This window comes from Pseudomonas sp. AC112, from assembly GCF_979253545.1.
Genome location: NZ_CEEDCM010000001.1, coordinates 727,911 through 842,143, shown reverse-complemented (window position 1 = coordinate 842,143; position 114,233 = coordinate 727,911). Strand labels below are relative to the sequence as shown.

Annotated in this window: 106 protein-coding genes (1 of these 106 only partly in view); 51 read left to right on the top strand and 55 right to left on the bottom strand. The window is 60.6% G+C overall.

Annotated elements, in window-relative coordinates; genetic code table 11:
• Together dapD and AC0IYN_RS04050 are read right to left on the bottom strand one after the other, a co-directional pair.
• Positions 1-970, bottom strand: partial view of a 2,3,4,5-tetrahydropyridine-2,6-dicarboxylate N-succinyltransferase gene (dapD, locus tag AC0IYN_RS04055; RefSeq protein WP_406598358.1) — the 5' portion only. Its footprint begins 65 nt before the window's first position; only the first 970 of its 1,035 coding nucleotides appear in the window; the start codon lies at positions 968-970; its stop codon lies beyond the left edge, outside the window.
• A 33-nt stretch (positions 971-1,003) separates the two neighbouring features.
• Positions 1,004-1,312 carry an arsenate reductase gene (locus AC0IYN_RS04050; RefSeq protein WP_229999207.1) on the bottom strand — a complete coding sequence of 103 codons (309 nt, stop codon included), beginning with the start codon at positions 1,310-1,312 and terminating at the stop codon, positions 1,004-1,006.
• A gap of 267 nt (positions 1,313-1,579) precedes the next feature.
• Here AC0IYN_RS04050 and AC0IYN_RS04045 point away from each other — a divergent pair, with 267 nt between their 5' ends.
• Positions 1,580-3,223, top strand: a complete 1,644-nt coding sequence (locus AC0IYN_RS04045) for a Na+/H+ antiporter (RefSeq protein WP_406598357.1) — start codon at positions 1,580-1,582, stop codon at positions 3,221-3,223.
• Positions 3,224-3,227: 4 nt separating this feature from the next.
• Here AC0IYN_RS04045 and AC0IYN_RS04040 read toward each other — a convergent pair whose 3' ends face one another.
• The 4 genes from AC0IYN_RS04040 to map all read right to left on the bottom strand — a co-directional run bounded on the left by AC0IYN_RS04040 (position 3,228) and on the right by map (position 8,968).
• Positions 3,228-3,938, bottom strand: a complete 711-nt coding sequence (locus AC0IYN_RS04040; protein ID WP_406598356.1) for a zinc metalloprotease — start codon at positions 3,936-3,938, stop codon at positions 3,228-3,230.
• A gap of 135 nt (positions 3,939-4,073) precedes the next feature.
• Positions 4,074-5,273 carry a succinyldiaminopimelate transaminase gene (gene dapC / locus AC0IYN_RS04035; protein WP_471840606.1) on the bottom strand — a complete coding sequence of 400 codons (1,200 nt, stop codon included), beginning with the start codon at positions 5,271-5,273 and terminating at the stop codon, positions 4,074-4,076.
• A 145-nt stretch (positions 5,274-5,418) separates the two neighbouring features.
• Complete coding sequence (locus tag AC0IYN_RS04030; protein WP_406598354.1) at positions 5,419-8,121, bottom strand: [protein-PII] uridylyltransferase; 2,703 nt, start codon at positions 8,119-8,121, stop codon at positions 5,419-5,421.
• A 64-nt stretch (positions 8,122-8,185) separates the two neighbouring features.
• Positions 8,186-8,968 carry a type I methionyl aminopeptidase gene (map, locus tag AC0IYN_RS04025; RefSeq protein WP_016975842.1) on the bottom strand — a complete coding sequence of 261 codons (783 nt, stop codon included), beginning with the start codon at positions 8,966-8,968 and terminating at the stop codon, positions 8,186-8,188.
• A 387-nt stretch (positions 8,969-9,355) separates the two neighbouring features.
• Between map and rpsB the strand changes: the two genes are divergently transcribed.
• The 23 genes from rpsB (at position 9,356) to ispD (ending at position 35,524) form a co-directional block, all read left to right on the top strand.
• Positions 9,356-10,093, top strand: coding sequence for a 30S ribosomal protein S2 (gene rpsB / locus AC0IYN_RS04020; RefSeq protein WP_003189158.1), 738 nt, complete (start codon positions 9,356-9,358; stop codon positions 10,091-10,093).
• Between the two features lie 191 nt (positions 10,094-10,284).
• Positions 10,285-11,148, top strand: a complete 864-nt coding sequence (gene tsf, locus AC0IYN_RS04015) for a translation elongation factor Ts (protein ID WP_028619201.1) — start codon at positions 10,285-10,287, stop codon at positions 11,146-11,148.
• 211 nt (positions 11,149-11,359) lie between these two features.
• Positions 11,360-12,103, top strand: coding sequence for a UMP kinase (gene pyrH / locus AC0IYN_RS04010; RefSeq protein WP_003172271.1), 744 nt, complete (start codon positions 11,360-11,362; stop codon positions 12,101-12,103).
• Positions 12,100-12,657, top strand: coding sequence for a ribosome recycling factor (gene frr, locus AC0IYN_RS04005; protein WP_012722596.1), 558 nt, complete (start codon positions 12,100-12,102; stop codon positions 12,655-12,657). Before pyrH ends, frr begins: the two co-directional genes overlap by 4 nt.
• A 17-nt stretch (positions 12,658-12,674) precedes the next feature.
• On the top strand, positions 12,675-13,430 hold the full coding sequence (gene uppS / locus AC0IYN_RS04000; RefSeq protein ID WP_016974405.1) for a polyprenyl diphosphate synthase: 756 nt from the start codon (positions 12,675-12,677) through the stop codon (positions 13,428-13,430).
• The gene (locus tag AC0IYN_RS03995; protein ID WP_078047205.1) at positions 13,431-14,237 is read left to right on the top strand and encodes a phosphatidate cytidylyltransferase; all 807 of its coding nucleotides are present in this window, start codon (positions 13,431-13,433) and stop codon (positions 14,235-14,237) included. It abuts the gene before it with no gap.
• The gene (ispC, locus tag AC0IYN_RS03990) at positions 14,234-15,424 is read left to right on the top strand and encodes a 1-deoxy-D-xylulose-5-phosphate reductoisomerase (protein ID WP_406598352.1); all 1,191 of its coding nucleotides are present in this window, start codon (positions 14,234-14,236) and stop codon (positions 15,422-15,424) included. Before AC0IYN_RS03995 ends, ispC begins: the two co-directional genes overlap by 4 nt.
• Before the next feature lie 53 nt (positions 15,425-15,477).
• On the top strand, positions 15,478-16,830 hold the full coding sequence (rseP, locus tag AC0IYN_RS03985) for a sigma E protease regulator RseP (RefSeq protein ID WP_471840602.1): 1,353 nt from the start codon (positions 15,478-15,480) through the stop codon (positions 16,828-16,830).
• Positions 16,831-16,904: 74 nt separating this feature from the next.
• Complete coding sequence (gene bamA / locus AC0IYN_RS03980) at positions 16,905-19,292, top strand: outer membrane protein assembly factor BamA (RefSeq protein ID WP_078047208.1); 2,388 nt, start codon at positions 16,905-16,907, stop codon at positions 19,290-19,292.
• A gap of 45 nt (positions 19,293-19,337) precedes the next feature.
• The gene (locus tag AC0IYN_RS03975; RefSeq protein WP_003219314.1) at positions 19,338-19,841 is read left to right on the top strand and encodes an OmpH/Skp family outer membrane protein; all 504 of its coding nucleotides are present in this window, start codon (positions 19,338-19,340) and stop codon (positions 19,839-19,841) included.
• Between the two features lie 3 nt (positions 19,842-19,844).
• Complete coding sequence (gene lpxD, locus AC0IYN_RS03970; RefSeq protein ID WP_406598351.1) at positions 19,845-20,900, top strand: UDP-3-O-(3-hydroxymyristoyl)glucosamine N-acyltransferase; 1,056 nt, start codon at positions 19,845-19,847, stop codon at positions 20,898-20,900.
• Positions 20,901-21,011: 111 nt separating this feature from the next.
• Complete coding sequence (fabZ, locus tag AC0IYN_RS03965; RefSeq protein ID WP_003172281.1) at positions 21,012-21,452, top strand: 3-hydroxyacyl-ACP dehydratase FabZ; 441 nt, start codon at positions 21,012-21,014, stop codon at positions 21,450-21,452.
• Entirely contained in the window at positions 21,449-22,225 is a 777-nt protein-coding gene (gene lpxA / locus AC0IYN_RS03960; protein ID WP_406598350.1) for an acyl-ACP--UDP-N-acetylglucosamine O-acyltransferase, read from the top strand. Before fabZ ends, lpxA begins: the two co-directional genes overlap by 4 nt.
• Before the next feature lie 2 nt (positions 22,226-22,227).
• Entirely contained in the window at positions 22,228-23,367 is a 1,140-nt protein-coding gene (gene lpxB / locus AC0IYN_RS03955) for a lipid-A-disaccharide synthase (protein WP_457239440.1), read from the top strand.
• Complete coding sequence (rnhB, locus tag AC0IYN_RS03950) at positions 23,364-23,996, top strand: ribonuclease HII (RefSeq protein ID WP_078047211.1); 633 nt, start codon at positions 23,364-23,366, stop codon at positions 23,994-23,996. The genes lpxB and rnhB overlap by 4 nt, the downstream gene beginning before the upstream one ends.
• A 76-nt stretch (positions 23,997-24,072) precedes the next feature.
• Entirely contained in the window at positions 24,073-27,594 is a 3,522-nt protein-coding gene (gene dnaE / locus AC0IYN_RS03945; RefSeq protein WP_457267347.1) for a DNA polymerase III subunit alpha, read from the top strand.
• Positions 27,595-27,723: 129 nt separating this feature from the next.
• Entirely contained in the window at positions 27,724-28,671 is a 948-nt protein-coding gene (locus tag AC0IYN_RS03940; RefSeq protein WP_003172288.1) for an acetyl-CoA carboxylase carboxyltransferase subunit alpha, read from the top strand.
• 163 nt (positions 28,672-28,834) lie between these two features.
• On the top strand, positions 28,835-30,154 hold the full coding sequence (tilS, locus tag AC0IYN_RS03935; protein WP_471840596.1) for a tRNA lysidine(34) synthetase TilS: 1,320 nt from the start codon (positions 28,835-28,837) through the stop codon (positions 30,152-30,154).
• A 273-nt stretch (positions 30,155-30,427) separates the two neighbouring features.
• Positions 30,428-32,059, top strand: a complete 1,632-nt coding sequence (locus AC0IYN_RS03930; RefSeq protein ID WP_010212443.1) for a CTP synthase — start codon at positions 30,428-30,430, stop codon at positions 32,057-32,059.
• A gap of 5 nt (positions 32,060-32,064) precedes the next feature.
• Positions 32,065-32,910, top strand: a complete 846-nt coding sequence (gene kdsA / locus AC0IYN_RS03925; protein ID WP_025855140.1) for a 3-deoxy-8-phosphooctulonate synthase — start codon at positions 32,065-32,067, stop codon at positions 32,908-32,910.
• Positions 32,911-33,071: 161 nt separating this feature from the next.
• Positions 33,072-34,361 carry a phosphopyruvate hydratase gene (eno, locus tag AC0IYN_RS03920; protein ID WP_003189193.1) on the top strand — a complete coding sequence of 430 codons (1,290 nt, stop codon included), beginning with the start codon at positions 33,072-33,074 and terminating at the stop codon, positions 34,359-34,361.
• Between the two features lie 180 nt (positions 34,362-34,541).
• Positions 34,542-34,820 carry a cell division protein FtsB gene (gene ftsB / locus AC0IYN_RS03915; RefSeq protein ID WP_003172294.1) on the top strand — a complete coding sequence of 93 codons (279 nt, stop codon included), beginning with the start codon at positions 34,542-34,544 and terminating at the stop codon, positions 34,818-34,820.
• Positions 34,817-35,524, top strand: a complete 708-nt coding sequence (gene ispD, locus AC0IYN_RS03910; RefSeq protein WP_406598346.1) for a 2-C-methyl-D-erythritol 4-phosphate cytidylyltransferase — start codon at positions 34,817-34,819, stop codon at positions 35,522-35,524. Before ftsB ends, ispD begins: the two co-directional genes overlap by 4 nt.
• 127 nt (positions 35,525-35,651) lie before the next feature.
• Here the strand turns inward: ispD and AC0IYN_RS03905 are convergent, their stop codons facing one another.
• Positions 35,652-36,548: a LysR substrate-binding domain-containing protein gene (locus AC0IYN_RS03905; protein WP_471840593.1), complete on the bottom strand. Its 897-nt coding sequence runs from the start codon at positions 36,546-36,548 to the stop codon at positions 35,652-35,654.
• A gap of 109 nt (positions 36,549-36,657) precedes the next feature.
• On the opposite strand from AC0IYN_RS03905, the gene AC0IYN_RS03900 reads away from it, so the two are divergent.
• The 8 genes from AC0IYN_RS03900 (at position 36,658) to rpoS (ending at position 43,776) form a co-directional block, all read left to right on the top strand.
• Positions 36,658-37,770 (top strand): S-(hydroxymethyl)glutathione dehydrogenase/class III alcohol dehydrogenase, encoded by a 1,113-nt coding sequence (locus AC0IYN_RS03900; RefSeq protein ID WP_471840592.1) that lies wholly within the window; start codon positions 36,658-36,660, stop codon positions 37,768-37,770.
• An 8-nt stretch (positions 37,771-37,778) separates the two neighbouring features.
• Positions 37,779-38,624 (top strand): S-formylglutathione hydrolase, encoded by an 846-nt coding sequence (fghA, locus tag AC0IYN_RS03895; protein WP_471840590.1) that lies wholly within the window; start codon positions 37,779-37,781, stop codon positions 38,622-38,624.
• A gap of 54 nt (positions 38,625-38,678) precedes the next feature.
• A complete protein-coding gene (gene ispF / locus AC0IYN_RS03890; protein ID WP_141156925.1) occupies positions 38,679-39,152 on the top strand; it encodes a 2-C-methyl-D-erythritol 2,4-cyclodiphosphate synthase in 474 nt (157 codons plus the stop codon).
• Complete coding sequence (gene truD / locus AC0IYN_RS03885) at positions 39,149-40,207, top strand: tRNA pseudouridine(13) synthase TruD (protein ID WP_457239442.1); 1,059 nt, start codon at positions 39,149-39,151, stop codon at positions 40,205-40,207. The genes ispF and truD overlap by 4 nt, the downstream gene beginning before the upstream one ends.
• Positions 40,195-40,944 carry a 5'/3'-nucleotidase SurE gene (gene surE / locus AC0IYN_RS03880; protein WP_406598342.1) on the top strand — a complete coding sequence of 250 codons (750 nt, stop codon included), beginning with the start codon at positions 40,195-40,197 and terminating at the stop codon, positions 40,942-40,944. The genes truD and surE overlap by 13 nt, the downstream gene beginning before the upstream one ends.
• 41 nt (positions 40,945-40,985) lie before the next feature.
• Positions 40,986-41,621 carry a protein-L-isoaspartate(D-aspartate) O-methyltransferase gene (locus AC0IYN_RS03875; RefSeq protein ID WP_010563544.1) on the top strand — a complete coding sequence of 212 codons (636 nt, stop codon included), beginning with the start codon at positions 40,986-40,988 and terminating at the stop codon, positions 41,619-41,621.
• A 207-nt stretch (positions 41,622-41,828) separates the two neighbouring features.
• Entirely contained in the window at positions 41,829-42,665 is an 837-nt protein-coding gene (locus AC0IYN_RS03870) for a peptidoglycan DD-metalloendopeptidase family protein (RefSeq protein WP_099493742.1), read from the top strand.
• Between the two features lie 106 nt (positions 42,666-42,771).
• A complete protein-coding gene (gene rpoS, locus AC0IYN_RS03865; RefSeq protein ID WP_025855149.1) occupies positions 42,772-43,776 on the top strand; it encodes an RNA polymerase sigma factor RpoS in 1,005 nt (334 codons plus the stop codon).
• Positions 43,777-44,018: 242 nt separating this feature from the next.
• Here rpoS and AC0IYN_RS03860 read toward each other — a convergent pair whose 3' ends face one another.
• Positions 44,019-44,228: a cold-shock protein gene (locus tag AC0IYN_RS03860; protein ID WP_002554837.1), complete on the bottom strand. Its 210-nt coding sequence runs from the start codon at positions 44,226-44,228 to the stop codon at positions 44,019-44,021.
• Between the two features lie 389 nt (positions 44,229-44,617).
• Here AC0IYN_RS03860 and dcd point away from each other — a divergent pair, with 389 nt between their 5' ends.
• Positions 44,618-45,184, top strand: a complete 567-nt coding sequence (dcd, locus tag AC0IYN_RS03855; RefSeq protein ID WP_034109068.1) for a dCTP deaminase — start codon at positions 44,618-44,620, stop codon at positions 45,182-45,184.
• 108 nt (positions 45,185-45,292) lie between these two features.
• Positions 45,293-45,493, top strand: a complete 201-nt coding sequence (locus AC0IYN_RS03850) for a hypothetical protein (protein WP_099493743.1) — start codon at positions 45,293-45,295, stop codon at positions 45,491-45,493.
• Between the two features lie 15 nt (positions 45,494-45,508).
• Here the strand turns inward: AC0IYN_RS03850 and pdeM are convergent, their stop codons facing one another.
• From pdeM to AC0IYN_RS03770, 16 genes are all read right to left on the bottom strand, one after another.
• Positions 45,509-46,159: a ligase-associated DNA damage response endonuclease PdeM gene (pdeM, locus tag AC0IYN_RS03845; protein WP_471840587.1), complete on the bottom strand. Its 651-nt coding sequence runs from the start codon at positions 46,157-46,159 to the stop codon at positions 45,509-45,511.
• Entirely contained in the window at positions 46,159-48,639 is a 2,481-nt protein-coding gene (locus AC0IYN_RS03840; protein ID WP_471840586.1) for a ligase-associated DNA damage response DEXH box helicase, read from the bottom strand. Before AC0IYN_RS03840 ends, pdeM begins: the two co-directional genes overlap by 1 nt.
• A 548-nt stretch (positions 48,640-49,187) precedes the next feature.
• Positions 49,188-49,952, bottom strand: coding sequence for an ABC transporter ATP-binding protein (locus tag AC0IYN_RS03835; RefSeq protein WP_012722621.1), 765 nt, complete (start codon positions 49,950-49,952; stop codon positions 49,188-49,190).
• A 13-nt stretch (positions 49,953-49,965) separates the two neighbouring features.
• Positions 49,966-51,084, bottom strand: a complete 1,119-nt coding sequence (locus tag AC0IYN_RS03830) for a succinylglutamate desuccinylase/aspartoacylase family protein (protein ID WP_406597746.1) — start codon at positions 51,082-51,084, stop codon at positions 49,966-49,968.
• Positions 51,085-51,093: 9 nt separating this feature from the next.
• Positions 51,094-51,804, bottom strand: coding sequence for an ABC transporter permease (locus AC0IYN_RS03825; protein ID WP_025855155.1), 711 nt, complete (start codon positions 51,802-51,804; stop codon positions 51,094-51,096).
• On the bottom strand, positions 51,801-52,529 hold the full coding sequence (locus AC0IYN_RS03820; protein ID WP_025855156.1) for an ABC transporter permease: 729 nt from the start codon (positions 52,527-52,529) through the stop codon (positions 51,801-51,803). The genes AC0IYN_RS03825 and AC0IYN_RS03820 overlap by 4 nt, the downstream gene beginning before the upstream one ends.
• Positions 52,530-52,585: 56 nt before the next feature.
• The gene (locus tag AC0IYN_RS03815) at positions 52,586-53,365 is read right to left on the bottom strand and encodes a transporter substrate-binding domain-containing protein (protein ID WP_016975034.1); all 780 of its coding nucleotides are present in this window, start codon (positions 53,363-53,365) and stop codon (positions 52,586-52,588) included.
• A 301-nt stretch (positions 53,366-53,666) separates the two neighbouring features.
• Complete coding sequence (locus AC0IYN_RS03810; protein WP_471840584.1) at positions 53,667-55,301, bottom strand: ATP-dependent DNA ligase; 1,635 nt, start codon at positions 55,299-55,301, stop codon at positions 53,667-53,669.
• On the bottom strand, positions 55,298-56,302 hold the full coding sequence (locus AC0IYN_RS03805) for a ligase-associated DNA damage response exonuclease (RefSeq protein ID WP_457248565.1): 1,005 nt from the start codon (positions 56,300-56,302) through the stop codon (positions 55,298-55,300). Before AC0IYN_RS03805 ends, AC0IYN_RS03810 begins: the two co-directional genes overlap by 4 nt.
• Positions 56,303-56,568: 266 nt before the next feature.
• Positions 56,569-59,010, bottom strand: coding sequence for a penicillin acylase family protein (locus AC0IYN_RS03800; RefSeq protein WP_471840583.1), 2,442 nt, complete (start codon positions 59,008-59,010; stop codon positions 56,569-56,571).
• Between the two features lie 228 nt (positions 59,011-59,238).
• A complete protein-coding gene (locus tag AC0IYN_RS03795; protein ID WP_100491363.1) occupies positions 59,239-59,883 on the bottom strand; it encodes a glutathione S-transferase N-terminal domain-containing protein in 645 nt (214 codons plus the stop codon).
• 105 nt (positions 59,884-59,988) lie between these two features.
• Positions 59,989-60,774, bottom strand: a complete 786-nt coding sequence (locus tag AC0IYN_RS03790; protein WP_471840581.1) for an ABC transporter ATP-binding protein — start codon at positions 60,772-60,774, stop codon at positions 59,989-59,991.
• Positions 60,771-61,829: a FecCD family ABC transporter permease gene (locus AC0IYN_RS03785; protein WP_471840580.1), complete on the bottom strand. Its 1,059-nt coding sequence runs from the start codon at positions 61,827-61,829 to the stop codon at positions 60,771-60,773. Before AC0IYN_RS03785 ends, AC0IYN_RS03790 begins: the two co-directional genes overlap by 4 nt.
• A 156-nt stretch (positions 61,830-61,985) precedes the next feature.
• A complete protein-coding gene (locus AC0IYN_RS03780) occupies positions 61,986-63,101 on the bottom strand; it encodes an ABC transporter substrate-binding protein (RefSeq protein WP_471840578.1) in 1,116 nt (371 codons plus the stop codon).
• A gap of 28 nt (positions 63,102-63,129) precedes the next feature.
• Positions 63,130-63,810: a Fe2+-dependent dioxygenase gene (locus tag AC0IYN_RS03775; protein ID WP_471840574.1), complete on the bottom strand. Its 681-nt coding sequence runs from the start codon at positions 63,808-63,810 to the stop codon at positions 63,130-63,132.
• 3 nt (positions 63,811-63,813) lie between these two features.
• On the bottom strand, positions 63,814-66,195 hold the full coding sequence (locus AC0IYN_RS03770) for a TonB-dependent receptor (protein ID WP_471840572.1): 2,382 nt from the start codon (positions 66,193-66,195) through the stop codon (positions 63,814-63,816).
• 198 nt (positions 66,196-66,393) lie between these two features.
• Here AC0IYN_RS03770 and AC0IYN_RS03765 point away from each other — a divergent pair, with 198 nt between their 5' ends.
• Positions 66,394-67,104 carry a response regulator gene (locus AC0IYN_RS03765; protein ID WP_038849710.1) on the top strand — a complete coding sequence of 237 codons (711 nt, stop codon included), beginning with the start codon at positions 66,394-66,396 and terminating at the stop codon, positions 67,102-67,104.
• A complete protein-coding gene (locus tag AC0IYN_RS03760; protein WP_471840570.1) occupies positions 67,101-68,486 on the top strand; it encodes an ATP-binding protein in 1,386 nt (461 codons plus the stop codon). Before AC0IYN_RS03765 ends, AC0IYN_RS03760 begins: the two co-directional genes overlap by 4 nt.
• 178 nt (positions 68,487-68,664) lie before the next feature.
• Here the strand turns inward: AC0IYN_RS03760 and AC0IYN_RS03755 are convergent, their stop codons facing one another.
• The 4 genes from AC0IYN_RS03755 to AC0IYN_RS03740 are packed head-to-tail and all read right to left on the bottom strand — an operon-like array spanning position 68,665 to position 70,342.
• The gene (locus AC0IYN_RS03755; protein ID WP_034137262.1) at positions 68,665-68,871 is read right to left on the bottom strand and encodes an SEC-C metal-binding domain-containing protein; all 207 of its coding nucleotides are present in this window, start codon (positions 68,869-68,871) and stop codon (positions 68,665-68,667) included.
• Positions 68,868-69,350 carry an LEA/WHy family protein gene (locus AC0IYN_RS03750; protein WP_078047238.1) on the bottom strand — a complete coding sequence of 161 codons (483 nt, stop codon included), beginning with the start codon at positions 69,348-69,350 and terminating at the stop codon, positions 68,868-68,870. The genes AC0IYN_RS03755 and AC0IYN_RS03750 overlap by 4 nt, the downstream gene beginning before the upstream one ends.
• 19 nt (positions 69,351-69,369) lie before the next feature.
• Positions 69,370-69,840: a YchJ family protein gene (locus tag AC0IYN_RS03745; RefSeq protein ID WP_028619236.1), complete on the bottom strand. Its 471-nt coding sequence runs from the start codon at positions 69,838-69,840 to the stop codon at positions 69,370-69,372.
• A 4-nt stretch (positions 69,841-69,844) separates the two neighbouring features.
• Complete coding sequence (locus AC0IYN_RS03740) at positions 69,845-70,342, bottom strand: DUF6231 family protein (RefSeq protein WP_406597756.1); 498 nt, start codon at positions 70,340-70,342, stop codon at positions 69,845-69,847.
• 190 nt (positions 70,343-70,532) lie between these two features.
• On the opposite strand from AC0IYN_RS03740, the gene AC0IYN_RS03735 reads away from it, so the two are divergent.
• A complete protein-coding gene (locus AC0IYN_RS03735) occupies positions 70,533-71,228 on the top strand; it encodes a PA1041 family peptidoglycan-binding anchor lipoprotein (protein WP_406597757.1) in 696 nt (231 codons plus the stop codon).
• A gap of 160 nt (positions 71,229-71,388) precedes the next feature.
• Positions 71,389-72,147 carry a collagen-like triple helix repeat-containing protein gene (locus AC0IYN_RS03730; RefSeq protein ID WP_078050876.1) on the top strand — a complete coding sequence of 253 codons (759 nt, stop codon included), beginning with the start codon at positions 71,389-71,391 and terminating at the stop codon, positions 72,145-72,147.
• Positions 72,148-72,204: 57 nt separating this feature from the next.
• Here the strand turns inward: AC0IYN_RS03730 and AC0IYN_RS03725 are convergent, their stop codons facing one another.
• Positions 72,205-72,669 (bottom strand): CopD family protein, encoded by a 465-nt coding sequence (locus AC0IYN_RS03725; RefSeq protein WP_406597758.1) that lies wholly within the window; start codon positions 72,667-72,669, stop codon positions 72,205-72,207.
• Between the two features lie 99 nt (positions 72,670-72,768).
• Between AC0IYN_RS03725 and dinG the strand changes: the two genes are divergently transcribed.
• The 5 genes from dinG to pdxH all read left to right on the top strand — a co-directional run bounded on the left by dinG (position 72,769) and on the right by pdxH (position 80,500).
• A complete protein-coding gene (gene dinG, locus AC0IYN_RS03720) occupies positions 72,769-74,913 on the top strand; it encodes an ATP-dependent DNA helicase DinG (protein ID WP_028619241.1) in 2,145 nt (714 codons plus the stop codon).
• An 88-nt stretch (positions 74,914-75,001) separates the two neighbouring features.
• Entirely contained in the window at positions 75,002-77,299 is a 2,298-nt protein-coding gene (locus AC0IYN_RS03715; protein ID WP_471840567.1) for a beta-galactosidase, read from the top strand.
• An 82-nt stretch (positions 77,300-77,381) separates the two neighbouring features.
• Complete coding sequence (locus tag AC0IYN_RS03710) at positions 77,382-78,527, top strand: serine hydrolase domain-containing protein (protein ID WP_078050877.1); 1,146 nt, start codon at positions 77,382-77,384, stop codon at positions 78,525-78,527.
• A gap of 143 nt (positions 78,528-78,670) precedes the next feature.
• The gene (locus tag AC0IYN_RS03705; RefSeq protein ID WP_471840565.1) at positions 78,671-79,825 is read left to right on the top strand and encodes an OmpA family protein; all 1,155 of its coding nucleotides are present in this window, start codon (positions 78,671-78,673) and stop codon (positions 79,823-79,825) included.
• Positions 79,826-79,852: 27 nt separating this feature from the next.
• The gene (pdxH, locus tag AC0IYN_RS03700) at positions 79,853-80,500 is read left to right on the top strand and encodes a pyridoxamine 5'-phosphate oxidase (protein WP_471840564.1); all 648 of its coding nucleotides are present in this window, start codon (positions 79,853-79,855) and stop codon (positions 80,498-80,500) included.
• A gap of 36 nt (positions 80,501-80,536) precedes the next feature.
• On the opposite strand, the gene AC0IYN_RS03695 is transcribed toward pdxH, so the two are convergent.
• On the bottom strand, positions 80,537-80,797 hold the full coding sequence (locus AC0IYN_RS03695) for a hypothetical protein (RefSeq protein ID WP_406597761.1): 261 nt from the start codon (positions 80,795-80,797) through the stop codon (positions 80,537-80,539).
• A 157-nt stretch (positions 80,798-80,954) separates the two neighbouring features.
• Here AC0IYN_RS03695 and AC0IYN_RS03690 point away from each other — a divergent pair, with 157 nt between their 5' ends.
• Complete coding sequence (locus tag AC0IYN_RS03690; RefSeq protein ID WP_003189251.1) at positions 80,955-81,419, top strand: outer membrane lipoprotein; 465 nt, start codon at positions 80,955-80,957, stop codon at positions 81,417-81,419.
• A gap of 211 nt (positions 81,420-81,630) precedes the next feature.
• Here AC0IYN_RS03690 and AC0IYN_RS03685 read toward each other — a convergent pair whose 3' ends face one another.
• The 4 genes from AC0IYN_RS03685 to nhaA all read right to left on the bottom strand — a co-directional run bounded on the left by AC0IYN_RS03685 (position 81,631) and on the right by nhaA (position 84,545).
• Complete coding sequence (locus AC0IYN_RS03685) at positions 81,631-81,966, bottom strand: hypothetical protein (protein WP_406597762.1); 336 nt, start codon at positions 81,964-81,966, stop codon at positions 81,631-81,633.
• Positions 81,963-82,649, bottom strand: a complete 687-nt coding sequence (locus tag AC0IYN_RS03680; protein ID WP_471840562.1) for an S-type pyocin domain-containing protein — start codon at positions 82,647-82,649, stop codon at positions 81,963-81,965. The genes AC0IYN_RS03685 and AC0IYN_RS03680 overlap by 4 nt, the downstream gene beginning before the upstream one ends.
• Before the next feature lie 42 nt (positions 82,650-82,691).
• Positions 82,692-83,123, bottom strand: coding sequence for a colicin E3 (locus AC0IYN_RS03675; RefSeq protein WP_406597764.1), 432 nt, complete (start codon positions 83,121-83,123; stop codon positions 82,692-82,694).
• Between the two features lie 246 nt (positions 83,124-83,369).
• Positions 83,370-84,545 carry a Na+/H+ antiporter NhaA gene (gene nhaA / locus AC0IYN_RS03670; RefSeq protein ID WP_406597765.1) on the bottom strand — a complete coding sequence of 392 codons (1,176 nt, stop codon included), beginning with the start codon at positions 84,543-84,545 and terminating at the stop codon, positions 83,370-83,372.
• Between the two features lie 216 nt (positions 84,546-84,761).
• Here nhaA and AC0IYN_RS03665 point away from each other — a divergent pair, with 216 nt between their 5' ends.
• Positions 84,762-85,856: a PLP-dependent cysteine synthase family protein gene (locus AC0IYN_RS03665; RefSeq protein ID WP_471840559.1), complete on the top strand. Its 1,095-nt coding sequence runs from the start codon at positions 84,762-84,764 to the stop codon at positions 85,854-85,856.
• Between the two features lie 41 nt (positions 85,857-85,897).
• Here the strand turns inward: AC0IYN_RS03665 and AC0IYN_RS03660 are convergent, their stop codons facing one another.
• From AC0IYN_RS03660 to AC0IYN_RS03650, 3 genes are all read right to left on the bottom strand, one after another.
• On the bottom strand, positions 85,898-87,511 hold the full coding sequence (locus AC0IYN_RS03660) for an NAD(P)/FAD-dependent oxidoreductase (protein ID WP_457238999.1): 1,614 nt from the start codon (positions 87,509-87,511) through the stop codon (positions 85,898-85,900).
• A gap of 106 nt (positions 87,512-87,617) precedes the next feature.
• On the bottom strand, positions 87,618-88,289 hold the full coding sequence (locus tag AC0IYN_RS03655; protein ID WP_099493761.1) for a COG3650 family protein: 672 nt from the start codon (positions 88,287-88,289) through the stop codon (positions 87,618-87,620).
• A gap of 96 nt (positions 88,290-88,385) precedes the next feature.
• Positions 88,386-88,985 (bottom strand): short chain dehydrogenase, encoded by a 600-nt coding sequence (locus AC0IYN_RS03650; RefSeq protein ID WP_457239000.1) that lies wholly within the window; start codon positions 88,983-88,985, stop codon positions 88,386-88,388.
• A 104-nt stretch (positions 88,986-89,089) separates the two neighbouring features.
• On the opposite strand from AC0IYN_RS03650, the gene AC0IYN_RS03645 reads away from it, so the two are divergent.
• Complete coding sequence (locus tag AC0IYN_RS03645; RefSeq protein ID WP_406597769.1) at positions 89,090-89,998, top strand: LysR family transcriptional regulator; 909 nt, start codon at positions 89,090-89,092, stop codon at positions 89,996-89,998.
• Here AC0IYN_RS03645 and AC0IYN_RS03640 read toward each other — a convergent pair.
• The 9 genes from AC0IYN_RS03640 to AC0IYN_RS03600 all read right to left on the bottom strand — a co-directional run bounded on the left by AC0IYN_RS03640 (position 89,995) and on the right by AC0IYN_RS03600 (position 97,693).
• Positions 89,995-90,480, bottom strand: coding sequence for a DoxX family protein (locus AC0IYN_RS03640; RefSeq protein WP_457248579.1), 486 nt, complete (start codon positions 90,478-90,480; stop codon positions 89,995-89,997). The genes AC0IYN_RS03645 and AC0IYN_RS03640 overlap by 4 nt on opposite strands.
• On the bottom strand, positions 90,477-91,253 hold the full coding sequence (locus tag AC0IYN_RS03635; RefSeq protein ID WP_471840554.1) for an HvfC/BufC N-terminal domain-containing protein: 777 nt from the start codon (positions 91,251-91,253) through the stop codon (positions 90,477-90,479). The genes AC0IYN_RS03640 and AC0IYN_RS03635 overlap by 4 nt, the downstream gene beginning before the upstream one ends.
• Positions 91,250-92,128, bottom strand: a complete 879-nt coding sequence (gene bufB / locus AC0IYN_RS03630; protein ID WP_406597772.1) for an MNIO family bufferin maturase — start codon at positions 92,126-92,128, stop codon at positions 91,250-91,252. Before bufB ends, AC0IYN_RS03635 begins: the two co-directional genes overlap by 4 nt.
• A gap of 23 nt (positions 92,129-92,151) precedes the next feature.
• On the bottom strand, positions 92,152-92,448 hold the full coding sequence (locus AC0IYN_RS03625; RefSeq protein ID WP_012722651.1) for a BufA1 family periplasmic bufferin-type metallophore: 297 nt from the start codon (positions 92,446-92,448) through the stop codon (positions 92,152-92,154).
• A 247-nt stretch (positions 92,449-92,695) separates the two neighbouring features.
• Positions 92,696-93,397: an ABC transporter ATP-binding protein gene (locus AC0IYN_RS03620; protein ID WP_010212366.1), complete on the bottom strand. Its 702-nt coding sequence runs from the start codon at positions 93,395-93,397 to the stop codon at positions 92,696-92,698.
• Between the two features lies 1 nt (position 93,398).
• Positions 93,399-94,166: a high-affinity branched-chain amino acid ABC transporter ATP-binding protein LivG gene (livG, locus tag AC0IYN_RS03615; protein ID WP_005785832.1), complete on the bottom strand. Its 768-nt coding sequence runs from the start codon at positions 94,164-94,166 to the stop codon at positions 93,399-93,401.
• Complete coding sequence (locus AC0IYN_RS03610) at positions 94,163-95,416, bottom strand: high-affinity branched-chain amino acid ABC transporter permease LivM (protein ID WP_016975068.1); 1,254 nt, start codon at positions 95,414-95,416, stop codon at positions 94,163-94,165. The genes livG and AC0IYN_RS03610 overlap by 4 nt, the downstream gene beginning before the upstream one ends.
• Positions 95,413-96,336, bottom strand: coding sequence for a high-affinity branched-chain amino acid ABC transporter permease LivH (gene livH, locus AC0IYN_RS03605; protein WP_003172375.1), 924 nt, complete (start codon positions 96,334-96,336; stop codon positions 95,413-95,415). Before livH ends, AC0IYN_RS03610 begins: the two co-directional genes overlap by 4 nt.
• Positions 96,337-96,565: 229 nt before the next feature.
• The gene (locus tag AC0IYN_RS03600; protein ID WP_028619258.1) at positions 96,566-97,693 is read right to left on the bottom strand and encodes a branched-chain amino acid ABC transporter substrate-binding protein; all 1,128 of its coding nucleotides are present in this window, start codon (positions 97,691-97,693) and stop codon (positions 96,566-96,568) included.
• Positions 97,694-98,034: 341 nt separating this feature from the next.
• Here AC0IYN_RS03600 and AC0IYN_RS03595 point away from each other — a divergent pair, with 341 nt between their 5' ends.
• Positions 98,035-98,337: a DUF2288 domain-containing protein gene (locus AC0IYN_RS03595; protein WP_471840549.1), complete on the top strand. Its 303-nt coding sequence runs from the start codon at positions 98,035-98,037 to the stop codon at positions 98,335-98,337.
• Positions 98,338-98,622: 285 nt separating this feature from the next.
• On the opposite strand, the gene AC0IYN_RS03590 is transcribed toward AC0IYN_RS03595, so the two are convergent.
• From AC0IYN_RS03590 to AC0IYN_RS03580, 3 genes are all read right to left on the bottom strand, one after another.
• Positions 98,623-100,800, bottom strand: a complete 2,178-nt coding sequence (locus AC0IYN_RS03590; RefSeq protein WP_471840547.1) for a hypothetical protein — start codon at positions 100,798-100,800, stop codon at positions 98,623-98,625.
• Between the two features lie 203 nt (positions 100,801-101,003).
• Entirely contained in the window at positions 101,004-103,268 is a 2,265-nt protein-coding gene (locus AC0IYN_RS03585) for a putative bifunctional diguanylate cyclase/phosphodiesterase (RefSeq protein ID WP_406597774.1), read from the bottom strand.
• 140 nt (positions 103,269-103,408) lie between these two features.
• Positions 103,409-103,774 carry a YkgJ family cysteine cluster protein gene (locus tag AC0IYN_RS03580; RefSeq protein ID WP_406597775.1) on the bottom strand — a complete coding sequence of 122 codons (366 nt, stop codon included), beginning with the start codon at positions 103,772-103,774 and terminating at the stop codon, positions 103,409-103,411.
• 251 nt (positions 103,775-104,025) lie between these two features.
• On the opposite strand from AC0IYN_RS03580, the gene AC0IYN_RS03575 reads away from it, so the two are divergent.
• Positions 104,026-105,372, top strand: a complete 1,347-nt coding sequence (locus AC0IYN_RS03575) for a spinster family MFS transporter (protein ID WP_406597776.1) — start codon at positions 104,026-104,028, stop codon at positions 105,370-105,372.
• Between the two features lie 85 nt (positions 105,373-105,457).
• Here the strand turns inward: AC0IYN_RS03575 and rapA are convergent, their stop codons facing one another.
• The gene (gene rapA, locus AC0IYN_RS03570) at positions 105,458-108,304 is read right to left on the bottom strand and encodes an RNA polymerase-associated protein RapA (protein ID WP_406597777.1); all 2,847 of its coding nucleotides are present in this window, start codon (positions 108,302-108,304) and stop codon (positions 105,458-105,460) included.
• A gap of 219 nt (positions 108,305-108,523) precedes the next feature.
• On the opposite strand from rapA, the gene AC0IYN_RS03565 reads away from it, so the two are divergent.
• On the top strand, positions 108,524-108,865 hold the full coding sequence (locus AC0IYN_RS03565) for an aspartate-semialdehyde dehydrogenase (protein ID WP_078047265.1): 342 nt from the start codon (positions 108,524-108,526) through the stop codon (positions 108,863-108,865).
• Here the strand turns inward: AC0IYN_RS03565 and AC0IYN_RS03560 are convergent.
• From AC0IYN_RS03560 to AC0IYN_RS03550, 3 genes are all read right to left on the bottom strand, one after another.
• Positions 108,862-110,043 carry an aminotransferase class V-fold PLP-dependent enzyme gene (locus tag AC0IYN_RS03560; protein ID WP_471840545.1) on the bottom strand — a complete coding sequence of 394 codons (1,182 nt, stop codon included), beginning with the start codon at positions 110,041-110,043 and terminating at the stop codon, positions 108,862-108,864. The two genes, AC0IYN_RS03565 and AC0IYN_RS03560, sit on opposite strands and share 4 nt — an antisense overlap.
• The gene (locus tag AC0IYN_RS03555; protein ID WP_406597779.1) at positions 110,040-110,510 is read right to left on the bottom strand and encodes a RidA family protein; all 471 of its coding nucleotides are present in this window, start codon (positions 110,508-110,510) and stop codon (positions 110,040-110,042) included. Before AC0IYN_RS03555 ends, AC0IYN_RS03560 begins: the two co-directional genes overlap by 4 nt.
• Before the next feature lie 90 nt (positions 110,511-110,600).
• The gene (locus AC0IYN_RS03550; RefSeq protein ID WP_458376484.1) at positions 110,601-111,467 is read right to left on the bottom strand and encodes a LysR substrate-binding domain-containing protein; all 867 of its coding nucleotides are present in this window, start codon (positions 111,465-111,467) and stop codon (positions 110,601-110,603) included.
• A gap of 99 nt (positions 111,468-111,566) precedes the next feature.
• On the opposite strand from AC0IYN_RS03550, the gene AC0IYN_RS03545 reads away from it, so the two are divergent.
• Positions 111,567-111,761 carry a hypothetical protein gene (locus tag AC0IYN_RS03545; RefSeq protein ID WP_141537463.1) on the top strand — a complete coding sequence of 65 codons (195 nt, stop codon included), beginning with the start codon at positions 111,567-111,569 and terminating at the stop codon, positions 111,759-111,761.
• A gap of 143 nt (positions 111,762-111,904) precedes the next feature.
• On the top strand, positions 111,905-112,021 hold the full coding sequence (ccoM, locus tag AC0IYN_RS03540; RefSeq protein ID WP_275957920.1) for a cytochrome c oxidase subunit CcoM: 117 nt from the start codon (positions 111,905-111,907) through the stop codon (positions 112,019-112,021).
• Positions 112,022-112,172: 151 nt separating this feature from the next.
• Here the strand turns inward: ccoM and AC0IYN_RS03535 are convergent, their stop codons facing one another.
• Together AC0IYN_RS03535 and AC0IYN_RS03530 are read right to left on the bottom strand one after the other, a co-directional pair.
• Positions 112,173-113,648: an inorganic phosphate transporter gene (locus tag AC0IYN_RS03535; RefSeq protein WP_010212339.1), complete on the bottom strand. Its 1,476-nt coding sequence runs from the start codon at positions 113,646-113,648 to the stop codon at positions 112,173-112,175.
• A 313-nt stretch (positions 113,649-113,961) separates the two neighbouring features.
• Positions 113,962-114,162 carry a hypothetical protein gene (locus AC0IYN_RS03530; protein ID WP_003189295.1) on the bottom strand — a complete coding sequence of 67 codons (201 nt, stop codon included), beginning with the start codon at positions 114,160-114,162 and terminating at the stop codon, positions 113,962-113,964.
• Positions 114,163-114,233: the final 71 nt, after the last annotated feature.

Genomic DNA, 114,233 nt, shown 5'->3' with positions numbered 1-114,233 from the left:
CACCGGTCTCGGAGTTGCGGCGGAACAGCAGGTCCGGCTGGCCAGCCAGTTCACGGGCCTTGACCACTTTGACCAGTTGGTTTTGCTCGTCCAGCAGTGCGACCTTGGTGCCAGCGGTGACATACAGGCCCGATTCGACGGTGTTGCGGTCGCCCAGCGGGATACCGATACCGGCGTTGGCGCCGATCAGGCAGCCTTCGCCGACCTTGATCACGATGTTGCCGCCGCCCGACAGGGTGCCCATGGTGGAGCAACCGCCGCCCAGGTCCGAACCCTTGCCGACGAAGACGCCAGCCGATACACGGCCTTCGATCATGCCCGGGCCTTCAGTGCCGGCGTTGAAGTTGACGAAACCTTCGTGCATCACGGTAGTGCCTTCGCCCACGTAGGCACCCAGGCGGATACGCGCGGCGTCAGCAATACGCACACCGCTCGGCACAACGTAGTCGGTCATTTTCGGGAACTTGTCCACCGAGAACACTTCCAGCAACTCGCCACGCAGGCGCGCTTCGAGCTGGCGCTCGGCCAGTTCGTTGATGTCGATCGCGCCCTGGCTTGTCCAGGCCACGTTCGGCAACTGCGGGAACACACCGGCCAGGCTCAGGCCGTGTGGCTTGACCAGGCGATGGGACAGCAGGTGCAGCTTGAGGTAGGCCTCGGGGGTGGAGGTCAGCGCGGCGTCTTCGGCCAACAGGGTGGCGACCAGCGGGGTGTGGCTTTCAGCCAGGCGGCTCAGCAGCGCGGCTTGGGCGGCGTCGACACCTTTGAGCGCGTCAGCCAGTTGCAGGGCCTGGGTGACGGTGAACGTGATCGCCTGGTTGCCTTCGGTGTAACCGAGGATCGGTGCGATGGCGGCGACAATTTCAGCCGATGGGTTGAGCAACGGTTGTGCGTAAAACACTTCCAGCCAAGCACCTTGGCGGTTCTGAGTGCCGACGCCGAAGCCCAGGCTGAACAGGGAATTGGACATGCTGTTACCTCTACAAAAATGGAAAAGGCTGGCCTACTTGAGGGCCGCCGAATAACTATCTGGCTTGAAGCCAATCAGGGTTCTGTCACCGAGATCGAGCACTGGGCGCTTGATCATCGAAGGTTGTGCGAGCATCAATTCAATGGCTTTCGACTGATCGAGATCGGCTTTGCGTTCGTCTTCGAGTTTGCGAAAGGTGGTGCCCGCACGGTTCAAAACCACCTGCCAACCGTGCTCGTTGCACCATTGGGTCAAGTGTTCGCGGTCGATACCGGCCGTTTTGTAGTCGTGGAACTCATAGCTGACGCCGTGCTCATCGAGCCAGGTGCGCGCCTTTTTCATGGTGTCGCAGGCTTTGATGCCGAAAAGGTGCAACGTTTTGCTTGAAGCGGTCAAGGAATTGCCCCCCTTTGGACCAAGTGAAAATTAAAGGTCATGGATTATGCCACGACCAGCGGGCCGGTGCCCCTCGTCATGCTGGCGTGCGACTTATGTGCCAATGCCGGCCGGCAGCATGGGCGGTAACATAGCCGGGTAATATGGCACTTCAACGGTGAGTTGTTGCCTGATGTGTGTCGTTGCAAGTCGATTGTCCGGGAACCCCGCTTTATGCAAACCGCCTACACCGTTCTTATCCTGCTGATGCTGGTCAGCGTTTCACGCCTTGTCGGGCGCGTCATCCCGTTACCGTTACCCCTGGTGCAGATCGCCGCTGGCGCCTTGCTGGCCTGGCCCACGCTGGGACTGCATGTGGCGCTGGACCCGGAGCTGTTCCTGTTTCTGTTCCTGCCGCCATTGTTGTTCTCCGATGGTTGGCGCATGCCCAAGCGTGAGTTGTGGCGGCTGCGTGGGCCGATCCTGACGCTGGCGGTGGGGCTGGTGCTGTTCACAGTGGTCGGTGCGGGCTACTTCATCCATTGGATCTTGCCTACGATACCGTTGCCGGTGGCCTTCGCTCTGGCGGCCGTGTTGTCGCCGACGGATGCTGTGGCGGTGTCGGCCATTGCCCAAAACCGTCTCCCCACACCGCTGATGCATATGCTCCAGGGCGAAGCCTTGATGAACGATGCTTCGGGCCTGGTAACGTTCAAGTTCGCCCTGGCGGCGGCGTTGACGGGGGTGTTTTCCCTGGCGGACGCGAGCCTGACCTTTGTCCTGGTGGCCGTGGGTGGCCTGGCGGTCGGCGTGGCCCTGAGCTGGTTGGTCGGCCGTTTGCGCGCCTGGATGATTGCCCGCGGCTGGGATGATCCAGCGACCCACGTGGTGTTCATGTTGTTGCTGCCGTTTGCCGCCTATGTGCTGGCCGAGCGCTTGGGCGCCTCGGGCATTTTGTCGGCGGTGGCGGCTGGCATGATGCAAAGCTGGCTCGACCTACTGCCGCGCCAGACCAGCACGCGCTTGCTTAACCGCAGCGTGTGGTCGCTGTTGGAATTTGCCTTCAACGGTCTGATCTTCTTGCTGCTGGGCCTGCAACTGCCGGACATCATCAAGGCGGTGGTCAGCCATGAGCCGACGCTGTGGCCGGCGCTGTTTTATCGCTGCCTGGATGTGATTGCGATCTTTCTGGTTTTGGTGGTGCTGCGTTTTATCTGGGTGCAGAGCATCTGGCGGCTGTCCGGCCTGTTACGCAGGATTCGCGGCAAAAGCGAGCTGACGCTGGTGCCGACCGCCCGTTCCTGCTGGCTGTTGACCGTTGGCGGTGTGCGCGGGGCGGTGACCTTGGCCGGTGTGATGTCGGTGCCTTTGCTGCTGGCGCCGGGCCAGGACTTTCCCGAACGCGACCTGCTGATCTTCATTGCTGCCGGGGTGATTTTGCTGTCGCTGATTGCAGCGTGTATCGCTTTGCCGCTGTTGTTGCGTGGCATCGAAAAAAGTCCCGATGAAAAACGCCACAAGGAAGTGCGTGAAGCCTGGAAGAAGACTGCCGTCGCGGCAATCCACGCCCTTGAAGCGGAGGAGCCCGCTGAAGCCGAAACCCAGGACGCCGCTCAGGCCGCACTCGCTACCGAACTCAAGGCCCGCCTGATGTCGGAATATCGCCATCAGTTGGAAGTGTTCAACGATTCTGCTGAAGCCCAGGCGTTGGCGCAGCAGATGGACCTGCTTGAGCGCAAGCTACGACTGAAGGCGCTAAGGGCGCAGCGATTGGAGTTGTATAGCCTGAGCCGTCATCACCAGATTGGTGATGACGTGTTGCGGGAGGTGTTGGCGGATCTGGATATGAGTGAGGCGAATTTGGGGCATGTCAAATGAATGATTACTCTGCCAGCCCTGTCCTAGGGTAAGCATTGCTTGCCCAGGCTTTATCTCCCTCGCTGAGCGAATGAGATTCCGATTGCGCCCAAGACCCGTCCGTCACCTCCGGGCCGATGTGGTAGTGCATGATCGAATCCCCATCGTAAGGAAGGAGCGAGTAGGCGTCGCTACGCGGGAGGGGGAGGATATTGCTGCGCACACTGTCTTCACTCAGGCCTTGCCGGCCGTAATAGGCGTAAGTGTGGGGGACGTTCCATGGAATGTTGGAATCCGGGTGCTGATGGGCGTGGTGAGCGCCCAGCATATGCCCGAACTCATGAATTACGGTCTTTTCGAAGTCTGGGTCCGTAGGGTCAGCAGGTAGATGCATAGTCGGCTCCCCGGGAAGAGTATCCCTCGCGTTCGTACCCAAATCAGAGCCGGCAGGTTGACTCAGTGGGCGGTACGAAATCCGCACATCGCCTTCCTCTCCCGATACAAACTCGAACTTGAGATTGATATGCGGCAGCCATTGGTTGGCGGCGTTCTTCACGGCCTGTACCCAAGGCCCATTCATGTCGTAGCCGTACAGCGCGATTTTAATCGTGCTGTTCTGTGGCCAATACGTGCCGGGTTCTCCAACGTTACGTCGCGTTCTTGAGCGACTGGCGCCTGGTGCTTCTTCGTTGGGAAGGGGGGAATGAAGAAAAGGAGAGCTGTTTGCAATGATCATCGTTTTTTCCTGCAGTGAATAAGGACGAAGGTCACTCCTTATTCACCCAAACTGCAGGAACGTTCCACTGTAACCGCTTGCGGATATTTCAGCGCGAAGGCCCGTGTGCTACAGCGTGCAAACGGGCCTCGTTGATTAGCGTCGACGGGTGATGAATGCCTTGATCCGTTCGGCTGCCTCGACACATTCCGCCAGCGGCGCGACCAGCGCCATACGCACGCGTCCGGCGCCGGGGTTGGTGCCGTCCACTTCACGGGACAGGTAGGAACCTGGCACCACGGTTACGTGTTCTTCCACGAACAGATCGCGGCAGAACGCGGCATCGTCGCCGTTCACATTCGGCCACAGATAGAAGCCGCCATCCGGGCTCTGCACATCCAGCACCGGCTTGAGGACCGCCAGCACCGCATCGAATTTCTCACGGTACAGGTCACGGTTGGCCTGCACGTGGGCTTCATCCTGCCAGGCCGCGATACTGGCCAGCTGGGTTTGCACCGGCATCGCGCAGCCGTGGTAGGTGCGGTACAGCAGGAAGGCCTTGAGGATCTCGGCGTCGCCGGCCACGAACCCGGAACGCAGGCCCGGCAGGTTGGAGCGCTTGGACAGGCTGTGGAACACCACGCAACGCTTGAAGTCCTGGCGACCCAGTTCGACGCAGGCGCTGAGTAGGCCGGGTGGCGGGGTTTGTTCATCGAAGTAGAGTTCGCTGTAGCACTCGTCGGCGGCGATGACGAAGTCGTATTCGTCGGCCAGGGCGATGAGTTTTTTCAGGGTGTCGACCGGGATCAATGCGCCGGTCGGGTTGCCGGGGGAGCACAGGAACAGGATCTGGCAGCGTTTCCAGATGTCCGGCGACACCGCGTCGAAATCCGGGTTGAAGCCATTGGCGTCCAGGCATGGCAGGTAGTGTGGCTTGGCCCCGGCCAGGAACGCTGCGCCCTCGTAGATCTGGTAGAACGGGTTCGGGCTGACTACCAGCGCGTCATCACCGCGATTGACCACGGTCTGGGTGAAGGCGAACAGCGCTTCACGGGTGCCGTTCACCGGCAGGATATTGCGCGCCGGGTCGAGCCAGCCCTTGGGCACGTTGAAGCGGCGCTCGCACCAGGCGCCGATGGCCTCGCGTAGGGCTGGAATGCCCAACGTGGTCGGGTACACCGCCATCTGGTCGAGGTTATTGCTCAGCGCTTCAGCCACGAACGCGGGCGATGTGTGCTTGGGTTCGCCGATGGACAGTGCAATCGGGCGCTTGTCCGGGTTTGGCGTGACGCTGCCCAGCAAGGCGCGCAATTTCTCGAACGGGTAGGGCTGCAGTTGGTTCAGGGCGTTGTTCATGTAAGCCTCTATGACGGGGTGTACACAGGCCGTGTAGGAGCTGGCTTGCCAGCGATGGCATCGCGTCGGTGTACCTGATACACCAAGGTGTTCGCATCGCCGGCAAGCCGGCTCCTACAAAGGGCGTGTTTACAAAGTTAAAAATTCATATGGTCAGGCGTGTCAGCTCGACGCCGGGTTCCTGGGTGACGCTTAGTTGTTGGACGATGGCTTCCTGCAGGCGCAGGCACAGTTCCGGGTCGGACAGCGGCTGGTTGTCGGCATCGGTAATAAAGAACACGTCTTCCACGCGCTCGCCGAGGGTCGCAATCTTGGCGTTCTGCAACGACAGGTCGAACTCCAGGAAAATCCCGCCGATGCGTGCCAGCAGGCCCGGACGATCCGGAGCGCTGAGTTCCAGCACCGTCACCGGGCGCTGGGCGTCATTGGAAATGGTCACCTGTGGCGCAAACGCAAAGTGTTTGAGTTGGCGCGGTACCCGGCGCTGGATGATGGTCGGGTAGTCGTCAGGGTTGCGCAGGGCCTCGGTCAGGCCTTCGCGGATCTTTTTCACCCGCACCGGGTTGTCGCCGATCGAGTCGCCGTCGGTGTCGAGCACAATATAGGTGTCGAGGGTGAACTGGCTGCTGGAGGTGATGACCCGGGCGTCATGGATGTTCAGGTTGAGCTGGTCCATGGCGGCCACGGTCACGGCGAAGAAATCGTGCTGGTCGGGGGCGTAGATGAAGATCTGCGTGCCGCCTTCGAATTCGCGCTGGGTGGTTTCCTTTATCAGCACCAGCGGGCCGCCATCGGCAGGCTGTTGCAGGATCGCGTCACTGTGCCAGGCCACGTCGCCGGCGGTGTGGCGCAGGAAATAATCGTCGCCCAGTTGCGACCACAGTTGCTCGACATCGTCCGGGTCGTTGCCGCCGCGCACCAGGATGTCCAGAGCGGCGCTCTGGGTGCGGCGGATCTGCTCTTCGCGGTCCACCGGGTTTTCCAGGCCACGACGCAACGCACGCTTGGTCTCGGTGTAGAGCTGGCGCAGCAGGCTGGCACGCCAGGAGTTCCACAGCGTCGGGTTGGTGGCGTTGATGTCGGAGACGGTCAGCACGTACAGGTAATCGAGGCGGGTTTCATCGCCGACGATCTGCGCAAAGTCGTGGATCACCTGCGGGTCGGACAAGTCCTTGCGCTGGGCAGTGGTCGACATCACCAAGTGGTTCTGCACCAGCCAGACGATCAGCCGGCTGTCCCAGAGGGGCAGCTGGTGGCGCTGGCAGAAGGCCTCGGCATCCACTGCGCCGATCTCGGAATGGTCACCATGCCGACCCTTGCCGATGTCGTGGTACAGACCGGCCAGGTAAATCAGCTCGGGCTTGGGCAACTTGGCCATCAACTTGCTGGCCAGCGGGAATTTCTCCGACACCTGGGTGTACTGCAGCTTACGCAGATGCTTGATCAGGTTCAGGGTGTGGGCATCCACGGTATAGATGTGGAACAGGTCGTGCTGCATCTGCCCGACAATAAAGCCGAACTCCGGCAAGTAACGCCCGAGAATGCCGTAGCGGTTCATGCGCCGCAGGTTGCGGTGAATACCGATCTTGCACTTGAACAGCTCGATAAACAGGCTGGTGTTGCGGATGTCGTTACGAAAATCGTCGTCGATCAGGTGACGGTTTTCTCGCAGCAGGCGGATGGTGTCGGCGCGCACGCCCTTGATTTCCGGCTGCTGGGCCATCAGCACGAAGATTTCCAGCATGGCGAACGGCGTGCGACGGAACACATTGTCGTTGCGCGCCTCGATGTAGCCATCATGCAGCTGGAAGCGCGAGTTGATCGGCTGCGGCGGCGCTTCATCCTCGGGGGCCAGGATCACTTCTTCGAAGTGCTGGATGATCAGGTCGCTGAGCTGGGCAATGCTCATGACGACCCGGTAATACTGCTGCATGAAGCTTTCGATGCTGGTCTTCGCGTCCTCGCCTTCAAAACCCAGCAGGGTGGCGATGGAGCGCTGGTGGTCGAACAACAGCCGGTCTTCGGAGCGCCCGGCGAGCATGTGCAGGGCGTAGCGTACCTTCCAGAGGAATTCCTGGGACGAGGCCAGCAGAGCGTTTTCGCTCTCGACCAGGAAGCCTTCGCCCGCCAGGGCGCGCAGGTTCAGGGTGCCGTATTGGCGACGAGCCACCCACAAAATCGTCTGGATATCCCGCAGCCCGCCCGGCGAGCCTTTGACGTTGGGTTCCAGGTTGTATTCGGTGTCGTTGTACTTGTGGTGCCGGGCCTTTTGCTCGGCACGCTTGGCCAGGAAGAAGTCCTTGCTTGGCCACATGTGCGCGGTGCTGGTGACGTCGAGCATGCGTTGGCGCAAGCGCTCTGGGCCAGCGATGGTGCGGCTTTCCATCAGGTTGGTGATCACGGTGAGGTCGGCGCGGGCCTCTTCGGCGCATTCGTCTACCGAACGCACGCTTTGGCCGACTTCCAGGCCGATGTCCCACAACAGGGTCAGAAATCGCTCGATGGAATCGCGAAAGATCTCATGGTCGGCGCTGTCCAGCAGGATAAGCAGGTCGATGTCGGAGTAGGGGTGCAATTCGCCACGCCCGTAGCCGCCGACCGCCACCAGGGCGATGTCGGCGTCTTCGCTCCAACTGAACTGTTCCCAGGCCTTTTGCAGGATGTTATCGACAAACCAGGCGCGGTCCTCGATCAGCCGGCGAATGTCCCGACCGCTGCGAAAGCGCTCGTCGAGCACCTCGCGGGCCTGGCGGATAGCTTTCTTGAACGCGGCGATAGGGCTCGCCTTCAGGGCCAGTTCGGCCTGGAACTGGCCACGGTCGAAGAGTTCGGGATCCACCTGGGGCATCGATCGGCTTTCCTTTCTATCTAACAGTCAGTCACAACACAGTGGGGGAAAACCTGGGTGATCCTTACGCAGAAACGCGGGGGATCGTGTCGTCCGCACGCAGCGTGAAGATCTCGTAGCCGGTTTCGGTGACCAGCAGGGTGTGCTCCCACTGGGCCGATAGCTTGCGATCCTTGGTGATCGCGGTCCAGCCGTCGCCCAGCACTTTGGTATCGGCCTTGCCCTGGTTGATCATCGGCTCAATGGTGAAAGTCATGCCGGCCTTCAGTTCCATGCCGGTGCCGGCACGGCCGTAATGCAGGATCTGCGGCTCTTCGTGGAAGACGGTGCCGATGCCGTGGCCGCAGAATTCGCGCACCACCGAAAAGCCGTTCTTTTCGGCGTGCTTCTGGATCACTTCACCGATGTCGCCGAGGCGGCAGCCAGGCTTGACGATTTCGATGGCCTTGTACATGCATTCCTGGGTCACCTGGGACAGGCGCTCGGCCCAGACCGGCACGTTGCCGACGTGGAACATGCGGCTGGTATCGCCGAAGTAGCGGTCCTTGATCACGGTGACGTCGATGTTCAGGGTGTCGCCGTCCTTCAACGGCTTGTCACCCGGAATCCCGTGGCAGACCACGTGGTTGACCGAAGTGCAGATCGACTTGGGGAAGCCCTTGTAGTTCAGCGGCGCAGGAATGGCGCCCTGCACGTTGACAATATAGTCATGGCAGATCTGGTTGAGGGTTTCGGTAGTGACGCCGGGCTTGACGTGTTCGGCGATCATTTCCAGCACGTCGGCAGCCAGTTTGCCGGCGATGCGCATGCCAGCGATGTCTTCGGCGGTTTTCAAGCTAACGGTCATACAGGCTCTCTCTAGCGCGACGCGCTGAAATCAATACGGTTTACGGGCGTGCGACAAAAGGTTACAGAATTCGCACAAGCCACAAAAAACGCGATTCTAACAGACGATGGCGTCAAATCATGAGCCTCTGATGATCGCTTCTCTCTATAAGGTAGGGCTATCTCGGCTCTATTCAAGGGGTTACACGAAAGCGTCCGGCACCAAATGTGATTGCGTGTTCCGTTTTTGTCGATGCTGTGGTATAAAATGCGCCGCTTTCCGGGGATACCCCGCAAAGCTTAAATCCACACACGTGTCGACACGATGACCTGGGTGCCGGAGGCCTTGATGCCGCTGGTTGGTCATTGGGATACGTGGAGGCCAAACCCGACTTATTAAGGAACTATCATGTCCCAAGTCAACATGCGCGATATGCTGAAGGCCGGTGTGCACTTCGGTCACCAGACCCGTTACTGGAACCCGAAAATGGGTAAATACATTTTCGGCGCGCGTAACAAGATCCACATTATCAACCTTGAAAAAACCCTGCCAATGTTCAACGAAGCGCTGACTTTCGTAGAGCGCCTGGCCCAGGGCAAAAACAAGATTCTGTTCGTCGGCACCAAGCGTTCGGCTGGCAAGATCGTTGCTGAAGAAGCAGCACGTTGCGGTTCGCCGTACGTCGATCACCGCTGGTTGGGCGGCATGCTGACCAACTTCAAAACCATCCGTGCTTCCATCAAGCGTCTGCGTGACCTTGAAGTACAAGCCGAAGACGGTACTTTCGCCAAGCTGACCAAGAAAGAAGCGCTGATGCGCTCCCGTGACCTGGAAAAGCTCGATCGTTCCCTGGGTGGTATCAAGGACATGGGCGGTCTGCCTGACGCACTGTTCGTTATCGACGTTGATCACGAGCGCATCGCGATCACCGAAGCCAACAAGCTGGGCATCCCGGTTATCGGCGTAGTCGATACCAACAGCAGCCCGGAAGGCGTTGACTACATCATCCCAGGCAACGATGACGCAATCCGCGCTATCCAGCTGTACATGGGTTCGATGGCTGACGCTGTAATCCGTGGTCGCAACCACGTTGCTGGTGGTACCGAGCAGTTCGTTGAAGAAGCTCCGGTAGCTGCCGCTGAGTAATTAGCGCCCTGGCGTTGACTCAGTAAGCAAAAAGGGGGCTTGGCCCCCTTTTTGCCACCTCGAAAACCATTTGTCGGCAGCGCAGCTACATCATCTGTAACGTGCAGCGGCCTACAAGGGTAATTCGGGAAGAATTGATCGCCCGTTTGATCGGGTGGAATGGTTGAAAACCTATCCAAGAGGATTTTGAAATGGCAGAGATTACTGCAGCGTTGGTCAAAGAACTGCGTGAGCGTACCGGCGAAGGCATGATGGATTGCAAAAAGGCCTTGACCAAGGCCGGCGGCGACATCGAAAAAGCCATCGACGACATGCGTGCTTCCGGCGCCATCAAGGCTGCCAAGAAAGCCGGCAACGTCGCTGCTGAAGGCGCTATCGCTCTGGTTGAAGACGGTAAAGCCGCCGTTCTGCTGGAAGTGAACTCGCAGACCGACTTCCTTGCCCTGCAAGACGACTTCAAGGCATTCGTTGCTGCCAGCGTCAAGAAAGCATTCGACGAGAAGCTGACCACCGTTGAGCCTCTGATCGAAGCTCAAGAAGCGGATCGCCTGGTACTGGTCGGCAAGGTTGGCGAAAACGTCAACATCCGTCGCCTGACTCGCGTTGAAGGTGATGTTGTTGGTGGTTACCTGCACGGCAACAAGATCGGTGTAGCTGTTGTTCTGAAGGGCGGCGACGTTGAGCTGGCCAAAGACATCGCTATGCACGTTGCTGCAAGCAACCCTGAGTTCCTGCTGCCTTCGGAAGTTTCCGAAGAAGCAATCGAGCGCGAAAAAGCTGTGTTCCTGAGCCTGAACGCCGACAAGATCGCCGGCAAGCCAGAAAACATCGTTGAAAACATGATCAAAGGCCGTATCAGCAAGTTCCTGGCTGAAGCGAGCCTGGTTGAGCAGGCGTTCGTCAAGAACCCTGAAGTCAAGGTTGGCGAACTGGCCAAGAAAGCCGGTGCCGAAATCGTTTCCTTCACTTACTACAAAGTAGGCGAAGGCATCGAGAAGCCGGTCGACAACTTCGCTGAAGAAGTTGCTGCCCAGCTGGCTGCCGCCAAGCAATAAGACAGTTTTCAACTGTCGCCCGAAAGAGGCTGCCCGCTCACGCGCGCAGCCTCTTTTCAAATGGGAAGGTTGATTTTAATTGGCTTCCCCTCGGAACTGGCTTACAAAGCCGTGTTCCGATGGCGCTGTGACAGCGTCCAGCTAGAGTGAACGCAAGCCGTAAACGGCTCGCCAAGAATTTTTAAAAAATACGCCGCAGGAGAGATTCGCAATGGCTCAGCAGGGCAGTGGTTATCAGGCTCGCTATAAACGCATTCTACTCAAGCTTAGCGGCGAGGCCCTGATGGGCTCGGAAGAGTTCGGGATCGATCCCAAGGTGCTCGACCGCATGGCGCTGGAAGTCGGCCAACTGGTCGGTATCGGCGTACAGGTCGGCCTGGTGATCGGTGGCGGCAACCTGTTCCGCGGCGCCGCACTGAGTGCAGCCGGCATGGATCGGGTCACTGGCGACCACATGGGCATGCTGGCCACTGTGATGAACGCCCTGGCCATGCGCGACGCCCTGGAGCGCGCCAATATCTCGGCTATCGTGATGTCGGCTATTTCCATGGTCGGCGTGACCGATCACTATGACCGCCGCAAAGCCATGCGCCACCTGAACGCCAAGGAAGTGGTGATCTTCGCCGCTGGCACGGGTAACCCGTTCTTCACCACCGACTCCGCAGCCTGCCTGCGCGCCATCGAAATCGATGCTGACGTTGTGCTGAAGGCAACCAAGGTGGATGGTGTATACACTGCCGATCCATTCAAAGACCCGCATGCCGAGAAGTTCGATCATCTGACCTACGATGAAGTGCTGGATCGCAAGCTGGGCGTGATGGACCTGACGGCTATTTGCCTGTGCCGCGACCACAAGATGCCGCTGCGCGTATTTAACATGAACAAGCCCGGCGCCCTGCTGAATATCGTACACGGCGGCGCAGAAGGGACTCTGATCGAGGAAGGCCAACAATGATCAACGAAATCAAGAAAGACGCCCAGGCGCGTATGCAGAAATCCCTGGAATCTCTGAGCCACGCATTCGGCCAGATCCGTACCGGCAAGGCGCACCCAAGCATCCTGGGCAGCGTGATGGTGCCTTACTACGGTTCCGATACCCCGATCAGCAGCGTCGCCAATATCACTGTTAAAGACTCGCGCACCCTGCAAGTCGTCGCGTTTGAGCGCAACATGCTGGGTGCTGTCGACAAGGCCATCCAGAGCGCAGGTTTGAACCTCAACCCGACCAACCTGGGTGAGTTGCTGCTGATCTCCATGCCGGCCCTGACCGAAGAAACCCGCAAGGGCTTCACCAAGCAGGCGCGCAGCGCTGCCGAAGATGCTCGTGTTGCCGTGCGTAACATCCGTCGCGATGCCTTGGGTGACCTGAAGAAGCTGGTCAAGGACAAGGAAATCAGCGAAGACGAAGAGCGTCGTGCCACCGCCGACATCGACAAGCTGACCAAGGATGCCGAGGCCCAGATCACCAAGGCCACGGAAGAAAAAGAAAAGGACCTGATGGCCGTATAAGGGGTCAGGACGCCTTCATGGAAAAGACCAAGCAGACTGTACCCTCTGTGGTGCCGCGCCATGTCGCGATCATCATGGATGGGAATAATCGCTGGGCGAAGAAACGCTTTATGCCGGGTGTAGCCGGGCATAAAGCGGGTGTCGATGCGGTACGGGCTGTGATTGAGGTGTGTGCCGAGGCCAAGGTCGAAGTGTTGACCTTGTTCGCCTTCTCCAGCGAGAACTGGCAGCGGCCCGCCGAAGAAGTCAGTGCCCTGATGGACCTGTTCTTCAAGGCCTTGCGTCGTGAGGCCAAGCGCCTCAACGACAACAACATCAGCCTGCGCATCATTGGCGATCGCTCACGCTTTCATCCCGAACTGCAAGCCGCCATGCGCGAAGCCGAGGCCATTACGGCCGGGGCCAATCGATTTGTGCTGCAGATCGCTGCCAACTACGGTGGCCAGTGGGATATCGCCCAGGCTGCACAGCGTCTGGCGCGTGAAGTGCAGGCCGGTCATCTACGGCCCGACGACATCACTCCTGAACTGTTGCAAACCTGCCTGGTGACCGGCGACCTGCCGCTGCCGGACTTGTGCATCCGTACCGGTGGTGAGCACCGCATCAGCAATTTCTTGCTGTGGCAGCTGGCGTACACCGAGCTGTACTTCTCCGACCTGTTCTGGCCGGACTTCAAACACGATGCCATGCGCAATGCGCTGGCCGATTTCGCTTCCCGTCAGCGTCGCTTCGGTAAAACGAGCGAGCAGATCGAAGCTGGAGCCCGGGTTTAAATGCTTAAACAACGAATCATCACAGCACTGATCCTGTTGCCGATCGCCTTGTGTGGGTTTTTCCTGCTCGACGGTTCCGGCTTTGCGCTGTTTATCGGCCTGGTCGTCACCCTCGGCGCCTGGGAATGGGCGCGCCTGGCGGGTTTCAGTGCCCAGTTGCCACGTGTGGTGTATGCCGCTGTCGTGGCTGCCCTGGCGTTTCTCCTGTACATCCTGCCGGACATTGCGCCGTGGGTGTTGGGGGCGGCGGTGCTGTGGTGGGCGCTGGCAACGTTTCTGGTGTTGACCTATCCGCGCACCAGCAGCCAATGGTCCAGTGTTGCCTGCAAGCTGGTGATCGGTTTGTTGATCCTGCTACCGGCCTGGCAAGGGCTGGTGGAGATCAAGCGTTATCCACTGGGTAACTGGCTGATCCTGGCGGTCATGGTGCTGGTCTGGGGGGCTGATATTGGCGCCTACTTTTCCGGTCGGGCCTTCGGCAAGCGCAAGCTGGCGCCGGCGGTCAGTCCGGGCAAGAGCTGGGAAGGCGTCTATGGCGGGCTGGCGTTGACGTTGGTGATCGCACTGGTTGTCGGTATCGTGCGTGGCTGGGCGGCGAAGGAGATTTTCCTGGCGCTGTTGGCCACGGCCATCGTCGTGTTCATTTCGGTGGTGGGTGACCTCACTGAAAGCATGTTCAAGCGCCAGGCCGGGATCAAGGACAGCAGTAACTTGCTGCCGGGTCATGGCGGTGTGCTGGACCGCATCGACAGCTTGACCGCAGCCATCCCGATCTTCGCTGTCCTGCTGTGGATGACTGCTTCGTGAGCCGCCTGCAACAAGTGACCGTGCTAGGGGCAACCGGCTCGGTGGGGCTGAGTACCCTGGATGTGATTGCGCGTCATCCTGATCGCTACCAGGTCTTCGCACTCACCGGGTTTACCCGCCTGAGCGAACTGCTGGCCTTGTGCGTACGTCATGCGCCGCGTTTCGCGGTGGTGCCTGAGGCCGCTGCGGCGCGGGGTCTGCAGGATGATCTGCGGGCTGCCGGGCTTGCGACGCAAGTATTAGTAGGCGAAGAGGGGTTGTGCCAGGTTTCGGCCGATGCCGAGGTAGACACGGTAGTCGCAGCTATCGTTGGCGCTGCGGGTCTGCGTCCAACCCTGGCGGCCGTTGACGCTGGCAAGAAGATCCTGCTGGCCAACAAAGAAGCGCTGGTCATGTCCGGCGCGCTCTTCATGCAAGCGGTGCGCAAAAGCGGCGCCGTGCTGTTGCCCCTCGACAGTGAACACAACGCGATCTTCCAGTGCATGCCCGGCGACTATGCGCGCGGCTTGAGCCAGGTGGGCGTGCGTCGAATCCTGCTGACCGCCTCGGGTGGTCCGTTCCGGCAAACACCACTGGATGAGCTGGAGCACGTGTCGCCCGACCAGGCGTGCGCTCACCCGAACTGGTCCATGGGGCGCAAGATCTCCGTGGATTCGGCCAGCATGATGAACAAGGGCCTTGAGTTGATCGAGGCCTGCTGGCTGTTCGATGCACGCCCGGATCAGGTCGAGGTGGTGATTCACCCGCAAAGTGTGATTCATTCCCTGGTCGACTACGTGGACGGTTCGGTCCTGGCGCAGTTGGGCAACCCCGATATGCGCACGCCGATTGCCAATGCGCTGGCCTGGCCGGAGCGGATTGATTCCGGCGTGGCGCCCCTGGACCTGTTCGCCGTGGCCCGCCTGGACTTCGAGGCGCCGGACGAGCAGCGCTTTCCTTGCCTGCGCCTGGCGCGGCAAGCGGCCGAGGCGGGTAACAGCGCGCCGGCAATGCTGAATGCGGCAAACGAAGTGGCCGTGGCAGCGTTTCTCGAACGGCGCATCCGCTTTCCGCAGATCGCGAGTATCATCGAGGACGTCCTGGCACTTGAGCCAGTCGTGGCGGTGAACGATCTGGGGGCGGTATTCGAGGCCGATACCAAGGCTCGGGCCCTGGCGGAACAATGGTTGAACCGCAACGCGCGTTAGTCTGCAGGCGGGGTTGAGCCTTCAGGCACTGGATTGGAATGCGGAGAAATTAGATGAGTGCGCTTTACATGATTGTCGGCACCCTGGTTGCTCTGGGTGTGCTGGTTACCTTCCACGAATTCGGCCACTTCTGGGTGGCGCGTCGTTGCGGCGTCAAGGTATTGCGCTTCTCCGTCGGTTTCGGCATGCCGCTGGTGCGCTGGCACGACCGTCGTGGCACCGAGTTTGTGATTGCGGCCATCCCGCTGGGTGGCTACGTCAAGATGCTCGATGAGCGTGAAGGCGAAGTCCCGGCGGATCAGTTGGACCAGTCCTTCAATCGCAAGACCGTTCGTCAGCGTATCGCCATTGTTGCCGCCGGCCCGATCGCCAACTTCCTGTTGGCGATGGTGTTCTTCTGGGTCCTGGCCATGTTGGGCAGCCAGCAAGTGCGTCCGGTGATCGGCGCGGTCGAGTCGGACAGTATCGCCGCCAAGGCCGGGCTGGTTGCCGGGCAAGAAATTGTTTCCATTGATGGCGAACCCACCACCGGTTGGGGCGCGGTCAATTTGCAGTTGGTGCGTCGCCTGGGTGAAAGCGGCATCGTCAATGTCGTGGTGCGCGAGCAGGATTCCACCACCGAGACCCCGCGTGAACTGGCCCTCGACCATTGGCTCAAGGGCGCTGACGAGCCTGATCCGATCAAGTCCCTGGGCATACGTCCATGGCGTCCGGCCCTGCCACCGGTGCTTGCCGAGCTGGATCCGAAAGGTCCGGCCCAGGCCGCGGGCCTCAAGACCGGCGATCGCCTGTTGGCCCTCGATGGTCAGCCACTGGGTGACTGGCAGCAGGTGGTCGATCTGGTTCGTGTACGGCCTGATACCAAAATTGTGCTGAAAGTTGAGCGTGACGGTGCTCAAATCGACGTCCCTGTGACCCTGTCGGTTCGTGGGGAAGCCAAGGCGGCCGGGGGTTACCTGGGTGCCGGGGTCAAAGGTGCCGACTGGCCGCCATCGATGGTGCGCGAGGTGAGCTACGGGCCGTTGGCGGCGATTGGCGAGGGTGCGAAACGCACTTGGACCATGAGTGTACTGACCCTCGAATCCCTCAAGAAAATGTTGTTCGGCGAGCTCTCGGTAAAAAACTTGAGTGGACCGATAACCATTGCTAAAGTGGCGGGCGCTTCTGCCCAGTCGGGCGTCGCGGATTTCCTGAATTTCCTGGCTTATCTGAGTATTAGCCTGGGTGTTCTGAATTTGCTGCCCATTCCAGTATTGGATGGGGGGCATCTGTTGTTTTATCTGGTCGAGTGGGCGCGTGGTCGTCCCTTGTCGGATCGGGTGCAGGGTTGGGGGATACAGATCGGTATCAGTTTGGTGGTCGGGGTGATGTTATTAGCCTTGGTCAACGATCTGGGTCGACTGTAACGCTTCGCTGAATTGCGAATCTGCCGCATTTTGCGGCAGTTTGTTTATTGCCAGTTGGAATAAGAAAGGACTTCATGAAACGTCTGCTGCTAACTGCGGTTCTCACCGTATTGATGATCGCCGAAGTTCACGCCGAGTCCTTCACCATCTCCGATATTCGCGTCAACGGCCTCCAGCGGGTTTCCGCAGGTAGCGTCTTTGGTGCTTTGCCGTTGAACGTTGGGGAACAGGCTGATGACCGTCGCCTGGTGGAATCCACTCGTGCGCTGTTCAAAACCGGGTTCTTTCAAGACATCCAACTGGGTCGCGAAGGTAACGTCCTGGTCATCACCGTGGTCGAGCGACCTTCCGTCGCCAGTATCGAGATCGAAGGCAACAAGGCGATCTCTACTGAAGACCTGATGAAAGGTCTGAAACAATCCGGCCTGGCCGAAGGCGAGATCTTCCAGCGCGCCACCCTCGAAGGTGTGCGTAACGAGCTGCAACGCCAGTACGTTGCCCAGGGTCGTTATTCTGCGACCGTGGAAACGGAAGTGGTCCCGCAGCCGCGTAACCGTGTCGGCCTCAAGGTCAACATCAACGAAGGCACCGTGGCGGCGATTCAGCACATCAACGTGGTGGGCAATACCAAGTTCGCTGATGACGACCTGATCGACCTGTTCGAACTCAAGACCACCAACTGGCTGTCGTTCTTCAAGAACGATGACAAGTACGCCCGTGAAAAACTCTCCGGTGACTTGGAGCGCCTGCGTTCCTACTACCTGGACCGTGGCTACATCAACATGGATATCGCTTCGACCCAGGTGTCCATCACCCCGGACAAGAAGCACGTCTACATCACCGTCAACGTCAACGAAGGCGAGAAGTACAAGGTTCGTGACGTAAAACTGAGCGGCGACCTTAAAGTACCTGAAGACCAGGTCAAGGCGCTGTTGCTGGTGCAGAAAGACCAGGTGTTCTCGCGCAAGCTGATGACCACCACTTCCGAACTGATCACCCGCCGCCTGGGTAACGAAGGCTACACCTTCGCCAACGTCAATGGCGTACCGACGCCGCACGATGATGACCACACCGTGGACATCACCTTTGTCGTCGACCCGGGCAAGCGTGCCTACGTGAACCGTATCAACTTCCGCGGCAACACCAAGTCTGCGGACGAAGTGCTGCGTCGTGAAATGCGCCAGATGGAAGGTGGCTGGGCGTCGACCTACCTGATCGACCAGTCCAAGACCCGTCTCGAGCGCCTGGGTTTCTTCAAGGAAGTCAACGTCGAAACCCCAGCTGTACCGGGTGTGGATGACCAGGTTGACGTGAACTACGCCGTTGAAGAACAAGCATCGGGTTCCATCACCGCCAGTGTCGGCTTCGCACAGAGCGCCGGTCTGATCCTCGGTGGTTCGATCACCCAGAACAACTTCCTGGGTACCGGTAACCGTGTGTCCATCGGCCTGACGCGAAGCGAATACCAGAGCCGATACAACTTCGGTTACACCGACCCCTACTGGACTGCTGACGGTGTGAGCCTGGGCTACAACGCCTTCTACCGCACCACCGACTACAAAGACCTCGACGTTGACGTTGCAAGCTATGCGATCGACAGCCTCGGTGCCGGTGTCAACGTTGGTTACCCGATCAGCGAGACCTCGCGCCTGACCTTCGGCCTGACTGCGCAACAGGATGAAATCAAGACCGGTGTATACACCGTGGACGAAATCTTTGACTTCACCCGTCGTGAAGGCGACAAGTTCCTGAACTTCAAGGCGTCTGCCGGCTGGTCCGAGTCGACCCTGAACAAAGGTGTACTGGCTACCCGTGGTCATTCCCAGAGCTTGACCCTGGAAACCACCACGCCGGGCAGTGACCTGTCGTTCTTCAAGCTCGACTACCGTGGCCAGTTGTTCACGCCGTTGAGCGACAACTACACCATGCGCCTGCACACCGAATTGGGCTATGGCGATGGTTATGGTTCCACCAATGGTCTACCGTTCTACGAGAACTACTACGCGGGTGGCTTCAACTCCGTACGTGGCTTCAAGGACAGCACCTTGGGCCCACGTGGTACGCCAAGCCGTGGTGTGGGTGTAACCGGTAACCAGGGTACTGTGGCTGACTCTGACAATGACCCGCTGCCGTTCGGTGGTAACGTGTTGATCCAGGGTGGTGCGGAGATCCTGTTCCCGCTGCCGTTTGTGAAAGATCAGCGTTCCCTGCGTACGTCGGTATTCTGGGACGTGGGTAACGTGTTCGACTCCAAGTGCGAGCAGATCCGTAACCCGAGCGGCGTGAAGTCCGACACACAGTGCAACGACGTGAGCCTCAGTAACCTGGCAAGCTCCGTGGGTGTGGGTGTGACCTGGGTGACTGCGCTTGGCCCATTGAGCTTTGCTCTGGCCATGCCGATCAAGAAACCGGATAACGCTGAAACCCAGATTTTCCAATTCTCCCTCGGCCAGACGTTCTAAGCGTCTGTCCCAAGATAACGACAACGGATTCTGTAGGAGTACATCGTGCGTAAGTTGACTCAATTGGTTCTGCTGGCAACCGTGCTGGTAGCGACCCCGGCCTTCGCCGAAATGAAAATCGCCGTGCTGAACTATCAGATGGCCCTGCTGGAATCCGATGCGGCCAAGAAGTACGCCGTGGACGCCGAGAAGAAGTTCGGTCCGCAACTGACCAAGCTCAAGACCCTGGAAAGCAGCGCCAAGGGCATCCAGGACCGCCTGGTAGCCGGTGGCGACAAGATGCAGCAAGGCGAGCGCGAGCGTCTGGAGCTTGAATTCAAGCAAAAGGCCCGTGACTACCAGTTCCAGTCCAAGGAGCTGAACGAAGCCAAGGCTGTTGCTGATCGTGAAATGCTGAAACAGCTGAAGCCGAAACTCGACAGCGCTGTGGAAGAAGTCATCAAGAAAGGTGCCTTTGACCTGGTGTTTGAACGTGGCGCTGTAATCGACGTCAAGCCTCAATACGACATCACCCGCCAGGTGATCGAGCGCATGAACCAGCTGAAGTAAGCCATGACCGCGACTATCAGGCTCGGCGAGTTGGCCGAGTTCCTGGGGGCCACTTTGCGTGGCTCCCCGGAGAAAGAAATTACTGGGCTAGCCACCTTGCAGGAGGCTGGCCCAGCTCAGTTGAGCTTCCTCGCAAACCCCCAATACCGTAAATACCTGGTCGACAGCCAAGCCGCAGCCGTGTTGCTGAAAGCTGCTGACGCCGAAGGGTTTGCCGGGGATGCGCTGGTGGTGCCTGACCCCTACCTGGCTTATGCGCGGGTGTCGCACCTGTTCGATCCCAAGCCCAAGGCCGCCTGCGGTATTCATCCGTCTGCGGTGATCGCCGATGATGCCCAGGTTGACCCTGCGGCCAGCATCGGCGCCTTTGCGGTGATCGAGAGCGGTGCACGCATTGGGGCGGGTGTCACCGTGGGTGCCCATTGCTTTATCGGCGCGCGCTGTGAGATTGGCGCAGACGGTTGGCTGGCGCCGCGCGTGACCCTGTACCACGATGTGCGTATCGGTGAGCGCGTCGTCATCCAGTCGGGTGCCGTGATCGGCGGTGAAGGTTTTGGCTTTGCCAATGCCAAAGGCATCTGGAACAAGATTGCCCAGGTCGGCGGCGTATTGATCGGCGACGATGTGGAAATTGGCGTGAACACTGCTGTCGATCGCGGGGCCCTGGCCGATACCGTGATCGGTAACGGTGTGAAGCTCGACAACCAGATCCAGATCGCCCACAACGTACAGATTGGCGATCACACCGCCATGGCGGCGTGCGTGGGTATCTCCGGCAGCACCAAGATCGGCAAGCACTGCATGCTCGCCGGTGGCGTTGGGCTGGTGGGGCATATCGAAATTTGCGACAACGTTTTCATCACCGGCATGACCATGGTCACCCACTCGATTACCGAGCCCGGGGCCTATTCTTCCGGTACCGCCATGCAGCCTGCGGCTGAATGGCGCAAGAGTGCAGCACGGTTGAGGCAGCTCGACGACATGGCTCGACGCCTCAAACAGCTGGAAAAGCGTGTTGGGGACGTGACCCCTGGCGGTAATGCTTCATCAGAAGGCTGATACCATTTCCATATCAAGTGTGCACAGCCGCTAGACTGCCTCCTTGATTTGCTAGCGGGGCGTGCTTTTAGTTCGCCCGCCCCCAATCTTTATTACAGGCTTCCCCCCGAAATGATGGACATCAACGAGATTCGCGAATACCTGCCTCACCGTTACCCGTTCCTGTTGGTGGACCGTGTAGTGGACCTCAACGTCGAGGAAAAGCGCATTCGTGCCTACAAGAATGTCAGCATCAACGAACCGTTCTTCAACGGTCACTTTCCCGCGCATCCAATCATGCCGGGCGTGTTGATCATCGAAGCGATGGCCCAGGCTGCCGGTATCCTTGGTTTCAAAATGCTCGACCTCAAGCCTGCCGACGGCACGCTTTACTATTTCGTGGGCTCCGACAAGTTGCGTTTCCGCAACCCGGTTACCCCGGGTGACCAGCTGATCCTGGAAGCCAAGTTCATCAGCTGCAAGCGCCAGATCTGGAAGTTCGAATGCCAGGCCTCGGTGGACGGCAAGCCGGTGTGCTCCGCCGAGATCATCTGTGCGGAACGCAAACTATGAGTTTGATTGACCCTCGCGCAATCATCGATCCGTCGGCCGTTCTGGCCGCCGACGTTGAGGTCGGCCCCTGGTCGATCATCGGCGCAGGTGTGGAAATCGGCGAGGGGACTGTCATCGGGCCGCACGTGATCCTCAAAGGTCCGACCCGCATTGGCAAACACAATCGCATCTACCAGTTCTCCTCGGTAGGCGAAGACACCCCGGACATGAAGTACAAGGGTGAAGAGACACGCCTGGTAATCGGTGATCACAACATCATCCGTGAAGGCGTGACCATTCACCGTGGCACTGTGCAGGACCGGGCCGAGACTACGCTGGGTGATCACAACCTGGTCATGGCCTATGCCCATATCGGTCACGACAGCATCATTGGCAACCACTGCATCTTGGTCAACAACACCGCGTTGGCGGGCCATGTGCACGTTGACGATTGGGCGATCCTGTCCGGGTTCACCCTGGTGCATCAGTACTGCCATATCGGCGCCCACAGCTTTTCCGGCATGGGTACCGCGATCGGCAAGGACGTTCCGGCGTTCGTTACGGTATTCGGCAACCCGGCCGAAGCCCGCAGCATGAACTTCGAAGGCATGCGCCGTCGCGGGTTCAGCGAAGACGCGATCCACGCCCTGCGCCGTGCCTACAAGGTGGTTTATCGTCAAGGGCTCACGGTCGACCAGGCGTTGACTCAACTGGCCGAGCCGGCAGCGCTGTTCCCGGAAGTCGCGGTGTTCCGCGACTCGATCCAGGCGTCGACTCGCGGCATCACCCGCTAATCATGGCTAATCTGCGTATCGCGCTGGTGGCCGGGGAAGCTTCCGGCGACATTTTGGGCGCAGGCCTTATGCGGGCCCTCAAGGCCCAGCACCCGGCAGTGGAATTCATCGGTGTCGGCGGCCCGCTGATGCAGGCTGAAGGGCTCACCTCCTACTTCCCCATGGAGCGTCTGTCGGTCATGGGGTTGGTCGAGGTGCTGGGTCGCCTGCGCGAGCTGTTGGCCCGTCGCAAGCTGCTGATCCAGACCCTGATCGAAGAAAAGCCCGATGTATTCATCGGTATCGACGCGCCGGACTTCACCCTCAATATCGAACTCAAATTGCGCCAGGCCGGCATCAAGACCGTGCACTACGTCAGCCCGTCCGTCTGGGCGTGGCGGCAGAAGCGCGTGCTCAAGATCCGCGAGGGCTGCGACCTGATGCTGACCTTGCTGCCGTTCGAGGCCAGGTTCTACGAAGAAAAGGGCGTGCCGGTGCGGTTTGTCGGGCATACCCTGGCCGACGCGATTCCCCTGCAGGCTGATCGCGCGGCCGCGCGTGCCGAGCTGGGCTTGCCCGACGGCCCGCTGGTCGCGCTGATGCCTGGCAGCCGTGGTGGCGAAGTGGGGCGACTGGCCTCGGTGTTTTTCGATGCTGCCGAACGCCTGCTGGCCTTGAAGCCGGGCATACGTTTCGTGCTGCCTTGCGCCAGCCCGCAACGTCGCGCGCAGATTGAAACACTGCTGGAAGGTCGCAACCTGCCGTTGACCTTGCTCGATGGCCAATCACACCTGGCCTTGGCCGCCTGTGATGCGGTGCTGATCGCCTCCGGTACGGCCACCCTGGAGGCCTTGCTGTACAAGCGCCCGATGGTGGTGGCCTACCGCCTGGCGCCGCTGACCTTCTGGATCCTCAAGCGCATGGTCAAAAGCCCTTACATCTCCCTGCCCAACCTGCTGGCCCAGCGCATGTTGGTGCCGGAGTTGTTGCAGGACGATGCAACGCCCGAGGCCCTGGCGCAAACTCTACTACCCTTGATCGACGGCGGCGAAGAACAGACCCGTGGCTTCGACGACATCCACCGCACCCTGCGTCGTGATGCGTCGAACCAGGCAGCCGACGCCGTATTGACCCTGATCGGCAAGCAACAGGAAGCCTTATGACGACGCAGATGGGCCTGGATTTCAGCCTGGTTGCCGAAGCCCACGAACTGGTGGCCGGTGTTGACGAAGTCGGGCGCGGGCCTTTGTGCGGCGCCGTGGTCACGGCGGCAGTGATCCTCGATCCAAACCGTCCGATCCTCGGCCTCAACGACTCGAAGAAACTCACCGAAGCGCGCCGCGAAAAGCTCTACGACGAGATCTGTGAAAAAGCCCTGAGCTGGCACATCGCCCGGGCTGAAGTTGAAGAAATCGACCAGCTGAACATTTTGCACGCCACCATGCTGGCCATGCAGCGTGCAGTCGAGGGGCTGCACATCACCCCGAAAATGGCGATGATCGACGGTAACCGCTGCCCCAAGCTGGCCATGCCTTCCGAGGCGGTGGTCAAGGGTGATAGCAAGGTGCCTGCCATCGCCGCCGCGTCAATCCTGGCCAAAGTCAGTCGTGACCGGGAAATGGCAGCGTTCGAATTAATCTACCCCGGCTACGGCATCGGCGGTCATAAAGGCTACCCGACGCCCGTTCATCTGGAAGCCCTGGCTCGCCTTGGCCCGACGCCGATCCACCGCCGCTCGTTCGCCCCAGTACGCCAGGCTTACGAGCTGCGCGAGAGCTTCAGCGAGGTTTAGTCGCAAGGCTGATGTTTTTGCCAAGGCCCGGTACAATCCGGGCCTTGTTGTCTCCACGTTTCTAGACAGGATCACTATGCCGGCTTCATTCGTTCACCTACGCCTGCACACTGAATACTCCCTGGTCGACGGCCTGGTACGGATCAAACCGCTGGTCAAAACCCTGGTGGGCATGAACATGCCTGCGGTAGCGGTTACCGATCAGAACAACATGTGTTCCCTGGTCAAGTTCTACAAGAACGCCATGGGTGCCGGTATTAAGCCGATCTGCGGCGCCGACCTGTGGCTGTCCAACAAAGACCCGGATAACCCCCTGAGCCGCATCAGCCTGCTGGCGATGAACGGCGTGGGTTATCGCAACCTCACCGAATTGATTTCCCGTGGCTTTATCGACGGCCAGCGTAATGGCTCGATCATCATCGAGCGCGAATGGGTCGCCGAGGCCAGCGAAGGCCTGATCATGCTGTCGGCCGCCAAAGAGGGCGAGATCGGTATCGCGCTGCTGGGTGGCAACCCTCAAGAAGCTGAAGTACTGGCCAAGGAGTGGATGCAGGTCTTCCCCGATCGTTTCTACCTGGAAGTCCAGCGTACCAACCGCCCCAACGATGAAGAACATCTGCACGCCGCCGTGGCCCTGGCCGATAAACTGGGCGCGCCGCTGGTGGCGACCAACGATGTGCGCTTCATCAAGAAGGAAGATTTCGAAGCCCACGAAACCCGCGTGTGCATCGGCGAAGGCCGGGCCCTGGATGACCCGCGTCGCTCGAAGAACTACAGCGAAGAGCAGTACCTCAAAAGCGCCGACGAGATGGCCGAGTTGTTCAGCGACCTGCCCGAGGCCCTGGAAAACTCCGTCGAGATTGCCAAGCGCTGCAATATCGAAGTGAAGCTGGGCAAGCACTTCCTGCCCAACTTCCCGATTCCCGATGGCATGACCATCGATGAATATTTTCGCAAGGTGTCCTTCGACGGGCTGGAAGAGCGCCTCAGCGTTCTGCTGCCCAAGGACACCACCGAGGATTACGAGGCCAAGCGTCAGGTCTACGTTGACCGGCTGAATTTCGAGCTGGATATCATCATCCAGATGGGCTTCCCCGGTTACTTCCTGATCGTGATGGACTTTATCCAGTGGGCCAAGAACAACGGCGTACCGGTAGGTCCGGGCCGGGGGTCAGGTGCTGGGTCGCTGGTTGCCTACGTGCAGAAGATCACCGACCTCGACCCGCTGGAATATGACCTGCTGTTCGAACGGTTCCTGAACCCGGAACGGGTTTCCATGCCCGACTTCGACGTCGACTTCTGCATGGATGGCCGTGACCGCGTGATCGAGTACGTGGCCGAGAAATACGGCCGCAACGCGGTAAGCCAGATCATCACCTTCGGTTCCATGGCCGCAAAGGCGGTAATCCGCGACGTGGCGCGCGTGCAGGGCAAGTCCTACGGCCTGGCGGACCGTCTGTCGAAGATGATCCCGTTTGAAGTCGGCATGACCCTGGAAAAAGCCTACGAGCAGGAAGAAATCCTGCGCGACTTCATCAAGGTCGATGAAGAGGCCGCCGAAATCTGGGACATGGCGCGCAAGCTCGAAGGCGTTGTGCGTAACGTCGGTAAACACGCCGGTGGCGTGGTTATCGCCCCCACCAAGCTCACTGACTTTTCGCCGATCTATTGCGACGAAGAAGGCGATGGCCTGGTAACCCAGTTCGACAAGGATGACGTGGAGGCGGCCGGCCTGGTGAAGTTCGACTTCCTCGGCCTGCGGACCCTGACGATCATCGACTGGGCGCTCAAGACCATCAACCGCGACCGCGCCAAGGTCGGCGAGGAACCGCTGGATATCGCCTTCATCCCGCTGGATGACAAGCCGACCTACACCCTGCTGCAAAAAGCCGAAACCACGGCGGTGTTCCAGCTTGAGTCGCGCGGTATGAAAGAGCTGATCAAAAAGCTCAAGCCCGACTGCCTGGAAGACTTGATCGCATTGGTGGCCCTGTTCCGTCCAGGCCCGCTGCAATCGGGCATGGTGGACGACTTCATCAACCGTAAGCACGGCCGTGCCGAACTGGCCTACCCGCACTCGGACTACCAATACGAAGGCCTCAAGCCCGTGTTGGCACCGACTTACGGCATCATCCTGTATCAGGAACAGGTGATGCAGATCGCCCAGGTGATGGCCGGTTACACCCTGGGTGGCGCGGACATGCTGCGTCGAGCCATGGGTAAGAAAAAACCCGAGGAAATGGCCAAGCAGCGCGGCGGTTTCATTGAGGGCTGCGCGACCAACAATATCGACGCGGACCTCGCGGGTAACATCTTCGACCTGGTAGAGAAATTCGCCGGTTACGGCTTCAACAAATCCCACTCCGCCGCGTACGGCCTGGTGTCGTACCAGACCGCCTGGCTGAAAGCCCACTACCCGGCGCCGTTCATGGCTGCGGTACTGTCGGCGGATATGCACAACACCGACAAGGTCGTGACCTTGATCGAAGAAGTGCGCACCATGAAGCTGCGCCTCGATGCGCCGGACGTGAACGCGTCGGAGTTCAAGTTCACGGTGAACGACGAAGGCCGCATCATCTATGGCCTGGGCGCGATCAAGGGCGTCGGCGAAGGCCCGGTGGAAGCCATCACCGAAGCGCGCCTGGACGGGCCATTCAAGGACCTGTTCGACTTCTGCGCACGGGTGGACCTCAAGCGCATCAACAAACGGACACTCGACGGCCTCATCCGCAGCGGTGCACTCGACCGTCTCGGCCCGTATTTCCATGATGAGCCCAAGGCCTACCAGGCCAATATCGACCGCAACCGCGCGGTATTGCTCACCGCCATGGAAGAAGCGATCAAAGCTGCCGAGCAGACCGCCCGCACCCATGACAGCGGCCATGCCGACCTGTTTGGCGGCTTGTTCGTCGAAGAAGACGCAGACGTCTACGGCAACCATCGCAAGGCCAAGGAACTGACGCTCAAGGAACGCCTCAAGGGCGAGAAAGACACCTTGGGCCTGTACCTCACCGGTCACCCGATTGACGAATACGAAGGTGAGATCCGCCGGTTCGCCCGTCAGCGCATTATCGACCTGAAGCCAGCGCGGGATACGCAGACGGTCGCCGGCATGATCATCGCCCTGCGGGTGATGAAGAATAAAAAGGGCGACAAGATGGGCTTCATCACCCTCGACGACCGGTCGGGTCGTATCGAGGCGTCGCTGTTTGCCGATGCGTTCCATTCCGCGCAGTCGCTGTTGCAGACCGACGCGATGGTGGTGGTGGAAGGGGAGGTCAGCAACGATGACTTCTCCGGCGGCCTGCGCCTGCGGATCAAGCGGGTGATGAGCATGGAAGATGCGCGCACCAATTTGGCCGAAAGCTTGCGCTTGAAGGTGAAAACCGAAGCGCTCAAGGGCGATCAGCTACGCTGGTTGGGCGACCTGCTCAAACGCCACCGCGGCGCGTGCCCGGTGACCATGGAGTACACCGGCAATGACGCCAAGGCCATGTTGCAGTTTGGCGAGACCTGGCGAATTGATCCCGCAGATGGCTTGATTCAAGCTTTGCGTGACCAGTTCGGGCGAGACAACGTCTTCCTCCAATACCGTTGACGGTCAGAGATGTCTGATCTCGACTAAACATTTAATCTCGACCTAAACGCGCCTCTCCCTTAAGGTAGGGCGCGAATAGACAACCGGCTGGCCAGGCACGCCCTGGCCGTCGACCCAAGACGGACGCTTATGAACCCGAATTTTCTTGATTTCGAACAGCCGATCGCTGACCTGCAAGCCAAGATTGAAGAACTGCGCCTGGTCGGCAATGACAATTCGCTGAACATCGGCGATGAGATCGCTCGCCTGCAAGACAAGAGCAGCACGCTCACCGAAGACATCTTCGGCAAGCTGACCAGCTGGCAGATTGCGCGCCTGGCCCGCCACCCGCGCCGTCCCTATACCCTGGACTACATTCAGCACATCTTCACCGAGTTCGACGAACTGCATGGCGACCGCCACTTCTCCGACGACGCGGCCATCGTGGGCGGTATCGCTCGCCTGGACGACCAGCCGGTGATGGTGATCGGTCACCAGAAAGGCCGTGAAGTGCGCGAGAAAGTCCGCCGCAACTTCGGCATGCCGCGCCCGGAAGGCTACCGTAAGGCTTGCCGACTGATGGAAATGGCCGAGCGCTTCAAGATGCCAATCCTGACCTTCATCGACACCCCGGGCGCCTACCCAGGTATCGACGCAGAAGAGCGCAACCAGAGCGAGGCTATCGCCTGGAACCTGCGCGTCATGTCCCGCCTGAAAACCCCGATCATCGCCACTGTGATTGGTGAAGGTGGTTCCGGTGGTGCGCTGGCCATCGGCGTCTGCGACCAGTTGAACATGCTGCAATACTCAACCTACGCGGTGATCTCGCCGGAAGGTTGTGCCTCGATCCTATGGAAAACCGCCGAAAAGGCACCAGACGCTGCCGAAGCGATGGGTATCACCGCTGATCGCCTCAAAGGCCTGGGTATCGTGGACAAAGTGATCGCCGAGCCTTTGGGCGGCGCCCACCGTGACCCGGCTGCTGCGGCGGCGACTATCCGCGCCGAGCTGGGCTCGCAACTGGCAATGCTCAAGAAGCTGGATAACGAAGCACTGCTGGCCCGTCGTTATGAGCGCCTGATGAGCTACGGTCTCTAAGAGCGACCTAGTACTAAAATGTGGGAGCGGGCTTGCTCGCGAATACGGATTGTCAGTCACTGAACGGGTGTCTGATACACCGCTTTCGCGAGCAAGCCCGCTCCCACATTTGATTTGTGTAGGCTGGTTTATCTCATTCCAGATTATTGGCGGTACATTTGTTATGACGTCCAGCTTATCCGCCAAGCTCTTGCTAACCCTGGCCCCCTGGCGCAATGCCCCGGCCTGGCACATCGCATTCTCCGGTGGCCTGGATTCCACCGTCTTGCTGCACCTCCTGGCCGACCTGGCCAACACCGAAACCCTGCCACCCCTCAGCGCTGTCCATGTCCACCATGGCCTGCAAGCTGCCGCCGACGCGTGGCCTGCTCACTGCCAGTCGATCTGCGACGCCCTCGGCGTGCCGTTGCGCGTGATGCGTGTGCAGGTACAACCTGGCGCCAGCCTTGAACGCGCTGCCCGTGACGCGCGTTACCAGGCATTCACAGAGGTGACCGGGGCAGGGCAGGTGTTGCTGACGGGCCAGCATCGCGATGATCAAGCGGAAACCTTGTTATTCCGCCTATTGCGCGGGGCGGGTGTGCGCGGGCTGGCGGCGATCCCGGCGCAGCGTCCTTTGGCGGGTGGCTACCTGGTACGACCGTTGCTCGATGTACCCCGCGAAGCATTGGAGGCGTATGCCCACGAGCATCAACTCAAATGGATTGAGGATCCTTCCAACGCCGATCCGCGGTTCTCCCGTAATTACCTGCGTCATCGCGTTTTTCCTGCGTTGACAGCGCGCTGGCCCCAGGCTGTTGCCAACCTGGGCCGCACCGCCGAGCACCTGAGTGAGGCACAGGGGTTGTTGGATGAGTTGGCACAGTTGGACCTGCGTGCTGCCGGCCAGCCTTCGCCATTTCCCTGGTTGCACCTGCCATCCTTGGCGCTTGCGCCGCTGTGCGAACTGTCCGACGCCCGCCAACGCAATGCCCTGCGCCATTGGCTGACGCCACTGACCCGCTTGCCCGACAGTGGCCACTGGGCCGGTTGGCACTCCCTGCGTGACGCCAAGGGCGATGCACAGCCCCTATGGCGCCTGGCCGATGGCGAGGTGCACCGGTGTGGCCAGCGCATCTGGTGGCTGCCGACTACAGGATCGGAATTTTCCGACGCAGCGGTGAGCTGGCCCGATCCGCAAAACCCACTAGAGTTACCCGGCAATGGTCAGTTGAAACTGATTGGCGAGGCGCCCGAAGGTCCGCTGCAGATCCGCTACCGCCAGGGCGGCGAAATCATCGAAGTACCAGGTCGCGGTCGGCGTGACTTGAAGCGCCTGCTTAACGAAAGTGGCTTGCCAGGCTTCGTCCGTGGCAGATTGCCGCTGCTGTACCAAGGCCAGCAATTGCTGGGTGCGCCCAGCCTCGCGGGACTCTGGCGTGCACCGAGTGATGACTGGCATTTACATTGGATGCCACAGACCTGCGATCAAGGTTTGAGCTGATAGAGCCTTTCCGGTAGACTACGCTCCCTTCTTGATACAACTTCTGTGGATTCGACTGAATCGCAGCAGTTGCCGATTACCAAGCAGTCTTTGCTGGGCGATTCCAAAAAATGTGTAGCGATCAACGTACCGGTGCTTCATTGCTGGTCTGTCACCACGCGGCGGTTTTTTTGAAAGGTGCACTGTGATTAATGCAGGTGATCGGGGGCTTCGGCCTTCCTTCGCTTTCCCCGGCGGCTCGGACCGCTTTAACGCAGACTTCTAGGGTTTTTCATGACGCGCTACATATTCGTCACGGGCGGTGTTGTTTCTTCATTGGGGAAAGGCATTGCCTCCGCTTCATTGGCGGCCATCCTGGAGGCGCGGGGACTTAAGGTCACCATGCTCAAGCTGGACCCGTACATCAACGTTGACCCGGGCACCATGAGCCCGTTCCAGCACGGTGAAGTGTTCGTCACCCACGACGGCGCCGAGACTGACCTGGACCTGGGCCACTACGAGCGGTTTATCCGCACGACCATGACCCAGAACAACAACTTCACCACCGGCCGTGTCTACGAGCACGTGCTGCGCAAGGAGCGTCGTGGTGACTACCTGGGTGCAACCATCCAGGTGATCCCGCACATTACCGACGAAATCAAGCGCCGCATCATCAAGGGTGCCGGCGATGCCGACGTGGCCATGGTCGAAATCGGTGGCACGGTGGGTGACATCGAGTCCCAACCGTTCCTCGAAGCCATCCGCCAGCTGCGTTTCGAAGTCGGCGCCAAGCGCGCGATGCTGATGCACCTGACCCTGGTGCCGTACATCGCCACCGCCGGCGAGACCAAAACCAAGCCTACCCAGCACTCGGTCAAGGAACTGCGTTCCATCGGCCTGCAGCCGGACGTGCTGGTTTGCCGCTCCGATCACCCGATCGACATTTCCTCGCGTCGCAAGATCGCGCAATTCACCAACGTTGAAGAACGTGCGGTAATCGCGCTGGAAGACGCCGACACCATCTACAAGATCCCGGGCATCCTGCACTCGCAAGGCCTGGACGATTTTGTGGTCGAGCGTTTCGGCCTGCAATGCAATGGCGCGGACCTGTCCGAGTGGGAAGCCGTGGTGGACGCCAAGCTCAACCCTGAGCACGAAGTCACCATCGCCATGGTCGGCAAGTACATGGAACTGCTGGACGCGTACAAGTCGCTGATCGAAGCGATGAGCCACGCCGGTATCAGCAACCGTACCAAGGTCAACCTGCGCTACATCGACTCCGAAGACATCGAGAACCAGGGCACCGCGCTGCTCGAAGGTGTGGACGCGATCCTCGTCCCAGGCGGTTTCGGCCTGCGTGGCGTGGAAGGCAAGATCACGGCCGTTCAGTACGCCCGTGAAAACAAGGTTCCGTACCTGGGCATCTGCCTGGGCATGCAAGTGGCCGTTATCGAGTTCGCCCGTAACGTGCTGGGCTGGAAAGACGCCAACTCCACCGAGTTCGACAGCAAGAGCGGTCACCCGGTCGTCGGCCTGATCACCGAGTGGGAAGATGCCACCGGTGCCGTCGAAACCCGTACCGAAGCCTCCGACCTGGGCGGCACCATGCGCCTCGGTGCGCAGGATTGCCTGCTGGAGCCGGGCTCGCTGGTTCACGATTGCTACGGCAAGGACGTGATCGTCGAGCGTCACCGTCACCGCTACGAAGTGAACAACAACCTGCTGCCGCAGATCAAAGAGGCCGGCCTGAAAATTTCCGGTCGCTCCGGTGACGGCGCGTTGGTTGAAGTGGTCGAGGCACCGGATCATCCGTGGTTCGTGGCGTGCCAGTTCCACCCTGAGTTCACCTCGACGCCGCGCGACGGTCACCCGTTGTTCAGCGGTTTCGTCAAAGCTGCACTGACGCAACATCAGAAGAAGGCGTAAACCTGATGGCCCAGAAGATCATTCGCGTAGGCGACATCGAGATTGCCAACGACAAGCCCATGGTGCTGTTCGGCGGCATGAATGTGCTGGAAAGCCGTGACATGGCGATGCAGGTCTGTGAAGAGTACGTCAAGGTCACCGAGAAACTCGGTATTCCCTACGTGTTCAAGGCCAGCTTCGACAAGGCCAACCGTTCGTCCGTGACCTCCTATCGCGGCCCAGGCCTTGAAGAAGGCATGCGGATCTTCCAGGACATCAAGCAAGCCTTCGGCGTGCCGATCATCACCGACGTCCACGAGCCTGAACAGGCCGCCGTGGTCGCCGAGGTGTGCGACATCATCCAGTTGCCGGCCTTCCTGTCGCGCCAGACCGACCTGGTGGTCGCGATGGCCAAGACCGGCGCTGTGATCAATATCAAGAAAGCCCAGTTCCTCGCGCCCCAGGAAATGAAACACATCCTGAACAAGTGCGTGGAAGCGGGTAACGACCAGTTGATCCTCTGCGAGCGTGGTTCGAGCTTCGGCTACAACAACCTCGTGGTGGATATGCTCGGTTTCGGCATCATGAAACAGTTCGAATACCCGGTGTTCTTCGACGTGACTCACGCGCTGCAAATGCCCGGTGGTCGCGCCGATTCCGCGGGTGGGCGCCGTGCCCAGGTGCTGGACCTGGCCAAGGCGGGCATCAGCCAGTCCCTGGCGGGCCTGTTCCTGGAAGCCCATCCGGACCCGGACAACGCCAAGTGCGATGGCCCATGCGCCCTGCGCCTGGACAAGCTGGAGCCATTCCTGGCCCAACTCAAGCAGTTGGATGAACTGGTCAAGCGTTTCCCTGCCGTCGAAACCGCGTAAGATCACGATCCCTGTGTAGGAGCCGGCTTGCCGGCGATGGCGTCAGGTGCATCGCCGCAAGGCATACGGCCCATCGCCGGCAAGCCGGCTCCTACAATGTGCACCACAAGTTAAATCGAGCGGTATAGAGCGTTTTCGTCAACTTTGGAGTGTTTACAACAATGGCAAAAATCGTCGACATCAAAGGTCGTGAAGTTCTCGACTCCCGTGGCAACCCCACCGTCGAAGCCGACGTGCTTCTCGATAACGGCATCATCGGCAGCGCCTGCGCGCCGTCCGGTGCTTCCACCGGTTCGCGCGAAGCGCTGGAACTGCGTGATGGCGACAAGAGCCGTTACCTGGGCAAGGGTGTACTCAAGGCTGTAGCCAACATCAACGGCCCGATTCGTGACCTGTTGCTGGGCAAGGACCCGCTGGACCAGAAAGCCCTGGACCACGCGATGATCAAGCTCGACGGCACCGAAAACAAAGGCAGCCTGGGCGCCAACGCCATCCTCGCCGTGTCCCTGGCAGCCGCCAAGGCCGCTGCTCAGGACCAGGACCTGCCGCTGTACGCTCACATTGCCAACCTCAACGGTACCCCAGGTGTCTACTCGATGCCGGTGCCGATGATGAACATCATCAACGGTGGCGAACACGCCGATAACAACGTCGACATCCAGGAATTCATGGTGCAGCCGGTTGGCGCCAAGTCCTTCTCCGAAGGCCTGCGCATGGGCACCGAGATTTTCCATCACCTCAAGGCTGTGCTGAAGGCCCGTGGCCTGAGCACTGCGGTGGGTGACGAAGGTGGTTTCGCACCGAACCTGGCGTCCAACGAAGATGCACTGAAAGTGATCTCCGAAGCCGTCGCCAACGCTGGCTACAAGCTGGGCACCGACGTGACCCTGGCCCTGGACTGCGCGGCCAGCGAGTTCTACGAGGACGGTAAATACAACCTGTCCGGCGAAGGCCAAGTGTTCAACTCCGAAGGTTTCGCGGAATACCTGAAGGGCCTGACCCAGCGCTACCCGATCATCTCGATCGAAGACGGCCTGGACGAGTCCGACTGGGACGGCTGGAAAATCCTCACCGACAAGATCGGCGAGAAGATCCAACTGGTGGGCGACGACTTGTTCGTGACCAACACCAAGATCCTGAAAGAAGGCATCGATAAAAAGATCGCCAACTCGATCCTGATCAAGTTCAACCAGATCGGCACCCTGACCGAAACCCTGGAAGCCATCCAGATGGCCAAGGCTGCGGGCTACACGGCCGTGATCTCGCACCGCTCCGGCGAAACCGAAGATTCGACCATTGCCGACCTGGCCGTGGGCACCTCGGCAGGCCAGATCAAGACCGGTTCCCTGTGCCGTTCCGACCGCGTTTCCAAGTACAACCAATTGCTGCGTATCGAAGAGCAACTGGCTGGCAAGGCCAAGTACAACGGTCGCGGCGAGTTTCGCGGCTGATCGCTACATGGTAAAAATGGTAAAAGGTCGGCGGATTGCGTCGGAAAACTCACGACAGTGTGTAATTCGACGCTAATCTGATGGCTATCAAGCACAAGCCTGGTTTTTCCAGGCTTCGTGCTATCAGTTGCTGCAAAAGTTTTGCATGGCGGTCTTTTTTCACTGGATACCCGATATTCGATGCGCAGTCCCAATTGGTTGTTCCTCGTCTTGCTCTTGTTGCTGGCTGGCCTGCAGTACCGCCTATGGGTGGGTAATGGCAGCTTTGCGCAGGTAAAAGACCTGACCCAGCAAATTGCCGACCAGCACGCCGAAAACGAACGCCTGCTGGAACGCAATCGCGTCCTCGATGCCGAGGTGCTTGAGCTGAAAAAAGGCACGGAGACCGTTGAAGAGCGGGCCCGTCATGAACTGGGCATGGTCAAGGAGGGCGAAACCCTCTACCAGTTGGCCCAATGAGTGACCGTTTGCCGGCCTTCTGGGCCGTGATTCCTGCCGCGGGCGTCGGTGCCCGTATGGCTGCGGACCGTCCCAAGCAATATTTGCAACTGGGCGGGCGCACAATTCTCGAACACAGCCTTGGCTGTTTTCTCGACCATCCGAACCTCAAGGGGCTGGTGGTCAGTCTCGCGACGGATGATCCTTATTGGCCGACCCTGGCCTGTGCTGCAGACCCGCGTATCCAGCGTGCGGACGGCGGTTCGGAGCGCTCGGGCTCGGTGCTCAATGCCTTGCTGCAACTCAATGCCCTGGGCGCCAGTGATGACGACTGGGTATTGGTGCACGACGCTGCGCGTCCCAACCTGAGCCGTGACGATCTCGACAAACTCTTGGCTGAACTGGCCGATGACCCGATCGGTGGCCTATTGGCCGTGCCGGCCCGCGACACGCTAAAGCGCGCCGACAAGCACGGTCGCATTGTGGAAACCGTCGACCGCAGCCTGATCTGGCAGGCCTACACGCCGCAGATGTTCCGCCTGGGTGCTTTGCACCGTGCCTTGGCCGACAGCCTGGTGGCGGATGCTGTCATCACCGATGAAGCGTCAGCCATGGAATGGTCCGGCCAGGCGCCGCGCCTGATCGAAGGGCGCTCGGACAATATCAAGGTGACCCGGCCGGAAGATCTGGAGTGGTTGCGGCTGCGGTGGGCGAATCGCGGGTAGGCAGTTAAACCGCGTCGGTTTCATCGCAGGCAAGTCAGCTCCCACATTGACCGCGTTTACCCTGTAGGAACGCAGTCAATGTGGGAGCTGGCTTGCCTGCGAAGAGGCCGGCACAAACAGCCAATAATCACTGGCTGTACTCCGGCCGCCCAGCCAAACCCTCCTTCAAGAAATCCACTAACTTCCTGACCTTCGGCGACAAATGCCGCTGCTGCGGATACAGCGCCCACACCGCCGTGTTCGGTGGTTGATGCGCCTCCAGCAACGACACCAGCGCACCACTGTGCAGATGCTCCAGCACGTAATAGTCCGGCAGCTGGCATAACCCGACGCCTTGCAATGCTGCATCCAGCACCGCCTGCCCACTGTTGCAGCGCCAGTTTCCCTGCACACGTTGGGAAAATTCCCGCCCGTCCTGGGCGAGTTGCCAGATATCCGAGCTGCCGATCAGGCAGTTATGCCGACTTAATTCCGACAAGCTATGTGGCCGCCCATACCGCGCCAAGTAGGACGGCGACGCGCACAGGTACATGCGCCTCGGCGCCAGTCGGCTGGCAACCATGCGCGAGTCTTGCAAGCGCCCCAGGCGAATGGCCAGGTCGAGGCCTTCGTGCACCAGGTCCAGTTGGCGGTTGCTCAACTCGATATCCACCCGCAACTGCGGGTACAACCCCATGAACCGTGTGACCAGCGGCACGATGAAACGCTCGCCGTACGCCACCGCGCAGGTCATGCGCAACATGCCCTTGGGCTCGCTGGCGAGATCGCCCACCGCACGCAGGGCCTCTTCGCGACCATCCTGCAGGCGTTGGCAGTGTTGCAGGAAGGTCTGGCCCGCTTCGGTCAGGGTCACCTTGCGCGTACTGCGATACAGCAATCGCGTTTGCAGGCGTTCTTCCAGGCGTGCGACCTGCCGGCTGATGTGTGACGAAGACACCCCCAACCGTTCCGCTGCTGCGGTGAATTGGCTGCATTCGGCCACTGCGACAAACTCATCGATGCCTTCCCAGCGGTTTTCCAGCATGGTGATTGTCCCTGTACAGCAATAAAGTTTTGCTTTGGCCTGGATTATTAATCAGATAGCTATGTTTTACACTCTGCGTCTCAGTTTTTAACTCCCTGGAGAAACCCGGATGATCAAGTCCCGCGCCGCCGTAGCCTTCGAAGCCAAGAAGCCCCTGGAGATCGTCGAAGTGGATGTGGCCATGCCCAAGGCGGGCGAAGTGCTGTTGCGCGTCGTCGCGTCCGGCGTGTGCCATACCGACGCCTACACCCTGTCGGGCGCGGACCCGGAAGGTATCTTCCCGTCGATCCTCGGTCACGAAGGCGGTGCGGTGGTTGAAGCGATCGGCGAAGGCGTGACGTCGGTGGCTGTCGGCGACCATGTGATCCCGCTGTACACCCCTGAATGCGGCCAGTGCAAATTCTGCCTGTCGGGCAAGACCAACCTCTGCCAGGCTATTCGTTCTACCCAGGGCAAAGGCCTGATGCCAGACGGCACTACGCGTTTTTCCTACAAAGGCCAGCCGATTTTCCACTACATGGGCACCTCGACCTTTTCCGAGTACACCGTGCTGCCAGAAATTTCCGTGGCCAAGATTCCTAAAGAAGCGCCACTGGAAAAAGTCTGCCTGCTCGGTTGCGGCGTCACCACGGGTATCGGTGCGGTGATCAACACCGCCAAGGTCAAGCCGGGCGACACCGTGGCCATCTTCGGCCTAGGCGGCATTGGCCTGTCGGCGGTGATCGGTGCGGTCAAGGCCAAGGCTGGCCGCATCATTGCCATCGATATCAACCCGGCCAAGTTCGAGATCGCCAAGCAATTGGGCGCCACCGACTGCATCAACCCTAAAGACTACGATCGTCCGATCCAGGACGTGATCGTCGACCTGACTGACGGCGGCGTGGACTTCTCCTTTGAATGCATCGGTAACGTGCAACTGATGCGTTCCGCCCTCGAGTGCTGCCACAAAGGCTGGGGCGAGTCGGTGATCATTGGCGTGGCCGGTGCCGGCCAGGAAATCGCCACCCGTCCATTCCAACTGGTGACCGGCCGCGTCTGGCGTGGTTCGGCATTTGGTGGCGTGCGCGGCCGCAGCGAATTGCCAAGCTATGTGGAAATGGCCCAGACCGGCGAGATCCCGCTGGACACCTTCATCACCCACACCATGGGCCTGGAAGACATCAACAAAGCGTTTGACCTGATGCACGAAGGCAAGAGCATTCGTACCGTCATCCACTTCTGAGGTCGGCCATGAGTCTGGAAAACCTGTCGTGCCAGAAAAGCTTCGGCGGCTGGCATAAACGCTACAAGCATCATTCCGACGTGCTCGGTTGCGACATGACCTTCGCCGTCTACCTGCCACCGCAAGCGGAGCAGGGCGGCAAGTTGCCGGTGCTGTACTGGCTGTCCGGGCTTACCTGCACTGATGAGAACTTCATGCAGAAGGCCGGCGCCCAGCGCATGGCCGCCGAGCTGGGGTTGATCATCGTTGCGCCAGACACCAGCCCGCGTGGGCCAGGTGTGCCGGGTGACCCGGACAACGCCTGGGACTTCGGCCTCGGCGCAGGCTTCTACCTGAATGCCACGCAGGAACCTTGGGCCAAGCACTATCGGATGCATGACTACGTGGTGCAGGAATTGCCCGCGTTGGTTGAAGCGCATTTCCCGGCGTCGGGCAAACGCGGCATCAGTGGCCACTCCATGGGTGGCCACGGGGCGCTGGTGTGCGCCTTGCGTAACCCTGGGCGTTACCAGTCGGTGTCGGCGTTTTCGCCGATCAACAACCCAATGGACTGCCCGTGGGGCCAGAAAGCTTTCTCGCGTTATTTGGGCGAAGAACGCTCAAAATGGCGCGAGTGGGATGCGTGCGTGCTGATCAGCGAAGCCTCGGAAAAGCTGCCACTGCTGGTGGACCAGGGCGACCGCGATGATTTCCTCGCCGTGCAACTCAAGCCTGAAGCCCTGCAGCAAGCGGCCAAGGCGGCCAACCATCCGTTGGAACTGCGCCTGCAACCCGGCTACGACCACAGCTACTTCTTTATCGCCAGCTTCATCGAAGATCATTTGCGACACCATGGCCGTGCTTTGCTCGGTTAATGTGAGGCAAAAGTAGGTAGAATCACGCCCTGAATTAAATCGGGGCGTTTTTTTATGCGTATTGGCCACGGCTACGATGTGCACCGTTTCGCTGAAGGCGATTTCATTACCTTGGGCGGCGTGCGCATTGCTCACCACCATGGTTTGCTGGCTCATTCCGACGGCGACGTTGTGTTGCATGCCTTAAGCGACGCCTTGCTCGGCGCGGCGGCGTTGGGCGATATCGGCAAGCACTTTCCCGACACCGACCCGACCTTCAAGGGTGCGGACAGCCGTGTATTGCTGCGACATGTGGTCGGCCTGATCCATGCCAAGGGCTGGAAGATCGGCAACGTCGACAACACCATCGTGGCCCAGGCGCCGAAGATGGCCCCCCATATCGAGTCGATGCGCGCGCTGATTGCCGCGGATCTGCAAATTGAACTGGATCAAGTGAACGTGAAAGCCACCACCACCGAAAAGCTCGGTTTCACCGGTCGTGAAGAGGGCATCGCCGTGCACTCCGTTGCCTTGTTGCTGCGCGCATGAATGATCTGCAACTGTTGGGGCCACGGGCCTATGGCGAGGCCTTGGGCAGCGCGGTCCTGAAGGCGACCGCCGAAGATTTCCAGGTTGATGAAGTGCTGGATATCCCGTTGACCGGTGAGGGCGAGCACCTGTGGTTGTGGGTGGAGAAGCGTGGCCTCAACACCGAGGAAGCCGCGCGGCGTATCGCCAAGGCGGCAGGCGTGCCGTTGCGCACCGTCAGCTATGCCGGGCTCAAGGATCGCCAGGCGTTGACCCGCCAATGGTTCAGCGTGCAGCTGCCAGGCAAGGCCGACCCGGACATGAGTGCGGCGGAGAACGACACGCTCAAGATCCTCAAGACCGCTCGCCATAAACGCAAGTTGCAGCGCGGCGCGCATTCGGCCAATGGTTTCACCTTGCGCCTGACGCAGTTGGCCGGTGATACCGCCGCCATCGACGCACGGTTGCAGCTGATTGCCCAGCATGGCATTCCCAACTATTTCGGTGCCCAGCGCTTTGGCCATAACGGCGGTAACGTCGTCGATGCCCGTGAGTGGGCCGCGCGCAAAGCCTTGCCGGAGCAGCGCAATGTGCGTTCACGCCTGCTGTCCACGGCGCGCAGTTTCCTGTTCAACAAGGTGCTGGCGGCACGTGTGGCCGACGGCTCCTGGCAGCGAGCCCAGGTCGGTGACCTGTTGGCGTTTACCGACAGCCGCAGTTTTTTCCCGGCAGGCGAAGCCGAATGCAGCGACCCGCGCCTGGCGATCCTGGACCTGCACCCGACCGGCCCCCAGTGGGGCGAAGGTGACTCACCTGCCAGTGGTGCAACCTTTGAGCTCGAACAGGCGGTTGCCGCCGGTGAAGCCGACCTGCGCGATTGGCTGGTGAATGCGGGCATGAGCCAGGAACGTCGCATTCTGCGACTGCCCATTGGCGGTTTGACGTGGCATTATCCCTCGCTGGACATTCTGCAATTGGAATTCGTCCTGCCGGCCGGATGCTTCGCCACTGTCTTGGTGCGCGAGCTTGTTGATCTGGTGCCGGTGGGGCAGACGGACAACCCATGCGTATTCTGATATCAAACGATGACGGTGCCACCGCACCCGGCCTTGCCGCGCTCTATGCTGCGCTGGAAGATTATGCCGAGTGCGTGGTGGTTGCCCCCGACCAGGACAAGAGCGGCGCCAGCAGTTCGCTGACGCTCGACCGTCCGCTGCACCCGCAAGTCCTGGCCAATGGCTTTATCAGTGTGAACGGCACCCCCACCGACTGCGTCCACCTGGCGATCAACAGCCTGCTGGAGCAGGAGCCGGACCTGGTGGTGTCGGGCATCAACCTGGGTGCAAACCTGGGAGATGACGTGCTGTATTCCGGTACCGTGGCGGCAGCGCTTGAAGGGCGTTTCCTGGGGCGTACCGCGTTCGCTTTTTCGTTTGCCTCGCGCCAACTGGACAACCTGCCCACCGCTGCGTATTTCGCACGCAAGCTGGTGAAGGCCCATGGCTCTCTGAACCTGCCGCCGCGCACAGTGCTCAACGTCAATATTCCCAACCTGCCCCTCGATCACATTCGCGGCATCCAGCTGACGCGCCTGGGCCATCGTGCCCGTGCGGCGGCGCCGTTGAAGGTGGTCGACCCGCGTGGCAAGGAAGGCTATTGGATCGCAGCAGCAGGTGATGCCGAGGACGGCGGAGAGGGGACGGACTTTCATGCGGTGATGCAAGGTTATGTGTCGATTACCCCATTGCAGTTTGACCGTACCTTCAGTGATGCCTTCAGTGGTCTCGATGGCTGGCTGGAGGGGCTGCGCTGATGGGCCGTGAACAAGACGACTTGCTGCGCCGGGGGATCGGGATGACGTCCCAGCGTACCCGCGAACGCTTGATCCAGCGCTTGTACGAAGAGGGCTTGTCCAACGCCCAGGTGCTGGAAGTGATCCGGCGCACGCCTCGGCATCTGTTTGTCGATGAAGCCCTGGCCCACCGTGCCTACGAAGACACGGCGCTGCCCATCGGCCACAACCAGACCATCTCCCAGCCGTACATGGTGGCGCGCATGAGCGAGTTGTTGCTGGCGGCGGGGCCTTTGGACAAGGTGCTGGAAATCGGCACCGGCTCCGGCTACCAGACCGCTGTGCTGGCGCAACTGGTGGAGCGGGTGTTCTCGGTGGAGCGCATCAAGGTGTTGCAAGACCGCGCCAAGGAGCGCCTGGTGGAGCTGAACCTGCGCAACGTGGTCTTCCGTTGGGGCGATGGCTGGGAAGGCTGGCCGGCGCTGGCACCTTACAACGGCATCATCGTGACCGCCGTGGCCACCGACGTTCCGCAAGCGCTGCTCGACCAGCTCGCTCCCGGCGGGCGCCTGGTCATTCCGGTGGGCTCCGGTGAAGTGCAACAGTTGATGCTCATTATCCGTGAGGACGAAGGCTTTTCCCGGCATGTACTGGGGGCCGTTCGTTTTGTGCCGTTGCTCAATGGCCCGCTGGCCTGATCAATTTCTGCCGGCGGTGAATTCTACTGGCGGGGATGTGTCTTACAGCGGGGTCTATTGAGTCAACATGACTGGCGCCACGATTCAACACGCTGATTGATGGGTTTCAGGCGTGTGCCGGTAAAACGCCAATGCCCAGTTATACTTGCGTCATATTTCAGGCCTGATACAGGCGTTCATGTTCAGCCACCACAAAGGGAGCGGCGGGTGAGTCTCACAGGTCTTGCGCAGCGCATGAGTAAAACAAGCTTTCATCGACTGGTGCTTGGCCTCGTCTTCAGTTCCGTACTGGCAGGGTGTTCCAGCTCGCCAAGCAGCGGCGCGCGGGTGGTTGACCGTAATAATGCGGCGCCGCAAAAACCAACGGTGACGACCGGGCAATATGTAGTGCGCAAGGGCGATACGATGTTCTCGATTGCCTTCCGGTATGGCTGGGACTACAAGGCGCTCGCCGCTCGTAACAATATTCCTGTGCCCTACACGATACATCCCGGCCAGACGATTCGCTTTGATGGTCGTACCGGTTCAGCGCCTACGGCAGTTGTGACAAACACTGGATCTTCGCCATCGTCTTCGAGCAAAACCACGATCATCACTCGGCCTGCAGGCACCGCTGCGCCTGCACCTGCGGCCAAGCCGGCACCCGCGCCGTTGCCACCTGCCGGGCCGGCGCCGACGGGTTGGGGATGGCCCTCAAACGGGGTGCTGATTGGAAAATTCTCTTCAAACGGTAGTTTGAATAAAGGCATTGATATCGCCGGGGATTTGGGACAGCCTGTTTTAGCTGCGTCTGATGGGACAGTGGTGTACGCCGGGAGTGGTTTACGGGGCTACGGCGAGCTGGTCATCATCAAACACAGCGATACCTACGTCAGTGCTTACGGCCACAACCGTAGGCTGTTGGTTCGGGAGGGGCAGCAGGTCAAAGTCGGACAGACAATTGCCGAAATGGGGTCAACTGGTACAGACCGGGTGAAGCTGCACTTTGAGATTCGCCGTCAAGGGAAGCCTGTAGATCCGCTGCAATTCCTACCCCGTCGTTGATGTGTTGCACAGCCTGTTCCCTCGCGTAGAAGGAACAGGCTCCAGCGTTGCCAAGGATAAAGGCGTCGCTTGAGCTTGAGGTCGAACTCACCAAAGGACTATAACAATGGCTCTCAGTAAAGAAGCGCCGGAGTTTGACATCGACGATGAGGTTCTCCTTATGGAGACCGGTATCGCTACGGAATCGATGTCGAATGAGGGACCTGCTGTACCTTCAGTTCGCACCAAATCCAAGAACTCCACCGCGTTAAAGCAACACAAGTACATTGACTACACACGGGCGCTTGATGCGACTCAGCTGTACCTCAATGAAATCGGTTTTTCCCCTCTGCTGACCCCCGAAGAAGAAGTCCATTTTGCGCGCTTGTCGCAAAAGGGCGACCCGGCTGGGCGCAAGCGCATGATTGAAAGTAACCTGCGACTGGTGGTGAAAATCGCCCGGCGCTACGTCAATCGCGGGCTGTCCCTGTTGGACTTGATCGAGGAAGGCAACCTGGGCTTGATCCGGGCGGTGGAGAAGTTCGACCCTGAGCGGGGCTTCCGCTTTTCAACCTATGCCACCTGGTGGATTCGCCAGACCATCGAACGGGCGATCATGAATCAGACCCGTACGATTCGGTTGCCGATCCATGTGGTCAAGGAGCTCAACGTCTACCTGCGGGCGGCGCGTGAGCTTACCCAAAAACTCGATCATGAACCTTCGCCCGAAGAGATCGCGAACCTGCTGGAGAAACCGGTGGGGGAGGTCAAACGCATGCTCGGCCTGAATGAGCGCGTGTCTTCGGTCGATGTCTCGCTGGGTCCTGATTCGGATAAAACCCTGCTGGACACCCTGACGGATGATCGCCCTACAGATCCTTGCGAGCTGTTGCAGGACGATGATCTTTCCCAAAGCATTGACCAGTGGCTGTCGGAACTCACGGACAAGCAGCGTGAGGTGGTGATTCGCCGCTTCGGCCTGCGCGGCCATGAGAGCAGCACCCTGGAGGACGTAGGCCTGGAGATCGGCCTGACCCGTGAACGGGTGCGGCAGATCCAGGTGGAAGGGCTCAAGCGCTTGCGTGAGATCCTGGAGAAGAATGGCTTGTCGAGTGAGTCGTTGTTTCAGTAACGATTGATAAGACTGCTATGACAAAACGCCCGGTGCATGGGAATGCACCGGGCGTTTTGCTGTGCGCTGATCATTCGTTGCCAGCGCTTTCCCTGTAGGAGTCCGGCTTGCCGGCGATGTGGCCCTCAAGACCGCCATCGCCGGCAAGCCTGGCTCCTGCAGGGGAGGGTGTAGCACCGAATCCCAGGCATAAAAAAACCCCGCTTTTAAGGGCGGGGTCTTTTCGACTAAGTCAGTACAAGTTAGATAACTTGAACTTCTTCAGCTTGCATGCCTTTCTGACCGCGGGTAGCGATGAAAGAAACCTGTTGGCCTTCTTTCAGGCTTTTGAAGCCGTCGGATTGGATAGCTTTGAAGTGAACGAACAGGTCGTCACCGGATTGTGGAGTGATGAAGCCGAAGCCTTTTTCATCGTTGAACCACTTAACGGTACCAGTTTGGCGATTAGACATGGTGTATCTCCTTGGACAAAGTTAACTGCGACTCAGGAAAAGCCCTGGCCGAGACTGAGTGCAAAGAGCAGGAAAAATTCTTGGAGATGGTTGGATCGAAATTCAACATATCGTGTAGAGATTCTCAGTGACACAAGCAGCACAGTGGCGCCACCTTAACCCTTTTTCCGGAACGTGCCAATGGTATTTCCGAAGGTTTCTCCAATTTCGTGACTGGCGGTGGTATTTCCATTCACCCTGCACGGCTATGCGGGTCCCGGCCCCACTGGCTGCGGCTTATAGGAGCAGGCGCATTCGTCAAGAAAAGCCTTGTGGCCTTTGAACCCCAACGCCGGCCCCGGTAAGATGCCCAACAGAATTTTTCCACCTCGCTATTCAGGACACCCGCCATGAGCATCAAATCGGACAAGTGGATTCGCCGCATGGCGCAAGAGCACGGCATGATCGAACCGTTCGTCGAGCGCCAGATCCGTGGCCAAGGCGATGCCCCTGTGATTTCCTACGGCGTTTCCAGCTACGGCTACGATGTGCGCTGCGCCGATGAATTCAAGGTGTTCACCAACATCAATTCCGCGATCGTCGACCCGAAGAACTTCGACGAAAAGAGCTTCGTCGACGTCAAGAGCGACGTGTGCATCATTCCGCCTAACTCCTTCGCCCTTGCGCGCACCGTGGAATTCTTCCGTATTCCCCGCGACGTGCTGACCATCTGCCTGGGCAAGAGCACCTACGCGCGTTGCGGCATCATCGTCAACGTGACGCCGCTTGAGCCGGAGTGGGAAGGCCACGTGACCCTGGAATTCTCCAACACCACCACCTTGCCGGCGAAGATCTACGCCAACGAGGGCGTGGCGCAGATGCTGTTCCTGCAGTCCGACGAGGACTGTGAAGTGTCCTACAAAGACCGCGCAGGCAAGTACCAGGGCCAGCGCGGCGTCACCCTCCCACGCGCTTGATCGAAAGGTCTTACGTGCAAAGGGAATTAGTCTGCAGAAAGTGACTCTATCTAGGTGTACTGCCTCGGCGCGTGTAAAACGCGCCGAGCCACGCTTGAGGAGTACCTTATGAAGATCGACCCGCGAATCAGCGCAGAACTTGCCCGGCTTGAACCCAATCAGATTGGCGTTCTGGCCTGGTCCCTGATGGCCGACCCTGCTTATGCGGGCGGCATTCCTGGCCAACCTGATCCAGACTCCCCTCAACCCATTGAGGAGCCCGGCTCACCGACTATTCCAGACGAGCCACCACCCGCACCTGTCGCCTGATACCTGGACGGCCGGTCATCGCACTGGCCATACCTCATGGTCGCCGATCACAAAGAGCCGGCGGTCATCCTCCTGTTCCACCGCAAAGCCTCCGGTAAATGCCCCAAACGCCGGCAGCAAGCTGACCCGCGTGCCGATCTGGAAGCACGGCAGCCTCAGGCTCTGCCGGCCTTTGCCGCGCAAGCGGTACACCGGATGAACATGCCCGGCCAGTACATGATGGCTGGGATGGTCGTCCGGTTCGTGCTGCAGGGCGAAGGGGCCCATCAGGAGTGGCTCGGGGACGACCTCAATCCTCAAGTCGATAGGCGGGTCCCCTGCGCGTTTGTCGTGATTACCGCGAATCAGGGTCATCGGCAGGTCGGGATGGCGTGCGCGCCAGGCTCTCAGCGCGCTCAGGGTGCCACTGGCATGGGACCCGGGGCCGTGCAGGAAATCGCCGAGAAAGATCACCTGCGCGCACGGTAGCGCAGACAGCAACCGATCCAGGCGCTGCAGGTTCTCGGTGGTAGTCCCTTGTGGCACCGGCTGTCCCAGGCTGCGATAGGCCGACGCCTTGCCGAAGTGCGCATCGGCAATCAGCAGGCACTGGCGCGCAGGCCAATACACGGCCTTTTCCGCCAGCAGCCACAACTCTTCACCCTCAAGCGTCAGTGAGCAATGCATCAGCGCTTCCCGTTATCCGCGACTTTTTCCAGGTCCTTGACCATCCGTGCAATGCGCTCCGAGAGTTTTTCCGAACTCAAGCTTTCGCGCATTCGCTCCACCAGCAGCGGAAAGGCCAAGGGCGTAGGCCGTTCAATCAGGTGCAGGTCGCGTTTGAGCGCTGAAAGATGAAGCAATGTCGCTTCCAGCCGATGAATATCCAACTCGTCGCGCAGGACTTCTTCCCCGGCCTGGGTCAGCAGCAGGTTCTGTGGGTCATATTGCTTGAACACCTCAAAGAACAAACCGCTGGAGGCCTGCACCTGCCGCGTACTTTTCGGCGCCCCTGGATAACCGGCAAACACCAGCCCGGCGATGCGGGCGATTTCGCGAAAGCGGCGCAGGGCCAATTCCCCGGCGTTCAGGCTGGCCGCCACGTCTTCCAGCAAATGCTCAGGGCTCAGTAGCGTGTCATTCAACAACACCGGCCAATCCACGGCGGTGGCGCTCAACAACTCCAACCCGTAATCATTGACGGCAATCGAAAAAGTCACGGCCTGCTGCTGGCTCACCCGCCATGCCAGCAGGCTCGCCAGGCCCAAGTGCACCTGGCGCCCGGCGAACGGGTACAGGAACAGGTGCCACCCCTCTCGTGACTTCAGCGCCTCGGCCAGCAAATGCTCGCGTGTCGGCAGGCCCGACCAGCGCAACTGTGTTTGCAGCAGGGGTTGCACCGCCTGCATTTCCGGACCTTCATAGTGCCCGTGCGCCGCCGCATCAAAACGCTCGACCACGGCCTGCGCCAGCTCATTGGAAAGCGGCATGCGCCCCCCATTCCAGCGTGGCACCGCAGCCTTTTTGGCGGTGCTGCGGCGCACATAGGCGGTCATGTTTTCCACCCGCACCAACTCCAGCAATCGCCCCGCGAACAAGAACCCATCACCCGGCTTGAGCCGCGCGATAAAGCCTTCCTCGACGCTTCCCAAATTTTTGCCGCCACCGCCCTTGCTCCAGAATTTCAGCTGGATACTGGCATCGCTGACAATCGTGCCGACGCTCATCCGATGACGACGCGCCAGCCGCGCATCGGGTACACGCCAGATGCCGTGCTCGTCCGGCTCCACGCGGCGGTAATCCGGGTAGGCCGTCAGCGATAAGCCGCCATGGCGCACAAACCCCAGGGCCCACGCCCAGTCTTCGTCCGTCAGGTCGCGATAGGCCCAGGCACCGCGCACTTCGGCCAGTAACGCGTCGGGCGTAAAGCCGCCACCGAGCGCCATGCTGACCAAGTGTTGCACGAGCACATCCAATGGCTTGTGCGGTGATTCGCGCGCTTCAATGCGCCGCTGGGCAATCGCGTCCTGGGCCGCTGCGGCTTCCACCAGCTCCAGGCTGTGGGTCGGCACCAGCGTTACTCGCGAGGGGCGGCCGGGTGCATGCCCCGAACGTCCGGCGCGTTGCATCAGGCGCGCCACGCCTTTGGCCGAGCCGATCTGCAGCACCCGTTCCACTGGCAGGAAATCCACCCCCAGGTCCAGGCTCGATGTGCACACCACGGCCTTGAGCTGGCCGTCTTTCAGCGCGCGTTCTACCCAATCGCGGGTTTCTCTCGACAGTGAGCCATGGTGCAGGGCGATCACCCCAGCCCAGTCAGGGCGTGCGTCCAATATCGCCTGATACCAGATTTCCGACTGCGCCCGCGTATTGGTAAACACCAGGCAACTGCTGCTGGCGTCCACCTCAGCCACCACTTGGGGCAGCATCTTCAGGCCGATGTGCCCGGCCCAGGGAAAACGCTCGGCGACGGGTGGCAGCAAGGTGTCGACCTTCAATTGTTTAGCCGTTTTCCCTTGCACATTGACCCCGCCACCTTGTGGGACCAATACCTCCAAGGCGTGGGATTGATTGCCCAAGGTCGCCGAAATACCCCACACCATCAAATCCGGATGCCAACGCCGCAGCCGCGCCAGTGCCAATTGCAGCTGCACGCCGCGCTTGTTGCCAATCAGTTCGTGCCATTCATCCACGACCACCATGCGCAGGTGCGCCAGGCTGACCTCGCTGTCGGCGCGTGCCAGCATCAGGGTCAGGCTTTCCGGTGTGGTGATCAGTGCGGTGGGCTGGCGACGGGTCTGGCGGGCGCGCTCGCTGCTGCTGGTATCGCCGGTGCGCAGGCCGACACTCCAGGGAATCTGCAAGGCTTCAAGCGGCGCCTCCAGGGCTCGAGCGGTGTCGGCCGCGAGGGCACGCATCGGCGTGATCCACAGTACCGTCAGCGGCTCGGCGGGTGGTTTGCGTTTACCTGTAGCGGGTGGGCGAGTCATGGCGAAGCGATTGAGGGCGGCGAACCACAGTGCGTAGGTTTTACCTGCGCCGGTGCTGGCATGCAGCAGCCCTGACTGGCCGCCCTTGACCGCCGCCCAGACGTCTTTTTGAAAGGCGAACGGCTTCCAGCCTTTGGTGGCAAACCATTGTTTGGCGAAGTCGACGGGTTTTGCCATGCGGTGGCTGAACTCTGGAAGGTCTATTCCACAGACCTTCATCGAGCATCAAAGGTTTAACGCAATCCTTGTAGGGGCTGGCTTGCCGGCGAAGGTGGCCTAACTGCCGACCACTCTCTGACTGTCACCCCGCGATCTAACTGTAGGAGCTGGCTTGCCAGCGATGGCGGTGGTGCGGTGTACATATCCGTTATTTAGGTAACGGCTGCTATGGGTTCCGCCCTTACGGCGGCTCACTTTTGAACAGCGCAAAAGTAAGCAAAACGCTCTTGCCCCAACACTCGGCACCTCGCTCACGCTCGGTGTGCCCGTAATCCGACAGGTATTTGGGGGGCCGCCGCCACGCGCCCTCCATGGCGCGGGGCGGCTAAACCGGCATCCCTGCCGGTTTACCCCCCAAATCCCTGTCGAATTCCGGCCAGCGTGTTTGACGGGGCGCCTAAGATCAAAAGCGAGATCAAGATCAAGAGCTACTCGCTTCGCATCGTGGTTGCGCTTTGGGCTTCAGGATTGCGCAGTTACCTATGCTTATCGCTGGCAAGCCAAGGTTATTTCAGGTTACCACTCAGGAACTGCTGCAAACGCTCACTCTTCGGATTACCCAGCACGTCCTCGGGTGCGCCTTGCTCTTCCACCAGGCCTTTGTGCAGAAACAGCACTTGGCTCGATACTTTGCGCGCGAAGCTCATTTCGTGGGTCACCATGATCATGGTGCGGCCTTCCTCGGCCAGGCCTTGGATGACCTTCAATACTTCACCCACCAGTTCCGGGTCGAGGGCCGAGGTGGGTTCGTCGAATAGCATGACCTCCGGTTCCATCGCCAGGGCGCGGGCGATGGCGACGCGTTGCTGCTGGCCGCCGGACAGGAACGCCGGGTATTGATCGGCCACGCGCGCCGGCAAACCCACCTTGTCCAGGTAGCGACGGGCGCGGTCTTCGGCGTCCTTTTTGCTGCAACCCAGCACCCGGCGCGGGGCCATGGTGATGTTTTCCAGCACGCTCATGTGGCTCCACAGGTTGAAGTGCTGGAAGACCATCGCCAGGCGCGTGCGCAAGCGCTGCAGTTCGGCGTCATCGGCCACGCGCATGCCGTGGCGGTCGCTGACCATGCGGATCGGCTGGCCGTCGAGGGTCATGGCGCCGTCGTTGGGCGTTTCCAGGAAGTTGATACAGCGCAAGAAGGTGCTCTTGCCCGAGCCGCTGGCGCCGATCAGGCTGATCACGTCGCCGGTCTTGGCCTTGAGCGAAACACCTTTGAGCACCTCATTGTCGCCATAGCTTTTATGCAGGCCTTCAACGGTCAATTTGTACATGGGGCATGCATCCTCAAGGCGAAAGTAGATAGCCGCTGCGGTAGGCCTCGGTGCCAGCGACATGGCCGATGACCATCCCGGCAGTGGCCATGCGGCGCAGCGAACGGGCGTAAAGCAGGCCGGCCTTTTGGCAGTGCACGGGCGTTACGCGGTCGGAAATGGGGTCGATGATTTCGGCGACCAGTTGCCCGGCCTCCAGGTATTCACCCGGCAGGGCGCTGAACACCAGCAGGCCGCCCACCGGGGTCGCCACCGGTTCAACGCCGGCCAGCGGCGTGGCCGGGTAGGGCAGGTCGGGCAGCGGTGCGGCATCGCCTGCGATGGCGCCGAAGTGAATCAGGTAATCGATGATCGCCTGGCAGTCGAGGCTCGCCAGGCCATGGTTGACGTCACCCTGGCCGCGCAGCTCGACGGTGACCGAAAAGCTGCCCATGGGGATCGGGAAACGCTCGCCGAAACGTTGCTGCAACTGCCACCACACCAGGGTGAAACACTCATCGAAGGATTGCCCGCCGGAATCGGTCGCGAGCAAATTGGCCTCCGAACCGATATAGCGCGCCAACGGCTCCACCTGCGGCCAGGCCTCGGGGGTGGTGTACAGGTGCGCAACCGCTTCGAAGTCGCAGTGCAGGTCCAGCACCATATCGGCATCGCAGGCCAGGCGTTGCAGCACCAGGCGTTGGGATTGCAGTTGGGTGTCGGCACGCTGCGCGGCGAGGGCGGAGGACAGCGCGGAGCGCACCAGCTCGACGTTTCGCCGGGGATCGTCCCCAAGCCGTTGCTCGATCTGGTCACCCACCGCTTCACTGAGGTCGACAAACAGTCGATTAAAGTTTTGCCCGCTCTCCAGCTCGTAGCGGCCCAGCGGGATATCCATCAACACCTGTTCCAGGCCCACCGGATTGGCGATGGGCACCAGCACGATCTCGCTGCGCAGGCGACCGGCCGACGCCAGTTCAGCCAGGCGTACTTTGAGGTGCCAAGCCACCAGCATGCCGGGCAATTCATCGGCATGCAGCGACGACTGGATATAGATCTTGCCTTCGGCTTGTTCCGGGCCGAAGTGAAAACTGTGAATCTGCCGTGCCGTCCCTGGCACCGGCGCGATCAGTTCATGAACCTGATGACGCATAAAAACTCCTTAATGACTCGGCCCGAGGAAGGCCAGCCAACGACGCTCCGCCAACCGGAACAAACCGACCAGGGCAAAGGTCACGGTCAGGTAGATCAGCGCAGCGATACCGAATGATTGAAAGGTCATGAAGGTAGCCGAGTTGGCATCCCGCGCCACTTTGAGGATGTCCGGGATCGTCGCGGTGAAGGCCACCGTGGTCGAGTGCAGCATCAGGATCACTTCATTGCTGTAATAGGGCAACGCGCGACGCAACGCGGACGGCATGATCACGTAGGCATAGAGCTTCCACCCGGTCAGGCCATAGGCCTTGGCCGCCTCGACTTCACCATGGGCCATGCTGCGGATCGCCCCGGCGAAAATCTCCGTGGTGTACGCACAGGTGTTGAGGGCGAACGCCAGGATGGTGCAGTTCATCGCATCGCGGAAAAACGCATCCAGCAACGGCTGCTCGCGCACGGCGGCGATGCTGTAGATGCCGGTGTAGCAGATCAGCAACTGGATATAGAGCGGCGTGCCCCGGAACAGGTAGGTGTAGAACTGCACCGGCCAACGCACCAGGCGCTTGCGCGACACACGGGCGATGGACAGCGGGATCGACACCAAGAAGCCGATGACCAGGGCCGCGGTGAGCAGCCACATCGTCATGGCCAGCCCCGTGATGTGCTGGCCGTCGCTATAAAGGAAGGGGCGCCAGTATTCCTGCAAGAGTTCGATCATCGTACGGCCTCCCGGGCGCCGGCGGAGTAGCGACGTTCAAGGCGGCGCAGGACAAAGTTGGACGCGCTGGTGATCAACAGGTAGATCAGCGCGGCGAGTACGAGGAAATAGAACAGCTGGTAAGTGCTCTTGCCGGCGTCCTGGGCCGCCTTGACCAGGTCCGCCAGGCCGATGATCGACACCAGGGCCGTGGCCTTGAGCATCACCATCCAGTTATTGCCGATACCCGGCAAGGCAAAGCGCATCATCTGCGGGAAGGTCACGTAGCGGAACCGCTGGCCACGCTTTAGCCCATAGGCCGTGGCGGCTTCCAGTTGGCCACGCGGTACCGCGAGGATCGCGCCGCGAAAGGTCTCGGTGAAGTACGCACCGTAGATAAAGCCCAGGGTGATCACCCCGGCGCTGAAGGGGTCGATCTCGATGTATTCCCACTCCATGAAGTCGGTCAAGCCGGTCAGCCAAGTTTGCAGGCTGTAGAAAATCAGCAGCATCAGCACCAGGTCGGGCACGCCGCGAATCAACGTGGTGTAGAGCTGGGCGGGAATACGCAGGAAGGGCAGGCTGGAGAGTTTGGCGCTGGCGCCGATCAGCCCCAGCAATACGCTGACGGCCAGGGACAGCACCGACAACTTGATGGTCATCCAAGTGCCTTGCAGCAACAGCGGGCCGAAACCCTTCAGGCTGAGCGCGCTCAACCCGAGGGTTTGCAACAATTCTTCGAACATAAATCAGGACCTATGGCGATAAAAAAGCGCCCCTCCGGGGAAGGGCGCTCCAGGCATTATTTGCCGCTGTACAGGTTCAGATCGCCAAAGTGTTTCTTCTGGATGGTGGCGTAGGTGCCATCATCGTGTAACGCTTTGATACCTTTATCCAAAAGCGCCTTCAGCTCAGTGTTACCTTTTTTGATACCGACGGCGGTTTTCGACGGCAGCAATGGGTCGTCGATGGCCGCGCTGACTTCATAACCGGCGCCTGCCGGCGACTTCAGGAAGCCCAGTTCGGCTTGCAGCATGTCCTGCACGGATGCGTCGAGACGCCCGGAAGTCAGGTCGGCATACACCTGGTCCTGGTTGGCGTAGGCCTTGGTGGTCACACCGGCTTTATCCAGTACGGCCTTGGCATAGGCTTCCTGGATGGTGCCTTGCTCGTAGCCCACGGATTTGCCCTTGAGGGACTCAGGCGTCGAGTAGCCAGCGCCTTTCTTGAACACCAGCGAAGTCGGGCCGGAGAACAGTTCGCTGGAGAAGTCGATGGCCTTTTCACGCACTGGGGTCACGGTCATGGACGAAATCACGCCGTCGAACTTGTTGGCCTTGAGGCCTGGAATCATGCCGTCGAAATCACTTTCGACCCACTTGCACTTCACTTTCAGCTCGGCGCAGATCGCATTGCCCAGGTCGATATCGAAGCCTACCAGGCTGCCGTCGGCGGCCTTGGATTCGAACGGCGCGTAGGACGGATCGACACCAAAACGCAGTTCCTTGTATTCCTTGGCCAGCGCGGTACCTGCGGCCATGCACAGAGCCAGTGCAGAAAGGGTCAGCAATGCTTTTTTCATTATGTAATCCCTGGAAACCAAGATAAGCGCTTGTGGCGCGTTTAGGACTGTTACTGAACGGTGTCAGACGGATCACAAGTAGCAATTTCTGCACCATAGTTCCGAATGAGCGTTTTAAAAGGTCGGACGAGGGAAGTCTGAGTGTAGGAGATGCCCGAAAATGGGCGCCTAAAAATGAGTGCACCATTTCAGTTCATCCCCCAAACCTGTTGGAGCCGGCTTGCCGGCGATGGGGCCCTCGAATTTGGCGCTGGGCTTTAGGACGCCATCGCCGGCAAGCCGGGCTCCTACAAGGAATGGCTCAGGTCAGGAGGTCTTGCAGGGTCGCGAGGTTGTCAGCGTCGTCCACCGCCTTATCCTGCCGCCACCGCAACATCCGTGGAAACCGCACCGCAATCCCGCTCTTGTGCCGCTTGGACAGGGCAATCCCCTCAAACCCCAGTTCGAACACCATGCTCGGCGTGACACTGCTCACCGGGCCGAACTTTTCCACCGTGGTCTTGCGCACAATCGCATCGACCTTGCGCATCTCTTCGTCGGTCAGGCCGGAGTAGGCCTTGGCGAATGGCACCAGCGTGCGTTCGCTGCCGGGCGGGCCGTCCCACACGGCAAATGTGTAGTCGCTGTAGAGGCTGGCGCGTCGACCGTGACCGCGTTGGGCATATATCAACACCGCATCGACGCTGAACGGGTCGACCTTCCACTTCCACCACACGCCCATGTCCTTGGTGCGGCCCACGCCATACAGGCCATCCCGCGCCTTGAGCATCATGCCTTCCACGCCCAGGCGGCGGGAGGCTTCGCGTTGCTCGGCCAGCGCTTCCCAGGTGGTACCGGTCAGTAGCGGTGACGCGAGCAACACCGGTTGGTTGCACCGGGCAACCACGTGCTCAAGCTGGGCGCGGCGCTCGGCCTGGGTGTGGTTGCGCCAATCGTCGCCCTGATGTTCCAACAGGTCGTAGGCCAGCACCGCGACCGGTGCATCCTCCAGCACTTTTTTGCTCAGGGTCTTGCGGCCGATCCGTTGTTGCAGCAGGGCGAAGGGTTGCACCGCGTTTTTCCACACCACGATTTCGCCGTCGATCACCGTGCCATCGGGCAAACCGCTCACCAGGCTGTGAAGTTCGGGAAAACGCTCGGTGACCAGTTCCTCGCCACGGGACCAGATCCACAAGCGGCCGTCACGCTTGACCAACTGCGCTCGGATGCCATCCCACTTCCATTCCACCTGCCAGTCGGCGGGGGCACCGAGCAATGTGTCGAACTGCTCCACGGGTTGCGACAAGCCATGGGCGAGAAAAAACGGATACGGCTGCCCACCCCGTTGCGCATGCTCGTCGGAAGATTCGGCGGCGATCAGTTTGAGATAGCCCTCGGGTGTAGGGCGATTGGACAAATCGGTGTAGCCCACCAACCGCTGTGCCACGCGCTTGCTGTCGAGGCCGACCATGGCAGCGAGTGCACGGGTGACCAACAACTTGGACACGCCCACACGAAAACTGCCGGTGATCAACTTGATGCACACCATCAGGCTGGGCTGATCCAGTTGCGCCCATAACGCCGGGAGCCGGTCCGCCAGTTCCAGCGGAGGCAAGCCGCGTAACGGCAGGAGCTTTTCCTCCAGCCACACGGCCAGGCCGTCCTCTGAGGTGTAGGGCGATTCCGGTAGTAGCAGGGAAATGGTCTCGGCCAGGTCGCCCACCGACTGGTAGCTTTCTTCAAACAGCCACGGCTCGATACCGGACGCTTCGGTGGCCATGTCCCTCAATAAACGCGTGGGCACCAATTGCCGGGGCCGTCCACCGGACAGGAAGTACACGGCCCAGGCTGCATCTTCCGGCGCGGCGTGACGAAAGTACGCTTGTAGCGCCGCCAGCTTGGCGTTGCTCGACGTGGTGGCGTCGAGGTTGGCGTACAGCTCGGCGAAGGCCTTCATGCGCTGGCCTCCTCTTCGTCATCGCCGTATTCAGTGGTGAAACCCTGGGCATCCAGGCCTTTTTCCCGCAGGTGGCGCACCAATACGCCGACGGAACCGTGGGTAACCATCACCCGCTCGGCGCCGGTTTGCTCGATGGCCCACAACAGGCCGGGCCAGTCGGCGTGGTCCGAGAGCACGAAGCCACGGTCGACGCCGCGCCGTCGACGGGTACCACGCAGGCGCATCCAACCGCTGGCGAAGGCGTCGCTGTAGTCGCCGAAACGCTTGATCCAACTGCTGCCGCCTGCGGAGGGCGGGGCGATGATCAGGGCCTGGCGCAACAAGGGGTCGGTTTTCTTGAAGTCACCGGCGTAGAGGGTTTCAGGAATATAGATGCCGGCCTCGCGGTACACCCGGTTCAACGGCTCGACCGCGCCGTGGCTGAGGATCGGGCCAATGCTGGCGTCGATGCCATGCAGGATCCGCTGGGCTTTCCCGAAGGAGTAACAGAACAACACGCTGGCCTTGCCGGCGGCGATATTCGACTGCCACCACGCGTTGATCCCGGCGAAGATCTGCGCCTGGGGCTGCCAGCGGTAAATCGGCAGGCCGAACGTGGATTCGGTGATAAAAGTGTGGCACCGCACCGGTTCGAAGGGCGCACAGGTGCCGTCGGGCTCGACCTTGTAATCGCCGGACGCGACCCAGACTTCGCCCTGGTATTCCAGGCGCACCTGGGCCGAGCCGAGCACATGCCCGGCCGGGTGAAAACTCAGGGTGACGCCGTGGTGGACCAGCGTTTCGCCGTAGGCCAGGGTTTGCAGGTTAATGTCCTGGCCCAGGCGTGAACGCAGGATGCCTTCGCCGGGAGCGGCCGCCAGGTAATGCTGGTTGCCCGTGCGGGCGTGGTCACCGTGGGCATGAGTGATGACTGATCGTTCCACCGGGCGCCAGGGGTCGATGTAGAAATCTCCGGCGGGGCAGTAGAGGCCTTCGGGGCGGGCGATGACAAGGTCCATGGGCGTGCCGGGGGCGATGGGCTTATCAGGTAGGAGGCGGGCGGGCGATGAGAAGTTCGATTAACTATTGTAGTGAGCGGGCTTGTTGTGGTGAGCGGGCTTGCCCCGCGCTGGGGCGCGAAGCGGCCCCAATCCAGTCAATGCATGCTTACAGTCAGACACAGGTCGCCTGGTTTTAGGGCGGCTTCGCCACCCAGCGCGGGGCAAGCCCGCTCACCACAACAAGCCGGCTCACCACAGTAAAAGCCCGCCCCACACTTGCCGGATTATTTGCCCGGCGTCAGGGTCAACCGAGCCTTCCCATACACCTTCTCGAAGTTCTGCGGTTGCATCGGGAAGCTCAGGTATTGCGCCTTGAGCGACGGGTCGATGCCGTTGGCATAGTTCGGGCTGGCCGGGTTGCCGGACTGGCCGGTGCCACCCTGGCCCATCATCGGTTCCACCTGGCCAAAGTCGACGATCATGCGCAGCGCCGGCACCTGGGTGGTAGCGAAGTCCTGGCCCCAGTTGTACGGCGCCGGGTTCAAGGTGTTGTGGTCGCCACCGGACGCCAGTGGGCCGCGAATCACCTGGCCGTTGGTGTTTTTCCAAGTGGTGGTGTGCAATTTGCCCCACTGCCAGGCCTTGTGATCGGCACCCAATTGGCTATCACCGGCAGTGATCGCGGCGGCGAGGCTGCGGGCGAGGATCGCCGGTTTGTCTTCCTTCTGCGGGGTGCGCACGTCATCCCAGAACGGGCTGTCTTCACGGCCCAGCAAGTGGTCGGCCTGGGCGGCGTAGGACAGGCCGGCATTGCTGACAAAGGCTTTCCAGCTGGCGCTGTTTTCCGGGCCGAGTTCGTCGAGGAAGATCTGCTTGGTGCTTTCCTGCAGGAACAGTTCATAGATCGCCGCGTCGGCGGAGGTGGATACCAAGCGGCCATCAAAGGCCATCAGGCGGCCCAGTGCTTCACGTGCCTTGACCTGTTCGGCCGCCGGCAGCGCGTCAATCGCTTGTTTCAGCGGCTGGGCCATGCCCGGTGCCTGGAACACGGTCTTGAGCTTGGCGGCGAAGGTGGTGGTCTGGTCGTACTGCATGGCAATCACGCTGCGGCTGTCATGCTTGCCGGCATTGGCCAGTTGCGCCAGGCGCTCGCTGCGTTCCGGGGCGTCCCACGAGTTGGACAGCTGCATGCCATAACCGCGCGGCGCGGTACGTTGGTTGGCGGTGCCGATCCAGCCTTGGGCCGGGTCCTGGTCATAGGGGTGCAGCATTGCGTCGGCATAACCGTCCCAATCGAAGCGCGTGTCCCAGCCCGGCGAGGGCAGCAGGCCTTCGCCTTCACGGCGGTTGGGGAAGCGGCCAGTGACTTGCCAGCCAATGTTGCTGGCGTCGGCAAACACCATGTTCAGCGCAATGGCGCGAATCTCGCGGGTTGCGTCCGAGGCCTTGCCGGCGTTCTGCGCGCGGGACAGGTCGAAGAACGCATCCAGGCTCTTGTCGTCCTTGAAGTCGGCAGTTTGCAGGGCCAGGCCCAGGCCGGTGGTCAGCGCCTGGTTGCTGTTGAGCAGGGCGCCGTGACGGGTTTCGTACACCACTTCGCGAATCGAGCGTTGGCCTTTGACGAAGAAGGTTTCGTTTCGCACACCGGCGGGTAGCCATTTGCCGTTGTTCTCGTAGTACAACGCGCTGCCCTGGCGTCTGACTTTTTCCAGGAACAGGTCCTGGGTGTCGCCCTTGACTGTGCTCATGCTCCACGCGACTTTGCCGTTAAAACCGGACAACAGCGTCGGCAAGCCAGCAATCGAGGCGCCCACGGCCTGGTATTTCGGCGCACGGATCTGCACATAGCTCCACGGCGACGGCGCTTGCGGCTGGGCGGCGAGGTCGCCTGCCAACAGGCTCTTACCGCTGCGGCTGCGTTGCGGGCCGATGGCCCAGTTGCTCGAGGTAGTGACTGCAAGTGAATTGAGACTGCTCAGTTGTTGGCTGACCGTATCCAGGCCGGCGAGACCGGTGATCTGGCTCAGGTTCACGCCCTTGAGTTTCTCGGCCTCGGCCAGCGGGATCGCTTCGTCCGGCGCGCTAGGCGTGAGCCAGGCGAGTTTGTCGACGCCGACTTTCTGCGCCAGCACCAGGGACGAAATTTCTTCCTGCAGGTTGGCCGATTCGCTGAAATTCAGCAGGCAGAACAGCAGCGCCGAATCTTCCGGCTTCCAATACTCGGGCTTGTAGCCGGTCTGGGCCAGGTCTGGCGGCAGCTTGTCGCGGTAGCGGAACAGGTAGGCGTTGACGCCACGCGCATACACTTCGAAGAAGCGCTTGAGGCGCGGGCTTGACGCGTTATACAGCTCGCCGGCGCTTTTTTTCAGGTTGACCGCGCGCATGAAGCGGTCGACATCCAGCACCTCGGGCCCGGACATTTCCGCCAGGCGGCCCTGGGCCAGCAGGCGCAGGGTGACCATCTGGGTGATGCGGTCACTGGCGTGCACATAACCGAGGCTGAACAGCGCGTCATGGAAGGTGTTGCTTTCGATCAACGGCATGCCCTGGGCATTGCGGCGTACGGACACATTCTGTGCCAGGCCTTTGATCGGCTGCACGCCGGCGACCGGGGGCAGGGTGTCCTGGGTGCTCTGGAGCTGGCAACCGGCCAGGCTTAATGCACTGGCCACTGCCGCGGCAACGCCGAACCGGGGAAGAAAATGTGAGAGGGCTGGCGAGGCCATGGCAAAGCTCCTGCGGGGGGTAGCGTCAGTAAAGGCGCTACGTTAGTGAGCGCGGCGAAACGACGCAAGCGGGAGTTTGGGTTAACCGTTAGATCTTGAGTCTTATGCAAAACAATGTGGGAGCGGGCTTGCTCGCGAACGCGGAGTTTCAGTCACTGAATACGTCGACCGACACACCGACTTCGCGAGCAAGCCCGCTCCCACAGTTTGACCGCGTACGACTTAAACTCAGGATTTGGGCGGGTTCACTTTCTGCACCAATTCATACGCCCGGACCGTCGCTGGCCGTTCCTTGATGCTGTTGAACCAGCGATGCAGGTGTGGGAAGTCTTCCAGGCGCTGGCTCTGCCACTTGTGGGAAACAATCCATGGGTAGATCGCCATGTCGGCGATGCTGTAGTCCTCACCCGCCACGAACGCACGGTCCGCCAGGCGCCGGTCGAGCACGCCATAAAGACGCGCGGTTTCATCCACGTAGCGTTTGATCGCGTAAGGGATTTTCTCCGGCGCGAACTGGCTGAAGTGATGATTTTGGCCGGCCATCGGCCCCAGGCCGCCCATTTGCCAGAACAGCCATTGCAGCGCTTCCTGGCGACCACGCAGGTCTTTGGGAATGAACTGGCCGGTTTTTTCCGCGAGGTACAACAGGATGGCGCCGGATTCGAACAGCGAAATCGGCGCGCCACCGTCGGTCGGATCCTGATCGACGATGGCTGGAATGCGGTTGTTGGGAGCGATCTTCAGAAAGTCAGGCTTGAACTGTTCGCCCTGGCCGATATTGATCGGGTGCACCTTATAGGGCAGGCCGGCTTCTTCCAGGAACAGCGATACTTTGTGACCGTTGGGGGTAGTCCAGTAATACAGGTCGATCATGAAGCTCTCCAAAAGTGGTGATGCTTGAGCGAATGCCTGTAGGTATAGGTAATGTTGGGTGTGCGAAAATTCAATGAAACATTTGCGCATACCCTTAGAAGCAAATTAAAAGGCGCCGTCCACCAACACCTGCACCGTCTGCTGCGAACAGCGCTCGATGCGTGCCCGCACGCGATACACCTCGGCAAACAGCAGCGGGTTAAGCACGTCGTCCGCTGCACCGCTGGCATACAAGCGTCCCTGGCGCAGCACGGCAATATGGTCGGCGAAGCGCGCGGCGAGGTTGATGTCGTGCAGCACCACCACGGCAATCAGGTTGTGTTCGCGCACCAAATCGCGCACGCAATCCATGACTTTCAGTTGGTAATTGAGGTCGAGGGCGCTGGTGGGTTCGTCCAGTAGCATCACCTGCGGGCGACGCGCGATGAGTTGGGCGAGGCTGACCAATTGGCGTTGGCCACCGGAAAGCGTGCTCAACAGTTGATCAGCCAAATGTGCGATGCCAATGCGTTGCAAGGCGTCGAAGGCTTCACGCAGGCAGGCGTCGCTGGACAACGGGATGCCCTCGACATTCGCCACGCGCAGGGCGGCGATCACGCTTTCCATCACGCTGAGGCTCAAGCCTGGCGGCAGGTTCTGCGGCATGTAGGTCACGCGCCGCGCGCGCTCGGCGACCGACATGGCCGACAGGTCGAGGTCACCCAATCGTACAACGCCTTGCATCTTTTCCAGCCCGGCCACGGCACGCAGCAGGGTGGACTTGCCCGCGCCGTTGGGGCCGATCAGGGCGGTCAGGCTGCCGTGGGGCAGGGTAGGCAGGCTCAGGTCGTGCACGATCCGCCGGCGCCCGTAACTCACCTGGGCGTTGTGTACGCTCAAACCTTCGCTCATAACTGCCTCCCCCGCTTGAACACCAGCACCACGAAAATCGGCACGCCCACCAACGCGGTGACGATGCCCACCGGCACAATCACGCCGGGCATGATCAGCTTGCTGGCAATCGACGACAGCGACAGCAGCAACGCGCCGGTCAGGGCGCTGGCCGGCAACAGGAAACGTTGATCTTCGCCCACCAGGATCCGCGCAATATGCGGACCGACCAGGCCGATAAACCCGATTGTGCCCACAAAGGCCACGGCGGTCGCCGATAGCAGGCTGATGCGCAGCAACGAGAAAAACCGCAGGCGCTTCACGTCCACGCCAAAGCTTTGCGCGCGGTCCTCGCCCATGCGCAACAGGGTCAGGCGCGGCGCGGCGGCGAAGGAAAACGGCAGCACCACCACAACCACCAGCGCCAGGGTGCCGAGCTTGTCCCAGTTGGCGCGGGTCACACTGCCCAGCGTCCAGAACACCAGCTGTTGCAACACGTCTTCGGTGGCCACCAGTTGCAGCAGCGCCACCACCGCGTTGCAACTGAACACCAGGGCGATGCCGAACAGCACCAGGCTTTCCACCCCGGCGCCGCGCAAACGCGACATGGCTTGCAGCAAGAACACCGAAGCCGCGGCGAAGATGAAAGCTGAGAGGGAAATCGCCGTGTTGGCCGACACCCACAGCGTCGTCACTGGAAACACAATCACCAGGGACGCGCCCAGCGCTGCGGCCGACGACACGCCCAGGGTGAACGGGCTGGCCAGCGGGTTGTTCAGGATCGCCTGCATCTCGGCCCCGGCCAATGACAGCGCGCAGCCCACCAGCACTGCCATGAGTGCATAGGGTAGGCGCACGTTCCAGATGATTACTTGGTCGGTGGCGCTCAGATGCGACGGGTGCAGGATACCGTCGAGCAAGGCCAGCAGGCCCATACCCGAGGGGCCGCTGGCAAGGTCCACGAGGATGGCGCACACCAGCGCCGTACCGAGCAGGCCCAGCAGCCAGGCGCGCCGCGCCAACAGGCGACGGTAGCCGTGGGTGGCGCTGGCAAGGTCGAGGGTTTGAGTGGTCATTGGGCTCACACAATTTTGAAAATGAAGAAGATCCAAATGTGGGAGCTGGCTTGCCCGCGATAGCGGAGTGTCAGTCACTGAATGAGGTGACAGAGACGCCGCTTTCGCAGGCAAGCCAGCTCCCACACTGACTGCATTCCAATAGGGCGATAAACGTTACTTGGGCTTGCTGTCGATCCAATAGGCACCCTGCAACGGCATCCCCAGGAATTGCGTGTTGATCTGGTTCATGGTCGCCTGCGGGTCCAGCTTGGCGAACAGCTCTGGGTGCACCCATTTGGCCAACGATTCAATCGCCAGCAGGTTGTACGGTGAGTTATAGAAGTCATGCCACAGGCCGTGGGCATTGCCCTCGCGGATTGCACGAAGATTGGCGAATTCGGGGCGCGCCAATACCCGGTCCAGCGCCTTGTGGGCTTCATCTGCGCCAACACCCGCGCCCAAGATCAAGCCGGGCTTGCGGTTGCCGGTGGCTATATACACATCCGGGTCGGCCTTGAGCGCGTACTCGACGCTGATATCGCCCAGCGCACCCGGCACCACGCCAGCGGCGATATTGCGCCCGCCGACCAGTGCGATCAGTTCGCCCATGCCACTCTTGCCGGTGGTATGCCCCGGTGCTTGCCAAACGCCGGCCAGCAGTTCAAGGAACACACTCGGGCGCGGCCCCGCCGGCAAGGTGGCGACCGCATCGGTGATCACCTTGATGTGCTGGTCATAGAAACCCAGGAACGCCTTGGCCTGGGCTTCACGCCCCAATGCCTGGCCCAGCGCGGTCATGCTGGTGTGAGTGCCCTGCACCGGGTTGATGCGGAAGTCGACGAACACCACCGCAATGCCCGCCTTGGCCAGCACATCGGCGACCGGACTGTGTTCGGTGGGGCCGTGACCGGAAATGCTGAACACCGCCAGGTCAGGTTTCAGCGAGAGGATTTCCTCGGCGCTGACGCTTTGTTCCGACGCTTGCCCGATCAGCGGGATCTCTTTCACTGTGGGAAATTTCGCCACGTAGGCGTTGTAGGTGTGTTGGTCGAGCAGGCGCAAATCGTTCTGCCAGCCGACGATGCGCTGGAAGGGCGCGTCCTTGTCCAGCAACGCAAACGCCGAAATCAGCCGGCCTTCACCTAGGACAACGCGCTTCACGGTGTCAGCCACTTCGACCTTGCGGCCCAGCACGTCGGTGACTTCATGGGCGGCAGCGGTTTCAGCGTGGCCAAGGACCAGGGCGCCGAACAGCACACCTAGCTTGAGCAGGTGACGAGGTTTCAACATGGCAGGGACTCCAGGTGAAGGCGGCGCATCAGACATCGCTCCAGCGCCGCAACAGGTTGTGGTAGGCGCCGCTCAGTTGCAGCAGTGCGTGGTGGTCGGCGTCTTGGGCGGTGAGGGTCTGGATGGCGACGTCCATGTCCAATAGCAACTGGCGCTGGCTGTCTTCGCGCACCAGGCTTTCGATCCAGAAGAAACTCGCGATGCGTTCACCGCGGGTGACCGGGTTGATCTTGTGCAGGCTGCTGCCGGGGTAGATCAGCAGGTGGCCGGCGGGCAGCTTCAGCGCGTGCTCGCCGAAGGTGTCGCGGATCACCAGTTCACCGCCGTCGTAGCTGGCCGGGTCGGCCAGGAACAGCGTGGCGGAGATGTCGGTGCGCACCCGCTCGCGCACGCCCTTGATGCCGCGAATGGCGTTGTCGATATGCCAGTCGAAGGCTTCACCACCGCTGTAGCGATTGAACAGCGGCGGGTAAATGCGCTTGGGCAAGGCCGCCGACATGAACAGCGCGTTGTCCGACAGCCGCGCCAGAATCTGCTCACCGATGCGCAGGGCCATCGGTGAATCTTCCGTCAGTTGCCGGTTGTTTTTCGCCATGGCCGAGCGCTGTCCGGCGGTCACCTTGCCGTCAACCCAGGGCTGATCGAGCAAGGTGGCCACAGTGGCGTCGACTTCGCTGGCGCTGAACAGCGCCGGGATTTCGATCAGCACGGTTCAGAACTCATAGTCGACGCTGGCGGTGAGGGTGCGCCCTGCACCTGGGATGCCGTAGAGCTGGAAGCCGTCGAGGGAGGCGCCGACCTGGCTGTAGTAGAACTTGTTGAACACGTTGTTGAGGTTGAGGTTGACCGTAGTGTCCTTGTTCACTTTGTATTGCGCGGCCAGGTTGCTCAGCCAGTAGCCGGGGGCTTTTTCGTGGTCGCGGGTGTAGATCGCATAGACCCCGGACGGGCCGTTGGCGTAACTGCTGTTGTTGTTCAAGCCGCCGACGTATTTGTTGTCGGTGTAACGGCGGCGGCCCACATATTGCTCGCCGTAGCTGAGGCTCAGGGCATCGGTGACGGCGTAGGTGGTCCACAGGTTGGCGGTCAGGTCCGGGACGTTCTTGGCTTCGGCGCCCTTGTTGATGCCTTTGGTCTGGGTGCTTTTGAGTGCCGAGAAACCACTGTAGGCGGTCCAGCGCGGGGTGATATTGCCTTGCAGGCCCAGTTCGATGCCGTCTACACGCTTGGCGGGCAGCGCGCGTACCGGGGCGGATTCGCCGTCCTGGTATTCCCAGGCGTTGTCCAGTTCGGTGCGGAAGATCGCCGCCGTGACATTGAGCATGTCGTGGGCAATGTCCCATTTGGTGCCCAATTCATAGGTCTTGGACTTGGCCGGGCTGTAGTTGCTGGTGCTGGCTGCGCCGTAGATCTGGTTGTTGGTCGACGCACCCAACGCCGACGGCTGTGCCGCTTCGCTGTAGGACACATAGAGGCTGCCGTTGGGCAATGGCTTGAACACCGCGCCGACCCGGCCGCTGACGGCACCGTCGGTGCTGCTGATCGTGGCCTGGCCGCGCTGGCTGGTTTGTGCGCGCCAGTTGTCATAGCGCAGCGACCCCAGCACTTGCCACTGCTCGTTGAGGGTGATGGTGTCGCCCAGGTAAATCCCGGCGTTGTCGATCACTGAGCGCGGGTCGCCTTCACCTTTGGTCACGTAGGTGCTGGCGAAGCTGTGGCTGGGGTCGTTCATGTCGAACAGCATGTTGCCAGCCGGCACCTTGGCGTTGCGTTTCAGGCCGCCGTAAGTCTCGTGATAGAACTCCAGGCCGCTGACCACGGCGTGCTGCAGGCTGCCGGTGGTGAGGTTGAAGTTGAAGTCGGTCTGGTTGTCGAGGATGGTGTAGCGCTTGGACAAACCGAAGTCACTGCCGCGCAGGATGCCGTAGGCGGTGTTGCTGTTGTTCACGTAGTCGGTGTAGGCATTCACCGTGCTGCCCGGCACTTGGCTGATAGGGCCTACACCGGTGTAGCCCAGGGTCGCACAGCGCGTGCCGGTGCAGCTCTTTTGGCCGTTGGCGTTGGCAGCGAAGAAGCGCGCGGGGGAGAGCACGGCGAAGTTGTCGCTGCGTTCCCAGCGGGTCTGGTTGCGCAGGTTGGCGTCGTTCCAGTCGAAGTCATGCTCGAAGCGTGCCGTGAGCGAGGTGGTTTTGTTCTCTTGGGTATAGAGGCTGGAGTCGCCGTACCAGTTGGAGCGCTTCACGCCGGGCATGCGATCGCCATTCGTCCCACGCTGAATCGGCACGCCGCCGTCCGGGGTGTTGGTGTCTTTCTGGTAGAAGGTGTCGACGAAGAAGCGCGTGTCGGTGCCCAAGCCAAAGCCGAACGAGGTGGCAATGCCCCAGCGGTCGTAGTCCACGTCGTCACGTTCGGCCACCTGGTTGTAGTGCTTCATCAGGTTGACGCGTACGGCGGTGGTCTCGTTGATCTGTTTATTCAGGTCGGCGGTGAGGCGGCGGTAGGCATCGGTACCGATACCGGCGGAGACGCGGTTGGCATCGCCCAGGTGTGCTTCTTTACTCACCAGGTTGACGCTGCCGCCCACGGCAGACACACCAGACTCGATGGACCCGGTGCCCTTGAACACTTCCGCCTGTTGCAGGTTGAAGGTGTCGGTACGCGTGGACATGCCCGCATCGCGCACGCCGTCAACGGTCAGGCTTTGCTCGGAAGAAAACCCGCGAATCGAAAACAGATCGCCCCAACCCAGGTTGCCCTCGCCCGACATAAAGGTAATGCCTGGCACGTTGCGCAACACTTCCTGCAAGGTCTGCGCGTTCTGCTCCTTGAGCACCTGCTGCGGCACGATGGTCACGCTTTGCGGCGCGTCCAGCAGCGGCTGGCTGATTTTCGCCGAGGTCACCCGGTCCACTTTGAAGGTGGAAGTGGCTTCGCCATCGACCTTGATTTCCGGCAGGCTCAGCACCGAGTCGTTGGACGTCGCCGTTGGCGCAGCCGCCAAGGCAACTGGGGCAACGCTGCCGGCAGCCAGCAAACCGAACATCGGTGCCAGGGTGGTGTGCAGCGTGTGGCTGCGAGGTGTGGGCAATGACATGGGCAACTTCCGAGTCTAAATTACAATTACTCTCATTTAGGTTCGGTAGTCTAAAGAGCGATTCCGCCTGCCATACCCCAGGTTTGTATCGCTGATGCGTGATTATGGTTTCCTACAACATTCCATTACATTTGCGCGTACTGCTGGCTGAACTTTCGGCTATTTGCTGCGTTTCATTGTTTTTCGGATTGACTGCCCATGGCCAAGCAAGACCACCTGTTGATCGTTGATGACGACCCGCAAATCCGCCAGTTGCTCTGCGACTACCTGAGCGATGCCGGCTTCCAGGTGTCCACTGCCGCCGACGGCAAGGAAATGCGCCGGCGCCTGGCGCTGAATGTCATCGACCTGATCGTCCTCGATCTGATGCTGCCCGGCGAGGACGGCTTGAGCCTGTGCCGCGAACTGCGGGTGAACTCAAACACGCCGGTGGTGATGCTCACGGCAAAAGGCTCGTTGATCGATCGCATCGTCGGCCTGGAAATCGGCGCCGATGACTACCTGCCCAAACCGTTCGACCCGCGTGAGCTGCTGGTGCGCATCAAGGTGGTGCTGCGTCGGGTGCAGAGCTTTCCCGACCGCGCGCGCCTGGATGAAGCGCCGAGCATCCGTTTCGCCGGGTGGCAGCTCGACACGCGGGCGCGGCAACTGCTCTCGCCGGAGGGCGTGGTGGTCAGCCTGGGCAACTCGGATTACCGCGTGTTGCGCCTGCTGTTGCAGCACCCCAATCGCCCGCTGAGCCGGGACTTTCTGCTCAATCACGTGTTCGACAAGGACAGCACGCCGTTCGACCGTTCCATCGATGTGTGCGTCAGCCGTCTGCGCTCGCAACTGCCGGCCCATTTGATCAAGACCGTGCGCAACGAGGGCTACATGCTCACCGCCGACGATGTGGTGCTGGAGTCGTGAGACTGCTGCCGCGTTCGCTGTTCGGGCGGCTGGTGCTGATCCTGGTCAGCGGCATGCTCGCGGCGCAGGCCCTGACCAGCAGCATCTGGTATGACCGGCGCCATGGGCAGGTGCTGGAAATCCCCGCGCGGTTGATCGCCACGCGCCTGGCCGACGTGGTCCGCCTGGTGCACAGCGACCCGCAGCAGGCGGACCTGCTGATCAAGCTGCTCGACACGCCGACCTTTCGCCTGACCCTCAGCGACCAAGCCAGCAATACGCCCAGCACCCTCAAGGACAGCGACCGGCCCACCGAACGGCTGATCAAGAAAGTGCTGTCGGAAAAAACCGGGTACGCCCACACCCTGATTCTGTTGCGCTTGTCCCTGGTGGATGGCGACGGGCACACCGCCGGGCTGTCGACCTTGCTCGGCTCCAAGCCAGTGGTGGGGCAATTCCTGATCGACCTGCGCCTGCCCGATGGGCGCTGGTTGCAGGTGGACGCCAGTGAAGAGCAGGGCTGGACAAGCACCTCGCCACTGGACCTGTTGTTCGACTACGTCATGCGCATTTATCTGTTGCGGGTGCTGGTGCTGGTGGTGATTGCGCTGGTCGCCGTACGCCTGGCCATTCGCCCGCTCAATGCACTGGCCAAGGCGGCCGAGGCCTTGGGCCGGGATATCCAGCGCCCGCCGTTGTCAGTGGACGGCCCCACCGAAGTGCGCCGCGCAGCCCAAGCCTTCAATGCGATGCAACAGCGGCTGATCGCCAACATTGCCGAGCGCACGCGGTTTCTTGCGGCCATTTCCCACGACCTGCGCTCACCTATCACACGCCTGCGTCTGCGCACCGAGATGCTGGAGGACAATCGCACCAAGGAGCGTTTCCGCAGCGACCTGGAGGAAATGGAGCACATGGTCTCCAGTACGCTGGATTTTGTCAGCAGCGGCGAAATAAACGAGACACGGCAAAACATCGACATCAACGCCTTGCTGCAAAGCTTGCAGGCGGATGCGGAGGATGTGGGCGAACACGTACGGATCGAGGGGCGTGCGAAACAGCCGTTGCCGGGGTACGCCCGCAGCCTCAAGCGCTGTGTGCAGAACCTGCTGGAAAATGCGCTGCGTTATGGCACCGACGTGGTGGTGCGAATCGACGATCAGGCGGACAGCTTGAAGATTGTCATCAGCGACCGTGGCCCGGGGATTCCCCTGGAGCAACTCGACCAAGTGATGGAGCCGTTTTACCGCGTGGAGGGTTCACGCAACGCCGAGACCGGCGGGTATGGCTTGGGGTTGAGCATTGCTCACACCATCGCCAAGGCGCATGACGGGCGGTTGAGTTTGAGCAATCGGGAGGGGGGAGGGCTGGAAGTGGAGCTGCAGTTCCAACGCAGAACCTGAGGCTCGCGCAGGGGGGGGCATGTAGTGAGCGGGCTTGTCTCGCGCTGGGCTGCGCAGCGGCCCCATTAAGGCCGCGGCAGTATTACAGATACAACGCGTTGTCAGTTTTTAGGGCTGCTTCGCAGCCCAGCGCGGGACAAGCCCGCTCACCACAACAAGCCCGCCACGGGTTGGGGCATCAAGCCCCGTGGCACTTCTTGAATTTCTTCTCGCTGCCGCATGGGCAAGGATCATTGCGACCCACGTCCTTCAAGGCATTGCGCACCGGCTCCTGGTGAGCGTGGCCACAGTTCGGGCCGTGGACATGGCCGTGGTCGTGATCATGGTGATCGTGATCGTGATCGTGGTTGCAGTCAGGACCATGGACATGGGGTTGCTGAGTCATCGATGTCGCTCCGGAATAAAATCGCCGGGGATTATCTCGCCATTGTGGTTCACCTGCACGTCATAACCGATGAATAATCCGGTTTTCAATTCGCCTTCCAGGCGATACGGCACAGGCTGGTCGGGTTTTTTCAACATCTGCACCACATCACGGATCTGCGGCCAGAGGTTGGTGCGCACCGACACGCGGAAAAACTTATGGCTGCGCGGCGGTACGGTCAGCCATTCGTTGGATTCCCCCTCGGTCAGCACAAAGTCGCCCAGGCTGACTTTGTAGATCAGGCCGCGCACGGTCAGGTCGTCGTCGTTGCGGTTGTCCACGCGAAAGTACAGCTTGAACTTTTGCTCCAGCAGCTTGGCACGCACCACCTCGACTTTCACCAGGGAGACATGAGGCGGCGGCGAATCGTCTTCGAACCACGACGCGCAACCGGTGAGGCCAAGGGTCAACGCCAGCATCAAGCTGTACATCCGGAGCATGGCGTGAGTCCTGTGGTGGTTAGAGGTAGCTGGAACAGCACTTCTTGAATTTCTGCCCACTGCCGCACAGGCAGGCATCGTTGCGTCCGGCCTTCACCTCCACCGTCGGGTCGATGAAGTACCAGCGCCCGTCATTCTGTACGAAAGAGGACTGCTCGCGGTGGCTATGTTCACCATTGCTGTCATGCCAGCGCGCGGTGAAGGTGACGAACGCGTGTTCCGGCTGGCCGCCGAACACCTCCGAGCTTTCCACCTCAAGGCCGAGCCAGGTGCTCTGGGCACTCCAGGCGGCGATGGCGTTGCGGTCCAGGCCCGGTTGTTGGGCGGGCAGGGTGGTGGCGACCAGGTAGTCCACCAGGCCCAGGACGTAGGCGCTGTAGCGCGAGCGCATCAACGCGGTGGCGCAGGGCGCCGGGTGCCCGGCGTGATAATGGCCGCAGCAGGCATCCAGCAGGTTGCCACTGCCGCAAGGGCAAATGGATGTACTCATCGGGTTACCACCAATACTTTCCAAAGTTTTCCGGGTTGGCCCAGAAGCGGGCGTTGAGCCAGTCCGGCACTTGCTTATAGTCAAGCAGATCGTAGGTAAACAGCGTCAGAACCTGATCGTCACGCTGGAAACGCTCGCCGGCCTGCAGGGCCAGGGAGAAGAAGTCGGTGTCTTTCCAGTCGCAGGCGCCCAGGTCCACCAACACCGCAATGCGGCTGGCATTGAGGTTGCGAATGCCGCCAAGCAGGGTCAGGCCTTGCGGTTTTGACAGGTGCTCCAGGCAATCGACCACCAGCGCCAGGTCAAAACGCTGCGCCGCAAGCTCTGCCGGCAGTGGGCCGGGTGGGGCGAGGGCGACTTGGGTGTCGGGGTGCGCCGCTTGAAACGCCTCCAGTGCCGGGAACTGGCTGGCGCCCAACAGCAACAGGCGTTTGGGCTGGTGCAGGTCGAGCAAGGCGGCCAGCGCTTGCTGGGGTGTACGGGCAGAAATACCGGCGGTCATCAGAGATCCTCACATCAGGACCGTAGAGACTAGCGCGGCTGAGCGTGCGGGCCTAGAGCGGGTGGCTGCGAAAAGTCCGGCAAACACGACGATCCTCAATGAATACAGGGGCGCGGCGTAGTGGCGCAGATGAAAAGAGCCGTCTTTACTCCACCCATCGGCCCCCGCCGATCCCCTCAGGAGAAATCAGATGAGCATCATGCGGACAGCTCTACCCTTGGTTCTGCTAACCGGAGTATTGACAGGTTGCGCAGGTTTGCAAAAAACCGATTGGCCCACCTGCGCCGCTGTTGGCGGCGTGACCGGTGCGGCGATCGGTGCCACTGAAAGCGCGGCCTACGCAGGCTATGGCGCGTTGCTGGTGGGCGGCATGGCTGGCGCCTATTGCTGGGTGAACGGCGATGGCGATGAAGATGGCGATGGCGTGCCGGATAGCCGCGACAAGTGCCCGGGCACGCCGAAAGGTGTGCAAGTCGATGCCGATGGCTGCCCACCCGTAGCGCCTCCAGCGGTGGTTGAGGAGGTCGTGGTGGTCAAGGAAGAAACCATCGTGATCCGTGATGTGCACTTCCAGTTCGATTCGGCCCAGTTGACGGCGGCGGATAAAACCAAGCTCGATACCATTGCCACACGCTTGAAACAGGAAGCCCCAACCGCCCAACTGCGGGTCAGTGGCCACACCGACAGCGTCGGCAAAGACGCCTACAACCAGAAACTCTCGGAAAAACGCGCCCACTCGGTGACCGATTACTTGATCGGCGCCGGTGTACCGCGCAGCAATTTTGTATCGGTGACCGGCGCGGGCGAGAGCCACCCCGTAGCCGACAACAAAACCGCTGAAGGCCGCGCCTTGAACCGCCGCACGGAAATCCAGATTAACCGCTGACGGCCCTTGCCCCTGTGGGATCCACAGGGGCATTGCTGCCAATCCTCCTCCTTTATTAACTTTTTTGATCCTTCACTGGCAAAGCGCCTGTGTAAGTCGTTACTGTGCGTCCAAAGAAAAACTAGAAATGTTTTTTGAAAAAATTCAGGGGAGCTCCATGATGCGTAAGGTTTTATTGTTGGCCCTGTTGGTCAGCCCCGTTGCCCTGGCCCAGAGCGTCAGTGTTGAAACCAACTCATTGATGCGCCTGCCCAGCAGCACCAGTGTGTTGCAACTGGAGCGCCTTGACGTGGCGGACTACGGCACGTTGCTGATTCCGGCCACCATCAGCCAAGTCACCGTGGATGAACTGCACCTGGGCCGCGACGCGCGTATTGCCATCGTTCCCGGTAACACCGCCCTGCAATTGCAGGTGCGTCATGCGCAGTTGGATCACGGCAGCCAGATCACCTCACGCGGCGCTCCCGGCACCCATGAAAAACCCGCCAAGGCCGGGCGTGACCTGACCTTGCGCATCAATTCGCTGGCAGCAGAAGAACTCTCGGTGGACGCCCGTGGCGGCGCCGGTGCCCAAGGTTATGCCGGGCTGGATGGCGCCAACGGCGAGGATCCGGGCTGCACCTGGGGCTCAGCCGGTCGTGGTGCCAATGGCGATAACGGCGGCGATGGCTTGCCAGGCGCGGCGGGTGCGCAGGTGCGGGTCGAGTTGCCGCAGGACTTCCCGGCGCAGCAGATCAAAGTCTGGGTCGATGGCGGTGCGGGCGGTTTGGCCGGTACGGCGGGCAAGCCCGGTAAAGGCGGGCAGTCGAAGGGCTGCCTGGTGTACCGCGCCGACGGTGGTGAAAAGGGCCGCCCAGGGTTGGAAGGTCAGCCGGGGCCGGCTGGGCCTGCGGGGACTGTGACTATTCAGCGGCTGTGAGTCGTTTGGGCTGACGTCTTCGCGGGCTTGCCCGCGACGAGGCCCTAAAGAACACCCTTAGAACATCGGTCGAGCCGAAGCAATCGCCACCACCACCAACCCCACGATCAGATTGATCCCCACTAACCGGCGGATCTGCCCCAGCACCGCAGCCCCCGCCGGCCAGTCCTCAGCCGCCACCGCCGTGCGCAATTCCGGGAATTTCAACGCCTGGATGCGGATAAACAGCGCCGTCATCACCAGGTACAAGCCCATCATCACCTGCACGTAACGCGGCGCCGTCTCAAACCCATTGAAGCGCAACTGCAGCAGGCCGATGCCGCTTATCGGCAAAACCGCCACCGCCACCCACACCCATACAAAAAAACGTTGAAACACATTCGCCCACAGCTTGAGCCGGGCAGGGCCTTCAAGTGCCGCCACAGCGGCGGGGCGCAGGATCATCCAGGCGAAAAACATACCGCCGACCCAGATCAGGGCGGCCAATACATGCAGGGTGTAAGCGAGGCTAAACGCGGTCATTGTGGTACTCCGTTCTGCGCGGGATTCATTAGCGGGGTATGATAGCCGCCGATCCGAACCACTGAAAATTTATCCAGCGTTTTTTGCGCCCGACTATCCATGATCAGCACAGAACTCAAAACCACGATCCAGGGCGCCTATTCGCGTTTTCTCGAAGCCAAGAGCTTGAAACCGCGCTACGGCCAACGCCTGATGATCGCCGAAGTGGCCAAGGTCCTCGGGGATATCGACACCGACGACGAAGGTCGCCGCGAGGGTGAGCCCGCGGTCGTGGCCGTCGAGGCCGGCACCGGTACCGGCAAGACCGTGGCCTACAGCCTGGCCGCGATCCCCACCGCCAAGGCCGCCGGCAAGCGCCTGGTGATCGCTACCGCCACCGTCGCCCTGCAGGAGCAGATCGTCTACAAAGACCTGCCTGACCTGATGCGCAACAGTGGCCTCAATTTTACCTTCGCCCTGGCCAAGGGCCGTGGGCGCTACATGTGCCTGTCCAAGCTCGACGTACTGCTGCAGGAAGGCCACGCGCAAACCGCGACGGCCCAACTGTTCGAAGAAGAAGGCTTCAAGATCGAGGTCGATGAAGCCAGCCAGAAACTGTTCACCAGCATGATCGAGAAACTGGCCGGTAATAAATGGGACGGTGACCGCGACAGCTGGCCCACCGCCCTGGAGGATTCCGACTGGGCGCGCTTGACCACCGACCACAGCCAGTGCACCAACCGCCATTGCCCCAACTTCGGCCAATGCGCCTTCTACAAGGCCCGCGAAGGCATGGGCAAGGTCGATGTGATCGTCACCAACCACGACATGGTCCTGGCCGACTTGGCCCTGGGCGGCGGTGCGGTATTGCCGGACCCGCGTGACACCCTCTATGTCTTCGACGAAGGGCACCACCTTCCCGACAAAGCCATCGGCCACTTTGCCCACTACACGCGGCTGCGTTCCACCGCCGACTGGCTGGAAACCACTGCGAAGAATCTGACCAAATTGCTGGCCCAGCACCCGCTGCCCGGCGATCTCGGCAAGCTGATCGAACAGGTGCCGGAGCTGGCGCGGGAGATCAAGACCCAGCAGCAATTCATGTTCAGCGCCTGCGAGCAGGTGGCTGACTTCAAGCCCGGCGAAGACGTCGAGGGCCGCGAGCGGCCCCGGCACCGCTTTGTCGGCGGGCTGATCCCCGAGCACATGCGCGAAATGGGCATCGAGCTGAAGAAGGGCTTTTCACGCCTGACCGACCTCTTCACCCGTCTCACCGATTTGCTCAAGGAAGGCATGGACGGCGAGGTCAACATCGGCATCGCCAGCAACCAGGCCGAGGAATGGTACCCGCTGTTCGGCAGCCTGCTGTCGCGCTCCCAGGGCAATTGGGAGTTGTGGACCGCCTTCACCGTCGAAGACCCGGAAGACAACCCGCCCATGGCGCGCTGGCTGACCCTGTCGGAAAGCGGTGCGTTGTTTGATATCGAGGTCAACGCCAGCCCGATCCTGGCGGCGGAAATGCTGCGCCGCAACCTATGGAACGTGGCCTACGGCTGCCTGGTTACCTCGGCCACACTGACCGCCCTGGGCACCTTCGACCGCTTCCGCATGCGTGCCGGCCTGCCGAAAAAGGCCGTCACGGCAGTGGTGCCGAGCCCGTTCCATCACGCTGACGCGGGTGTGCTGCGGGTGCCGGACCTCAAGGCCGACCCACGGGATGCGGCGGCCCACACCGCCGCGATCATCCGTGACCTGCCGGAGCTGGTGGAAGGATCACGCGGTACGCTGGTGCTGTTCTCGTCACGCAAACAGATGCAGGACGTGTTCGACGGCCTCGACCGTGACTGGCGCAAGCAGGTGTTTATCCAGGGCAACCTCTCCAAGCAGGAAACCCTGAACAAACACAAGGCGCGCGTCGATGGTGGGGACTCCAGCGTACTGTTCGGCCTGGCGAGTTTTGCCGAAGGCGTGGACTTACCGGGCGCCTACTGCGAGCACGTGGTGATCGCCAAGATTCCGTTCTCGGTGCCGGACGATCCGGTCGAGGCGGCCCTGGCCGAATGGATCGAGGCACGGGGTGGCAACCCGTTCATGGAAATCTCGGTGCCGGATGCTTCCTTGAAGCTGGTCCAGGCCTGCGGTCGCTTGCTGCGTACCGAAGAGGACCGGGGCACCATCACCTTGCTCGACCGCCGTTTGGTCACCCAACGCTACGGCAAGGCTATCCTCAATGCCTTGCCGCCGTTCAGGCGCGAAATTTCTTAAGCCACCGTGGGCGAATACGCCCACTTCGTGGTCTATCTCAATTATGTCATCAGGCCATTCACCGGCCGTCTGGGAGAACCTTGTTCGTATGATTCGCACGCTGCCCGCCCTTTTTGCCTTGCTGCTCGCCGCGCCCTCGATGGCTGCGCCTGCCGGGCAACAGACCCTGTTCAACTTCGTCCGGCCTGCCGATGTGGTCAAGGTGGCGACCCAGGACGCCAGCCTGCCGCAATACAACGCCGAACAAACCCCCGAAGGCGAGGTGCTGCGCCGCATTACGTTCAACCCGGCTGCCGAGCCGAACCTGGTTCTCAGCCCGCAAACCGGTACCTGGGACTGGTCCCAGTCGGGCGCCATGAGCCTGCGCATCCAGAGTGCGATGGACTGGGCGCTGACGCTCTACGTCAAGGTGCAGAGCAGTGATGGCCGTACTCTGGTCAGCCGCGTCGACCTGCCGGCCGGCCCGGCCCAGACCCTGCTGGTGCCGCTGCAGGCCAACTCGCCGCTGAGCCAGGGCATGAAGGCCGGCCCGCCGATGCCGATCACCGTGGACGGCCAGCGCGTGTTACTGGCCAGCAGCGCTGGCGAGATCGACCGCAGCCAGGTGGTTTCGGTGACCTTGTCGATGATCAAGCCCAATGCCGCTCAGAGCATCCTGCTGGAGCGCTTTGGCGTGCAGGACAGCGAACCGGTGATTAAGGCGGCCTATAGCGAGCTGGTGGATGCCTACGGTCAATCCACCCGAGCGCGCTGGCCGGAAAAAGTCAGCAGTGACGAGCAGCTCAAAGCCGCCGCCGCCAAGGAGCAACAGCAGCTCCAAGGCTGGCTGGCCACGCGGGACAAATCTGCGCTGGATCAATATGGCGGCTGGAACAAAGGCCCGGCCTTCGACGCCAGCGGGTTTTTCCGCACCGAGAAGCGCGACGGGCGCTGGTACCTGGTGACGCCGGAGGGGCACCCGTTCTACTCACTGGGCGTCAATACCGTGGCCCCGGACAACAGCCAGACCTACGTGGCGGGCCGAGAATGGATGTTCGCGGCGTTGCCCAAGGGCGGCGAGCCTTTCGACAAGTACTACGGCAGCAGCGACAACCGCACCGGCAACGGCGCGGGCGAAGGGCGCAGTTTTGCTGCCGGGCGTTGGTATGACTTCTACGGCGCCAACCTGCAGCGCACGTATGGCGGTGACGGGTTTGACCAGAAGCGCTGGGTCACCCACACCCTCGACCGCTTGCAGGCGTGGGGTTTCAACACCGTCGGCAACTGGAGCGATGATGATCTGGCCACCGCCGACCGCGTGCCCTACACCTTGCCGCTATCGATTGTCGGCGACTACGCTAGCATCAGCACCGGCACCGACTGGTGGGGCGGTATGCCCGACCCGTTCGACCCACGCTTCGCCATGGCCACCGAGCGCGCCGTGGCGATTGCTGCCCGCGATCACCGTGATGATCCGTGGTTGATCGGCTTTTTTGCCGACAACGAGCTGGCTTGGGCCGGCCCTGGCGATGACCCAAAGTCCCGCTACGCCCTGGCCTACGGCACGTTGCGCATGACCACCGACGTACCGGCCAAGCGCGCGTTTCTCAAGCAGTTGCGCGACAAGTACCGTAACGAAGAAGGTTTGTCGAAGGCCTGGGGCATCCAATTGAAGGGCTGGGAGCTGATGGAAGACCCGGGCTTCGAACCGCCTATGCCCAACCCCGAGCACCCGGAAATCGAAGCTGACTTCAAATACTTCCAGAAGACCTTCGCCGATGCCTACTTCAAGACCATCTCCGACTCGCTGAAATGGCATGCACCCAACCAACTGCTGTTGGGCGGCCGTTATGCGGTGAGCACGCCGGAAGCCGTGGCCTCCTGTGCGCAGTACTGCGATGTGTTGAGTTTCAATATGTACACCCTCAAACCCCAGGACGGTTACGACTTCGCCGCCTTGCGGGCGTTGGACAAGCCGGTACTGATCACCGAATTCAACTTCGGCTCGGCCGACCGTGGGCCGTTCTGGGGTGGCGTGACCCAACTGGCCAAGGAAGACGACCGTGGCGTGGCCTACGGCAATTTCCTCAAGCAGGCCATGGCCGAGCCGTCGATTGTCGGCGTGCACTGGTTCCAGTTCCTGGATCAACCGGTGACCGGACGCCTGCTGGACGGTGAGAACGGTCATTTTGGCCTGGTGGGCATTACTGACATCCCGTTCCAGGGCTTTGTCGAGAGCGTGCGTAAAAGCAACCTGGCGGCGGTCGACCAACTGGGCAAGGAAGCGGAAAAGGCCAAGGCGGCAGGCGCCGCGCGTGAAAGCGAGGGTGGCCGGGACGGACATGAGGGCAAAGGCCCGGGGCAGGGCGCCGGGCACGCAGGCGGGCACTCCGGAAATGGTCATTGATTGAGCGCTGACGGGTTCACAAAACCCACAAGGGCTGGAACAATGTCGGCCACTTTTTTTGATGTTTTTCGAGGGCGCTCAGGTGCAGATTCAGGGTCATTACGAACTCCAGTTCGAAGCGGTACGCGAAGCCTTCGCCGCGTTGTTCGATGACCCACAGGAGCGTGGTGCCGGGCTTTGCATCCAGATCGGTGGCGAAACCGTCGTCGACCTGTGGGCCGGCACCGCCGACAAGGACGGGGCCGAGGCCTGGCACAGCGACACCATCGTCAACCTGTTCTCCTGCACCAAGACCTTCACCGCGGTCACGGCCCTGCAATTGGTGGCCGAAGGCAAATTGCAACTCGATGCGCCGGTCGCCCACTACTGGCCTGAATTTGCTGCCGCTGGGAAAGAAGCCATCACCCTGCGCCAGTTGCTCTGCCACCAGGCCGGGTTGCCGGCGATCCGCGAAATGCTGCCCACCGAGGCTCTCTACGACTGGCAACTGATGGTCGATACGTTGGCCGCCGAAGCCCCGTGGTGGACGCCGGGTCAGGGCCACGGCTACGAGGCCATCACCTACGGCTGGCTGGTCGGCGAATTGCTGCGGCGTGCCGATGGGCGCGGGCCGGGAGAGTCCATTGTCGCGCGGGTGGCGCGACCATTGGGGCTGGACTTCCACGTAGGGCTGGCGGATGAAGAGTTTTACCGCGTTGCACATATAGCGCGCAGCAAAGGCAATATGGGCGATGAAGCCGCACAACGTTTACTGCAAGTAATGATGCGTGAACCGGCGGCCATGACCACGCGTGCATTTGCCAATCCACCGTCTATTCTGACCAGCACTAATAAACCTGAATGGCGCCGTATGCAGCAGCCAGCGGCGAATGGTCACGGTAATGCGCGCAGCCTGGCGGGTTTTTATAGTGGATTATTGGACGGTAGTTTGCTTGAAGCCGACATGCTCGAACAATTGACCCGCGAACACAGTATCGGGCCGGATAAAACATTATTGACACACACCCGTTTTGGCCTGGGCTGCATGTTGGACCAACCGCAGCTGCCCAACGCCACGTTCGGCCTTGGCCCGCGTGCATTCGGGCATCCTGGCGCCGGTGGCTCGGTGGGGTTTGCCGACCCTGAGCACGATGTAGCATTTGGTTTCGTGACTAATACATTGGGGCCTTATGTACTTATGGACCCACGGGCACAGAAGTTGGTCGGAATATTGGCCGGTTGTCTGTAAACCCCTTGCTGTTTCACGTTTTTTTGTTACAAAGGCAACTATAAGAAGGCGCTGAACGAAATGATGTAACTTTAATGTTCTGTAAGCGTCTGTTTAACGGGTCATCCAGACCCCCGTTTCTTTTCTCATTTTGTGGATATCTCATGTTATCGAACAAGTCCTTGGCACTGGCGCTATGCCTCACTATTACCGGCTGCGCACAAACTCCACAAAATGATGCCGAGGGCGGGCATTGGTGGTCATTTGGATCTGATAAGGCCGCGACCAAGGACGCAGTGACCCAAGCCGACGCCAAGCCAGACGCCAAGCCAGACGCCAAGCCAGCTGCCGGCGCCAAGCCTGCCGCACCGGTAGCCGCTGCGGCTGCTGCGCCAGCCCCGGCTCCAGCCGCCAAGGCTGACACCGGCTCTAGCTGGTGGCCATTCTCTTCCAAGACCGCCGACGAAAAGGCTGCCGATGCCAAGGCCGACCTGAAAGCCGACCTCAAGGCCGCAGAACCTGCCCCTACGGTTGCCAAGACCGACACCGAAACCCACTGGTGGTGGCCGTTCGAAAGCAAGCCCAAGCCATTGGCCAAGGTCGACGTAACCAACGTGCCGATGCCCGATCCGAAGATCACCCAAGCCTGGTTGGACGACTATGAGCCGCGGCTGCGCGCTGCCATCAAGGACAGCAACCTGCAACTCGAGCGTCGTGACAACGTGCTGGTAGTGATCGCCCCGGTCGACGGCTCCTACAACCCGAAACGCCCGGCCATGTTGCTGCCCGTCACCCTCGGCCCGTTCACCCGTGTGGCCAAGGCCGTTGAAGCCGATCCGAAGACCGCCGTACTGGTACTCGGCCACGTCGATGCCACTGGCACCGCCCCGGCCAGCCAGGCATTGACCAAGGAACGCGCGCAATCCATCGCCTCGATCTTCAGCCTCAGCGGCTTGAAGCAAGACCGTCTGATGCTGCGCGGCATGGGCGACCTGATGCCACGAGCGGCCAATGACAGCAACCAGGGCCGCGCCCTGAACCGTCGCATGGAAATCATGTTCACCCAGCGCACCACCATGCTGGCGCTGCTGAGCAAGTACCAGTCGGGCAAAACCCCGCCTGTCGCCGAAATGGTTGCCGTGCAGGACGTTCCAGCCCCGGCACCGGCCGCCAAGGCACCGGCTAAAAAGGCGCCCGCTGCGAAAAAAGCGGCAGCCAAGCCTGCGGCCAAAAAAGCCCCGGCCAAGCCCGCTGCGAAAAAACCGGCTCCAGCCAAGGCCAAGGCCGCTGCACCGGCAAACGACCAGGCGAAAAACTGATCTGCTGAACCAGAAGGATAAAGCCGCATGACCCAGGCACTGGCCGATATGCGCCGTGACTACACACGGGATGGCTTGAGCGAGGCCCAGGCCCCGAGCGAGCCGTTTGCCTTGTTCCACCAGTGGTTTGCTGACGCGGTGAAAACCGAGCAGCCACCGGTGGAGGCCAACGCCATGACCCTGGCCACCGTCGACCAGGACGGTCGCCCGCACTGCCGCATCCTGTTGCTCAAGGGCTTGGATGCGCAGGGTCTTACCTTCTTTACCAACTATCAGAGTGCCAAGGGTCAACAGCTGGCTGCGCGGCCGTTCGCAGCCATGACCTTCTTCTGGCCGACCCTCGAGCGCCAGGTGCGCATTGAAGGTCGGGTGGTCAAGGTCACGCCCGAGGAGTCGGACGCTTATTACCAGGTCCGCCCGCTGGGCAGCCGCCTGGGGGCCTGGGCCTCTCCGCAGAGCCAGGTCATTCGTGACCGCGAAGAGCTGCAGGACCTGCTCAAGGCTACCGAGCAACGTTTCAGTGATACCCAGCCCGATTGTCCGGAGCACTGGGGCGGCTATCGCCTGTTGCCCGAGCGCATCGAGTTCTGGCAAGGCCGCGCCAGCCGCCTGCATGACCGCCTCAACTACCGCCTGCAAGATTCGCAGTGGACGCGCGAGCGTCTGGCGCCCTGAGCTGCACCTTTCGTCACTTCGCTTGAATGTTGCCCATCACCCCGAAGTCTCTTTAACAGAGACTCCGGGCGTGTACTGTTGCGCCACATTCTTCAGCCAGTCCGGCAAGTCAGACCGTTTGATCTTCAACGCACGGGCCTGCTCCAGTTGCGTGAGCATGAAGGCACGCTTGTGCGGATCATCGCCCGCCAGGGACAGTGCCAGGTCACGGTCGATCCAGCGCCGGATGCGTAGGTACAACCAGCCGTGGAAATACAGGCCGGCAAGGGTTGCGACTACAATGATGAAGTAATCCATGAGGGTCCTGGCTACGAGAGAAGAGCTACCGTTCGTCGAGTTTTCTGGTGCGGGCAGTCTGTACTAAGGCTGAATGAAAGCAATTTTCTGCGGGGCTTGCCGTGACAGGCGTCAAGCTGCAGCGTTTAATGAACACCTGTCCTTTGGAGTTGATGCTATGCGTAAGTCCGTTTTACTGGTTGCCTGCTTTACCACCCTGTCGTTGCTGCTGGGTGGCTGCGCCTCGAGTCTGACCGGCGACTCGTACTCCCGTGACGAAGCGCGTCGTGTACAGACCGTGCGCATGGGTACCATTGAATCCCTGCGTCCGGTGAAAATCGAAGGTACCAAGACCCCAATCGGCGGCGCGGCTGGCGCCGTCATCGGCGGCGTTGGCGGCAGCGCCATTGGCGGCGGCCGTGGCAGCATCGTGACCGCCGTAATCGGTGCCGTCGCTGGCGGCCTGCTGGGCTCGGCCACCGAAGAAGGCCTGACCCGCACCCAGGGTGTGGAAATCACCGTCCGCGAAGACGACGGCAGCATGCGTGCCTACGTGCAGGCCGTGCAGGAGAATGAAATCTTCCGCATCGGCGACCGCGTACGCATCATGACCGTCGATGGTACCAGCCGCGTTACTCGCTAAACGTCGGCGTTGGAAACACAAAACCCCAACCGGGTGACCGGTTGGGGTTTTTGGTTTTAGGGGCGGGCGTCTAGCCGGTGGCGGGCGGGTTACATACAAAAACGCCGGCAATAAAAAACCGCCTTAGCAGGGCGGTTTTATTGCGGACCAGATTTTACGCTCGGCTCGCATACTCATAAGACGCGGCGACAGAATCCGAAGGGGTTGGGCTTCAGGTAAACATTTCTATGTCATCCATTGCGTCATTCACCGCAGCCGACAGAGACGGCGATCTGCGTCTTGCCTGTTCCAACGCCGGCGTGACCTTTGTCATATCTAATGCCCCGAATCGACGTGCGATGTGTCCAATAGCTACGATTGCTGCCGCTGAAATCTCGTCGTCAGGGTGTTCGATAAATTGGAGACAGGTATGTTCTGCCCAGTCGCCATTCGTTTCATCAAGCCCAATCGAAATCAATGCTTCCGTCACTTTGCTGACATCTGATGTTGCTAGATAGCGTACTGCTTCATCGTGTTCCAGTGATGGGTCGTGGTATCGCATTGTCATTTTGTATCTCCCAGGATTTTGCCTTTGCGGTTGGTTTTCCCAGCTCTGATCAAGGCGTTTTTCATTTCTTGTCGTAAGCCGCTCCAAGGTCTTACGTGGGCGTGATAGGCACCTTCAGCAGTACGATCTATCACTACAAACTCATTTGTATGCGGATCAATCGCTATACGTCGTCGCGAATTCGGCGGATTTACCTCTATCGATTCATTAAGCGAATCCAGCCCATTTTCAGGGCGTTTACTTTTAACTGAATTCCCCTTTTTGCTGTGATAGGGCGCGTCCTCATACTTCCAGCTAACGACGATATACAGCGGCCTGCCCCCTGAATCCGACGGAAATACCAGGATGAAATCCCTGTACTCAGGTGGATAAACCGGGTCGACAATTATATCGGCGGCTTGCTCGGTGGGCGGATATACCCATATGTGCGGCGTCGATGGCGCCGCTTCCAATGCAGGTATGCCGAGTGTACTGGCGGGGTCGGTAGCAGGCGTCCAGATCAGCTCAACCCCATCACCCAAGTCGGCAACGTAGTGCGCATGCCGTATCTGAAACTGCACCACATCGACCATTTCCCAGTCGTGGTTCTTTCCCGTATAGAAAGCGTATCCCTTGAGCGTACCGTCATCGCGTTGCTCGATATGCAAGCGTACCCGCGTACGCGCCCTGGCCATGGAGCGCAATTGATCTTCGCTGTAAAGCGCGCTGTCGCCGAGATTGGAGGGTCATACGAGTGCAACTATGCCTGCCAAAAAGGCGGTGCCCACCGTGCTGACACTCGCTGTGGCGACTGTGCCCACGCTGCCAGCCGTGGCGACGCCACCAAGCGATAGCCCTCCAAATCCTGCCGGCAGAGGACTGCCACCGATCATTCCCAATCTCAGCCGACCGGAACTGTCTGCTTCTATCCCACCCAGCAGTGCGTATTCGGCATAGTCTCTTAACCTATCAAGAGGCACATAACCGGTCGGTTCGTGATAATCGATGATTGCGTCCGGTAAATTGCAGGACTTAGCAAATACGCAACCTTCCTTAGGTACCTGAGGGGGTAGCGGCTTAACCAGAAAGCGTGCTTCTTCTGCTATCTGCCGGTCGATTACTTCCCTCTGAGCTTGTTGCTGGCTCACTGCCCGGCCCGCCAATTCGGCTTCGTTCATGGGCTCCAGACGTCGGTATCCACCGGTGCCAGTCCCGTAACATCGCCAAACTTGGTATACGTCCTTTTTGTTTGCCATTGTGCCCTCCTGGCTTGTTGTATAACGACGTCCGGCATAAAAGCCGGAAGACGACGTTAGGCCAAGTCAAGAAGGGGGGGATGTAGGGGGAGTCTGAGAAGGGTAGATATGTTGGGTGAACGGGGAAATCAGACGCCGGCTTGAAATGGCCGGCGCCTGCAAATAAGGTCAGATTTTCTTACGACTCGCCATCGCCGTCACCGCATAACCAATGAACGCCGCCAGAATCGATCCCGTCAAAATCCCCATCCGGTCTTCACCAGCAAACTCACTGGCACCCGGCACAAACGCCAGGGAGCCGACAAACAGGCTCATGGTGAAGCCAATGCCGCACAGGATCGCTACGCCAAACACCTGACCCCAGTTCGCGCCGCTGGGCAGGGTGGCGAGGCCAGCCTTGATGGCCAGCCAAGTGAGGCCGAACACGCCAACGGTCTTGCCGATCAACAGGCCGGCGGCGATACCCATCGGCACATGGTGGGTGAAGCTTTCCAGGCTGACACCGGTCAGGGACACGCCGGCGTTGGCGAAGGCGAACAACGGCAGGATGCCGTAGGCCACCCACGGGTGCAGGGCATGTTCCAGCGTCAGCAGCGGCGATGGCTCGGCGTTCTTGGTGCGCATCGGGATACAGAACGCCAGGGTCACACCAGCGAGTGTGGCGTGGACACCGCTCTTGAGTACGCACACCCACAGGATCAGCCCGATGATCAGGTATGGCCCGAGCTTGATCACACCCAGGCGGTTCATTGCGATCAAGGCAACCAGGCAGGCACCTGCGCCCGCCAAGGCAGCACCGGACAGGTCGGCGGAATAGAACACGGCGATCACGATGATCGCGCCCAGGTCGTCAATAATTGCCAGGGTCATCAGGAACAGCTTCAGCGACACCGGTACACGCTTGCCCAGCAGGGCCAGCACGCCCAGGGCGAAGGCAATGTCAGTGGCCATGGGAATCGCCCAGCCGGAAAGCGCGGCGGGGTAGTCCTTGTTGATTGCCCAGTAGATCAGCGCCGGCACCACCATGCCGCCGATGGCGGCTGCACCCGGCAGCACCACTTGCGAGGGCTTGGACAGGTGGCCGTCGAGCAACTCGCGCTTGACCTCCAGGCCAATCAGCAGAAAGAACAGGGCCATCAGGCCGTCGTTGATCCACAGCAGGGCCGGCTTGGCGATTTTCAATGCGCCGATCTGCGCCACCACCGGCACGTCAAGAAACGTGCTGTAGAGGTGCGACAAGGGTGAATTGTTGATAATCAGCGCCAAAGCGGCAGCGGCGATCAATAACAGACCGCTGGCGGCTTCCAGCTGGAAGAAACGGGTGAAAGTGCTACGCAGAGGCAAGGGATGCTCTCCAATCAAGGTTCAATAGGTGGGTACCCTAACCCGTACCGTTAGTTGTTAAAACAAAAGTTATATTCTTATTTGTTATAAGGGATGAGGGTGGGTGGCGTTGCGCCAAAGCCTAGCAATTGTGTGTCCAATTGAGTCTTCACTGTATCTGTGTGCAGTGTAGGAAACATCCTAAGATTGGGGCTGAAATCCTTAGAGAACTCTCTCATGAGCGACCACCGTCCCTGGGCCCGCGAAGCCATTCGCATCATTGAAGCGGACTTCCAGCGCAGCGCTGACACCCATCTGATCCCCTTGCCGTTGCCGGGTTTGCCGGGTATCGAGTTGTATTTCAAGGACGAGTCCAGCCACCCCACCGGCAGCCTCAAGCACCGGTTGGCCCGCTCGCTATTCCTCTACGCGCTGTGCAATGGCTGGCTCAAGCCGGGTGCGCCGGTGATCGAAGCGTCCAGCGGCTCGACGGCCATTTCCGAGGCCTACTTTGCGCGTTTGCTGGGTTTACCGTTTATTGCGGTGATGCCAGCCACCACCTCCCAGGAAAAAATCGCACAGATCGCTTTCTATGGCGGTCACAGCCACCTGGTACAGGATCCGACGCAGATTTACGCCGAATCCGAGCGCCTGGCGCGGGAAAGCGGCGGTCACTTCATGGATCAGTTCACCTACGCCGAGCGTGCCACCGACTGGCGGGCGAACAACAACATTGCCGAGTCGATCTTCCAGCAAATGCGCTTCGAGCAACATCCGGAGCCGAGCTGGCTGATCTCCAGCCCTGGCACCGGCGGCACCACCGCGACCCTTGGTCGTTATGTGCGCTACCGCCAGCATTGCACCCGCGTGTTATGTGCCGATGCCGAGCGTTCGGTGTTTTTCGATTTCTATCAGAGTGGCGACGCGAGCTTGCGCCTGGACTGCGGTTCGCGCATCGAAGGCATTGGCCGGCCACGGGTCGAAGCGTCGTTCTTGCCCAAGGTGATTGATGCCATGGTCAAAGTGCCGGATGCACTCTCGCTGGCGGCCATGCATTACCTCGCCGAGCGGCTCGGGCGACGGGTCGGCGGTTCCAGCGGGACCAACCTGATTGGCGCCCTGGTAGCGGCGCAGCAAATGAAAGCAGCGGGGGAGTCGGGCTCGATCGTGGCGATCTTGTGTGATGGGGGAGAGCGGTATGCCACGACCTATTACGATGCGGCCTGGTTGGTGGGGCAGGGGTATGCGTTGGATGGATTGATTGCGGCCGTTGCCGCCAGTGTCGAGCGGGGCGAGGCGTTGCCGGACAGCATCCTGCGCGCCAACATCTAACCTGTAGCGCCCGGCAAGCCGGGCTTCTACAGGGGCCTGTGTCAGGCTTCGAGGCCCAACATATCCCGCGCCAACGCCTCGGCAATCCGAATCCCGTCCACACCGGCGGACAGAATCCCACCGGCATAACCCGCGCCTTCACCGGCCGGGAACAGGCCTTTCACGTTCAAGCTTTGCATCGATTCGTTACGGGTAATCCGCAGCGGCGATGAGGTGCGCGTCTCGATACCGGTCAACACGGCGTCGTGCAGCGAGTAGCCCTTGATCTGCTTCTCGAAGGCCGGCAGGGCTTCACGGATCGCTTCGATGGCGAAGTCCGGCAAGGCCAGGGCCAGGTCGCCCAGGGACACGCCTGGCTTGTAGGAGGGTTCCACACTGCCGATGGCCGTGGACGGCTTGCCTGCGATGAAATCACCCACCAACTGCGCCGGCGCCTCGTAGTTGCTGCCACCGAGGATATAGGCGTGGGATTCCAGGCGTTCCTGCAATTCGATACCGGCCAGCGGGCCACCGGGGTAGTCCACCTCGGGGGTGATGCCGACCACGATGCCGGAGTTGGCATTGCGCTCGTTACGCGAGTACTGGCTCATGCCATTGGTGACCACGCGATTGGGCTCGGAGGTCGCCGCTACCACGGTGCCGCCTGGGCACATGCAGAAGCTGTAGACCGAACGGCCGTTCTTGGCGTGGTGCACCAGCTTGTAGTCGGCGGCGCCGAGTTTCGGGTGCCCGGCGTATTTGCCCAGGCGCGCGGCATCGATCAGTGATTGCGGGTGTTCGATACGGAAACCCACCGAGAACGGCTTGGCTTCCATGTACACGCCACGGTCGTGGAGCATGCGGAAGGTGTCGCGGGCACTGTGGCCCAGCGCCAGGATCACGTGCTTGGAGAGGATCTGCTCGCCGCCATCGACAACCACGCCGTTCAACTGGCCGTCTTCGATCAATACGTCGGTCACCCGTTGCTCGAAGCGCACTTCACCGCCCAGGGCGATGATCTGCTCGCGCATGTTTTCCACCACGCCAGTCAGGCGGAACGTACCGATGTGCGGCTTGCTGACGTAGAGGATTTCTTCCGGCGCACCGGCCTTGACGAATTCGTGCAGGACTTTGCGGCCGTGGAATTTCGGGTCCTTGATCTGGCTGTACAGCTTGCCGTCGGAAAAGGTCCCGGCGCCGCCTTCACCGAACTGCACGTTGGACTCAGGGTTGAGCACGCTTTTGCGCCACAGGCCCCAGGTGTCCTTGGTGCGCTGGCGCACTTCCTTGCCGCGCTCGAGGATGATCGGCTTGAAGCCCATCTGCGCGAGCAACAACCCGGCAAAGATCCCGCAGGGGCCGAAGCCGACCACGATCGGGCGTTCTGTCAGGCCCTGTGGTGCCTGGCCCACGACTTTGTAGCTGACATCCGGCGCCGGGTTGACGTTGCGGTCATCGGCAAACTTGAGCAGCAGGGCGGCTTCGCCCTTGACGTTCAAGTCGATGGTGTAGATGAAGCACAGCTCCGAGGATTTCTTGCGCGCATCGTAGCTGCGTTTGAACAGGGTGAAATCGAGCAGGTCATCACCGGCGATGCCCAGGCGCTGCACGATGGCAGGCCGCAGGTCTTCTTCGGGATGGTCGATGGGCAGCTTGAGTTCGGTGATTCGTAACATGACGGGATCCGGTAGGCGGCGGGCAAAGAGGCCGGCTGTTTTGCAAACCGGCGATTATAAGCCCCAAAGACCGTTTCCCGTCATGTTAAAACAGCGCGAGGCCAAGTCAGTCGTCGCGGGAACCGCCAAACGCGGCGCAACCCCGTTGCACCTGGCCGTTGACGCGCAACTCGGCGGTCATGTGCTGCAGGCTGCCGCTGACCGGGTCGACGCAACGCTGCGGGGCCACCCACAGTTCGACATGCTGGTTGTTGGCTTCAGTCATCAGGTTGAAGCGACCGTCACCGATCTGCTCTTCCACATACGGCACCGCCAGGGGTGGCTGGCCTTCGCGCTCCAGCACCATGCCCTTGGCCGTGACGTTCATCGCCCAGGCCGGCTTGTGGCCGTTGGCGCGCAGGATCATGCGCTTGAAGTCCGGGTCGTCGCAGGCCGAGGTCGAGCGTTCGACACGATAGAGTTGCTGCAGGTCCACGCTGCCCTGGGTGCCCGTGGCAACCCCAGAGAACTGGCCGCGCAGGTCGGCGAACAGCGCGCCTTGCTGGCCGGCCAGGGAGGCCGCCTCCTGCAGGATGCTGGTGCCGCCGGTGTCGTTGACCACGTAGTTGCGTTTGTCATTGCACGGTTGGAACAGCAGTTTGCCACCGACCGCCGTGAGTTCGCCCTGCATGCGGGTCAGCCCGGCGAGAGACGGCTTGGCCGGCTCGCTTTCGAACATCTGGCAGGCGGCGAACAGGGGGAGCAAGGCAAACAAGGCAAGGGTATGGGCGGCACGCATTATCGGTCTCCAGACAAGTGCCGCCACGTTACGCAGGCCGGCGCTGCATCACAACCCCGCTCGCCAGCTTCAGTCTATTCTGACAGCCCAACCTGTTCAGCCAACGATAAACGTCTGACCGGTTTGCAGGCCTTCCACGCTTTTGGCGTAGGCCAACGCCACGTCAGCACCGGGAGCCGGCTTGTAGCCACGGAAGTAGGGTGCATAGCTGTCCATGGCTTCCAACAGGACCGTCGGGCTCACGGCGTTGACGCGCAGCCCGCGTGGCAATTCGATCGCCGCCGCTTTCACAAAGGCATCAATGGCGCCGTTGACCAGCGCAGCCGAGGCGCCGGTGCGGATCGGGTCGCGGTTCAAAATGCCGCTGGTGAAGGTAAACGAGGCGCCGTCGTTGGCGTAGTCGCGGCCGATCAACAGCAGGTTGACCTGGCCCATCAGCTTGTCGCGCAGGCCCAGCTCGAAGTCGGATTCGCTCATCTCCGGCAAGGCCACGAAGTTGACGCTGCCCGCTGCACAGATCAACGCGTCGAACTTGCCGGTTTGTTCGAACAGTTTGCGGATCGACGCGCTGTCGCTGATATCCACCTGGAAGTCACCGCTGCTGCGGCCGATGCTGATCACCTCGTGACGCTGAGCCAGTTCCGCCTTGACCGCCGAGCCGACGGTGCCGCTGGCGCCAATCAATAGGATTTTCATGGTGCTGTTCCTCCAGGGGGTAAGTGAGGGTTCAGTCTAGAGTGGCTTTTCTGATGGATAAACGCGCTAATAGGCAACCTTTGGTTTTCAAATGGAAACAATCCATGAGCGAGATGGATGACTTGGCGGCGTTTGCCGTGCTGATCGAGGCGGGTAGTTTCACCGTGGCTGCCGAGCAACTGGGCTGCAGCAAAGGGCAGTTGTCCAAGCGTATCAGCCAGTTGGAGGCGCAGTTCGCGGTGGTGTTGCTGCACCGCACCACGCGCAAACTCAGCCTGACCGCCGCGGGTGCGGCGTTGCTGCCCCAGGCCCAGGCATTGGTGGTGCAGGTGGATCGCGCCCGTCAGGCATTGGCCAGGCTCAAGGATGATCTGGCGGGGCCGGTGCGCATGACCGTTCCGGTGTCGCTGGGCGAAACCTTCTTCGACGGCTTGCTGCTGGAGTTTTCCAAGCAATACCCCCAGGTGCAGATTGAGCTTGAACTCAACAACAGCTACCGGGACCTGGCGCGGGATGGGTTTGACCTGGGGGTGCGCTCAGGCGCGATCGAAAACGAGCGACTGGTGGCTAAGCCGTTGCTGGCCTGGCATGAGATGACTTGCGCCAGCCCGGCTTACCTTGAGCAGCATGGTGAACCCCAGACGCCGGCCGACCTGGCCGGGCATACCTGTTTGCTTAACAGCCACTACAGTGGCCGCGAGGAGTGGCTGTACCACCAGCAGCATGAATTGCTGCGGGTGCGGGTCAGCGGCACGTTTGCGTCCAACCACTACAACCTGTTGAAAAAGGCCGCGTTGGTGGGCGCCGGTATCGCGCGCCTGCCGTCCTACGTGCTGCCGGCGGAATTGGCTGACGGCCGTTTGCGCTGGCTCCTGCGTGACTATCAGACGCGGAGCATGCCGATGTACCTGGTGCATCCCTATCAGGGCGGCCTGCCGCGTCGCACCCAAGTGTTAGCCGACTACTTGGTGGATTGGTTCAAGCGCAGCGGCGAGGCACTGGATCGGCTTTAGGCGTAGCGACGGGCGATCAAGTGATCGATGGACAGGCGTCCTGGCCCTTTGGCCACCAGCAGCAACAGCAGCGCAATCCAAGTGCCATGGGTCGGGTAGGCGTCCGGGTAGACGAACAGCTGAATCACCAGGGTCATGCCGATCAGGGCCAAGGCCGAAAAGCGCGTGGCGAAGCCCACGAGGATTAGCACCGGGAAAAAATGCTCGGCAAACGCAGCCATATGCGCCGCCACTTCCGGCGACAACAACGGCACGTGGTACTCGCTGCGAAACAGGGGCAATGTCGAGGCTGCCAGTTTCGGCTCGCCGAATTGGAAGGTGCCGCTGATCAAATCAACGGCAAAGCCTTCAACTTTGGTTTGCCCGGATTTCCAGAACACGGCGGCAATGGAAAAGCGCGCGACAGAGGCGATCAGGCTGTAGGGGATTTGTTCGAAAAGCGCGATGAGCCGTTTGATCAGGCACGAGGGGCGGGTGTTCATGGCGATACCTTTTGTTCCAGGTGCAAATGAGTGAGGGTGTTGTGGCTGATCAGCAGGGTCAGGCATTGGTGCAGGTCAAATTCGGCGGATGATTCAAGCGCATGCTCCACGGCTGTTCCCAATGCGTTGCCATGCGCCAGGCTGTTGATGAACGCCACTGAGCCAGGGTCGATGGCAAATACCTTGACCTCCAGCCCCTGGCGAAGCACCAGCGCCCCCTGGGGATGCCAGGGGTTCAGCGTGGCCAGGCCGCCTTCGGTCTGGTGCGCGGCCCACACTGCCACCACTGCGTAGGGCGAATTGAGCGTGGCCAGCGACGGATGCAGGTGCAGGCGCAGGGTGCCCAGGTCGGCTTGACCCTGCAGCGTCAGGAGCACGGCCTGCTGATCCAGTGCCTGGCAATCGGCGGCGTGATAGGCACGGACGCGCAAGCGCTCCAGCCGGGCGATGTCCGCCAGGTAGGGCACGCTTTGCGCGGGTTCAAAGCCTTGGATGAACTCGGCGAGCGCGCCGCCGTACTCACTCATCACCGGGCTGGTAGGCGGGTGCGCCTGCACATACAGACTGGCCATGGCGCGGAAAAACGCCTCGCCCACCAGTTGCAGTGTGACCGGGTAAGCCGCCGCCAATGCGTTGATCAACGAGCTGTGCACATTGTTGCGATACACCGCGAAACGGCTGGCCGGGTCGGCACCATTGCTGCTGAACAGGCCATCGGGGCAGGCTTGTTCCGGTGCCAGCAAGGCTGCAGAAAAGTCGTCGTGAAGGCTCATGGGCTCACCTGCGCCAGCTGCCTGTCGGCCTGTTGAGCCTCGGCCAGCAGTACGCTGAATGCCGGCAGGTGGTTGTCACGTTCGATCAGGGTTGGCATAGGGCCGACTTGAGCCAGTACTTTTTCGTACAGCTGCCACACGGCGTTATCAATCGGCGCACCGTGGTCGTCGATCAGCAAGCGATCACCGAGGTTGTCAGTGTCTTCAGCAAATCCAGCCAGGTGGATCTCACCGACAGCGTGCAACGGCAGGCCGTCGAGGTAGGACTCTGGATCGCGCTGATGGTTGGTGCAGGACACGTAGACGTTGTTCACGTCCAACAACAAGCCGCAGCCGGTACGACGGATGATTTCGCTGATGAAATCCGTCTCGTCCAGGGTGGAGCGCTGGAATTGCAGGTAGGTCGACGGATTCTCCAGCAGCATCGGCCGCTTGAGGGTGCTCTGTACCTGGTCGATGTGTTCGCATACCCGTTGCAAGGTGGCGCTGTCGTAGGCCAGGGGTAGCAGGTCATTGAGGAACACCGGGCCGTGGCTCGACCAGGCCAGGTGTTCGGAAAAAGAGTGGGGTTGATAGCGTTCGATCAGCGTGGCCAACCGCGCCAGGTGCTCCGTATCCAGCCGGCCTTCGCCGCCAATGGACAGGCCCACGCCGTGCAATGACAGCGGGTACTGTTCGCGGATCAACCCCAGGTAATGATGAAACGGGCCGCCGGCCACCATGTAGTTTTCGGCGTGCACTTCAAAAAAACCGATAGCGGGCGAGGTCTCGAGCACTTCAACGAAGTGCTCATGCTTGAGCCCCAGCCCGGCCCGGCGCGGGAGGCCGGGCGCCTGAGCCTGGGAGATGGCTTGCAGGGATGAAAGAGTCATCATCAGTACTCAGGTTTTGCGAGGGATCAGGACTTGGCGGTGAAGGCAGCTTCCTGGCCGAAGCCGGTCGGCGAGGTGGAGCTTGGGGTCTTGAGGCAGGTGCCGGCGGGGACCAGTTTCCAGGCGTTGGCCTGGTCTTTGGTTTTCGAGGTACCGGCGCAGGAAGTGCCGGCGCCCGCGGCGCAATCGTTCTTGCCGGCTTCGGCGACGCCGAAACATTTCTGCATGTCGTCGGCAGCGTGGGCGGTGGTGGTCAGGGCGGACAGGCTCAAGGCGGAACCAAGGGCCAGGACGAGGGTAGCGGCGGACAGTTTGGTAGTCATGGTGCATCTCCAGCAGTGGGTTGAGTTGGCGGGCTTGAATGCCTGCTTGTACCACTAGAGAGGGGGGGATGGAATTTGTTACACCGGCTTCAAAAAAATTAAAAATTTCGCTTCACGCAAAACAAATGTGGGAGCGGGCTTGCTCGCGAATACGGTGGATCAGTCAACGATGCAGTGACTGACATACCGTATTCGCGAGCAAGCCCGCTCCCACATTGTTCAAGCCGGTTCCTTCAGCAATAAAACCTTAGCCGCCCAAATATGCCTCACGCACCTTCGGATCGGTCAGCAACTGCTCGCCAGTCCCTTGCATCACCACCCGGCCGTTTTCCAGCACATAGGCGCGGTCAGCAATCTTCAAGGCCTGGTTGGCGTTCTGCTCAACGAGGAACACCGTCACACCGTCCTTTCGCAGCTGTTCGATGATGTCGAAGATCTGCTGGATGATGATCGGCGCCAGGCCCAGTGAAGGTTCGTCCAGCAGCAACAACTTGGGCTTGCTCATCAGCGCCCGGCCGATGGCGAGCATTTGCTGCTCGCCGCCGGACATGGTGCCGCCGCGCTGGCTGAAGCGCTCCTTGAGCCGAGGGAACAGGTGCAGCACCTTGTCCATCTGCTCCTGGTAGTCGCCCTTGTCGGTGAAGAACCCACCCATGGCCAGGTTCTCTTCCACGGTCAGGCGTGAGAACACACGACGGCCTTCCGGCACCACCGCGATGCTCTTGCGCATGATCTGCGACGACTGCTGGCCCACCAGTTCTTCACCCATGTAGCGGATGCTACCGCTGTGGGCCTGGGGCGAACCGCACAGGGTCATCAGCAAGGTCGATTTGCCGGCACCGTTGGCGCCGATCAGCGTGACGATTTCGCCCTGGCGCACTTCCACGTTGACGCTGTGCAGGGCCTGGATCTTGCCGTAGAAAGTGGAAACGTTTTCGAATTGCAGCATTTTACGCTTCCCCCAAATAGGCTTTGATCACTTCAGGATTGTCGCGGATCTGCTCCGGTGTCCCGTCGGCCAAAGGCGTGCCCTGGTTGATCACCACGATGTGGTCGGAAATGCTCATGACCAGTTTCATGTCGTGTTCGATCAACAGCACGGTGGCGTTGTTTTCTTCACGCAACACGCTGATCAGCGCCTTGAGGTCTTCGGTTTCCTTGGGGTTCAGGCCGGCGGCCGGTTCGTCGAGCATGAGGATCCGCGGGCGGGTCATCATGCAGCGGGCGATTTCCAGGCGACGTTGCTGACCATACGCCAGGGTGCCGGCAGGGCGGTTGGCAAACTCGGTGAGGTTGACCTTGTCCAGCCAGTACGCCGCGTACTCCATGGCCTCGCGCTCGCTTTTGCGGAACGCGGGGGTCTTGAACAGGCCGGCGAAGAAGTTGGTGTTCAAGTGACGGTGCTGCGCGATCAGCAGGTTCTCGACCGCCGTCATGTCCTTGAACAGCCGCACGTTCTGGAAGGTCCGCACCACGCCCTTGCGGGCGATTTCGTGACCGGCCAGGCCCTGGATCGGCTGGCCGTCCAGCAGGATGCTGCCACCGCTCGGCTTGTAGAAACCGGTGAGGCAGTTGAACACCGTGGTCTTGCCGGCGCCGTTCGGGCCGATCAGTGCCACAACCTGTTTTTCTTTCACGGTCAGGGCCACGCCGTTGACCGCCAGCAAGCCGCCGAAGCGCATGCTCAGATTTTCGACTTTCAGGATCTCGCGGCTCATTTGCGCAGCTCCATGTGTGGACGTTGCATGGGCAGCAGGCCTTGCGGGCGCCAGATCATCATCAGCACCATCATGGCGCCGAACATCAACATGCGGTATTCGCTGAACTCACGCATCATTTCCGGCAGCAGGATCATCACGATCGCGGCCAGGATCACGCCCAGTTGCGAGCCCATGCCACCCAATACGACGATGGCGAGGATGATCGCCGACTCGATGAAGGTGAACGACTCCGGCGTTACCAGGCCTTGGCGAGCGGCGAAGAAACTGCCGGCGAAACCGGCAAAGGTTGCCCCGAGGGTGAAGGCCGAAAGCTTGATGACTGTCGGGTTCATGCCGAGTGCACGGCAGGCGATTTCATCTTCACGCAGCGCTTCCCATGCACGGCCGATCGGCATGCGCAGCAGGCGGTTGATCACGAACAGTGCAGCCAGTGCCAGCAGCAGCGCCACCAGGTACAGGAACACCACTTTGCTCACCGGGTTGTAGTCGATCCCGAAGTACTCGTGAAAGGTCTGCATGCCTTCTGCGGCGCTACGGTCGAACGTCAGCCCGAAGAACGTCGGCTTGGGGATGCTGCTGATACCGTTGGGGCCGCCGGTGATATCCGTGAGGTTACGCAGGAACAGTCGGATGATTTCACCGAAGCCCAGGGTCACGATCGCCAGGTAGTCACCGCGCAGGCGCAGTACCGGGAAACCCAGCAGGAAGCCGAACGTTGCCGCCGCCATGCCCGCCAAGGGCAGGCAGATCCAGAAGCCCCAGCCCAGGTAGTGCGAGAGCAGCGCGTAGGTATAGGCACCTACGGCGTAGAAACCCACGTAACCCAGGTCGAGCAAGCCGGCCAGGCCGACCACGATGTTAAGGCCGAGGCCCAGCAACACGTAGATCAGGATCAGGGTGGCAATATCGACCGCGCCGCGCGAGCCGAAGAACGGCCAGATCAACGCGGCCACGATCAGGCCGATGATGATGTAGCGCTGGGTACGCGGCAGGGTCAGGAATTGGCTGACCTTAGGCGATACCAGTGGGCCACGGTTGCCCTTGAACAAGGCACCGACCTGCTGGGTGAACAGCACGCGCAGGAACATGAGCACCGAGCACAGGGCGATGATGGTCAGGGTCACGGGACCGGTGCCATGCACTTCCAGGTTGATGCCGACAATGCTCAGCTTGAGGCCGAGTACGGGGAACGCAACCGCCCACACCAACAGCGCGCTGAAAAACGCCGATTTAAGATATCTGCTCATACTTTCTCAACCTCCGGACGGCCCAGGATGCCGGTCGGACGGAACAACAGCACCAGAACCAACAGGCCGAACGCCACGACGTCCTTGTACTGGTCGCCGAAGATATCGGCACCAAAGGCTTCAGCCACACCCAGCACCAGGCCACCGAGCATGGCGCCCGGGATACTGCCGATGCCGCCCAATACCGCTGCGGTAAAGGCCTTGAGGCCCACCAGGAAGCCGGCGTTGGGGTTGATCACGCCGTACTGCATGCTCAGCAGCACCGCCGCGACGGCTGCCAGTGCGGCACCGATCACGAAGGTCAGGGCGATGATGTTGTTGGTGTTGATGCCCAGCAGGTTGGCCATCTTGATGTCTTCGGCGCAGGCCCGGCAGGCGCGCCCCAGACGGGAACGGGAGATGAACAGGGTCAGGCCCAGCATCGCCACCAGGGTGACGACGAAAACCAGGATCTGCATGTAGGAAATCAGGACCTCCTCCGCACCGCCCGGGCCGAAGGAGAAGCTCCCCGGGATCAGGTTGGGGATGGATTTATCCTTGGAGTCCTGGGACAGCAATACGGTGTTCTGCAGGAAAATCGACATGCCGATCGCGGAAATCAGCGGGATCAAACGGTTGCTGCCACGCAAGGGACGGTAGGCAACCCGCTCGATACTGTAGCCATAGGCACTGGTCACGACGATCGACGCAAGGAACGCAGCGGTCATCAACAGCGGCAGGGAGTGGATACCCATCATGGCCAACCCGGCAAGGGCGATAAAGGCCACGTAGGAACCAATCATGTACACCTCGCCATGGGCGAAGTTAATCATTCCAATGATGCCGTAAACCATTGTGTAGCCAATGGCTATCAAGGCATAGGTGCTGCCAATGGTCAGGCCATTAACCAGCTGTTGGAAAAAATGATAGATCTCAGGCATTACAGCGCTCCTAAAAACCCGATACGCATTTCACTGGTGGAGTCATGTTCCGGCCCCGTGCTGTGTTCTGTGAGCACATTTGCACAAAGCGTTTGCCAGCGAACCGCTGGTGACGGTTTTAAGATTTTCAGGTGAGCCAGCGCCCGGATCGCGGGTGTCAGGCCCATAAACCTCGTAAAACAAAGCCCACTGCTCTCACAGTGGGCTTGTTGGACCAGTAACGCCTGGCTTACTGAGGGGAAACTTCGGTTTTTGGTTTACCGAAGTGCCATTCGTAGACCACGAATTTGAAGTCCTTCAGGTCGCCCTTGGCGTCGAAGCTCAGGTCGCCGGTAGGGGTCTTGAAGGTGCCCGCGTGGATGGCGGCTGCCACTTTTGCGGTGTCTTCGCTCTTCGCAGCGGTGATACCGCCGGCGATCACTTCAATGGCCGAGTAGGCTGGGAACACGAACGGACCGGTCGGGTCCTGCTTGTTCTTGGCGAACTCTTCAACGATGGCTTTGTTGGCCGGGTCGGTGTCGAAGGATTTAGGCAGGGTCACCAGCAGGCCTTCGGAAGCGCCCTGGGCGATTTGCGAGATGGAGTCGTTGCCCACGCCCTCTGGGCCCATGAACTTGGCGTTCAGGCCTTTTTCCTTGGCTTGGCGCAGGATCAGGCCCAGCTCAGGGTGGTAGCCGCCGTAGTAGACGAAGTCGACGTTGGCTTGCTTGAGCTTCTGGATGATCGAGGAGAAGTCTTTGTCGCCGGCGTTCAGGCCTTCGAAGACGGCAACCTTGGTGCCTTTTTTCTCGAGGGTCTGTTTAACGGCGGTGGCGATGCCTTCACCGTACTGCTGTTTGTCGTGCAGTACAGCGACGATTTTCGGCTTCACGTGGTCGGCGATGTAGTTGCCGGCTGCCGGGCCTTGGGCGCTGTCCAGGCCGATGGTACGGAAGATCAGCTTGTAGCCACGTGCGGTGATTTCCGGGCTGGTGGCAGCCGGGGTAATCATGATCACGCCTTCGTCTTCATAGATGTCGGAGGCGGGTTGAGTGGAGCTGGAGCACAGGTGGCCGACCACGAACTTGACGCCGTCGTTGACCACTTTGTTGGCGACGGCAACGGCTTGTTTAGGATCGCAAGCGTCGTCGTATTCCTTGGCTTCAAGCATTTTGCCGTCGACGCCGCCCTTGGCGTTGATGTCGGCGATGGCTTGCTTGGCACCCATGAATTGCATGTCGCCGTATTGCGTCACGGGACCGGTCTTGGGCCCTGCGATGCCGATCTTGATGGTGTCGGCTGCGAACGAATGGCCGGCAACCCCAGCCAGGACCATAGCGGCAAACAGTTTGGAAATCTGCTTAGTAGCCTTATTCATAGTGCTCCACTCTTACTGTTGTATTTTTTATAGTTCTAGCGGCCTTGTGAGCTGCAGAACCGGATCAGATATCTCGGATATCCCCCCGGCAGTGCCCTGGCAACTGTACCGGTACAGTGTAGAGCGCCGGTTGATCGCTTGAAAAGCTGGCTGCCGGGGGCAAAACCCGGGTGTGTCGCTTAAATGAAAGAAAAAGACAGAATTGCGGCGGGGTGATGCCAGAGTATCGGGCAATCCTTGGCTTTTCTGACACTTTCAATCGATGACTCATTTGCAACTGGGTTTTTCCGCAGGGGACACGACGTTATGATTGCGCCGATTTTTTCCCAAGGTGAACTCCCATGACGCAAGAACCTAGCACCCTCTATGCCAAGCTGCTCGGTGAAACCGCCGAAATTTCCTGGAAGGAGCTTGAGCCGTTCTTTGCCAGGGGTGCCCTATTGTGGGTCGACGCTGGCCTGGATTTGATCGAAGCGGCCGAGGGCATGGCCGAGGACAACCGCGACAAAGTCGCTGCCTGGCTGGCCGCAGGTAGCCTTGGCGAAGTGTCTGCGACGCGGGCGCTGGACCTGGTGGAGCGCGATCCGAGCTTGTGGGCGGTGGTGGTTTCGCCGTGGATTCTGATCCAGGAAAGGGCAGCGTAAGAAAGGCGCGCACGAAAAAGGTGCGTCTTTTTTGCCGCGATGAGTGTGTAGCGGAGTAACCGCTGAGGCGGTGATGGCATCTTGCCGTAGAGAAAGGTCACAGCCGAGGGTGACGTGCGCGTCACGGGAACAGTTTCCGCAGCGGCGCAATCGTCGGAAAATTGTCTCTCGGTGTGTTCACCTACCCCTGTAGGAGCCGGCTTGCCGGCGAAGAGGCCCTTTAAACCTGTCCTGTTCTTGAGGGCGTTATCGCCGGCAAGCCGGCTCCTACAGTAGGTAAGCCGATCAGCCGGTCTTGCCGGTATGGTTGTTCAGCGAGATCACCTTGGTCTTGCCGATGCGATGACGGTAAATCTCACGCAGGTACTTGATCGCCTTTTTCACGCAATCCCGTGACAGGCGAATGTCATTGATCGACACAAACTTTTCTTTGTCGTTGATCAGCTCGCGGTACTTCTTCTCATACATCGGCTTGATCGCGTACCAGTTGGTATCAAGGATCTTCGCCGGGTTCTCGAATTCGTTGAGCAACTCGTCGATACTGTCTTCGTCAAAGTCCTCGTGGATGATGAAGTCCAGGATCGAGTTGTCCAGGGTGTCGTCGAAACGGTACGGGTTGCGCGCAAAGCAGCGTTTGATAAACGCCACGATCAACGTGAGGAAGTCATCCGACAGGCACGGGCTTTTCGCGATCAGGGTGGTCAGGGACAGGTTGGCCGAGGCGCCGATCACCAGGGCGTAGCGCTTGAGGGTGGTGTTGGGGAACAGGCTGTTGAGGTGGGTCTTGAGCCGGTTCAGGTCCATGTAGGACAGCTTGTAGTCCTTGGGCAACGACACGATCGACACCACCGACGAGCAGTTCTTGAAGAAGTGCAGGTCATGCAGTGCGGCGGCGTCGTAGCCGGAGTTCTTGTACTGCTCCAGGGAGGCCTTGTAACGCTTGGATTCGATGGGCAGCAGGCTGATGCCTTCGATGGCCTGGGTGACCTTGTTGAAGTGCGGCAGGTCGATGGAGCGGAAGAACAGGTCGTCGATGTTCAGGCGTTGCGGTTCTTTCTCGAACACCTTGAACTTGTCACTCGACGGCGCCGGGGTTTCCGGGACCACGGACTCGGCATAGGCAATTGCCACAGGGCCGGCCAGGCTCATGAACAGGTCGTTGGCATCCAGGCGGATGGTTTCGCCGATGTCGATCCCGGCGCGGCGGAAGTAGTTCTGGTCGTAGTCGGTGGTCACGGCCTGGGCCGTGAGGATGTTGAAGATCTGCTGCGAGATGTACTGGTTGGCGTGTTTTTCCATGGCATTGACGTCAATGTTCTGGATATTGCCGTCATCGCTTTCTTCGGCATAACGCATGATGTCGTTGGAGATCAGCATCATCGCGTTCCACGGCCGGATACGCCCCTTCACGCTGGCTTCGCTGCTGTCTTCATTGGCGAAGTTGTACGAGAAGTCCCATTCTTCCGACAGGTATTTGCACAGCAGGCGCCCGGCGTTGATGTGCAGCGCCTCGGACATTTCGCTGCGGTGGTCGGAGATGTTCGGCAGCACGCAGATGCCGCTGGTGAAGATCGGTTCGAACACAAACGCGTGGCCGCTCTTGCTGTCGTGCTCGTCGGCGGGCTTGGTGTCGAACGTCTTGTTCATGTACGAGTGTTGCTGGGCCAGGCCGAATTCCGAGGCCATGCCCGAACCGGTACCGCCACCGGCGCTGAAGATCGAAAAGTACAGGCGTGACTGGTTGGCCTTGATGCCGCAGGAGTCGATCAGGTACGAGTGGATCATCTTCCAGTCGGGGCTGGAAAAACGCTGGGTATCTTTATTGAGAATGATCTTGGCCAGGTACTGGCCGAGGATCGGCGCGTTACCGGCGCCGCCGGCATGGACTTCCGACAGGTCCATGATTTTCATCTTGCTGTAGTCGCGCAGGAAGCCGCTTTTCTCGCCCTTGCGCGAGAAACGGATGCGCCCGGCGATGTCTTTGTCCAGGTCGCCCAGCATCACCAGCGGTTCCACCAGGAACACCGGTTTGCTGGCCTTGCCGCTGCCCAGGCGCAGGTTGTTGCGGATCCACTGGGCTGGGCTGTAGCCCTTGTCTTGCGACTTGTCTTCGTTGCTGAATTCGTTCAGGTAGAACTTGCGCGCGTTGTACACCAGTTCCGCCACATCCAGCGCGATGTTCGAACCGCAACGGCCCAGGCCGATCAGGCACACGGAGGGAAATTCCTGCTCGTTGCGCGGATCGTTGTCACCTTCCAAGTGCGGCGGGCGCGGGAACACCATGTCGCGCAGGCCGTCGAGGTTGTCGAGGATGCGGTCGGTATTGGTTTCGGTGAAGTACAGGTATTGCTGGGTGGCCAGCGGGCGGGCGGTGCTCAATGACTTTGAACCTGAGGGTTTGTCCGCAGGAGCTGGGAGCAACACGTCGGATACCACGGTGGCAGAGTTATTTTTAGAAGTCATTGTGCGCCATGTGCCTGGGCGGATGGCTGAAAATATCAAATGGCCATCACGGAATGGGAGTTCGCGACTTTACAGTGCGTCCTTGTCCTGGGCGAGTGGGTTTAACCCTAGCGTTTTCGGGGAAAACCTGGCCGGACTCTGATGAATCGGCCGTTTGTCGGCGTTCTTTAGGTGAATGATGGCGAAATGCCAAAGATTCGGCGTCAGCGAATTGGCCTGACGATGGATGTGGAACCGCCGAGTGTAGGAGAGGGGGCTTTAGGTGAGCTGTTGTCTTTGTTGCCTGCCTGGCTGTGCGGGTAAAGCGGGTTGCGCGTGTTGATGCCTTGCATGACCCCGATGATGTCGCTCGCCGGCACCGCCGGGCTCAGCAGGTAACCCTGGATGTAATCGCAGCCATGTTTGAGCAGCAGCTCGAATTGGGCTTGGGTTTCCACGCCTTCGGTGACCACCTGCAAGTGCAGGGTGTGGGCCATGCCGATAATCGCCTGGACGATCTCGATGTCGGCGGTGGATTTGGGAATGTCCTGGATAAACGAACGGTCGATCTTCAACGTGTTGAGTGGCAGGCGCTTGAGGTAGGCGAGGGACGAATAGCCGGTGCCGAAGTCGTCGATCGCCAGCGATACGCCCAGCGCACGGATTTGCCGCAGCAACGCCAGGGTGCTGCTGATATTGCCCATCAGCGCATTTTCAGTGACTTCCAGCTCCAGGCGGTTGGCGCCGATTCCGCTAAAGCGCAGCGCATCTTCGATTTCATCCGCCAGTTCATCACGGGCCAGGTTCAGGGCCGAGCAATTCACCGACATGGTCAGGTCGGTGTAGCCACGGTCAGACAGCAGGCTTAGGTCATGGCAGGCTTGGCGCAATACCCAGTGGTCCAATTCGGCAATCAGTCCGTTGCTCTCGGCGATGCCGATAAAGCGGTCTGGGGCCAGTAACCCATGCTGTGGGTGTTGCCAGCGCACCAAGGCTTCCAGCCGCGTGACCTTGCCCAGTTTCAGGTCGAAGATCGGTTGGTAAAACAGTACCAGCTGGTTGCGCGCGCGCAGGGCACCGCGCAGTTCCTCTTCAAGTTGCAGTTCGAGGAAGGCGCGGGTCTTCAGGTTGGAACTGAAGAAATTCAGGCTGTTGCGACCGGTATCCTTGGACTGGTACAGCGCCAGGTCGGCGGTTTTCAGCAGTTCTTCACAGGTCAGGCCGTCATCGGGGAACAGGCTGATGCCAATGCTGGTGGTCATCACCATGCGTCGGCCGGCCAGCTCGATGGGTTCTTTCATCTGCTGCATGATGCGTTGGGCCAGGTGCCGGGCTTCGTCGCGGTGGTGGATGCTGATCAGGATGCAGAACTCATCGCCGCCAAACCGTGCCACCACATCCGCGTGGCTGCGCACCGAGCCCTTGATATGCCCGGCCAGCACGGTGAGCAATTGGTCGCCGGCGTCATGCCCGAGGCTGTCGTTGATGCGCTTGAAGTGGTCAATATCGAGGAAGATCACCGCCATCATGCCGTGAGAGGCGGTTTTTTCGGCGAGTTTCTCCGCAAAGATCTGGTTGAAACCCCGGCGATTGAGCAGGCTGGTGAGGGCGTCGTAATGGGCGACCTGTTGCAATGAAGCGCGGGCCTGGTCGAGTTCGCTGAGCAGCGCATTGACCCGGCGCAGGTCGCGTTCCTTGTGCTGCAGCTTTTTGTCGGCCAGGGCGGCGCTGATGCTGCTGCCAATCACCAGCAACGTGATGACCGCCACCGACAGCCCAAGCTGGATCGGGTTGTTGTCCAACGGCAACGAGAGGTCAGCGCCAGTGGGGACGATCAACTGCATGGCGGCCATGCCGGTAAAATGCATGCTCAGGATTCCCGCGCCCAAGATCAGGCTCGCGGCATATTTGAGCAACTGATGGAATACGCCTGAGCCGGTGCGCAAGTAACTCGACAGCAACAACGCAGCCAGGCTGGCGCCCATGGCGATGCCCACCGAGGCCAGGAACAGTCCCGAATCGAAATACAGCTGGGCCTGGGAGCGCATGGCCGACATGCCCACGTAGTGCATCAACGCGATGCCGATCCCCATCCAGACCGACGCCAGCAAATACTGGTGAAAGCGCAGGGTGGGGTGACTGAGGGTTTGCATGGCGAACAGCGACGCGATCAAGGCGATCAGCAAGGACGCGAAGGTCATCAAGAGGTCGTAGTGAATCGCGATGGGCGCCTGGAAGGCCAGCATGCTGATGAAGTGGGTGGACCAGATCCCACCGGCCAGGCAGCCGGCACCCAGCCAGCGCCAGTGGCGACGCGCAGTAGGGTCCTCGACATGGCCGACACGCTCAGCCATGTCCAGCGTGCCGAAACCTGCCGCGCACGCAACCAGATACGCCAGCAGCACCAGGAACGGGTTATGACTGCAATTGAGAAGTAGGTGCCCGCTCTCCGGAAGCGCGGTGAAAAAGTGAAGACCCAGCCATTCCATAGCATGTCCCGTCATAGCGTCACGTCACTGCACAAGGCGATGACCTATTAAGACGAGTGTAGACGCGTAGGAGAATTCGCCAGTAAGTAATGGCACTTTGCTTCTCTACGATTTTGGCATGCCGTCCATAGCGTTTGATGCTAAGCGCTGATAGGCAGGTCCAGCTCGAACGGTGGTTCCAGCGGCGCCAGGCCAAACGCTGCCCGCGCGGCATCGCAATCGACGTTCTGCACGCCCTGGTACCACGAGGACTCGAATTCGCGGCACACACTTGAGCGTTGTTCGTAGATCGTGCAGCGAGTGCCTTGGCCCACTTCACCCTCAAGGCTGCAGCAGCGCGCGGGTTTCTGGTCGGTGCCGATCATTGCCACGCGGGTGTGATTGATCTGTACCACCAGGTCATCGGGCACCGTGCCCCCCGACGAGGCGCACTCTCCCCAGAAGAAAGACACACGAAAGTGTGAACAGCAGGCACCGCAATTCAGACACGGACTGGCTTCGGACATGGGCGTCATCGATAAGAAAAAGTAAGGGGGGATGCTACGGAAGGCTCGCCATTCTATCCGTGCCATGGCCATTGGGAAGGGGGGCGCGCACTTATATTTTTGTAGGCAAAGTCCCGTGCTCGCGGGTGAAATCATGCCCTATCAGCTTTACGAATCATTACAGACAACCGGGCCCTGCCTGACTATGTTGCAGGTACCGGGCAGGATGCATCGGGCATCGCAGCTCTCATAACAATAAAAGAGACGGACCCATGCAGAACTCGACCCAAGCGGCGAATGCCTGGCGCATTCTGTTCCTGCTGTTCCTCGCCAATCTGTTCAATTTCTTCGATCGCACCATTCCCGCGATTATCATCGAGCCAATCCGCATGGAATGGCACCTGAGCGACTTTCAGCTCGGCATCATCGGCACCGCCTTCACCATCGTCTATGCCATCGCCGGCCTGCCCCTCGGGCGCCTGGCCGATACCGGTTCGCGCAGCAAGCTCATGGGCTGGGGCCTGTTCGCCTGGAGCGGGCTGACGGCGGTCAACGGCATGGTCGGCAGTTTCTGGACGTTTTTGCTGGTGCGCATGGGCATTGGCATCGGCGAAGCGAGCTATGCGCCGGCCGCGAATTCGCTGATTGGCGACCTGTTCCCGGCGCACCGCCGCGCGCGGGCCATGGGGATCTTCATGCTGGGCCTGCCGTTGGGGCTGTTGCTGGCATTCTTCACCATCGGCTGGATGGTCAAGGCGTTCGACAGCTGGCGCGCACCGTTCTTTATCGCGGCGGTGCCGGGGCTGATCCTCGCGGTGTTCATGTTCTACATCAAGGAACCCAAGCGCGGTGCGGCAGAAACCGTGCAAGTCTCCCAGGAACGCGTCGACCGCCCGATCCGCCGCGTACTGGCGGTGCCGACCTTCTTGTGGCTGGTGCTGGCCGGGCTGTGCTTCAACTTCGCCACCTACGCGTGTAACTCGTTCCTGGTGCCGATGTTGCAGCGTTACTTCCTGATGCCGTTGCAAGAAGCAGCGGTCGCCACCGGGGTCATCGTGGGGATCACCGGCCTGGTTGGCCTGACCCTGGGTGGCTGGATCGCCGACAAGATCCACCAGCGTGTCGCCAACGGCCGGCTGTTGTTCGCCGCGTTCAGCCTGATCATCTCCACCGTGACCACAGCCTGGGCGTTGCACGCCGGGCGCATCGAGATCGGCGTATTCGTGGCGCTGTTCAGTGTGGGTTGGCTGTTCGCCTATAACTTCTACACTTGCGTGTACACGGCGATCCAGGACGTGGTCGAACCGCGCCTGCGGGCCACGGCCATGGCGCTGTTTTTTGCCGGGCTGTATTTACTGGGCGGCGGCATGGGGCCGATCGTTGTCGGGGGCCTGTCCGATCACTTTGCCCATTCGGCGATGTATGCGGCGGGGGCGGAGCAGATGACCGAGGCTTACAAGGCGGTGGGGTTGCATGACGCCATGTACCTGATTCCGGTGGCGTTGTTCCTGACCATGCTGTTTCTGTTCCAGGCGTCGCGCAGTTTTGTGCGCGATGCCAAGCGGATGAAGGATGGGTTGGGGGTGGTTGAGGTGCCGGCGTCCGCAGCGACGGCTTGAGACCGAGGTGCCCCCTAAAGGTCCCTCAAGGCAAAAAAAGGCCCGCATTGCGCGGGCCTTCTTTATTGGCGGAGCAGGACGGTGATCAACCCGCGACCAACACCCGAATCGCTTCCAGTCGCAGCGCCGCCTTGTCCAGCATGGCCAGGCCTTGCTCGCGTTGGGTGCGCAGGGCAACCAGTTCGCTGTCACGCACGGTCGGGTTGACCGCTTGCAACGCGGTCAGGCGCGCCAGTTCTTCGTCGGTGTCTGCCGCCAGGCGACGCTTGGCCTCGGCCACACGCTCGGCGTGACGCGGGGTGATCTTCTCTTCACCTGCGTTGATCCGTGGCGTCAGCTGATCGCGCTGGGCTTGGATAAATTTGTTGGCGCTGGCGCGTGGCACGCTTTCCAGCTGGTCGTTGAGGGTTTCAAACGACACGCGGCTGGACAGGTCGTTGCCATTGGCATCCAACAGGCAGCGCAGGGCGGCCGGTGGCAGGTAACGGCCCAGTTGCAGCGAACGCGGGGCCACCACTTCACTGACGTAGAGCAGTTCCAGCAACACGGTGCCCGGCTTCAGCGCCTTGTTCTTGATCAGCGCCACGGCGGTGTTGCCCATCGAACCGGACAGCACCAGGTCCATGCCGCCCTGCACCATCGGGTGTTCCCAGGTGATGAACTGCATGTCTTCACGGGACAGCGCCTGGTTACGATCGTAGGTGATGGTCACCCCTTCGTCGTCACCCAGCGGGAAGCTGGCGTCGAGCATTTTTTCGCTGGGCTTGAGGATCAGCGCGTTTTCCGAATGGTCTTCGCTGTCGATGCCGAACGCGTCGAACAGGGTTTCCATGTAGATCGGCAGGGCGAACTGGTCGTCTTGCTCCAGGATGTCCTCGACCAGCGCATCACCTTCACCCGCGCCGCCGGAGTTGAGTTCCAGCAGGCGGTCGCGACCAGTGTGCAGCTCTTCTTCAAGACGCTCGCGCTCGGCACGGGCCTCGTCGATCAGGGCTTGCCACTCGCCGTCGTCGGCATTTTCCAGCAGCGGCAGCAGGCGTGGGCCGAACTGGTGCTGCAAGGCGTTGCCGGTCGGGCAGGTGTTGAGGAAGGCGTTCAGCGCTTCGTGGTACCACTGGAACAGGCGCTCTTGCGGGCTGGTTTCCAGGTACGGCACGTGCAGTTCGATCACGTGCTTCTGGCCGATCCGGTCCAGACGGCCGATCCGCTGTTCCAGCAGGTCGGGGTGGGATGGCAGGTCGAACAGCACCAGGTGGTGGGAGAACTGGAAGTTGCGGCCTTCACTGCCGATTTCCGAGCAGATCAGCACCTGGGCGCCAAATTCTTCATCGGCGAAGTAGGCGGCGGCGCGGTCACGCTCGAGGATGTTCATGCCCTCGTGGAACACCGTGGCCGGAATGCCGGAGCGCACGCGCAGCGCGTCTTCCAGGTCCATCGCGGTTTCGGCGTGGGCGCAGATCACCAAAACCTTGGTGCGCTTGAGCATTTTCAGCTGGTCGATCAGCCACTCTACCCGTGGGTCGAAGCGCCACCAGCGGTTTTCTTCTTCGACGTCCGGCTGCGACTGGAAGCTGACTTCCGGGTACAGCTCGGCGTGTTCGCCCAGCGGCAATTCCAAGTACTCGTCCGGGTTCGGCAGCGGGTAGGCGTGCAGCTTGCGCTCCGGGAAGCCTTGCACGGCGGCGCGGGTGTTGCGGAACAGCACGCGGCCAGTGCCGTGACGGTCGAGCAACTCACGCACCAGGCGTGCGCTGGCTTCGGTGTCGCCATCGTTGACGGCGGTGAGCAGCGCTTCACCTTCGTTGCCGAGGAAACCCTGGATGGTCTTGTGTGCCGCAGGGGAGAGGCGCCCCTTGTCCAGCAGCTCCTGCACGGCTTCGGCGACCGGGCGATAGTTCTCGCTTTCGGCGCGGAAGGCTTGCAGGTCGTGGAAACGGTTCGGGTCGAGCAGGCGCAGGCGCGCGAAGTGGCTGTCCTGGCCCAACTGTTCCGGGGTGGCGGTGAGCAGCAGCACGCCCGGGATCACTTCGGCCAGTTGTTCAACCAGCGAGTACTCGGGGCTGGCCTTGTCTTCGTGCCACACCAAGTGGTGAGCTTCGTCGACCACCAGCAGGTCCCAGCCCGCAGCGAACAACGCGTCCTGGGCCTTTTCGTCGTCCACCAGCCACTCCAGTGCGACCAGCGCCAACTGGGTGTCTTCGAACGGGTTGGTGGCATCGCTTTCGATAAAGCGTTCTTCGTCGAACAGCGCAACCTGCAGGTTGAAGCGGCGGCGCATTTCCACCAGCCATTGGTGCTGCAGGTTTTCCGGGACCAGGATCAGCACGCGGTTGGCGCGGCCCGACAGTAATTGGCGATGGATCACCAGGCCGGCTTCGATGGTTTTGCCCAGGCCCACTTCGTCAGCCAGCAATACCCGAGGCGCGATACGGTCAGCGACTTCGCGGGCGATGTGCAGTTGGTGAGCAATAGGTTGCGCACGCACGCCACCCAGGCCCCAGAGCGAGGACTGCAACTGGCGGCTGGTGTGTTCCAGGGTGTGGTAGCGCAGCGAGAACCAGGCCAGCGGGTCGATCTGCCCGGCGAACAGACGGTCGCTGGCGAGGCGGAACTGGATGAAGTTGGAGAGTTGGGTTTCCGGCAGGGTGACCTGCTCGTTCTGCCCATTGAGGCCGTGGTACACCAGCAGGCCATCGACGTCGTCGACTTCCTGCACGGTCATTTTCCAGCCTTCGAAATGGGTGATGGAGTCGCCCGGCGAAAACCTCACGCGAGTGAGGGGCGCATTCCGTAGCGCATACTGGCGGGTGTCGCCAGTGGCCGGATAGAGCACGGTCAACAAGCGGCCGTCCTGTGCCAGAACGGTGCCTAACCCCAGCTCTGCTTCGCTGTCACTAATCCAGCGTTGCCCCGGTTGATACTGCTGCGCCATGCTGCCTGACTCCCGCCGTGAAAAAGCCGACTATCTTAACGGAACAAGCCCCCACGCCCAAGGACTCTGAGAAAAACTACTCCCTTGGCGCGGCGTATCGGAGGCTGAATCGACGGGTGGCGGGCACTTGCGAGTGTCGACTGGGTCACAGGTTGGCGAGCCTGTGCTCAAGTCGCCCTGCAACCCGCCGAAAGCCTGTTGATCAGGAGAATAATCATTATGCTGCCACCCATGTTGCCCGTCAGCGTTGTGCCGGTGACGTCACAACTCGATCCGGTGCGCCAGAAGCCGGATATCCCGCCCGTGGTACCCGTTCAGCCGGGCTCCAACGAGAGCACGATCGACCTGAAAAAGGGCGATGCCGAGACCTCGACCTTTTTGCTGCGTGAAGAACAACGGCGCCAGCAGGAACAGCAGAAACGCCGGCGCGAGGCCGACGAAGACCCGGAGCAGCACCTGGCCATTCCGGGGGACCTGCTCAACGCCGACAACACCGTGCCGGTGGTGCCGTTGATCGAAGATGCCCCGCGCCAGGGCTTGTGGGTGGACGTCGAGGTTTAGTCGCGCAATTCCCGTAGAGCGGCTATCAGCAACTCGATATCGTGCTCGTTATTGAGCGGGCTGACTGAAATACGCACCACGCTTTCCAGGCCCCGCGCCTGCATGTCCAGCGGCGTATACGCGACACCGTTGGCCCCGATGTTAATGCGCTTCAACCCCAAGCGCCGCTTGAGTTCAAAGGCATCCCAGCCAGCCAGGTTGAAGGCGATCAAGCCGGACTGACGAGTACCCAGGTCGTGCAGGGTAATGCCCTCAATCCCTTGCAACGCTTCGCGGATTTGCGCGCTGGTCTGCGAAACCCTCTCCCAGACGCGCTCGATGCCCAGTCGATTCATCTCCTGCAGCGCATTGCCCAGCCCCGCCAGCAAGGCGAAGGATGTTTCGCTGGTTTCAAAGCGCCGTGCATCATTGCGCAGGTCAAACCCTTGGGCGGTCCAGGGCGCCGAAAACACGTCGCGCTGAGCAGGGTTCAACCGCCCAAGAAAGTCCGGTCGCACATAGAGCAGCGCCGTGCCTCGCGGCCCACGCAGGTGCTTGCGCCCCGCCGACTTGAGCACATCGCACTGCAGCGCTTGCACATCCACCGGCACCTGGCCCACGGCTTGTCCGGCATCGATGAAGTAGGGGATGGCGTGACGCCTGGCCACGTCGCCAATGGCTTGGGCAGGGTTGATCAGCCCGCCATTGGCCGGGAGCCAGGTGAGGTCGATCAACTTCACGCTGGCATCAATCATCGACCCCAGCGCCAGCGGGCAGACGGCACCGCTTTCATCACAGGGGATGACTTCTATCCGGGCGCCGGCTTGCACCGCCAGGTCCATGCTCGCCAGGTTGCCCCCCCATTCATGGCGGCCCACGAGAATGCGATCGCCCGGCTGCCAGGGCCCCAAGGCCTGGAATGCCATGCTCCAGGCGGTCGAGCCACTGCTGGCAAATGCGATGGATGAGGCGGGGGCGTTAAGCAGTTGCGCGGCGGCACGACGGGCTTTTTCCATCAGCACTGCGCCATGTTCGCTGGCCTCCATTGGGCCGTCGCGGGCCTCCCGCTTCAGTTGCTCGATGATCGCGTCGAGAGTCGCCTGGCTGGGCAGGGAGGCGCCGGCTGGGTTGAAGTGCACGATGCCGGACTGGCAGCCAGGCGTCTCATCCCGTAACTGCAGGACGTCGAGCGGGCTCACGGGCGCAGCTCGAACATTGCATCAACCTCCACGGCCACACCGGCGGGCAGGCTGGAAACACCGACGGCGGTGCGCACGTGCCGGCCCTTTTCGCCGAGGGCGTTGACCAGCAGGTTGGAGGCACCGTTGGCGACCACGCTTTGTTGCTTGAAGTCGCCGCTGCTGGCGATAAACACCCCCAGGCGCACGGTACGCACCAGGCGCGACAGGTCATCTCCGAGGGCATCGCTCAACTGCCCGAGCAGGCCCAGGGCCGCCAGCTCTGCCGCGTGTGCGCCTTCGTCATCGCTGATGGACTCGCCCAGCCGACCGACATAAGCCGGTTTACCCTCCACCAGGGGAATTTGCCCGGACACGAACAGGTGGTGCTGGCTCACGACATGGTTGATGTAGTTGGCAATCGGCTGGCTGGGCGTGGGCAGGGTGAGGCCCAGGGCTTGCACGCGTTGGCGGAGGGAGTCGCTCATGATGAAACCTCTCTGTTCAGGAGGTTCCAGCATGTGAGGTGTGGCGATAGGCGACAAACGGATAGATCTCACGCGACGTATCGAAAAAACTCACGCGTCGGCGCAGGCCTCCTTCAGCCATTCGCTAAAACACGCAGCGGCTTCGCTGGTAGCGCCTTGGGGGGCGATGAGCCAATAGCCAATGTCGCTGTGATAGGGCGGCCAATCAAAGGCTTCCACCAGGCTGCCGTCCTGCAGCCGACGCTCGATCAGGCGATGACGGCCCATGGCAATGCCTTGGCCGGCCACGGCGGCTTCGACCACGATGTTGTAGTCGTGCAGCATTACGCGGGGGTTGCGGGTGAGGTCGACCTGGTAGTGCTCGGACCAGTCGGTCCATTCAAATGGCCGGTGCGATGTTGCCATCAGCAGCGGGCTGTCATGCAGGGCCTTGAACGTCGGGCTGCACACCGGGGAGATGACTTCTGGCATCAATCGCGTGGCCTGCACGTCGGGCCAGTCGCCCTTGCCGTAGCGGATGGCCAGGTCAACTTCGGCGCCAGCGACGTTGGCCAGTTGGATCGCCGGCAACAACTCCACCTGGATATGCGGATAACGGTTCAGAAAGGCGGCCAGGCGTGGCGCCAGCCATAGGGTGGCGAAGGAGGCCAGCAGCCCGACGCGCAGCACGGTGGTGCTGGGCGCCGTTCTCTGGGCGCGAGTGGCGGCGGCGATGGCGTCGAGCGCTGGGCGGATTTCGTTGTAGTACTGTTGGCCGTCGGTAGTCAGATCGATGGCGCGGGTGCGTCGGATAAATAGCGGTTTACCCAGGTGCTGCTCTAATTTCTGCACCTGATGACTGAGGGCACTTTGGGTGACCGACAACTCGTTCGCCGCCTTGATAAAACTCAGATGCCGCGCGACGGCCTCGAAGGCACGCAGGGCCAGCAGTGGCGGAAGGTCGTTGTGCAGGGCCACCGGGTGCGCCTCCTGATTCGGGGGGAAAGTGCCGATTTTGGGCGATGGCCTGCTTTTTGTCGCCGGCTGATTTGCCGTTGGGCGGGGGAGGCCGCATTATTGAGCCATTCCCTCCACGACGTAAGCCAAGCCATGAGTGAAGACGACAAGCTAATCGACCTGAATGCCGAACGTGCCAAGCGCGTGCATGACCTCAATGACAAGCGCCTGAATGAAGTGCGCCAGGCATTCGAACAGGCCATGCCACTGGGCAAAGTGAAGAAAAAGCCGAAGAACAAGCCAAAAAAGCGTTGAAACAGCCTGCATCCGTTGATGCAGGTCAGTTATTGCCCTTCTTTACGCCCCGTCGCGGGCGACATTGATCCCCGTCAATTTTCCAATCCGCCTTCTCCATTAACTTAGCCCTATCGCAACAGGGCAAGTGCAGGAGGCCGGTCATGTTTTTCGATAATGTGGTGTTTGCCGGAGTGCTGACTGTAAGCCTCATGGTGATGTTTTTTGTAGGGTTTGGATTTTTTATCTGGAAAGACGCGAACAAGCGTAAAAAACCATAGGTCTTTCCGGATTACATGGGCACGCAAGGCATTTTGGGCGACTTCGGTCGCCCTTTTTTTGCCTGCTATTTGAGTCGGTTTCTACAAAAATACGAACATAAAAAAAGGTGCGACCCTCGCGGATCGCACCTTTTTTATTACCGCCGGGTTATCAGCTACCCAGCGCCTTGGACGCCAGCCAGAACAACCCGGCCGACAGGGCCACGGTGGCGGGCAGGGTCAGCACCCAGGCCATCAGGATGGTCTTCACGGTGCCGCCTTGCAGGCCGCTTTTGTTTGCGACCATGGTACCGGCCACACCCGACGACAGTACGTGGGTGGTGGATACTGGCAGCGCAAAGATGTTGGCAAAGCCAATCATGGTTGCGGTGGTGATCTGCGCCGACATGCCCTGGGCATAGGTCATGCCCTGCTTGCCGATCTTCTCGCCGATGGTCAGAACCACACGCTTCCAGCCCACCATGGTGCCCAGGCCCAAGGCCAGTGCAACGGCGAGGATTACCCAGAACGGTGCGTATTCGGTGGTGGCGGTCAGGTCTTTGCGCAGCTTGTCGAGGTCGGATTTCTCACGGGCATCCAGGCCTGGCAGCTTGCCGACTTTCTTCGCGGTGTCGTCCAGGCAGAGCAGATAGCGACGCACTTCAATGCGCTGGTCAGAAGTCAGCGAATGATAGTCGGACACGCCTTTCAAGGTGTCGACCAGCGCGTTGATGGTCGGCTCGGTCTGCTGTGGGTTGCACTGGAACTTGCCTGGCAGATCGTTCTTCACGCTTTTGCCCAGGGCCAGGAACTCGCCGAGCGTGGCGTTGTTGCGCTGGTAGAACTGGCTCAAATGCACGGTCGCATCGCGAGTACGTTCGATCTGGTAAGTGGTGCTGCCCAAGTCGAGTACGAACTGTGCCGGCACGATACCGATCAGCACCAGCATGATCAGGCCGATACCTTTCTGGCCGTCGTTGGAGCCGTGCACAAAGCTCACGGCCATGGCGGAGATCACCAGGACCAGGCGGTTCCAGAATGGCGGGTGCTTCTTGTCATCGAGCTTGCGGCGCTGGTCTGGGGTCTTGTGCATCTTCGACAGCGGGCGCCACCACTTCAGGCCGATCAGCACCAGGGCTGCGACCAGGAAGCCGGCCATCGGCGAGAACACCAGGGAGGCGCCGATATCCACCGCTTTCTGCCAGTTCACACCGTCAGCCAGGGGGATGTCGTTGATCAGGGCATTGGCCAGGCCGACACCGAGGATCGAACCGATCAGGGTGTGGGAACTGGAGGCCGGGATACCGAAGTACCAGGTGCCCAGGTTCCAGGTGATCGCCGCTGCCAATAAAGAGAAGACCATCGCCAGGCCATGGCCGGTGTTCACGTTGATCAGCAACTCCACCGGCAGCAAGTGCACGATGGCGTAGGCGACACCGACACCACCGAGCAACACGCCGAGGAAGTTGAACACCCCGGAGAAGAACACGGCCAGGTGTGGCGGCATGGCTTTGGTATAGATGACTGTGGCCACCGCGTTAGCGGTGTCATGAAAGCCATTGATGAACTCGAAGGCGAGGACAAAGGCCAGGGCGAGCAACAGGCTCACGAGAACCCAAGCATCCAGTCCGCTGAATAAATCGATCATGAAGGTTTTCTGACCCGGTCGTAAGGGGGCGCGATTATGCCAGAAAACCTCAGTAATCGATGCACTAGCTGCTCATCGGTAACAATCTTCCCTGAAAAAAAACCGGTAAAAGGCGTGCATCCCAGGGTTTTCGGGGCTCTGGCAAGTCTTTGATTTATAAAGCGCAGGGGGTCTAGGGCGGGGGATTGTCACAAAATCGTCACCCCTGAAACATTTGTATGAAATTTTACAGACGGCAGTGGTATGCAAAGTGGCTGGCTACTAGCTATGTGCCAGTAGCCGAGGCCAAACCTTGAGGCTCAAACCAAATTGCTTATGGCTCTTCGGTTTTGAGTTCCTGTTCAATCTTTTGGATTTCCTGGGCAAATGCCTGGTCGAGCAGGCTGGCTCGTTTACGCCATGGTTTGCGTTCAGGTTCAGGCTGGGCGGCGTAGGTGGTGACTTCCCCGCCGTAAACGTCCTTGTAACGTTGCTCCTGGCGCTCAAGTTCCGCGCGCAGTTCATCTTTCGTCACATTGTTACCTAATTAGTAGAGAGTAAATACGTTGCAGCGTTATGCCGGAATGCGCCCTCGGGGTGTCCCAA

Coding starts and splice junctions, on each gene's coding strand:
- AC0IYN_RS04050 (WP_229999207.1), bottom strand. CDS start 1,312: ATGAAAAAGGCGCGCACCTGGCTCGATGAGCACGGCGTCAGCTATGAG.
- AC0IYN_RS04045 (WP_406598357.1), top strand. CDS start 1,580: ATGCAAACCGCCTACACCGTTCTTATCCTGCTGATGCTGGTCAGCGTT.
- AC0IYN_RS04040 (WP_406598356.1), bottom strand. CDS start 3,938: ATGATCATTGCAAACAGCTCTCCTTTTCTTCATTCCCCCCTTCCCAAC.
- dapC (WP_471840606.1), bottom strand. CDS start 5,273: ATGAACAACGCCCTGAACCAACTGCAGCCCTACCCGTTCGAGAAATTG.
- AC0IYN_RS04030 (WP_406598354.1), bottom strand. CDS start 8,121: ATGCCCCAGGTGGATCCCGAACTCTTCGACCGTGGCCAGTTCCAGGCC.
- map (WP_016975842.1), bottom strand. CDS start 8,968: ATGACCGTTAGCTTGAAAACCGCCGAAGACATCGCTGGCATGCGCATC.
- rpsB (WP_003189158.1), top strand. CDS start 9,356: ATGTCCCAAGTCAACATGCGCGATATGCTGAAGGCCGGTGTGCACTTC.
- tsf (WP_028619201.1), top strand. CDS start 10,285: ATGGCAGAGATTACTGCAGCGTTGGTCAAAGAACTGCGTGAGCGTACC.
- pyrH (WP_003172271.1), top strand. CDS start 11,360: ATGGCTCAGCAGGGCAGTGGTTATCAGGCTCGCTATAAACGCATTCTA.
- frr (WP_012722596.1), top strand. CDS start 12,100: ATGATCAACGAAATCAAGAAAGACGCCCAGGCGCGTATGCAGAAATCC.
- uppS (WP_016974405.1), top strand. CDS start 12,675: ATGGAAAAGACCAAGCAGACTGTACCCTCTGTGGTGCCGCGCCATGTC.
- AC0IYN_RS03995 (WP_078047205.1), top strand. CDS start 13,431: ATGCTTAAACAACGAATCATCACAGCACTGATCCTGTTGCCGATCGCC.
- rseP (WP_471840602.1), top strand. CDS start 15,478: ATGAGTGCGCTTTACATGATTGTCGGCACCCTGGTTGCTCTGGGTGTG.
- bamA (WP_078047208.1), top strand. CDS start 16,905: ATGAAACGTCTGCTGCTAACTGCGGTTCTCACCGTATTGATGATCGCC.
- lpxD (WP_406598351.1), top strand. CDS start 19,845: ATGACCGCGACTATCAGGCTCGGCGAGTTGGCCGAGTTCCTGGGGGCC.
- fabZ (WP_003172281.1), top strand. CDS start 21,012: ATGATGGACATCAACGAGATTCGCGAATACCTGCCTCACCGTTACCCG.
- lpxA (WP_406598350.1), top strand. CDS start 21,449: ATGAGTTTGATTGACCCTCGCGCAATCATCGATCCGTCGGCCGTTCTG.
- lpxB (WP_457239440.1), top strand. CDS start 22,228: ATGGCTAATCTGCGTATCGCGCTGGTGGCCGGGGAAGCTTCCGGCGAC.
- rnhB (WP_078047211.1), top strand. CDS start 23,364: ATGACGACGCAGATGGGCCTGGATTTCAGCCTGGTTGCCGAAGCCCAC.
- dnaE (WP_457267347.1), top strand. CDS start 24,073: ATGCCGGCTTCATTCGTTCACCTACGCCTGCACACTGAATACTCCCTG.
- AC0IYN_RS03940 (WP_003172288.1), top strand. CDS start 27,724: ATGAACCCGAATTTTCTTGATTTCGAACAGCCGATCGCTGACCTGCAA.
- tilS (WP_471840596.1), top strand. CDS start 28,835: ATGACGTCCAGCTTATCCGCCAAGCTCTTGCTAACCCTGGCCCCCTGG.
- AC0IYN_RS03930 (WP_010212443.1), top strand. CDS start 30,428: ATGACGCGCTACATATTCGTCACGGGCGGTGTTGTTTCTTCATTGGGG.
- kdsA (WP_025855140.1), top strand. CDS start 32,065: ATGGCCCAGAAGATCATTCGCGTAGGCGACATCGAGATTGCCAACGAC.
- eno (WP_003189193.1), top strand. CDS start 33,072: ATGGCAAAAATCGTCGACATCAAAGGTCGTGAAGTTCTCGACTCCCGT.
- ftsB (WP_003172294.1), top strand. CDS start 34,542: ATGCGCAGTCCCAATTGGTTGTTCCTCGTCTTGCTCTTGTTGCTGGCT.
- ispD (WP_406598346.1), top strand. CDS start 34,817: ATGAGTGACCGTTTGCCGGCCTTCTGGGCCGTGATTCCTGCCGCGGGC.
- AC0IYN_RS03905 (WP_471840593.1), bottom strand. CDS start 36,548: ATGCTGGAAAACCGCTGGGAAGGCATCGATGAGTTTGTCGCAGTGGCC.
- AC0IYN_RS03900 (WP_471840592.1), top strand. CDS start 36,658: ATGATCAAGTCCCGCGCCGCCGTAGCCTTCGAAGCCAAGAAGCCCCTG.
- fghA (WP_471840590.1), top strand. CDS start 37,779: ATGAGTCTGGAAAACCTGTCGTGCCAGAAAAGCTTCGGCGGCTGGCAT.
- ispF (WP_141156925.1), top strand. CDS start 38,679: ATGCGTATTGGCCACGGCTACGATGTGCACCGTTTCGCTGAAGGCGAT.
- truD (WP_457239442.1), top strand. CDS start 39,149: ATGAATGATCTGCAACTGTTGGGGCCACGGGCCTATGGCGAGGCCTTG.
- surE (WP_406598342.1), top strand. CDS start 40,195: ATGCGTATTCTGATATCAAACGATGACGGTGCCACCGCACCCGGCCTT.
- AC0IYN_RS03875 (WP_010563544.1), top strand. CDS start 40,986: ATGACGTCCCAGCGTACCCGCGAACGCTTGATCCAGCGCTTGTACGAA.
- rpoS (WP_025855149.1), top strand. CDS start 42,772: ATGGCTCTCAGTAAAGAAGCGCCGGAGTTTGACATCGACGATGAGGTT.
- AC0IYN_RS03860 (WP_002554837.1), bottom strand. CDS start 44,228: ATGTCTAATCGCCAAACTGGTACCGTTAAGTGGTTCAACGATGAAAAA.
- dcd (WP_034109068.1), top strand. CDS start 44,618: ATGAGCATCAAATCGGACAAGTGGATTCGCCGCATGGCGCAAGAGCAC.
- AC0IYN_RS03850 (WP_099493743.1), top strand. CDS start 45,293: ATGAAGATCGACCCGCGAATCAGCGCAGAACTTGCCCGGCTTGAACCC.
- pdeM (WP_471840587.1), bottom strand. CDS start 46,159: ATGCATTGCTCACTGACGCTTGAGGGTGAAGAGTTGTGGCTGCTGGCG.
- AC0IYN_RS03840 (WP_471840586.1), bottom strand. CDS start 48,639: ATGGCAAAACCCGTCGACTTCGCCAAACAATGGTTTGCCACCAAAGGC.
- AC0IYN_RS03835 (WP_012722621.1), bottom strand. CDS start 49,952: ATGTACAAATTGACCGTTGAAGGCCTGCATAAAAGCTATGGCGACAAT.
- AC0IYN_RS03830 (WP_406597746.1), bottom strand. CDS start 51,084: ATGCGTCATCAGGTTCATGAACTGATCGCGCCGGTGCCAGGGACGGCA.
- AC0IYN_RS03825 (WP_025855155.1), bottom strand. CDS start 51,804: ATGATCGAACTCTTGCAGGAATACTGGCGCCCCTTCCTTTATAGCGAC.
- AC0IYN_RS03820 (WP_025855156.1), bottom strand. CDS start 52,529: ATGTTCGAAGAATTGTTGCAAACCCTCGGGTTGAGCGCGCTCAGCCTG.
- AC0IYN_RS03815 (WP_016975034.1), bottom strand. CDS start 53,365: ATGAAAAAAGCATTGCTGACCCTTTCTGCACTGGCTCTGTGCATGGCC.
- AC0IYN_RS03810 (WP_471840584.1), bottom strand. CDS start 55,301: ATGAAGGCCTTCGCCGAGCTGTACGCCAACCTCGACGCCACCACGTCG.
- AC0IYN_RS03805 (WP_457248565.1), bottom strand. CDS start 56,302: ATGGACCTTGTCATCGCCCGCCCCGAAGGCCTCTACTGCCCCGCCGGA.
- AC0IYN_RS03800 (WP_471840583.1), bottom strand. CDS start 59,010: ATGGCCTCGCCAGCCCTCTCACATTTTCTTCCCCGGTTCGGCGTTGCC.
- AC0IYN_RS03795 (WP_100491363.1), bottom strand. CDS start 59,883: ATGATCGACCTGTATTACTGGACTACCCCCAACGGTCACAAAGTATCG.
- AC0IYN_RS03790 (WP_471840581.1), bottom strand. CDS start 60,774: ATGAGCGAAGGTTTGAGCGTACACAACGCCCAGGTGAGTTACGGGCGC.
- AC0IYN_RS03785 (WP_471840580.1), bottom strand. CDS start 61,829: ATGACCACTCAAACCCTCGACCTTGCCAGCGCCACCCACGGCTACCGT.
- AC0IYN_RS03780 (WP_471840578.1), bottom strand. CDS start 63,101: ATGTTGAAACCTCGTCACCTGCTCAAGCTAGGTGTGCTGTTCGGCGCC.
- AC0IYN_RS03770 (WP_471840572.1), bottom strand. CDS start 66,195: ATGTCATTGCCCACACCTCGCAGCCACACGCTGCACACCACCCTGGCA.
- AC0IYN_RS03765 (WP_038849710.1), top strand. CDS start 66,394: ATGGCCAAGCAAGACCACCTGTTGATCGTTGATGACGACCCGCAAATC.
- AC0IYN_RS03755 (WP_034137262.1), bottom strand. CDS start 68,871: ATGACTCAGCAACCCCATGTCCATGGTCCTGACTGCAACCACGATCAC.
- AC0IYN_RS03750 (WP_078047238.1), bottom strand. CDS start 69,350: ATGCTCCGGATGTACAGCTTGATGCTGGCGTTGACCCTTGGCCTCACC.
- AC0IYN_RS03745 (WP_028619236.1), bottom strand. CDS start 69,840: ATGAGTACATCCATTTGCCCTTGCGGCAGTGGCAACCTGCTGGATGCC.
- AC0IYN_RS03740 (WP_406597756.1), bottom strand. CDS start 70,342: ATGACCGCCGGTATTTCTGCCCGTACACCCCAGCAAGCGCTGGCCGCC.
- AC0IYN_RS03735 (WP_406597757.1), top strand. CDS start 70,533: ATGAGCATCATGCGGACAGCTCTACCCTTGGTTCTGCTAACCGGAGTA.
- AC0IYN_RS03730 (WP_078050876.1), top strand. CDS start 71,389: ATGCGTAAGGTTTTATTGTTGGCCCTGTTGGTCAGCCCCGTTGCCCTG.
- AC0IYN_RS03725 (WP_406597758.1), bottom strand. CDS start 72,669: ATGACCGCGTTTAGCCTCGCTTACACCCTGCATGTATTGGCCGCCCTG.
- dinG (WP_028619241.1), top strand. CDS start 72,769: ATGATCAGCACAGAACTCAAAACCACGATCCAGGGCGCCTATTCGCGT.
- AC0IYN_RS03715 (WP_471840567.1), top strand. CDS start 75,002: ATGATTCGCACGCTGCCCGCCCTTTTTGCCTTGCTGCTCGCCGCGCCC.
- AC0IYN_RS03705 (WP_471840565.1), top strand. CDS start 78,671: ATGTTATCGAACAAGTCCTTGGCACTGGCGCTATGCCTCACTATTACC.
- pdxH (WP_471840564.1), top strand. CDS start 79,853: ATGACCCAGGCACTGGCCGATATGCGCCGTGACTACACACGGGATGGC.
- AC0IYN_RS03695 (WP_406597761.1), bottom strand. CDS start 80,797: ATGGATTACTTCATCATTGTAGTCGCAACCCTTGCCGGCCTGTATTTC.
- AC0IYN_RS03690 (WP_003189251.1), top strand. CDS start 80,955: ATGCGTAAGTCCGTTTTACTGGTTGCCTGCTTTACCACCCTGTCGTTG.
- AC0IYN_RS03685 (WP_406597762.1), bottom strand. CDS start 81,966: ATGACAATGCGATACCACGACCCATCACTGGAACACGATGAAGCAGTA.
- AC0IYN_RS03675 (WP_406597764.1), bottom strand. CDS start 83,123: ATGAACGAAGCCGAATTGGCGGGCCGGGCAGTGAGCCAGCAACAAGCT.
- AC0IYN_RS03665 (WP_471840559.1), top strand. CDS start 84,762: ATGAGCGACCACCGTCCCTGGGCCCGCGAAGCCATTCGCATCATTGAA.
- AC0IYN_RS03660 (WP_457238999.1), bottom strand. CDS start 87,511: ATGTTACGAATCACCGAACTCAAGCTGCCCATCGACCATCCCGAAGAA.
- AC0IYN_RS03655 (WP_099493761.1), bottom strand. CDS start 88,289: ATGCGTGCCGCCCATACCCTTGCCTTGTTTGCCTTGCTCCCCCTGTTC.
- AC0IYN_RS03650 (WP_457239000.1), bottom strand. CDS start 88,985: ATGAAAATCCTATTGATTGGCGCCAGCGGCACCGTCGGCTCGGCGGTC.
- AC0IYN_RS03645 (WP_406597769.1), top strand. CDS start 89,090: ATGAGCGAGATGGATGACTTGGCGGCGTTTGCCGTGCTGATCGAGGCG.
- AC0IYN_RS03640 (WP_457248579.1), bottom strand. CDS start 90,480: ATGAACACCCGCCCCTCGTGCCTGATCAAACGGCTCATCGCGCTTTTC.
- AC0IYN_RS03635 (WP_471840554.1), bottom strand. CDS start 91,253: ATGAGCCTTCACGACGACTTTTCTGCAGCCTTGCTGGCACCGGAACAA.
- bufB (WP_406597772.1), bottom strand. CDS start 92,128: ATGATGACTCTTTCATCCCTGCAAGCCATCTCCCAGGCTCAGGCGCCC.
- AC0IYN_RS03625 (WP_012722651.1), bottom strand. CDS start 92,448: ATGACTACCAAACTGTCCGCCGCTACCCTCGTCCTGGCCCTTGGTTCC.
- AC0IYN_RS03620 (WP_010212366.1), bottom strand. CDS start 93,397: ATGCTGCAATTCGAAAACGTTTCCACTTTCTACGGCAAGATCCAGGCC.
- livG (WP_005785832.1), bottom strand. CDS start 94,166: ATGAGCCGCGAGATCCTGAAAGTCGAAAATCTGAGCATGCGCTTCGGC.
- AC0IYN_RS03610 (WP_016975068.1), bottom strand. CDS start 95,416: ATGAGCAGATATCTTAAATCGGCGTTTTTCAGCGCGCTGTTGGTGTGG.
- livH (WP_003172375.1), bottom strand. CDS start 96,336: ATGCCTGAGATCTATCATTTTTTCCAACAGCTGGTTAATGGCCTGACC.
- AC0IYN_RS03600 (WP_028619258.1), bottom strand. CDS start 97,693: ATGAATAAGGCTACTAAGCAGATTTCCAAACTGTTTGCCGCTATGGTC.
- AC0IYN_RS03595 (WP_471840549.1), top strand. CDS start 98,035: ATGACGCAAGAACCTAGCACCCTCTATGCCAAGCTGCTCGGTGAAACC.
- AC0IYN_RS03590 (WP_471840547.1), bottom strand. CDS start 100,800: ATGACTTCTAAAAATAACTCTGCCACCGTGGTATCCGACGTGTTGCTC.
- AC0IYN_RS03585 (WP_406597774.1), bottom strand. CDS start 103,268: ATGGAATGGCTGGGTCTTCACTTTTTCACCGCGCTTCCGGAGAGCGGG.
- AC0IYN_RS03580 (WP_406597775.1), bottom strand. CDS start 103,774: ATGTCCGAAGCCAGTCCGTGTCTGAATTGCGGTGCCTGCTGTTCACAC.
- AC0IYN_RS03575 (WP_406597776.1), top strand. CDS start 104,026: ATGCAGAACTCGACCCAAGCGGCGAATGCCTGGCGCATTCTGTTCCTG.
- rapA (WP_406597777.1), bottom strand. CDS start 108,304: ATGGCGCAGCAGTATCAACCGGGGCAACGCTGGATTAGTGACAGCGAA.
- AC0IYN_RS03565 (WP_078047265.1), top strand. CDS start 108,524: ATGCTGCCACCCATGTTGCCCGTCAGCGTTGTGCCGGTGACGTCACAA.
- AC0IYN_RS03555 (WP_406597779.1), bottom strand. CDS start 110,510: ATGAGCGACTCCCTCCGCCAACGCGTGCAAGCCCTGGGCCTCACCCTG.
- ccoM (WP_275957920.1), top strand. CDS start 111,905: ATGTTTTTCGATAATGTGGTGTTTGCCGGAGTGCTGACTGTAAGCCTC.
- AC0IYN_RS03535 (WP_010212339.1), bottom strand. CDS start 113,648: ATGATCGATTTATTCAGCGGACTGGATGCTTGGGTTCTCGTGAGCCTG.